Below are 115,343 nucleotides of genomic sequence, written 5' to 3'. Positions count from 1 at the left end.
TTATTCAGTTCTTGCTTGCTCATATTTGGAAATAGTGTAGTTCCTATCACAACTGTTTTTGCAACAGAGAATAGCAGTAACATTTCAAGTGAAAGCGATACACCATATCTGAATATTGAATCTCCTTTTAAAACCCTTGTAGAAGAGGGTTATTTATTGCTCGATGAAGAGAATCAAACAATAAAATTGTCAGAGAAGTATAAACAAGAAGTTTTAAATACTACTGATACCAATTTGTATAACGTTGAATTTACTGATAATTCTGTCAGAATCAGTCCGAAATATTCATTTAGAGCGTTCAGAGGCGTTAACAAGATTGTCTATACATGGAAAGGTGTAGATATATATTTAGATAATACTCGCTCAAATAAATTGGCAGCTGCTTTAAATATGGGGGCTGGAGCTGCTACTTCGGCTGCTGGAGTTGCCGCACTAGCAAATTTGGTTCCCGCTAGTGCAGTAGCTGGCATCATTGCTGGAATATTTGCTATCGGCTCAGGACTAGTATCTTATAACAATGCAGCTGGAAGAGGGATTATTATTGGTTGTATAGGTACTTTAACCAATGCAACTCCTCATTGGATTACTTCACAATGATTGAAAAAACAGTAATCTCTCTTACTCTTTCTTTTATAATTCTTTCAGATATTATAATTTTAGTTATAGGAATGAATCCTAAAGTAAAGCCAATCATAAAAAAAATTGCAATTTTAACAGCTATATTTATTTCTTTACTTTCTATTTTTGTTTTAGTATTTTATGCTTTCTAACAACCGTTAAAAGTTTTAACTTACTATGATAGGTCATTATTCTTTAAGAAAGAGTCTGAGACAAAAGTCCCAGACTCTTAGATTGAAGACAAGTCCTAGGACTTGTCTTTTTCAGTTTTATCAGGTAAGAGATTTCGGATGGGAACGGATAAATTGACTTTTTTCAGTTTGGGTAAATGATGGAGTTTTTCTTGTAATTGCAACTCAGAGAGACTGTCTATTTTTCTAGAAAGTTGTAAGTCTGGTAAGGATGGTAACTCAGGCAATCCTTCTTTCCAGATTTGTACCCGTGTATCAATTAACAGACGGACACTATGCTCCATCATAGTCTGCTGTTTTGGTGTAAGTTGCTGGCTATTTTGGATGACTTTTTGAATTTTACTAAGAGTATCAGTGGTTATATCTCCAAATCGAAGAATTCCTGCTTGTATAAAGATGCCAAAGAAAAGGTCAAAAAACTCTCTTAATTCTTCGTCGCTTAGGCTAGCTGTCCATGTTTTTAGGGTCTGGTCGACCTGTAGACTATCTTTTGTGACAGCAGGAACGAATTTAAACTGATTCTGTTCGATTTCCCAAGAAAAACTGATATGTTGCATAAGACCATTGGCCTTACTTTTGACAATGAGAGCATTTTTAGGAGGCTCCAACATCATCCCCACGATAGATCCTTGTGGAATAAAGTGCTTGATTTTCCCCTCGACCGCCTTAAAGCCTGATGATTCGAGGACAGAAGCATGCACTCCTGGTGCGTCAAAACTGAAGATTTGCTGGATGCGTTCTTGCAAATGAGGGGCAATCTGACTGGCTGCATAAATGGCTAAGTTGCCTCCCTTGGAATGGCCAGCGATGGTAACTCGCCCGTCCAGATTTGAAAGAAGGGCAGTAAGGTATTCGGTAGCCGTCCTTTGGGCAGGGATTTCTGCCATATAGGTCATATGGAAGTCTTCTTTCCACCCAATCAGCGTATCGTCTGTTCCACGGAAAACAACCACGAATTCTTTTGGACGGACTTGATAGGTGATAGCCGCAAATTGTTTTTGACTATCTAGATTGTAGTCATTGATAAAGGCAAAGGCCTTGATGTGCTTATAGCGTTTATAGGTGGAGAGGTGGCTGAGCAAGGTCAAGCGATTTCTATTGACCATACCTAAAGAAGGATATTTTTTTTGAAAATGTTGGTCAAATAGGACTGCCAAGTGATGTAAAGAAATATTCTTATCGGGTGAAAAATCAGCAGCTACCATGCCATCAAAGGGAAGATAGGTAACTTCCGTTAAAGCTAAAACGTCTAGGGTGTTTACTTCCTTGTCATAAAAACTATCGTACTGGCTAGCCTCTATATAGTCAATAAGATTAGGCATAAGATTCTTCTTTCTAAGATAAACTTGTATTTTATTATAGCGTGAATACTATGAAAGTTCAACTGTTCACTGAGAATGAACCATTCGCCGATAGGGTTTTTAACCCATTCATGGTATAATAAGAAAACAAGTGAAAAAGGAGAAGAAACATGACTTTTGAAGAGATTTTACCAGGCTTAAAGGCTAAGAAAAAATATGTTCGCACAGGCTGGGGTGGTGCAGAAAACTACGTCCAGCTCTTTGATACGATTGAAGTCCATGGTGAAAAACTAGAGGCAACCCCTTATTTCCTCATCAACGTTTCAGGAGACGGAGAAGGCTTTTCCATGTGGAGCCCGACGCCTTGTGATGTGTTAGCCGATGACTGGGTGGAAGTCCATGGCTAAAACAGTCCTCATTACAGGCGTCTCCTCTGGTATTGGTCTAGCTCAGGCGCGTGTCTTTTTGGAAAATGGCTACGCTGTTTACGGTGTAGACAAGTCGGCAAAGCCTGACTTGTCGGGTGATTTTCAGTTTGTCCAATTCGATTTGACAAAAGATATCGCTGCGCTGACCGATGTTGTACCAGCAGTGGATATCTTGTGCAATACCGCAGGAATATTAGACGATTACAAACCCTTGCTTGACGTTTCAGAGGAGGAGTTTGACCAAGTCTTTCAGACAAATTTCTTTGCGACGGTCAAGTTGACCCGTCACTATCTAGCACAGATGGTTGAAAGAAAGTCAGGCATCATTATCAATATGTGTTCCATTGCCAGCTTTTTAGCTGGTGGTGGAGGGGTTGCCTATACAGCTAGTAAGCACGCCTTAGCTGGTTTTACCCGCCAGTTGGCGCTGGATTATGCAGACAAAGGAATTCAAGTTTTTGGGATTGCACCAGGCGCGGTCAAGACTAGCATGACTGCCAGTGACTTTGAGCCAGATGGGTTGGCCGAATGGGTGGCAGATCAAACGCCCATCAAACGCTGGACGCAACCAGAAGAAATCGCAGAGCTGACCCTCTTTCTTGCAAGTGGTAAGATGACTTCCATGCAGGGCGAAATTGTCAAGATTGATGGCGGTTGGAGTTTGAAGTAGATGAAAAAATTGATTGAATTTGGCTTTGGCAATCGTTGGTTGGTGCGTACAGAATTTGAACAGGAAGATGGTACGGAATACGAATTGCAGGGGATTGTTGGACCAATTAAAGTTCAATCTATCTACCTACGTCTCTGGGTTGGGTATACGGTTCTGATTATGGATAGCGAAGAAGGGTTCAAGTGCCAGTCCAAAAAGCGAAAGGCAGTTAAGTTGTTATTAGGAATCGCATCTGGTGCGTAATGTAGCATAAAAAAGCAGGGAAAGAAGTTGAGAGGACTTATCTATGAAGAAAATTTACGTAAGTATTTGTTTTCTAGTGATATTAGCACTGGTAGGATGTGGGACTTCTTCAAAACAGAGTAAACCGTCATCGTCAGAGCCTGTCTTAAACTACTCTAATCTGTTGGACACCGCTAGTCAGAAAGAGGTGGAGCAACAATTAACAGCGTCGCTAGCTGAGGAGGATGTGACACAATTTATGGAACAAGTCCAGTTCTATAATGATCATATCCCGACAGATAGCTTGGTGCAGTCAGGATATGGTCAGTCGGATACCCTTGTTCCAACCTACGATGTCGGGGCGATTAGTGACAAGTGGGTAGAGGAATTTCCTTATTTTCCGGGTTACAATTGCCGCTTGACCACCTTCCAACTCTTGCAGTCGGCTATTAGGGTTGCAGGAACGGCGCCTGTTGATGATAGCCTTTTGTTCATTGACAAGGAAGCCTTGGCAGACGCGCCAGCTATTTATCAACGGACAGAAGCAGAACAAGAAATCTTTAAAACACTATTTGGTGCTGTCGCAACGGAAAATGTCTCCGATACCGCTGTTCATGCCAAGAAGGTGCAAGAATACTGGCAAGCACAGGGCGTTACCTTTGCGACTGGAAAAGCGAGTATGGTGTCGGTTTGGTTTCATGATCAGTTAGAAGAGGCAGCGACTAAACTCTTTATCGGTCATGTGGGTGTTTTGTTACCTGCTGAGAAGGGCTATCTATTCATCGAAAAAATATCCTTTGAAGAACCATATCAAGTGGTAAAATTTGATAAGAAACAGGCAGTCTATGACTACCTAATGAAGAAATACGATGTGGATGAGACGGGCTCAACCAAGCCTTTCATCATGGAAAACGACCAAGAGTGGTCAGTATAGAGGAAGGAAAAGGAGAATGCATGACCCCACAAGAATTATGGAATAAATACAAGCAAATCAACCCCAACATCGGTGATGACATCGATGCTTGGGCCTTTGGAGCAGAACCCGATCGCTTAGCACAGTTGGTGCTGGAAGGTACCAAGACGGCGACAGCCTCTAGCTATGATGAACACCTTTACGAAAATGAGCCTATTGGGGAAGTCGGACATTTAAGTGTTATTTTGGACTGTCAGGGGGAGGCGGTCTGTGTCATTCAGACGACAAAAATTACGGTGCTTCCTTTTGATGAGGTGCCCGCAGAACATGCCTATAAAGAGGGTGAAGGCGATAGAAGTCTTGCCTATTGGCGTCAGGTTCATAAAGAATTATTCACAGAATGGCTCGGAGCTATTGGCATTTCATTTACCGAAATATCAAAGGTCGTTTTAGAAGAATTTGAAGTGGTGTATCCACTTGTAGGGAAAAAGTGAATAGATGAAACTAGAAAAACAAAAATGGGATAGTTTGGTATTTGGTGTTGTGCTAGTCATCGCTGGTTCCCTATTTTTCTTTCTTGGGACACGTTTTGCCCTCTTTCTCTTTGCAAGTGTAGCTTTTGTTTTTCTGTTACGGACTAGCTATCAACTTATGATGAGATGGTTTAAACCGATTGAATCCAAGAAAGCATCAGGAGTTCAAATCTTTTTAAATGTTCTCTTATCATTATTTTTTGTAAACAATGCTCTCCTGCCCACGAGCCTGTTAGCCTTTGTGGTCACACTGGAATTTTTTGCAATAGGGGTATGTTTGTTAATAGACTATTTTTTAGGCGTGCGTAATCAAAGTCAGCCCTCTCTTCTGACTTTGGGAGATGGTATTGTACATCTGATTTTAGGTCTAATCACCTTGTTCCAACTGAACCAGTCTCTAGATAGCGTTTATCGTTTCATTGGAATCTCCCTTCTCATTAGGGGAGTTTCCATGATTCGTGAAGCTATTGGAAGCAATCGTAAAATGCTAGATGAGACAGGGCATCGCAAGCGATTTGGGCTCCCGATTTTCTTATCTGCATTGATTCCAGTTAGTGCTATTCGGTTTTTGAATCGCCTGTTTAGCCCAGAACGTAGCCAACCGATTTTATTAGAGAACATGGACACAAAAGGGCGCCAACCAGATATTGAAATTTGGATTCATACTGCAAGACAGGGTTTTGAAATGATGGGGCATGTGGATATTTCCTACAAAGGTGTCACCTACGCCTATGGGCAATATGATGTAGATAAGAGCACACTTTTTGGGATGATTGGAGATGGGGTACTCTTTCGATTGTCCAGTCAAGATTACCTCACTTCCTTGGAAGCGGATGACTGGCGTGTGGTAGTTGGTTATGGCATGGTATTAACAGAAGAGCAAAAGACTGCTGTGGAGAAACGTCTGCAAGAAGTGATGGAGGCAACAGTTCCATTTGTATTGAAGAGTGAGGAACAAAAAGCCAGCTATTTGGGGCAACTTCATCAGCACTATGGTGTGGAAAGCTTTAAGTTTTCACATTCTAAATTTAAAACTTATTTTGTCATGACTACCAACTGTGTACTCTTGGCAGATACGATTTTAGAAGTCATTGGAACAGACAATGTTGCCAATCATGGTATTTTGACGCCAGGAATTTATCAGGACTTTTTTGAAAGAGAATACCAAAGACCACAAACGAATGTCATTACAAAATTTATCGTTGGAAAACAAAAAATAGAGGAGGAAACAGGATGAAATTAGCACTATTAGGAACAGGGATGATTGTCAAGGAGGTTTTGCCTGTTTTGCAGGAAATCGACGGGATTGAGCTGGTGGCCGTCATGTCTACACCGCGTTCGATTGCGGTGGCAAAAGACTTGGCGCAAGAATACGGCATGGCGCAGGCAACCAGCAACTACGAGGAGATTTTGGCCAATCCTGCTGTGGACACTATCTATGTTGGTACTCCAAACCATACCCACTATGACTATGCCCGTAAGGCCCTATTAGCTGGAAAACACGTCATTTGTGAAAAACCATTTACCCTACTTGCTTCTGAGTTGGAGGATTTGGTCACAATAGCAGAGCAGAAAACATTATTCCTGTTAGAAGCCATTACCAATCAATACTTGGGTAATTTCCAATTTTTAAAAGAACATTTAGCACAAGTTGGCGATGTCAAGATTGTCAGCTGCAATTATTCACAATATAGTTCTCGTTATGATGCTTTCAAACGTGGAGAAATTGCGCCTGCCTTTAACCCAGAGATGGGTGGCGGGGCTCTGCGTGATTTGAATATCTATAATATTCACTTAGTTGTCGGTCTTTTTGGAGCCCCTCAGTCTGTCCAATACCTTGCCAATATCGAGCGTGATGTCGATACTTCAGGTATGTTGGTCATGGATTACGAGGATTTTAAGGCTGTCTGTATCGGTGCCAAGGATTGCAGTGCAGAAATTCGCTCGACCATTCAAGGTGATAAAGGCTCTCTTGCGGTACTTGGTCCCACCAATGCCATGCCAGAAGTTAGCCTAACGCTAAATGGACAGGACACCCAAGTGGTCAATCAGAACCAACCAAAACATCGTATGTATGATGAATTTGTTGCATTTGAGAGAATGATTTCCAAACAAGATTTTGCTAGCGCACAGAAGCAACTGAATCACAGCCGAGCAGTCATGCAGGTCTTGGAGATGGCAACGAGTAAGAACCGTTAGTCTTTCTTACCTCCTTTTACTTGACCTTTTTATCACAAAGGCGTATGATAAAGCCATCAATTAATGAAAGAGGTGTTTATCATGGTAGATACACAAGTGCTCCAAGACGCTTTGCGCCTCTTGGAAGACCTACAAAACCAGTTTGCAACAACGTCACCAAACTCTTACGATGACCGCCGCATGCGAGAACGATTGGACGAGGTACTAGCTACTGTCCGTAAAAGCAAAACAGCAGACAATACGGTCCTGATTGCTCTCGAGCGTTTTCATAAGAGCTTTTCCATGTCGGTTGGGCTAGGGGCGGCAGAGCTGACTGAACCAGCTAAGAAAGCTTGGCGAGCCTACGATACTTTTCACATGGATCAGGTACAACGCAATCTCCACCTTTATAGTGTAGGGATTGGTATTTAGCTTAACAGTTCCACTATTTTATGGTATAATGCAAGGGGCTGGGGCAGAAGTCCTAGTTTCTGCATTTTTTATTATAACCAACTAAACAAAACGTAGTGGTTGGGAGTAACTCTCACTGGTTTTGCCAGTTTTAGAGTTGCCCCTGCACAGTTCATTAGGCGCTTTAGCGCCAATGAACCACTGCTAGTGGGCTCTAATACGCTGATTTCATCACCTTTTAAAGCCCTGCCGAATGAGGGAAATGTCTTTCCCAAATTCCCAACCTCAAACAGTCACTTCCCTGACTGTTTGAGCTGTGCGGAGGTGGGACGACGAAATCGAATACTTACGAATTACCGATTTCTGTCCCACTCTCTAATTTTTATACAGAATTGAGAAATACACATGTCAAATTACGCTATTATCCTCGCAGCGGGCAAAGGGACCCGCATGAAGTCAGATTTGCCTAAAGTCCTTCACAAAGTTTCAGGAATTACTATGTTGGAACATGTTTTTCGTGCAGTCGGAGCGATTAACCCTGCAAAAAATGTGACGGTTATTGGTCACAAGGCAGAGTTGGTCCGCCAAGTCTTAGCAGATCAGTCACAGTTTGTTCTTCAAACAGAGCAATTAGGAACAGGACATGCAGTCATGATGGCTGAAGAAGAATTGGCAGGTTTGGAAGGTCAAACGCTGGTTATTGCTGGGGACACTCCATTGATTACCGGCGAAAGTCTAAGACATCTGATTGATTTTCATGTCAACCATAAAAACGTGGCTACTATTTTGACAGCAACTGCGGAGGATCCATTTGGCTATGGTCGGATTATCCGAAACAACCATGGGGAAGTAGTCAAAATTGTTGAGCAAAAGGATGCGACAGATTTTGAACAACAAGTCAAGGAAATCAATACAGGGACCTATGTTTTTGATAATAAACGCCTCTTTGAAGCTCTTAAAAATATCAATACCAACAATGCGCAGGGTGAATACTATCTGACAGATGTCATTTCTATTTTCCGTGAAGCGGGTGAAAAAGTTGGAGCATTTGTCCTTCGTGATTTTGATGAGAGTTTGGGGGTCAATGATCGTGTGGCACTGGCAACAGCAGAAAGTGTGATGCGACGTAGGATCAACAACCTTCATATGGTAAATGGTGTTACTTTTATCAATCCAGAAAGCACCTACATTGATGTGGATGTTGAAATCGGTGCAGAAGCAGTCGTTGAGGCCAATGTTGTCCTAAAGGGACAGACAAAGATTGGGGAGAGGACAGTTTTGACAAACGGAACCCGTATTGTTGATAGCAACATCGCAGCAGATGTGGTCATTTCCAATTCAGACATTGAAGATGCTGTCATTGAAGCAGGTGTAACAGTAGGTCCTTACGCCCACATTCGTCCAGGTAGCAAGATTGAAGCTGGTGCTCACATCGGAAACTTTGTGGAAGTCAAATCCTCTACGATTGGGGCAAATAGCAAAGCAGGACACTTGACTTACATCGGTAATGCCGAAGTCGGTCAGGAAGTTAATTTTGGAGCGGGGACGATTCTCGCTAACTACGATGGTAAGAATAAATTCACTACCACGATTGGAGACAATGCTTTCATCGGAAGCAACTCGACAATCATCGCTCCGCTGACCATTGGTGCTCGTGCTGTGACAGCAGCAGGTTCGACAATGACCAAAGATGTACCAGAGGATTCGATTGCGATTGGTCGTGGTCGTCAGGAAAACAAAGATGGCTACGCCAAGCATTTCCCCTACCATCCAAGTAAAAAGAACTAACAATAAAACCTGATTAGAGTTTATCTAATCAGGTTTTTTGCATGTTAGGAAAGATTTTTGCATCTTGTGCCCCTTTTCATTTTCTGGTGAGTGAATTTTGCTATAATAGTCCTAAAAGGAGGCTTCTAGTGAGATTACGATTAGAACAAATTTCAGCAGGAGATGAAGAGGTCATTATCCGTTATCATCAGATGACGGCGACGATTCAGACTGTTTGTGATTTAATAACAAGTGAACAGGAAAAAATCTTGGTCAGCGATGCTAGTGGGAGTCGCTATATTTTATTGGATGAGGTGCTCTACTTTGAAAGCATTGACGGCCAAAGTTTTGCCTATACAGAAAAGGCAGTCTATCAACTAGGGCAATCTCTTAAGGAATTGGTCACTATTTATGCCCATCGTGGTTTCTTTCGTTGTGCCAAATCTATGGTATTAAATATCTATCGCATTGAGACTTTTAAGAGCCAGTCTTTTGGGCGAATAGAAGCCAAGTTGGACAATGGGGAAAGGATTGTTATTTCCCGTAAGTATGCTAGCGAATTAAGACGCATTTTACAAGAGGGGGTGCACGATGAAGAATAAATGGGAAAAATTTCTGAGCCGAGAAATTAGTATTGAGTATAAGGCTGGGATTTATAGCCTTTGTCATCTTTTTTACTGTGCTTGTTACTTAATCTGGCAGCAGACTTTTTCTATCAGTCTTTTGCAGATTGCAGAAATTGCCCTTTTGAGCTACCTTATCTGTAACTTACAGGTATATGCCTTAAAGAATTTTGATGAGGCAGAAAGACTGTCTGGGACTTGGTGGCTATCGGCGCTTCTCTGCACAGGTTTATATCTGCTGGCAGTTCATTTCCTGAACTGGTTTGATGGACGAATCGGAGTTTGGGTAGGTTTTGGAGTTTGGCAATTATACTGTTATTATTGTATCTATCTCCTTAATAAAATCAAGCGCAAAATCGATAGTAAGCATTTGAATCAACTCTTAGAACATTACAAGGAGAAACGCTGATGGTGGAAGAAGTAGTTGTTATTAAAAATCTAAAGAAATACTATGGTAGGCACATGGGTGTTGAAGATGTGTCTCTGACGGTTGAAAAGGGGGAAATCTTTGGCTTTCTGGGTTCAAATGGGGCTGGAAAATCCACCACGATTCGCTGTCTATTGGGGCTTATTCAGTTGACTGGAGGAGAAATAACCCTTTTTGGTGGTCGCTATCTTCATTTGACAGAGGCCTTGGCGCATACTGGTTATATGCCATCAGAAGCCATGTTTTATCCTGATATGAAGGTCAAGAATGTCATTGCTTTTGCAGCTGCCTCGCGCAAGAAAGACTGTTCAGAAGAAGCACAGCGCCTTTGCTCTATTCTGGAAGTGCCGGTTGAAAAGAAAATCAAGGATTTGTCTCTGGGAAATCGCAAAAAAGTTAGCATTGTTTGTGCCCTGCAACATCAGCCAGAGTTGATTGTTTTGGATGAACCGACATCAGGCTTAGACCCTCTTATGCAGGAACGCTTCTTTGAAATCATCAAGGAAGCCTGTGCAAATGGTGCGACTTGCTTCCTTTCTTCCCACGTTCTGTCAGAGATTAAGAATTATTGTCATCGCGCTGCTATTATCAAGGACGGAAAAATTATCAAGATGGACACTGTCGCGAACTTGACCCGTAGCCAAACCAAGCAAGTGACATTTTGGAAGGCAGGAGTGACGGAGAACTTCTCCTTTTCAGGTAGGAGTGCAGAACTTCTTACTCGTCTTTCGGAGCTTGCTCCCGATGATTTTTTAGTAGAAGAACCCTCTTTGGAAGAGTTGTTCATGGACTACTATCAGGAGGTAGAGAAATGACTGTACTGAAACAGGAATTAAAACAAAATTTCAAAAGTCTCCTTATCTGGTCGCTAACGATTGGTCTCATCTGTTATGGTTGTATCTTACTGTATAAAAATGTCGAACATCAACTGCAGAATATGGCGCAATTATATACCAACATGGGTGAAATGACCAAGGCTCTAGGATTGGATAAGGTCAGTCTCGCTACTCTGGATGGTTATTTTGCGACAGAGATTGTGATGATGTTTGGTCTGGGGGCAGGAATGTTTGTAGCTATGCTAGGATCAGCTAGTCTTTCCAAAGAAGAGGAAGGGCATACTAGTGAATTTCTTTATACCTTACCAATAAGAAGAAGTTCAATTGTTCTTCAAAAGTACGCTAGTTTATTGGTAACTCTTTTGCTATTCAATGCTCTGATTATCGGACTAGAGTTACTGGGGATTTGGCAGATTGACTTGGACTTTTCTTATCAATCCTTTTTTCAATACCATGCCTTAGCCATTCTCATGCAGGTGGAGATTACTAGCCTGACCTTCTTGGTGTCTGCTGTAAACACCAAGAAACAGACAGGATTGGCTCTGGGGCTCACGCTTATCTTGTATGCAATGGATATGATGGCGCGAGTCATTCCAGATATTGAGTTTCTCAATTACTTGACGCCCTACTATTTTGCAAATGGCGCTGATGTCTTCAGTCAGGAAACAGTAGAACCAATTTATTTCATCATTTCTCTTGGTGTGACGGTTCTCAGTCTCTTGGCAAGTTTAACAATCTATCAGAAAAAAGATCTGAGCGCTTAGGAAGGAATTAGAAGATGCTACAACTACAGTATCTTCTTTTTTACGGTCAATTTCCATTCGCATTTCTAGCATTTTTATAGTAAAATAAAGAAAAAATGAAGGTGTAGTACAATATGGACTTTGAAGAAAAAACCATCAAGCGTGAAGAGATTTTTAAAGGAAAAATCTTTGATGTCGTGGTGGATGATGTTGAATTGCCAAATGGATTAGGACAATCAAAACGAGAACTGATTTTCCATAAGGGAGCAGTCTGCGTATTGGCGATCACTCCTGAAGATAAGCTGATATTGGTCAAACAGTACCGTAAAGCCATCGAAAAGATTAGTTATGAAATCCCAGCAGGGAAATTAGAAGTTGGAGAAGCTGGTAGCGAAGAAGAGGCGGCCCTGAGAGAATTGGAGGAAGAAACAGGCTATACAAGTCCTGAGTTAACTCTCTTGTATGATTTTTATTCAGCTATTGGTTTTTGTAATGAACGCCTTCGTCTTTATTTAGCGGACGATTTGATAAAGGTTGAAAATCCACGTCCTCAAGATGCAGATGAAGTGATTGAATTGTATGAAGTGACAGTAGAAGAAGCGCTGGACTTGATTGCCAGTGGTGATATCTGTGATGCCAAGACGATCATGGCGATTCAACACTATCAATTAATGAGAAAGTAGGAGATGGGAAATGGGGAAACCCTTATTGACAGATGAAATAATTGAACGGGCTCGGCGACGGGAAAAGAAGATGGAGCAGGAAGAGTTTGGCTACTATATACCTGTAGAGGTACCCGATGATTTTGAAGAAAATAGTGTCGATTGGGCTTCTGTTGATGATGAAGAATGGATGGATGACTGGGATGAGGAGTACGAAGGCTATCAAGAAGGGCAAACGATTCGGATTCCAGTAGAACATTCGATTGTGAAAAGTCGACGAATTGAAACGGTGAAGCGAGAAGCTTTTAGTGCAAAGCTCAATAAGATTTTGTTTTGGATTATACTATTATTGATTCTGTTTTTAATAGCTGTGTTTTATTTATAAAGGAGATGGGATGAAATTTGGAATTATTGCGGCCATGGAAGAAGAGTTGAAAGCCTTGGTTCAGGCCTTACAAGATGGAGAGGAAGTTCTTGTTCTTGGACGGACCTACTTTACAGGACGTATCGGACAGACTGAAGTTGTGCTCGTCCAATCAGGGATTGGTAAGGTGATGAGCGCCTTGTCCGTTGCAGTATTGGCAGACCGTTTTGCGGTAGATACGATTATTAATACAGGTTCTGCTGGTGCGGTTGCAGATGGTTTAGCGGTAGGGGATGTGGTTCTTGCAGACAAGCTTTGTTACCATGATGTGGATGTGACAGCCTTTGGGTATGACTATGGTCAGATGGCTGGACAACCGCTGTATTATGAAGCAGATAAAGGACTACTGAGACGCTTGCAGGGTGTGTTGGAACTCCAAGGGATTCACACTCATGTTGGCTTAATTGCAACTGGAGATAGTTTTATTGCTGGACAAGATAAGGTCACAGTTATCAAGACTCAGTTTCCAGAAGTGCTCGCTGTAGAAATGGAAGGAGCAGCGATTGCCCAAGCAGCTCAGGCCATTGGAAAACCGTTTTTAGTAATCCGTGCAATGAGTGACACAGCACAGGGAGATGCCAACATTACATTTGATGAATTTATCCTAGAAGCAGGTAAGCGCTCAGCTCAGACCTTGTTAACCTTGTTAGAAGAATCTCCAATGTTATAGCTAGTAGCTATAACATTTCTTTTGGAATAAGTATTAGTCAAGTAGGAGAAAATAGAGTAAAATAAACAATAAATTTTATTTTAGAGGTGCCATGATGACTGAAAAACGCAAATTGAGTTTTGAAACCCTCCAACTTCATGCTGGACAATCTGTAGATCCAACTACGAAATCCCGTGCAGTCCCTCTCTATCAGACCACTTCCTATGTCTTTGATAATGCGCAAGAAGCTGAAGACCTATTTGCCCTTAAGACACCGGGAAATATCTATACACGTATCACCAACCCAACGACAGCTGTTTTTGAAGAAAGAATGGCAGCTCTTGAAGGTGGTGTTGGAGCCCTTGCGACAGCCTCTGGTATGGCGGCTATTACTTACACAGCCTTAGCTTTAGCTCATGCAGGTGATCATATTGTGTCAGCGACAACAGTCTACGGTGGCACACATAATCTTTTTCACTTGACCCTACCACGTTATGGTGTGAACACGACCTTTGTCGATGTAGAAGATTTTGCAGCGATAGAAGCGGCTATTCAGGACAATACTAAGTTCCTCTTTGCAGAGACGATTGGAAATCCCTTGGGAAATGTAGCTGATTTGGAAAAATTAGCAGAAATCGCTCACCATCACAATATTCCATTGGTAGTAGACAATACTTTTGGGACACCGTATTTACTGAATGTCTTCTCACATGGTGTGGACATTTCTATCCATTCTGCGACCAAGTTTATCGGCGGTCACGGAACGTCTATCGGCGGTGTTGTCGTGGACTCAGGCAACTTTGACTGGGAAGCCTCAGGAAAATTTCCGCAGTTTGTCGAAGAAGACGCTAGCTACCATAATCTTAGTTACACGCGTGATGTGGGCAAGGCGGCCTTCATTACAGCTTTGCGGACGCAGTTGTTGCGTGATACGGGTGCCTGCATTTCTCCTTTCAATGCCTTCTTACTTTTGCAAGGTTTGGAAACTCTATCCCTTCGGGTAGAACGACACGTCGAAAATGCGCTGAAAATTGCGATATTCTTGGAACAACATCCAAAGGTGGAACAGGTTAATTATGCTAGCCTCCCATCCAGTCCCTACTATGACTTAGCGCAGCGCTATTTGCCAAAAGGTGCCAGCTCTATCTTTACTTTCCATGTAAAAGGTGGCTCTGATGCGGCGCGTGCAGTCATGGATAAATTAGAAATCTTTTCTGATTTGGCCAATGTGGCAGATGCTAAATCCCTTGTGGTACATCCAGCGACAACTACCCATGGTCAGATGGACGAAACAGCCTTGCGAGCTGCGGGAATCACTCCTAGTCAAATTCGTATTTCCGTTGGTCTGGAAAATGCGGATGATTTGATTGCGGATTTGGAGCAAGCTCTTGACACGATTTAAAACGTTTGGAGGTTGGACAGAGTCCAGCCTTTTTTAGAATAAGGGAATCGTGCAACTTTTCTAATATGAGACAGATTTCTTGCAAAAATCGATTTTCTTATTTATAATGATTATAAATAAGAAAAGAAAGCAGGTAGTTATCATGGCAACAACAATAACAGTTCTCAATCAAGCAGTGGCAGATCTTTCTGTAGCGCATTCTATCCTACATCAGGTTCATTGGTACATGCGTGGTCGAGGTTTCCTTGTTTGGCATCCGAAGATGGATGATTACATGGAAGAATTGGATGGTTACCTAGATGAATTGAGCGAACGCTTGATTACTTTAGGAGGCGCACCATTTTCAACCTTGAAAGAATTTAGCGACAATAGCAAATTGACAGAGGTGTCAGGTGATTACAGTTTGACATTGGAAGAACAATTGGGGCGTGTAATTGAAGTATTCCGCTATTTGACAGGTCTTTTCCAAGAAGGATTGGATGTCACAGATGAGGCAAATGACGATGTCACAAATGGTCTCTTTGCGGATGCCAAAGGAAGTCTTGAAAAACATATTTGGATGTTGCAAGCAGAATTGGGTCAAGCTCCCGAGTTATAATAAGAATAGAAGGCACGCGAGAGTGTGCCTTTTTGTGGCAAATCTTTTCCTTGCAAGCCTTGAAAATTCTTGGCAAATCTGCTACAATTTTCCTTATGAAAACACTCTATGATGTGCAACAGCTACTTAAACGGTATGGGATTATCATTTATATGGGCAATCGCTTGTATGATATTGAAATGATGAAGCTTGAGCTGAGTCAAATTTATCAGGCAGGGATTTTAGAACGATCCGAATACCTAGAGGCGGAACTTGTCTTGAGGCGAGAGCACCGACTAGAGGAAGAGTACCAGAGGAAAAGAGGACAAATAGAATGACAACCTTATATTTGGTTTTATTGACAGTTGCTGTGATGGCAGCGTGGGCAGGTTTTAATTACTGGAGATTAAAGCGTGCAGCTACTATTTTAGAAAACGAGGAATTTGCACAAAAGATTCGTGAAGGGCAATTAATTGATTTACGTGATCCGAGCGAATACCGTCGGAAGCACATCATGGGGGCACGTAATATTCCTTACGAGCAGCTTAAGCAAAGCATTTCTGCCATTCGGAAAGACAAACCTGTTTTGCTCTACGAAAATGACCGTGGGCAACGAGTGACTCCCGCTGCCCTTTATTTGAAAAAACAAGGCTATCAAGAAATTTACATTCTCAGTTATGGTTTAAATGACTGGAATGGAAAGGTAAAAGTGAACTAGAGAGACTGCTTTGGCAGTCTTTTTTGGTACATATTTGCTTGATTTATACGAATCTATGATATACTGGAAGAAAGAAAGAGAAGCAGGGCAGAGAATATGAATAGACGATTGTATCTAATAGCAGGAACGACTCTCCTTTTAGGAGTGGTATCAACAGGAGTTGTAGGTTACTTGCAAGGGGATTTCACAGCCATCAGTCACCAACAAGAAGTAAAGAATGCTCCATTAGCACAAATTGCATTGGCTGATGGAGAAATCACGGCTAGTCTGGATAGTGTCCAGATAAAAGGACAGACTGCGACAATCACTGAAGGTGGAGAATATGTCATTACTGGTTCTGCTAGTCAGGTGATAGTCACTGTGGCCAAGGAAGTGACAGAGGATGTCACTGTTCATTTGAATAATGCTTCTTTTGCTTCTCTAGAGTTTGAATCATTAGGAACCAATATTGTCCATTTGGATAAGGAATCTACCAACGTTTTATCAGGTGGAACGGCAGGTTTGACTGCAACTAATGTCACTGTAATGGGGGATGGTACTTTAGAAATTAAAGACGTTGAGCAGTACGGTATTTTCACCACAGAGGATTTGGTAGTGGAAGCGGGTCATCTCTCTATACAGTCTGCTGGTTCTGCTCTGTATACAAAAAATGAAAAAAATAGTAAACATGGGAATCTAACCATCAACGGTGGAGAATTGACCATTGTGGCAGGGGAATCAGAAGGAGCTACAGGGCTTTATGCAGGGAATCAGCTGACCATTAACAATGGGACTATTACAGTTGAGCAGGCCTATGAAGCTTACGTCGCTCAAAAGATAGCTATCAATGGTGGAACGGCGAATCTCACTGCCCTATCTGCAGGGATTGCAGCGCGGAAAGAGGCAGAAGGAGTCGATAAATCTGGCGATGCTATGTTGACTATTAGTGATGGTACAACAACAGTTTCTGCAGGAATTAATGCGGTATTGGTAAATGGGGACCTGGACATTTCAGGAGGGAATCATAGCTTTGCAACGGTTGGTGCGTATGGTTCTGCCCTCAATTATACAGGAGAAGCCAAGCTGACAGGAGGGACAGTATTGACTTTTGGAACCGGTACTTTCTCTAAAGTAGAACAGCCTGTTGTAGAAGTAGCTCTAACTGGAAATGCAGGTGATACTGTCACAATTGTAGAAGCAGCTGGGAATGAAATTGAAGCTATACCAGCACCTGTTGCTTTTATCAATATAACGTATTCATCAGGAAAATTAACGGATGGCGAAAATTATTTTATATCTACCACTAGTGGTTCCTATGGACAAGGAATTGCTACAACCGAAGTAGAAGAATGAGGAAGAAGGAGGAGAACCTCCTTTTTTCATTGAAAGGGGAGGGCTTTCGTTGTCAGAACATTTCATCTCTTCTTTACTTATAAGAAAAAAAGGGTATAATGGAAAATAGAATGCATTGTGAAAGGATAAAGAGTACCCTAGTGCTAGTTAGAGTACTGGATGAGTCAGTAGAATCGTATGAAAAAAAGTTTTATTCACCAACAAGAAGAAATATCGTTTGTAAAAAATACCTTTACCCGTTATCTAATTGATAAATTGGATATTGTAGAGGTACAAGGACCGATTTTGAGCCGAGTGGGAGATGGTACACAAGATAACCTCTCTGGTGTTGAAAATGCGGTACAAGTCAATGTGCTAAAAATACCTGAAGCGACCTTTGAGGTGGTGCATTCCCTTGCCAAATGGAAACGCCAAACCCTTGCACGCTTTGGTTTCAATGAGGGAGAAGGGCTAGTGGTCAATATGAAGGCTCTCCGTCCCGATGAAGATAGCTTGGATGCGACACACTCAGTGTATGTCGACCAGTGGGACTGGGAAAAAGTCATTCCAGAAGGTCGTCGTAATCTAGACTATCTCAAAGAAATCGTGGAAACTATCTACAAAGTCATTCGCTTGACAGAATTAGCGGTTGAAGCGCGCTATGATATAGAAGCTATCCTACCTAAAAAAATTACCTTTATCCATACAGAGGATTTGGTCACACAGTATCCTGATTTGACACCAAAAGAACGGGAAAATGCAGTTGCTAAGGAATATGGTGCAGTCTTTCTGATTGGAATTGGTGGAGAATTGTCTGATGGCAAACCGCATGATGGCCGTGCACCAGACTATGATGACTGGACAACACCATCTGAAGGAGACTATAAAGGCCTAAACGGAGATATCTTAGTGTGGAATGAGCAACTAGGCACCGCCTTTGAATTGTCTTCAATGGGGATCCGTGTAGATGAAGAAGCCCTTCTTCGCCAAGTTGCACTGACCGGTGACGAGTCACGTTTGGCATACGATTGGCACCAAGCTCTTCTCAAAGGAGAATTTCCACTCTCTATCGGTGGTGGGATTGGTCAATCACGGATGGCTATGTTCCTTTTACGTAAACGCCATATCGGAGAAGTTCAGACCTCCGTCTGGCCAAAAGAGGTCCGCAACGAATTTGAGAATATTTTGTAGAAAAAGTTGAAATTATCAACTTTTTTTATTTTTATCCCAAAAGGAAGCGCTTGCTTTTTTGCCATAATAGATGGAAACAATCTCTACTACCAATGCCTATGAGAAGAAAGTATAATAAAAATAGAAAGAGGGAAAGGAAGATGAAAGACAGAGATATCAGTATTTTAAACCAGTTGTTGATTTCAAATTATCCCGTCCAATTGCAATATTTGCAGCAGGAATTTGACGTGAGCGCCAGGACGATTCGAAATGATGTTGCTTCAATCAATGAATTTTTGAGAGATCATCATTTTCCTTTGATTCAAATGATTCGGGGAAAGGGGTTTTTGCTCTCTTTATCTCCTCATCAAGAGAAAGAACTACGGATAAAACTACAATCTGAAGTACGTGAAGAATACCTTACTCGTGAAGAGCGTTTACTAGATTTACTGTTGAGTGTTGCTCTGGGTGATGATGCAGTTTTCTTAAATCGAAAAGAAGAAGAATATAGAGTCTCAAAATCCACTTTGGATGAGGATATGAGACAGCTACGTCACCGATTACAAGATTACCGTATTGAAATGGTTAGTTATCCTAAGGTTGGTTTGATACTAGATGGCTCCGAATTATCAATCCGAAGTATGTTGTATGCTGTTTTAAGTCCTGAAATGGTCAAATCAGAAGGGAAACTTCATCAACACAAGGTGCTAGAAAAGTATTTCTCCAAAGCTTTTCTAGAGGAAATGGATATACTATTTGAGCAAACCATATCTCGAAAAGGTGATAAACTTCATCAATTACATTTTAATCTATTTGCTTCTATTTGGATGTTCCGAATAAAAAAAGGATTTTTAATCCATCGAAAAGAGATTCCTATCGGAGAAGTTTATGAAGTAGAGGTCATAAAGCGATATATAGAGAAGCTTTGTCAACAGTTTTCTTTCGTTCCTACGATACATGAATTTGATTATGTATATCGTATCCTTCAATCCTTTAACTTAAATAAAGAGACAAATCCAGCGAACTGGTTACAATTGCAGATTGTTACATTACAGCTAATTGGATATGTTGAGCAAAAGACGGGTCTTCCTTTTTCTAAAAAGGAATCCAGTCTTCAACAGACCCTCTATAATCATATGATTAGCATGGCGACAAGGGTTACACATCATGTTCAATTATCAAATCCGTTGAAGGAAAAAATTCAGCAAAGCTACAGCACTATCTATCAGGCGGTTTTATCTTTCTCAACTGTTTTAGAAGAACTTTTAGGTGAAGCTATATTAGACGATGAACTGGCTTTCTTAACCATTCATTTCTCTAGTATTTTAAGTGAGATGAATCAAGAACGGTCTTTTTGGTATCGTGCAGTAGTTGTATGTAATCACGGTGTGGCCACAAGTAAGCTACTAGCTGAGAACTTGAAAGAGTATTTTAATGTTGAAATCATTGCAATTTTAAGGTCGAGAGATATTGATATTATTGACAAATTGGATGTGGATTTAGTTTTCTCTACTGTTGAAATACCTTATCAGAATAAACCAGTTATGGTGGTCGATTCGATCATTCAAGAAGAAACTCGCTTCCAAATTCAAACTTTTTTGGACAAGCATCAAGCAGTAAGACGGACAGTTCATCACAGTACAGACTATACCCTTATGCTACGAGAAATCCTTTCAACAGTAGAAAAAGATACCGAGATTAATGAACAATTATACAGAAATTTAGAATCGATATTTGAAAAATACCATTTAAAAATTAATAAAAGAGAGGTACAACCGATGATACAAGATATTTTAGATGATCATTATATCCGAATTACAGATAAACATTTTGATTGGAAAGAAGCGATTGCCTATGTAGCTCAACCTCTCAAAGAAGGTGGCGTCATCACGGATGATTATATTTCTGCCATGATTAAAAGCGTAGAAGAATATGGACCATATATTGTTCTTGCACCTCATATGGCTTTAGCACATGCACGTCCACAGGATGGGGCTCAAAAATTAGGACTGAGTCTTTCCATTTTTGAACATCCGGTAACATTTGGACCAGATGAAGAACAACAGGTATCCGTTGTCTTCTGTCTATCTGCAGTTGATTCATTTTCACATTTGAATGTCATGAAGAGTTTAGTCAATCTTATTCGTAATACCGATAAGATTGAACAATTATCTCAAGCACGAGATATTGAAGTCGTTAAACAAATTTTATTCCAATCTTAAGGAGGAAAAATAGATGGGAAAATCAGCAACAATTTTATTCGTTTGTGGAGCAGGCTTGGGAAGTAGTTTTGCGGCACAAATGGCTGCCGAAGATGTACTGAACAAATACAAGGTCTCTGCTAAATTGGACCATGTAGATATTTCAACAGCTGCTTCAGTTTCGTCTGATGTGATCATTACAGCGCAAAATTTCCAAAAACAATTTGAAAAGTTTGACATTGATAGTGAAAAAACAGCTATTGTATATCTTAAAAATATTGTCTCTTCAAAAGAAATTGAAGAAAAATTAATCCCTGTTTTACAGGAAAAAGGTTTTGTTGAATAAAGGAGGAAAACAGAATGGGAATTGTTAATTTCATTATTAATAATGTATTGACGCAAGCTGCAATTACAATTGCATTAATTGCGATGCTTGGACTTGTTTTACAGAAAAAATCAGTTGGTCAAGTGATTTCTGGGACCTTAAAAACATTATTAGGTTTTCAAGTATTGAGCGCTGGGTCAAGCGTGATTGTTGGTAGTTTGACATATTTTGGTGAAATTTTCCAGAAAGGTTTCCACACACAAGGGATTGTGCCATCGATTGAAGCTATCAATGGTCAAGCGATGAACGACTTGGGGTTAGGTAGCTCAATTGCCTTGACATTCTTAGCGATTTTTATCTTTAACATCATTTTTGCTCGTTTTACAAAATGGAAATATATCTTCTTGACAGGGCAAGCTCTTCTTTGGATGTCAACGATGACAACTGTCTTCGGTTATGCAGGTGGTCTTCGTGGTCCAGTCTTGATTCTTGTTGGTGGTATCGTCGGTGGATTCTTCACAGTTGCAATGCCAGCCATTGCGCAACCAATTATTCGTAAAGTCACAGGTTCAAACGATATTGCTCTTGGTCATTTCTGTACAATTGGTTATCTGTTTGAAGCAGGTGTCGCAAAACTATTTGGTGAACGTGGAGAAAACAAAAAATCTATTGAAGAGATTGAGTTGCCTGCAGCATTTGAATTTTTACAAGACACTTATCTATCAGTAATGGTCGTGATGGTGCCAATGTTCATCATTACAGCCCTCTTTGCTGGTCCTTCAGCAGTGGATACTGGTAGTCAACACTATGTAATGTTTGCCTTTATGCAAGCAATTCAGTTTGTTGTTGGTGTCTACATCTTGCTTGCAGGGGTTCGTCTACTCCTTGGTGAAATCGTTCCAGCCTTCCGTGGTATTGCAATGAAATTAGTACCAGATGCTATTCCAGCACTTGACTGTCCAGTTTTCTTCCCATACTCACCAAATGCGGTGATCCTTGGTTTCATCACAACTACAATTGGGACGTTGATTGCAATGTTCACTTTGCCAATGTTTGGTCTCGCAATGATTTTACCAGGTATGCTAACTAACTTCTTCGCAGGTGGTACAGCAGGTATCTTTGGTAACGCGACAGGCGGACGTCGTGGTGCAATTATCGGTGGTATTGCTCATGGATTCTTTATCACTCTCCTACCAGCATTGTTGGTAACAGCCTTTAATTCATTAGGTTTTGTAAATGCAACAGCAACAGACGTAGATACAGTTGCAGCAGCTCTTCTTTACGCATGGATTTTGAATCCAATCTTTAAAATGTTCTAAGGGGTAAGCTATGTTTGGATTTTTAAAGAAGAAAGAACCAAAACAAACACCCAAAACAGAAGATATTCCTTCATTGACTGAAGAAAAGAAAGTCGAGTTGCTTCAAAAGGTAGAAGTTGAACAACAGTTGTTAGCCAATACTCCAGATACAGATGTAGATGCAGTTGCCGAGGCATATGAACGCCTCGGTCTGCTCTATGCTGAGTTGACAGAGGTAGATAAGGCGATTAGTGCTTTGGAAAAAAGTCTAGAGAAGAAATTATCTATGGGTGAGGGCTATAAAAAATTGATGAGCCTTTATAACGCGAAGCGAGCGGATGCTGCTAAAAATCGTGATAATGACGGCATTGATTACTATATGTCTAAAATGGATGAAATGCGAAATATTGCTAAAAAAGTAACTTTATCTCGCTAGGAAGGAAGAAAAATGTATAAAACACTTCGAGAATTAACAGAAACTGCTGAAAAGTTAAACATGACAATTGGTGCATTTAATATGCATAATTTGGAAATGTTGCCAGATATGATTCGGGCAGCTAAAGAAATGGGAAGTCCAATTATTATTCAAACAAGTATTGACACAGCTAAATACATTGGTTACGATGTAGTGGTTGCAGTAGTGAAGCAAATGGCAAATAGCATGATGGTGGATGTTGCTTTGCATTTGGACCATGCGCGTGATTTTGATGCTATTAAAGACGCAATTGAGGCTGGTTATTCTAGTATCATGTTTGATGGTTCGAATCTCCCATTTAAGGAAAATATTGAGAAAACACGCTTAGTTGTAGAATATGCTCATGCTCGTGGAGTATCTGTCGAGGGTGAGTTGGGAACAATCGGCGGAACAGAAGAAGGAATTTCAGTTTCAGAAGAAGATAAAGAATATACTCGTCCAGCAGATGCTATTACTTTTGTTCGTGAAACAGGAGTAGATGCTCTTGCAGTAGGGATTGGAACCAACCATGGCCAATTCAAATCCAAAACAAATGTGAAAATTCCATTGTTGAAGGAAATTCATGGAGCAGTAGATGTACCTCTGGTTATTCATGGTGGGACTGGTGTGAAGGAAGAAGATTATCCAGAATTGATTAACAATGGTATCCGTAAGTTCAATGTCGGGACAGAACTTTTGGTAAATTGGACGCAAGAGGCTAAACGTACATTTGGGAAAACAGAAGTGAACAAGTCACTTCGTCATAATGTTATCCCCGCTAACCAAAAGGTGAAAGAAATTGTTAAACATAAAATTGGTCTCTTTATGAATACAGGTCAGCCCATTAATGTGGAGTAGCGACCTATGATGAAAAAATATTTGATTCTTCTAGCTGGGCCCCCTGCGACTGGGAAAAGTTATCTGACTAAATTGATTTGTCAAGCTCTTCCGCAAACCTATACGGTTTCACCAGATGAAATTAAGCAAGATTTAGCAGAGAGTATTGGTTTTGATAATGCTGAAGCTAAGCAAACCTTGGAATTGAAGGCATGGAAACTATATTATCAAGCTTTGGATTTGTATATGACGATTGGGAAGCAGTTCGTTCTTACTGAATATCCTTTTTCGGATAAGCAAAAAAGTCGTCTAAAGGACTTGGCAGAGGTGCATGGCTATCGCATCATTACAATTCGCTTAGTAGCTGATTTTGAAATCCTTTGGGAACGCCGCATTAAACGAGACTTAGCTCCTGAGCGACATCTGAGCTTTATTATGAGTCATTACCATTATGGAGATCAACTATTGGATCGGCATCAGGCAGATGAGTTGATTACCAAGGAAGGATTTTGGGACATTATTGAGAAACGTCAATATAATTATTTCCAGCTGGGAAAATTATACGAAGTTGATGTTACGGATTATCAACAGGTAGATTATTCGCCGATAATCAGCGACTTGCTTGCTTTGAGTCGGGAAGTCAACTAGTTGATGTTCTTCTGCAAGGTTCGCGACGAATTTGAGAATATTTTATAGAAAACAGCTTCGGCTGTTTTTTATGTCTGGGATTAGATTTTTAATTAAATTGTTCAATTTTTCACAAAAAATCAAGCATAATTTTTATGAAAGGAGTACAATGGTGTTGTAAACGCTTTACTTCAAAACGTTTCAGTCTTGAATCAAAAAGGAGGAATTCAAATGGTTGAAACAATTGTAAAAGGTTCTGCACTTGGTTTTCATGGTCCAGTAACAGTAACTGTTGGTCTTGAAGATGGGAAAATCCAATCTTTGGATGCCGATTTTACTAAATCCGCAAAGGTTGGAGCTTTGGGGCTTGAAACCATTAAGGAGCGGATGTTGAATAGTCAGTCTGCTGATGTGGACGCCGTGTCAGGCGCGACTTTCTCAAGTATAGCTTTTAAACATGCTGTTCAGAAGGCCTTAGCAGTCAAAGAAGGGAAACTTACAGCAGAAGTAGCACTTGACCCAGCTTCAGCCAATCCTTATGCACCAGTTGTTGAAACAGACGCGGTTTCAGGTGCTTCCATGGCAGTATTAAAAGAAGTGCAAAATACTTCTCCTGCAAGAGATGTTGTCCCAGCAGATACTGTCACGCATTATGATGTCAGTTATGATGTTGTGGTAGTGGGGGCTGGTGGTGCAGGCCTATCAGCAGCAGTTGAAGCTGCGCGTGGCGGTTTGTCTGTTCTTATTTGTGAAAAGGCAGGTATCTATGGTGGAACGACTAATTATTCAGGTGGTGTCTTCCAAGCTGCAGGAACATCTTACCAAAAGGCCTTGACCAAGTACCAAGATGATACACCAGAGAAGCACGCTGCACTTTGGATCAAAACAGGTGAAAATACCATGGACGAAGAGTTGGTCCGCGATTTGGCCTATGGAGCTCCTAAAAACCTAGAATGGTTGACAGAGCTGGGGATTAAATGGGTTGATGTCTATGGACACAATCATATTCCATATGTGAAGGATGAAATCTTTGCAGATCGGATTCACGTCTATGAAAATGGTGGTAATGGTGGCGATGGTGTTGTTCTGACAACTGCCCTATGGGAAGCAGCTGAAGCAGCAGGTGCTTCCATCCAGTACAATACAAGCGTTGTTTCACTCGTGCAAGAGTTGGACAGTAAGGCTGTGGTCGGAGTAGTTGCCACGGTTGATGGCCAAACTCAGACCATTGAAGCGAAGAAAGGCGTTGTGCTAGCGACAGCCAGTGTGGATAATAACCCAGCATTAGCCAAAACTCTCCATCCGCAACAATTCAATGACTTATCCTTTAGCAATATTCTGACTGCTAAGACTGATACAGGCGATGGTATCCTCATGGGCTTGTCAGCAGGAGCCGCTCTGGCAGGTATGGGTGGTTGTATTGACTTCTGTGGTAAGACAGGCAATGCCACCAATAACAAAATACCGACGATTCCAATGGTGATTGTCAATGGAGCTGGCCAACGTTTCGTCTGCGAAGATGCGACTTATGCTTACCAGTACAGAGCGATTTTCCAACAGGAAAAACAACTCATGGCATCTACCTATATGATTTTTGATGACCAGTCTATTTTAGAACCAGGCAGTGCTTGGACACCTGAAAGTCTAGCAACAGATGTGGAAGCTGGGTTGGTTCTCAAGGCAGATAGTCTGGAAGAACTGGCGGAAAAAATACGAGTTCCAAAAGCCAACCTAGAAAAGACATTGGCGGAATGGAACCAAGTTTGTGAAACGGGAGTGGATAGAGATTTTGGCCGTAGAACAGGCCTCAAAGCTCTTCACGCGCCATTCTACGCTTATAAAAATGTTGCATCAAATCTGGGTTCGATTGGTGGCTTGAAGATTAATACTGATTGTCAAGTCGTAACTCCGTTTGACAAGGTGATTCCGGGCTTATATGCGGCGGGTCTCAATGCTGGTGGCTGGATAGGTGGTTACTACCCTGGTTCTGGAACAGCTGTATCTGGTATTGTGCACCAAGGACGTAAGGCAGGAAAACACCTCACTAGTTTATAAGACTACATGCCATCAAAGAAAAATCGTTCATGAATTCATGAGCGATTTTTTCGTGTATTTTTTACTTAAACTCTCGTTTACTAAAAAGGTAGTAAGTCACGCCGTAGTAAGCAAGGCTGCTGACAAGGGCTACTCCAATAGATAGGGGGGCTACTTGATTTGGGGCAATGCTGGCATGCAATTGATTGAACATCAAGAATGGTGCAAAAATTGGTGTTTTCAAGACAAAGACGCTAAGTTGCAAGAAGATTTGGTCAAAGAGCAGAGCGAGTAAAATGTAAGTGACATAGGTTTGGTAAAGTTTTGGTAAAATCGTCATCAAGGTTCCGCAGATGCTAATGGCGACAAGGTAAAATGGTAATTGTCTGACAAAGGCAGCTAGTAAAGGCAGAAGTTGGAATTGGCCAACTGTCACGAGACGGAGGGCCGTAATAAGGGCAATCACTCCCAAAACATAGGCTAGGGACAGACTCATCATGGCCAACCATTTATAAGTGAAAACGAAGAAGCGGTTGGGGTGTTTGATCAAGAAGTTATTGATGGTGCGGTTAGCGTACTCTTCACCAAAGAAGATTTTAGCTGGGGTGAGGAAGAACATGACCAAAAATAGGGTCATGGTAGCCATGGAAGACTCTGCTCCTGCTACCGTTTTATCTCCCATTTCTCCAAGGGTCATAGCTAGGGTAAATAAACCTAGAAAAATCGTTGCTACAAGGGACAATCTTTCTTTTCTCATGCGGTATAAATCCGCTTTAAGGGATGCAAACATAACGTTCTCCTAATCTAATAAATTCAAATAATAATCTTCGAGTGACACATTGCGACGGTAGATGGCTTGGACAGTAGCGTCTGTTGCCATGATAATGGTTAGTAAATCGTGAACGGTGATGGTTGGCTCAATCTCTAGGCGTTGAGAGTGTTCATTAATCGTATAAGTCAAGCCATTTGCCTTCAAGGTATCTGCCACGAATTGCGGTTGGTCCACTTCTAGCAAAATCTTATCACTAACTTCATTTTATAAGGCTTCTTTGGAAATGTCACGAATAACTTGCCCCTTATGGACGATAACGAAACGGTCTGCCAATAATTCCAATTCTGTCAAGATATGACTGGAAATCAAGACGGTAATACTGTAGGTGTCACGGAGATTAAGAATGATTTCACGCATTTCCTTGATACCAGATGGATCAAGACCGTTGATGGGTTCGTCTAAAATCAGAAACTCTGGGAAGTCAATCAAGGACAATGCAATGGCCACCCGCTGACGCATCCCGAGTGAGAAGTCTTTGACCTTCTTCTTTTTATCAACTTGAGCAAGACCGACTAGGCTTAAAACTTCTGTGACACGCTCTTTGGGATTTTCGATGTGACATTGCGGCGCTGCATACATGAGGTTGTCATAAGCTGTCATATTGGGATAGAGGGTTGGAGATTCGATGATGGCCCCGATACGCAAGGCTGCAGACTTGTCAATCTGTCCCTCACTAGCTTGAATGAGACCAGAGATAATCCGAATTAAGGTCGTTTTACCAGCACCATTTTGACCGACAAGGCCACAGATTTCGCCTCTGTGAATGTTAAAAGATACTTGGTCAAGGGCAGCCTGTTTTCCATAATGTTTGCTGATATTTTCTATGCGAATCAAGGTTTCCTGTGTCATTGTGTTCTCCTTCATCTTTCTGATGACAGTAGTATAGCGCAAAACATGCCAAAACCGTCCACGATGTCATGAACGGTTGCTTTGAAGTAATGAATGGTTAATACTCCATTGTTTTAAAGTGCTTGTAGGTGAGATAACTTAGGATAGCGCAGTAGAAGAGTGAAAGCAAGCCAGCTTTTCCAAAATCTATCCACAAAGAACTATCAAAGTTTTCCCAGTTGAGGTAGCCACTTGGGAAAAATTTAGCAATAGGACCCCCAAGGCTGACTAAAATCATACCTCCAATGCTATATCCGAAGGCTGTCGCAAGGGTCACTGCTTTTCCTATGCGAAGAGAGAGGAATGTTGCCAAGAAAAGACCGATACAATTTTCTAGGAAGAATGCCCAAATACCAGAAAGATCACTAACAAATATCTCCATATTAGTAGGGAAAAATTGTGGTTTTGCATAAGGCATATAGGCAACTCGGCTGTAGAAAATAACTCCCATTATTACACCAAAAATTGTTAGAAAAATCAATACAATCAAGATGAGGCTAATAATCTTCGCACGAAAAATATCTTTCCGAGGTAGGTCTTTGTAGAGGAACATCAGATGGGTATCTGCTTCACTACGAAAAACACTAAAGGTTAAAAGAAAAAGTGCTAAAGTAGGGAGCGTTAAAGAACTAGCAGCTCCTAAAATTCCAGTCAGTAAATCAAGGTATGAGAAGAACTCCCCAGTTGCTGGGGTGGGTACCATGAAGTTACTTCCCTTTGGCAAAAAGGTAGAGGCTAAAAAGACAAGGGGGAAAATAATGGCAATAGCTAGATAAATCTTAGTTTCTTTCCGTTTCCAGACGGTTTCAAATACAGGTCTGATAAGTGACATAGGTGTCTCCTTTCAATTTTAAGCTGAGAAAATATCTTTCAGATGGTTTTCTTTAATGGTAATCATTTCAATCATGCCTTCTTGACCAAGTAGGGCAAAGAGGGCATTGATATCTTCGGTGTGGTTGGTTGCAATTTCAAGTGTATGACCGTCAAGACGAATCGTTTCGCTCATAAATGGTTGCAAGGCAGCAAGCGGTGCTGTTTCTTTCAGTTCAACCAAGACACTTGGCGCACCTTGACCTTCAAAGGCATCTGCTAACTCACCAGCCTCAATATAGACATAGCGTTGGCAAAGGGCTTCTAATTCTGCCAACTGATGACTAGAAATCAGCATAGAAATCTGACGTTCGCTTGACCATTGTTTCAAAATATCAATGAGTTTTTGTACCCCAATTGGGTCCAATCCTACAAAGGGCTCATCCAAGATGAGGAAGTCTGGCTCGGCTACCATGGCAATGGCAAGAGCAGTCCGTTGCTTCATTCCGAAAGAAAATCCTTTTGGCTTACGGTTACGAGCATTCCAAAGTTCCAAGAGTTTCAAGGTTGGCTCGATATTGCTGTAGAATTCTGTTTTTCCATGCAGTTTTAAGTAAAATTTCAAGTTATCCATCACAGACATTTCTGGATAGAAGACAGGGTCAATCATAATTCCAAAATCTTTGAGCATATTGTCTGTCGTGTGAATATCCACCCCGTTATAAGTAATAGTTCCGCTAGTTGGTTTGAGGGATTTTGCCATCAGTTTCATGAGGGTCGATTTTCCAGCGCCATTTTTTCCGATAAGACCAACAATCTCTCCCTTTTGGATTTCCATGGTTACGTCTTTAAGTGAGTAAAAGTCATTTCCAGCAAATTGTTTTGAAAGGTTTTCGATTTTAAGCATGTGTTTTCTCCTGTAAATTCTGTCATCTTAGTATTCAATAGTGTCAAAACGGCGTTTCGCAGTCCAGTAGGCAAGGCCAAAGTATAGTAGGGTTAGGCTAAGGCTAATAAGCAGAGCTGAACCAAATGATAATGTATCAATCAACTTAGGATAGGTATTTGGAGCAATATAGCGGAAGCCATTCCACAGAGGCGCAGTCATGGATATGAGAGTAAAAAGAATACCTGCTAAGACTGCTTGAATGGTTGTCTTCTTGATAGAAACTGCTGCGACAATTGCCATTGAAATAAGATGAAAAGCAATGGTTGTCACGATTTGCATGAAAATGACTTGACCAGTTCCTTGGGCTATCCAAAACTTAGGTTCAAAGTGAAAGGTCGGCGCTAGATAGACATAGTAGGCCAAAACACTTACGACAAAGGTCAAGAAGAGGTAAATCCCGTAAACTGCCACTAGGCTAAGCAACTTCGCATTAAAAATCGCTGAGCGTTTCAAGTCCTTGTAAAGAAATAGGATACCTGAGGTAATTTCATCATGAAAGACAGATGAGACAATCAATCCAAACATCAAACTTGGTAATAATAATTGAAATTGCGTCTCAATACCTGAGTTGAAATAAGCAATGGCACTGGATGTAAAATCAACAGCCTGTTTTCTATCTTGCACATCTGCCAAAGGGGCGACTAATAAGGGAAGCAAGGCGAAAGCCATTAAAATCATCACATCCCGTCTTTTAAAGACAGATTTAAAAATAGAGGTAAATAGGTTCATTGTAATCTCCTTTTCTTTTGACGAGTCGCTTGTTTGATTCGTTTCATTTCTTACAAGCATTAGTATAGCTAAAAACAAGTAAAAACCGTCCATGATGTCATGAACGGTTGTTTTGGGATAATGAATGGTAAATATCTCAATTTCTCTATCAAAAATCGAATAATATAGTTGAGGAAGTTCCGAAGGCGGGACGGAAATCTAAACAAGGAGGTGATGCCTATGACATTGTCTCTTAGAAAGGATTCCGTCATGTCAGTTTATCAAGCTCTTGAGCTTATCGTAAACTCTGGCATCTTTTTACTGGCATTGTTGACCTATCTAGATAAAAAAGATAAGTAAAAAACAGTAAAACCGCACTTCTAACTTTGACAGGTCTGGAATTGCGGTTTTACTGTAATTTCATCTGTCCCGTCTTTAAAACGGTCTCAAGGGAGTTGGTCGGAAGCCAACTCCTTTTCTTTATTATAGCTCATTTTTCATCTAAAATCAACGGCTAGCAGTTTATCTGAAAATCAACTCCTGCCTAAAGCGATGATTACCGCTACTGGTATTGAGGCTGACACCTGGGTATTTGGCGAGAATGTCTTTGATATTGGCAAGGCCGATGCCTCGATTATCTCCCTTGCTAGACCTACCGTACTGGTAGATAGTTTTCGTGTTCACTCGTTCTTTAAGTGTGCTATTTTCAATGAGGAGAATCTTCTGGTCTCCCTCAGCAAAGTAGGCGAAATTTAAGAGTTTATCCTCAGTTTCCTGACTGGCTTCGATGGCATTGTCAAGGAAGATGGATAAGATAGCCACCACATCTAGGAGTTCCATATTTGGCTCACTAATCTGCTCTGCTATTTCCACCGTTAGGTGAATCCCCTTAGCCTGAGCCTCCATCAGCTTGGCAGAAATCAGGCTCTTCATGGCAGGGTTGGTCAAGTTGGCAAGGTTGGCAATATCATACTTGCTGTGGTAAAACTTTTTGTCGGATTGAGCAATGACAGCTTGATAGATATCCTTAGCCGTCGCCAAATCATCTTGCTTAAAAGCTTCATTGAGGCTGGTCAGGACATTGGTATAGTCGTGGCGGAAAGAACGGAGTTCTTTATAGAGGCTCTCCACGTGGGCGGAATAGGAAGACAAGGCAGACAGTTGCTGGTCCTTGCTCCGTTGCAATTCATTGTCCAGATATTCCTTTGCCTTATAATTGAGGTAAATAAGCAGAGCAATAAAGACATAGACGTAGAGGACAAATAAGTCGAGCGTACTTTGAGCATTTTCTGCCCCAAAGATAAGCTCAAATTCCTGTTCCTTCCCACTTGCTAGAAGCAAAGGATGGAGAAGAAGGACATAGAATAGCATACTTCCATTTAAAATCAGCGCAGCCCGTTTTCCAATCCCATAATGAAAAATACCAGTCAGCGTTGTAAAATTAAGACGCAAAATCTTGATAAGAAGAAATCCAAATAATAAGCCTCCCAATTGAAAAATGACCATAGCGCTAGTCAGCAACCAAGCTCTCTCTCCATCAAACAGAACAAGTCGCATTCCCTCATAAACATTGGATAAACGCTCGTACAAATCAACCGTTACAAAGGGCAAGAAGCTATAAAAGATGACCTGTGCCTTGGTCCAACGAGGTTTGAGGAATAATAAGATGAGTATGAGGAAGTAAAAGGGTTCTAGAAAGAGCATGGTAGGTGGATTGATTAGTGTCACCAAAGACAGTCCTAGAACGATAAGAAAAGACTGATAGCGAGGTAATGTTTGATTGCTGATGGTGAGAAAGATGATCCACTTGACCAACAAATCCACAAACAAAATGAGAAAAGGATAAATCATACTCATTTTTCCATCCTCTCAATCAATCCCTTTAATTTCATACGAGAAACAAAGCATGACTCATCATTTTCAAAAAAGACCATATTCGCCTTGCGGTCTAGCTCGATAATATTAGCTGGATTGACCACATAAGCACGGTGGCTCTGATAAAGGCGGTCATCACTTTTGGCAATTTCAGACACCTTACCGTAAAATTCCATAGTCCCGTTTTTCGTCGTCAACAGCACCTTGTGGACGGTCGGAGCCGTCTCAAAGTAAAGAATGTCCGAGAAGGGCACTTGGATATGTGAATGCTCTGTCTTGTAAACAAAGGCATCCTCACTGACTGTCGTGCTGATATTGCGATAAGCATGGTCAAGGACAGAAGCCACCGCCTCTTGGAAATCTGCATCCGATAGGCCCTTGTCAATAAAGTCTAAGGCTGATACACGGTATTTATAAGTTAGGGGCATAAATTCAGAATGGGTCGTAACAAAGACAATCACAGCATGGGCATCCCGTTGACGGATTTCCTTCGCAATTTCCATCCCTTTTTTCTCTTCACCCTTAATCTCAATATCTAAAAAGAAGAGATTATGGTCACCTTTCTCTTTGATGGCATCTAAGAGTTGTTGCGGTTTTCCAAATACCTCTAATGATTTGTAGCGAACAGGACCCGTTGCTATCGTTTGTGCAATGGCTTGTTCCAGACGGCTCTGTTGCAGAAAATCATCTTCTAAAATATAAATTGTTAACATGTCTCTTTTTCACATTCCTTACCATTCATGAGTTCAAATCAACCGTTCATGACAAAACCAACTCTAATAGCCTTTCCTTGTTATACTATTGTTAAAAAATAGGAAGGAGAAGTTTGCATGATTTACCTGATTCAACCAGCAGATTATCGTCAATCGATGCAAGAATTGCTCGAAAACCTGCTTGCTCAAAAACACTTGACCCTTAATAGTTTATCCACTGTCCCCAGACCCAGCCAAGTATTTAACACCTATTTTATCATAAATGACAGCCAAAACACAATTTGGCCGGCTTTAGATTACGCACGCGCCATTCGTCAGCAGGACAAGACTGGGCATCTAATCTTACTGGCGGACCAGATTGACTATACTGCCTTTTTTAGAAGTCATCTGTCCTTCCTTGCTGCCATTCCCTTTGATCAAGCCCAAAAAGAAATTCAAGACTATCTGGATGAATTTTACTAAATGATAGTAAGCTGCTTATTTCTGAATAGCTCTTTCAAACATGAAAACTTCCTATGTCCTATGCTATAATAAAAGTAAGGAATGAATGTCAACGAAAAGCTTAGGCTCCAACCATCAGTTGACTTAGAAAATGTGTAAGTAGAAATGGTAAATCAGGAAATGGACAAGATGAAATACAAGAGTTCTCGCTACCAGCAAGTTGCGGTAGCTTTGGCCAAACAAATCGTAGACGGGAAGTACAGTATAGGGGAAAAGATAAAGGCACGTTCGACGGTGGCAAGTAACTTCAATGTTTCGCCAGAAACAGCTCGAAAAGCCATTAACTTACTGGTAGACTTAGAAATTGTAGAAGTGAAACATGGGAGTGGTGTGACAGTCCTCTCAAGAGAGAATGCACAGACCTTTCTCAATAAATTTGAATCCACTAACTCATTGCAAGAGCTGAAAAATGGGCTTAAAGAGCAAATACTTAAGCAAAAAGAAGAGTTGGATAAAATGGAACAATTAGTTGAAAATATAGTGGCTCATACCAGAGATATTAATAATACCTACCCGTTTGAACCTTTTCAGCTGTTATTAGAGAATGACAGTCCACTTTTTGGGCAACAACTCAAGGAACTCAACCTGTGGCAAACAACGGGAGCTACCTTGATTGCCATTGAGCGCAAAGGGGAAATTATGCTGTCTCCGGGGCCCTACGCATTGCTGGAAAGAGGCGATAAGATTTATTTTGTGGGCAATGAGCAGACTTATTCGAGAGTAAAAAATCTTTTCTTGTAATGCTTGTGTGATAAACCTGTAACATTGTTACGGGTTTTTAATTTTACAAAGTGACCATACGCGTTATAATAAGATATGTTCACTTTACGAGGAGGAAATATGAAAACAGCACTTGAAGTTAAAAACGTGACGAAAATTTTTGGAAAAAAGCAGAAACAAGCATTGGAAATGATTCAACATGGAAAATCAAAAACGGAGATTCTAGAAAAAACGGCCTGTACAGTAGGTGTCTATGATGCAAGTTTTGAAGTAAAGCAGGGAGAAATCTTTGTGATTATGGGATTGTCAGGAAGTGGCAAATCAACTCTTATTCGGTTGATTAATCGTTTGATTGAACCGAGTTCAGGCAGTATTTATATTGAAGGGCATGATATTGCCAAGATGAACAAAGAAGAGTTAAGACAGGTTCGTCGTCATTCTGTTAACATGGTCTTTCAAAAATTTGGACTCTTTCCCCATAAAACAATTCTTGAAAACACAGAGTATGGGTTAGAAGTTAGGGGAGTGGATAAGGCAAACCGTCAGCGATTGGCAGAGCAAGCCCTGGAAAATTCTTCCCTATTATCTTTCAAGGATCAATATCCAGATCAGTTATCAGGTGGGATGCAACAGCGGGTTGGTTTGGCCCGAGCTTTGGCAAATAATCCAGATATTTTGTTGATGGATGAGGCCTTTTCTGCCTTAGATCCATTGATTCGAAAAGAGATGCAGGATGAGTTGCTAGATTTGCAGGAAAAGGTTCAAAAAACGATTATTTTTATTACCCATGATTTGAATGAAGCCCTCCGCATCGGCGATCGAATTGCGCTGATGAAGGACGGGAAAATCATGCAGATTGGGACAGGTGAGGAGATTTTGACGAACCCAGCGAATGATTTTGTGAGTGAATTTGTGGAAGATGTCGATCGTTCAAAAGTTTTGACTGCCCAAAATATCATGATTAAGCCTATTACGACTAATATTGACATAGATGGTCCTAAGGTGGCTCTGAGACGGATGGACACTGAGGAAGTCAGTATGTTATTAGCAGTTAATCGACAAAGGAAATTATTGGGGGTTATTTCAGCTGATGATGCCTTTAAGGCCAATGCCAGACAACATAGCTTGGTGGACTACATCGACACAGATATTCGGACGGTCTCTAAGGATACTTTGCTAGAAGACATCTTACCGCTTATCTATGATTCAGCCGCTCCGATTGCAGTGGTTGAAAATGAGCGATTGCTGGGTGTTTTAATCAAGGGGCGTGTGATTGAAGCATTGACAAAACAAGGAATTGAATTACAAGAATAGGGGGAGAATGTGGAAAATTTATTGCAACAGAGTTTACCGATAAAAGAACTAGTAGATAATAGTATAAACTGGATTACAGAGAAACTGTCAGGATTATTTACAGTTGTTCAAGTGACAGGCGATACAGTGATGGACTTTATTTCTGATACCTTGACCTTTATCCACCCGCTGATCCTGTTAGTGATTGTTTCAGGTTTAGCTTATTATATTTCTAATAGGAAAAAGAATTTTACGTTTTTAACTGCCCTAGGGTTGTTGTTCATTTATAACCAAAATCTGTGGGACGAGATGGTCAACACCTTTACTTTGGTATTGGTAGCCAGTCTGATGTCCATTGTGATTGGGATTCCTTTAGGGATTTGGATGGCTAAAAGCAATCGTGCCAAATCAATTATCAATCCGATTTTGGACTTTATGCAGACTATGCCAGCCTTTGTGTACCTGATTCCAGCGGTCGCATTCTTTGGTATTGGGATGGTACCAGGTGTGTTTGCCTCTATCATTTTTGCCTTGCCACCGACAGTCCGTTTTACAAACTTGGGAATTCGGGAAATTCCAGAAGAATTAATTGAGGCAGCAGAATCATTTGGTTCGACAGATAAACAACGGTTATTCAAGGTGGAACTACCGTTGGCCAAAAATACGATTTTAGCTGGTGTCAATCAAACGATTATGTTAGCCTTGTCCATGGTGGTTACGGCTTCAATGATTGGTGCTCCAGGTTTGGGGAATGGTGTCTTGTCCGCCCTACAACATGCAGAAATTGGTGCTGGGTTTGTTTCGGGTCTGGCCTTGGTAATATTGGCTATTATTCTCGACCGATTCACCCAATTTATGAACCAGCCAAAGAAAAAAAATACGGTTCAGTCCAAATTTGCTAAGTTTCTAACTCCTGTTCTGATTCTTTCTTTTCTGGTAACAGGCATCACTCAAGCCTTTTTACAAGGGCAGGGGACGAAGAAAGATACCATTACCTTGGCCTATGTAGAATGGGATTCTGAAGTAGCTTCGACCAATGTTCTGGCAGAAGTCTTGAAATCGCAGGGCTACGACGTCCAACTAGTTCCTTTAGACAATGCAATCACTTGGAAATCTGTCGCAGAAGGAAATGTGGACGCTTCTGTGTCGGCATGGCTTCCTACAACCCATCAGGCACAATACGGAAAATATCAGGATAAATTGATTGACTTAGGTGTGAATTTAAGTGGGACAAACCTTGGATTTGCAGTACCGAGTTACATGGGAATTTCGAGCATAGAGGAATTGAGAACGCAAGCAGGCCAAAAGATTATCGGAATTGAGCCTGGGGCAGGAATAATGTCCAGCGCAGAAACTGCCTTGGAAGAGTATGCAAATCTCAGTTCTTGGGAATTGACCTCCTCTTCAACAGGTGCCATGGTGACTTCGCTAGAACAAGCTTTAAAAAATAGAGAAGACATCGTCATTACTGCCTGGAGCCCTCACTGGATGTTTGCCAAATATGATTTGGTCATGTTGGAAGATCCGAAAGGAAGTTTTGGTGAAGAGGAATCTATCCATACGATTGCTCGTCGGGGCTTAAAAGAAGAACAGGCAAAAGCCTATCGCATTATTGATCAGTTCCACTGGGAATCAGAAGATATGCAATCGGTCATGTTAGCCATTGCAGAAGGACAAAGTCCTAGTCAAGCTGCCAAAGAATGGATTGCATTACATCCCAATAAGGTGGACAAGTGGTTGCAATAATAGTTGGTTGAATCTATGGATGGCATTCGAAATAGAATCAATGGTTGAAGTGTTTATACAAAAGCCCTGCTTAGTGGTGTCTAAGTAGGGCTTTTTTCAGTTTGTATGTTTTAAAAAATCTTCAATTTCAGCAAGGCTAGATTCGCTCCCCTTTTCTAGGTAACGCATTTTCTCGCCGTTCTCGTAGTATGTCAAATGAGGAACGGTTTGGATGGCAGCATCTTGAGCAAAAGTCTGGATACGTTCAGGCTCTTCTTCATCTGTGTCCAGATAATAAACCGTGACTTGTGTATGTTGAATAGCTTTTTCTAACTGTGGTGCAAAAGCACGACAGTGTGGACAGGTTGGTCTGCCGACATAAAGGAAGAAGGAGTCTTCTTGTTGAATTTTTTTCTCCACCTTGGCAAGTGTGATGGCTTGGTAGGTTTCAAGCTTTTTTTCTGTTTTCTGCTGTGTATGACAGGCAACTAAGCAAACTCCCATCAGCAAAACGAGTAAACTTGTCATGATCTTTTTCATATTCATACTCCTCTAGTTTGACTTAAGTATAGCATGATTTGATGCAAATAGAAATAGGATTTCTAGTGAAAAATATGGAGGTCACCCTCTGTTAGATTTCAGAAAGCAAAAAGAAAACATTTACAATTGACTTATCTGTGATTTTTGAACCAAACTGTGTTATAATTTTTTAGTTAAAAATAAATTAGCCAAAAGGCTATAAGTAAGAGGAACAAATGACAAATTATAGAAATGATATCCGTAACGTCGCAATTATTGCCCACGTTGACCACGGAAAAACAACCCTTGTGGATGAACTCTTGAAGCAATCTCAAACTCTTGACGAACGGACAGAATTGTCTGAACGTGCCATGGACTCAAATGATATTGAAAAAGAGCGTGGTATCACCATCTTGGCGAAGAACACAGCCGTTGACTATAATGGCACCCGCATCAACATCATGGATACACCAGGACACGCGGACTTCGGTGGAGAAGTGGAGCGTATCATGAAAATGGTAGACGGTGTTGTCCTTGTCGTAGATGCCTACGAAGGAACGATGCCACAGACTCGTTTCGTATTGAAAAAAGCTCTAGAGCAAGACTTGATTCCAATTGTTGTTGTCAACAAAATTGACAAGCCATCTGCTCGTCCAGCAGAAGTTGTAGACGAAGTATTGGAACTCTTTATCGAACTTGGTGCCGATGATGACCAATTGGATTTCCCAGTTGTCTATGCATCAGCGATTAATGGAACATCATCACTTTCTGATGATCCAGCGGATCAAGAGCAAACGATGGCACCAATCTTTGATACCATTATTGATCATATTCCAGCGCCAGTTGACAATTCAGACGAGCCTTTGCAATTCCAAGTTTCATTGCTCGATTACAATGATTTCGTTGGTCGTATTGGTATCGGTCGTGTCTTCCGTGGTACTGTTAAAGTTGGGGACCAAGTAACCCTTTCAAAACTAGATGGTACAACCAAAAACTTCCGTGTCACTAAACTCTTTGGTTTCTTTGGTCTTGAGCGTAAAGAAATTCAAGAAGCAAAAGCTGGTGACTTGATTGCGGTTTCTGGTATGGAAGACATCTTCGTTGGTGAAACGGTAACACCGACAGATGCGGTAGAACCATTGCCAATCCTTCGTATTGACGAACCAACCCTTCAAATGACCTTCTTGGCAAATAACTCGCCATTTGCGGGTCGTGAAGGAAAGCATGTAACGTCGCGTAAAGTGGAAGAACGTCTCTTGGCAGAACTTCAAACAGACGTCTCACTCCGTGTTGAAGCAACAGATTCACCAGACAAATGGACGGTTTCAGGCCGTGGCGAATTGCACTTGTCAATTTTGATTGAAACCATGCGTCGTGAAGGCTATGAGCTTCAGGTATCTCGTCCAGAAGTCATCATTAAAGAAATTGATGGTGTGAAATGCGAGCCGTTTGAACGCGTTCAAATTGACACCCCTGAAGAGTACCAAGGTGCGATTATCCAAGCCCTTTCAGAACGTAAGGGGGATATGCTGGATATGCAAATGGTTGGGAACGGTCAAACTCGTTTGATTTTCCTTGTACCAGCTCGTGGTTTGATTGGATTCTCAACCGAATTCCTTTCAATGACACGCGGTTACGGTATCATGAACCATACCTTTGACCAATACATGCCAATGATTCAGGCAGAAATCGGTGGCCGTCACCGTGGTGCCCTAGTTTCTATTGACAATGGTAAGGCAACTACTTACTCCATCATGCGTATTGAAGAACGTGGTACCATCTTTGTGAATCCTGGTACAGAAGTGTATGAAGGTATGATTATCGGTGAGAATGCGCGTGAAAATGACCTTGGTGTCAACATCACGACTGCAAAACAAATGACCAACGTCCGTTCAGCGACTAAAGACCAGACAGCGGTTATCAAGACACCACGTATCTTGACCTTGGAAGAATCTATCGAGTTCTTGGATTACGATGAATATATGGAAGTAACACCAGAATCTATTCGTCTTCGTAAACAAATCCTCAACAAGGCAGAACGTGATAAAGCAAACAAAAAGAAAAAATTAGCAGCAGAATAAGCTATTGAGAAAGGAGGCCCTATGTTTTATTTAATCCTTGGGATTATGCTTGTCCTATTTTACATCTTTGCGGCTCCGCAAAATATTAAGGGAACGATGAACTTAGTGGCCTCTGTCTTTCTCTTGGTGGCACTCGTCATTGCGCTCCTCTTAGGTTTTTTGCGTATTCTCAAGTCTCCACCAGAAATTTGGCTTTGCCTAACGATGATTTTACTTGGGTTATGGGCGTTAAGAGACTTATACTTGATGCCGCGATCTTCGCGCTCTAAAAAAAAATAAGAAAACCAGAAGAAGTCCTAGTGGCTTCTTTTTTCCTTGAAAAAGGAGCTGAATCAAGGTAAAATAGAGTGATTAGAAAGAATGGTAGAAATGATGAAACAGATTGAAGATTTTAAAAATAAAAAAGTATTGGTGCTAGGGCTTGCCAAGTCAGGAGAGTCTGCTGCACGACTATTGGATCAGCTGGGAGCTTTGGTGACAGTCAATGATGGAAAACCCTTTGATGAAAATCCGACCGCTCAGAGTTTACTAGAGGACGGCATTCGCGTCATTTGTGGAAGCCATCCTTTAGAGTTATTGGACGAAGAGTTCGAACTTCTCGTCAAAAATCCTGGAATCCGCTATGACAATCCTATGGTCGAAAAAGCTTTAGCAAAAGGGATTCCAGTTTGGACAGAGGTTGAATTGGCTTATCTTGTTTCGGAAGCACCGATTATTGGAATTACAGGTTCAAATGGCAAGACCACCACAACAACCATGATTGCAGAAGTTCTCAATGCTGGCGGACAGTCTGCTAAATTATGTGGAAATATTGGCTTTCCTGCCTCCGATGTGGTACAAGGGGCAACAGACAAAGATACCTTGGTAATGGAACTTTCCTCCTTCCAATTAATGGGAGTAGAGACTTTTAGACCACATATTGCAGTAATGACGAATGTGATGCCGACCCACATTGACTACCATGGTTCCTTTGAGGAATATGTGGCAGCCAAATGGCATATTCAAGACCAGATGACAGACCAGGATTACCTTGTTTTAAATATGAATCAAGAACTGGCAAAAGACCTAGCGGCAAAGACGCAGGCAACGGTGCTGCCTTTTTCGACAACTGAAAAAGTAGATGGTGCCTATTTGGAAGATGGTCAGCTTTACTTTAAGGGAGAACTCATCATGTCAGCTGACGAGATTGGAGTGCCAGGAAGTCACAATATTGAAAATGCTCTTGCGACCATTGCAGTGGCAAAACTATCAGGCATAGATAACAAAGTGATTAAGGAAACACTTTCTCATTTTGGTGGCGTCAAGCATCGCTTGCAATACGTTACTGAAATCCGTAAAGTTCGCTTCTACAATGACAGTAAATCTACTAACATATTAGCAACACAAAAAGCACTATCAGGATTTGACAATAGCAAGGTCATCTTAATTGCAGGTGGTCTAGATCGTGGCAATGAGTTTGATGAATTGGTACCAGATATAATTGGCTTGAAAGCAATGGTAATTTTGGGGCAATCAGCACCTCGTGTGAAACGAGCAGCCGAAAAAGCAGGAGTGGATTTTGTCGATGCAACAGATATTGCAGATGCAACTTACAAGGCGTTTGCGTTAGCATCAGAAGGGGATATCGTCTTACTTAGTCCAGCCAATGCTAGTTGGGATATGTATCCAAACTTTGAAGTACGTGGGGATCTCTTCCTTTCAACAGTAGCGACATTAAAGGAATCAATATGAAAAAAATAGTCTTTACAGGTGGTGGAACAGTCGGGCATGTGACACTCAACCTCCTCCTCATTCCTCGTTTCATCAAGGATGGCTGGGAAGTCCATTATATTGGAGATGCACATGGAATTGAGCACGAGCAAATCATTAAGTCGGGTTTGGATGTGACCTTTCACTCGATTGCTACTGGGAAGTTGCGTCGGTATTTCTCCTGGCAGAATATGCTAGATGTTTTTAAGGTTGGTTTTGGAATTTTGCAGTCACTGGTTATTGTAGCCAAAATTCGTCCACAGGCGCTTTTTTCAAAAGGGGGCTTTGTTTCTGTACCGCCTGTTATTGCTGCAAAAGTATTGGGAGTCCCTGTTTTCGTTCACGAATCAGATTTATCGATGGGCTTAGCCAATAAGATTGCTTACAAATTTGCCACCACCATGTATTCTACATTTGAACAAGCCAAAGGCCTGGATAAGGTAAAGCATGTTGGAGCAGTGACCAAGGTGGGACAATCTAGTAAAGTCATTCCAATTCAGTTGCCAGAAATTGTATCGCATTTTGATGAGAAACTCAAAACATTGCTCTTTGTCGGTGGCTCAGGTGGGGCCAAAGTTTTTAATGAATTTATCACACAACATCGAGATGAATTAACGAAACGTTTCAATATTATCAATTTGACAGGGGATGCATCACTTCAAGAGCTATCTAAAAATCTCTACCGTGTAGAGTATGTAACAGACCTTTATCAACCTTTGATGGATTTAGCCGATTTAGTTATCACCCGTGGTGGCTCCAACACAATCTTTGAATTGGTTGCTATGCAAAAATTACATTTGATTGTACCTTTGGGGAAACAAGCCAGTCGGGGGGATCAGTTAGAAAATGCGCGTTATTTTGAAGAAAAAGGCTATGCTCTAAAACTAGATGAAGAAGCATTGACTTTTGACAATTTACTTAAGGCCAGCCAAGATCTGTTTGCACAGGAAGAAATCTATCAAACTGCTATGGCTCACTCCAATGAAATCCAGTCTGTTGACAGTTTCTATGAAATTCTGAAATCAGATATGGACAGAAAGGGGCGCCATGACTGACAAAGATATGCAGAAGGAAACCGTTGAGGAGGCAGCTGAACATCTAGAACAATTGGAACAGTCAGAAAAGGTGGAACAAGTAACGGATATTGAAGCGGATGAGACAGTAGATTTGGCAGATGAAACTGAGGGAAATGCGTCACCTGCTGAGGAAGAGAAAAGTGATTTTTTAAAGCATTGGGAAGAACGGCATCAAGCTTATCTTGCTGCAACTCAATCTAAAACAGACACAGTCTCTGAAAAACCAGTTGCTTCAAAAACCACTTCAAAACCTCAGAAGTCCAAAAAGCAGCCTGAGATTGACAAAACACTTGTCAATCCAACTGAAGATATAGCGACTATTGAAAAAATAAATCGTACGAAAGCTATTCCAACTAAAGCCATTTGGAAAACAGTCCCAGTCTTTCTCATTGCAATGCTTCTTGTTCTCCTTTCGATTTATTTTATTAGTCCCTTAGGAAAAGAAAAAATGATTCAAGTGAAAGGAAATCAAAACATAGATGGAAAAACAATCATAAAAAATAGTTTGATTTCTGATGAGGATTACGTTCTTACGACCTATTTGAATCGGTCTGGGCACGCCCAAAACATTGAACACAGTAGTGCCTGGATTAAAAATGCAAAGATTGATTTTCAATTTCCAAATCGTTTTGCCATTGTGGTAGAAGAATTCAGTCAAATTGGATTTATAAAACAAGGAGAGGAGTACTACTCTGTCTTGTCTAGTGGAAAGGTGGCGGAAACTGCTACGTCAGCTGAGAAGCTGCCAGCCACCTATACCACTATCTATTTGTCAGATGAAACGTTAATCAAACAGTTGGTACACCAATTGAATACCATTGATACTGGTATTTTAGAAGTGATAGAAGAAATTCGTTTGACTCCTAATAAGGTGACAAACGATTTGCTGACCTTGACCATGAGGGGAGGCAATATCATTTTAGTCCCCCTATCAGAAATTGATATAAAACTGCCATACTATACAAAAATAGCTCAACAGTTGCAAGTAGCCAGTATTATTGATATGGAAGTGGGAATTTTTAGCTACGCAAAACAATAAAACGCACAATTGGGCTAAATATTTATAGAAAATGACTTATTTTCCCCCCATTTTAAAAGATTATATGGTATAATGAACGATGAATAATTCTATTTTCTTCTAGAATGAGGAAAAATGTTTAAGTCGGAAGTAAGAGAGGACTGATAGAATGGCTAGAAATGGCTTTTTTACGGGATTAGATATCGGAACCAGCTCTATTAAGGTCTTGGTTGCAGAGTTTATTAACGGACAAATGAACGTTATTGGTGTGAGCAATGTAAAAAGTGCTGGCGTCAAAGACGGTATTATTATCAATATTGATGTGGCAGCTGGTGCGATTAAATCAGCATTAGCACAGGCAGAAGAAAAAGCAGGAATTCGCATTGACAAGGTGAATGTTGGATTACCGGCCAACCTTCTTCAAATTGAACCTACACAAGGGATGATTCCGGTGACTACCAGTTCACAGGAAATCACAGATGTAGATGTTGAAAATGTTGTGAAATCAGCATTGACGAAGAGCATGACACCAGAACGTGAAGTGATTTCTTTTGTTCCAGAGGAGTTTGTAGTAGATGGATTCCAAGGGATTAAAGATCCTCGTGGCATGATGGGAATTCGTCTTGAAATGCGAGGTCTTCTCTATACAGGACCACGGACCATTTTGCATAATCTTCGTAAAACAGTAGAACGTGCTGGGGTACAGGTGGAAAATGTAGTGATCTCACCTCTGGCTTTGACTCGTTCTATTTTAAACGAAGGTGAAAAGGAATTTGGAGCAACAGTTATTGACCTCGGTGGTGGCCAAACGACAGTTGCTGTAATGCGAGGTCAAGAGTTGCAATACACCAACATTTACCAAGAGGGTGGCGACTATGTGACCAAAGACATCTCAAAAGTCTTGACGACATCACAAAGTATTGCTGAAAATTTGAAATTCAACTATGGAATTGCCTATCCAAAAGAAGCGACTGAAAAAGAAAAATTCAATGTTGAAGTAATTGGAGAAAGTACACCAGTTGAAGTAACAGAACGATACTTATCAGAAGTGATTTCTGCTCGTCTTCGTCAAATTTTTACGAAGGTAAAACAGGACTTGGAGCGGACTCGTGCTTTAGACTTACCTGGAGGTATTGTCCTTGTTGGTGGTGGAGCAGTTCTTCCAGGGATTACTGAATTGGCTCAAGAAGTATTTGGTGTCAATACGAAATTGTATGTGCCAAATCAAATTGGTATTCGGAATCCTGCTTTTGCTCATGTGATTAGTATTGTCGAATATGTTGGAAGCTTAGATGATGTAGAAAGAATTGCACAAGTAGCGGTTAATGGTGAGGCAGATCTTCGTCAAAAGCCAGTACCTGTTCCAAGTGCAATGACTACTAGCAAACGTCCAAGTATTCAGCCAGTTCCTCAACCAGTGGTTGTTGAACCTCAGCCAGAAGAAGAAGCTGAACCCATTCCAGTATACAATGGTAATGAGGAAAGACAGGATGAGCCAAAGAGTAATTTTTCAGAACGTCTAAAAGGCTTATTCGGAAGTATGTTTGAATAAGAAAAGAAAAGGTGACTAGAACTATGACATTTTCATTTGAAGCAGCAACAACACAAGGCGCTGTTATTAAAGTTATTGGTGTCGGCGGTGGTGGCGGCAATGCCATCAATCGTATGATTGAAGAGGGGGTTGCTGGCGTTGAATTTATCGCTGCAAATACAGATGTACAAGCCCTTAGTAGCTCAAAAGCAGAAACAGTTATTCAATTAGGACCTAAATTGACGCGTGGTTTGGGTGCTGGTGGTAATCCTGAAGTTGGTCGCAAAGCAGCTGAAGAAAGTGAAGAAGCTTTGACAAATGTGCTGACTGGTGCAGACATGGTCTTCATTACTGCTGGTATGGGAGGTGGCTCTGGTACTGGTGCTGCTCCAGTGATTGCCCGTATTGCAAAAAACCTTGGCGCTTTAACAGTGGCTGTCGTGACACGTCCATTTGGTTTTGAAGGAAACAAACGTGGCAATTTTGCCATTGAAGGAATCGAAGGTTTGCGTGAGCAAGTGGATACACTCTTGATTATTTCGAACAACAACTTGCTTGAAATTGTTGACAAGAAAACACCATTGATTGAAGCTCTTAGCGAAGCAGATAACGTTCTCCGTCAAGGTGTACAAGGGATTACAGATTTGATTACTAATCCTGGTTTGATTAACCTTGACTTTGCCGATGTGAAATCTGTTATGGAAAACAAAGGCAATGCTCTTATGGGGATTGGTATTGGTACAGGAGAAGATCGTGTTCTTGAAGCGGCTCGTAAAGCCATTTATTCACCACTTCTCGAAACAACAATTGATGGTGCAAATGATGTGATTGTCAACGTAACTGGTGGCTACGATATGACTTTGACAGAAGCGGAAGAAGCTTCAGAAATTGTGCATCAAGCAGCTGGACAAGGTGTTAATATTTGGTTGGGAACTTCTATTGACGATTCAATGAAAGATGAAATCCGCGTAACAGTTGTTGCGACTGGTGTTCGTCAAGAAGGAGCAGAACGCTCTCCACGACAACGTGAAGTTTCACAAGCAGTTAGCCGTCCACGTTATGATGCAACTGCACCAGTAGCGAAAAGTGCTCCTCAGGAAGAAGCACTTAGAGCCTCAGCTTTTGGTGAGTGGGACCTTCGTCGTGAAAATTTAATTCGTCCTGTTGATACAAATCAACATTCAACGATTAATGTTGAAAAATTTACGGTTGAAGAAGACGAAGATGAGTTGGATACACCACCATTCTTCAGAAATCGCTAATGATTCATTTTCAAAAAAATAAGGATGAGGTTTTTGAAGCTGTTGCAAAAGCAGCGACAGATGCACATCGTCCATCAGATTCAGTAACTGTTATAGCTGTCACCAAATATGTTGACAGCTCTATTGCTAAAGACCTGATAAAAACCGGTGTGACTCATATTGGTGAAAATAGGGTAGACCAGTTTTTAGAAAAATACCATGCATTTGAAGGTCAATCACTTGTTTGGCATCTAATTGGTAGTCTCCAGAGACGAAAGGTAAAGGACGTGATTAACCTTGTGGATTATTTTCATGCTTTGGATTCTGTCAAGTTAGCTGCTGAAATTCAGAAACGAGCGGAGCATCCCATCAAGTGTTTTCTGCAAGTGAATATTTCTAAAGAAGAAAGCAAACATGGTTTTAGCATCGAAGAGATTGATGAGGCTATTGATGCGATGAAAGCATATGAAAGTATCGAGTTGGTTGGTTTAATGACGATGGCACCTTTAGGAGCCAGTGAATCAGAGCTGCAAGATATTTTTTCAAAGACAGAACAGTTACGACAAAGGTTAGCCGCCTTACAATTACCAAGAATGCCTTTTACTGAGTTGAGTATGGGGATGAGTGGAGATTTTAAGGAAGCTATTGCACATGGTTCGACATTTGTCCGAATCGGAACAGCATTTTTTAAGTGAGGGAAATAAGTGGCATTTAAAGATACATTTCGGGGCCTATTCAATTATTTTGAAATAGATGGCTCAACGGACTATGAGGACCAGGAGGAGGAGTCATATCAGATGGCGAATGATACACCAAAAATGAAAGTGGCGCCTGCTCCTATCTTACCAGATAATCATGCGACTAAGGAATTGCGTCGTAGTACAAGTCACTCACATAAAACGACGAATCTTCAACGTTTACATGACAAACAACAAGAGTTGTTAGAGGCATCAGAAACCATCAAAACAACGATTGATATTAAATTTCCGAAGAAATACGAAGAGGCTCCGGAAATTGTTAATTTGTTGTTGGAGAATGCAAGTGTCTTGATCGATTTTCAATTTATGTCTGAAACACAGGCACGTCGCTGTTTAGACTATCTAGATGGAGCGCGTTCCGTTCTTTCAGGTAATCTGAAAAAGATTTCAAGCACCATGTGGTTGCTCACACCAGTGAATGTGACAGTGAATATTGAAGAATTGCGTTCATCTGCTTCAAGTTCAGAGACTCAATTTGATTTTGACATGAAACGGTAGATCGTATGAAGTTTATTATTTTAACTTTGTTACAAGCTATTGAGATTTATTCTTATGTTCTATTAGCCTATGTCCTTTTATCATGGATTCCTAGCCTATACGATACGTTTCTTGGTAAATTGATTATTAAATTAGTTCGTCCGGTGTTAACTCCATTTAGGAAGTTGAACTTGCAATTCTTTGGCTTGGACTGGACAATCGTCCTCATTTGGTTTATCCTTAATATTCTGAGTCAATTCTTATGGCAATTGTTGGCTATTTTGTAAAAAATGAGAAAAGAAGCAGGAATATATCAACACTTTGCTCCAGAAGAGAGAGCGTTTGTTGAAAAAATGGTTGACCTTTGTCAGCGGGTTGAAGAAAGCTATTCTTACCATTTAACAGCTTTTTTGAATCCGCGTGAAGAGGAAATTCTACACTCTATTGCCTCTTTTTACCAGCTAAATGCATTTTCCAGCCGAACAGTTTTCGCAAGTGAATTTGTTCGTATGATTATTGCTCCTGACTACTACATTTTACAACAAGCAGATTTTGAAATAGTGGTACTTGAGATTTCCTATCCAGTAAAATTTCATACGCTCTCCCATTCACAAATTTTGGGGACTTTGATTCATCAATTGGGAATTAAGAGGGAGTGGATAGGTGACATCTTTCTTGTAGATACACGTTGGTTTGTGATCTTAGATCAAAAATTTGCGGACTTGTCTCAGGGAACCATTACAAAAATTTCGCGTGTACCAGTTCAGTGGAAGGAATGTCCATTGGCTGCTGTTCCGCTTGTAGAAGAGGCAGAAGGCAAAACAATACAAGTATTGTTGTCTAGCTTACGGTTAGACAAGATTGTAGCAGTTGCTTTTAAGTTGTCTCGAGCAAATGCTGGAAGGCTAGTTGAATCTGGTCACGTAAAATTGGATTACAGAGAAGTAACGCAGACTGGAAAAACAGTTGAGATGGGTCAATTGGTAAGCGTTAGAGGTTTTGGAAGGGTTCGTTTGAAAGAGCTTTTAGGAATTTCTAAACAAGGAAAGTTCAAGGTAGAATTGGACATTATAAAGAAATAGGAGAAACTATGGCACTTACATCATTAGAATTAAAAGATAAGACATTTGGTACAAAATTTAGAGGGTACGATGTAGAGGAAGTCGATGATTTTCTAGATATTGTAACCCGTGATTACGAGGATTTAGTTCGGAAAAATCACGCTTTGGAATCTGAAATCAAGTCATTAAAAGACCGTTTGGCCTATTTTGATGAAATGAAGGAATCCCTAAGCCAATCTGTTATCTTAGCGCAGGATACAGCAGATAAGGTGAAACATGCTGCTGAAGATCAAGCAACCAACATTGTAAAACAGGCAGATTATGATGCACAAACTCTTTTGAATGAAGCGAAAGAGAAAGCTAATGCGATTCTACGTTCTGCAACTGATAATGCGAAACGATTGGTTGTAGAAACAGAAGAGTTAAAGAATAAAACGCGGATTTTCCATCAACGCTTGAAGTCATCGGTTGAAAGTCAACTATCACTCGTTAATTCAAATGAGTGGGAAGATATTCTTCGTCCGACGGCAACTTATTTACAGACCTCTGATGAAGCCTTCCGTGAAGTGCTTGAAAAAGCCTTGGATGGTGGTACAGAAGTAGCTAGTCTACCAAATGAGGATGATTTGGAAATGACACGCCAATTGTCAGTAGAAGAGTTAGAAGAGCTAAAGCGTCAAGCAGAAGCACTAGACAATGCTACTGAGGCAGAAACAAGTGAGATTTCAGAAGAAGATTTACCATTCTCTGAAGAATAAAGATAAGATTGATAACAAAAATACGATTCTTACATGATATTTTTAGCGAGCAGGTGATGGTGGGAGACCTGTAATCACTCAGTAAGACATCATCATTTTGTTCAATTTTTCCTGAAAATTGTAGTAAGGAAAGACGAATGATTCTCGTTACGAATCAACTGAGGGACAGGGGGAACTCTGTCTAAACTAAGGTGGTACCACGAACTTTCGTCCTTTTTGGCGAGAGTTTTTTTATTGATTATGTTACGATTAAAACTTGTAGATGAAACAACGTTTGATGCTGTCATTGACCTTTCGGTAGCTAGCCAAGATGAACGTCGTTTGGCTCCTAATGTCTATTCTTTGGCTCAAGCTTGGTTGCTTAGAGATACCCGTCAGGTGTTTCCGTATGCGATATTGAGTTCGGGAAAGGTTGTTGGATTTCTTCTTTTGAATAAAGATCCTAAGAAAAAAGAATATTTGATTTGGCGCTTGATGATTGATCAATCCCATCAAGACAGAGGTTATGGGAAGGAAGCGATTCGTCTTGTTATTCGAATGGCTCAAGCAGATGAAAAGTGTGAGACTGTAGTGGTTGATTATGTGATGGGGAACCATCGAATGCGTGGAATATTAGAAAGTCTTGGTTTTGAGACAGATGGTATTTCGGGCAATGAAGTTGTAATGACATTAAATGTTATAAAATAAGGAGAACACATGAAATTAAAAGAAACATTAAACTTAGGTAAAACAGCCTTTCCAATGCGTGCAGGTCTTCCAAATAAAGAACCCGAATGGCAAAAAGCTTGGGAAGAAGCAGACTTGTATGCGAAACGTCAGCAATTGAATGAAGGGAAACCTTCTTTCCATTTGCATGATGGTCCTCCCTATGCTAATGGGAATATCCATGTAGGTCATGCCTTGAATAAAATTTCCAAAGACATCATCGTACGGAGCAAATCAATGTCTGGTTTTCGTGCACCGTATGTTCCTGGATGGGATACCCACGGTCTTCCAATTGAGCAAGTTTTATCAAAACAAGGTGTCAAGCGCAAAGAATTGGACCGTGCAACTTATTTAAAAATGTGTCGTGATTATGCCCTTTCTCAAGTAGACAAACAACGCGATGATTTCAAACGTTTGGGTGTATCAGCAGACTGGGAAAATCCTTATGTGACGCTCTTTCCTGCCTATGAAGCAGCTCAAATCCGTGTCTTTGGGGCGATGGCTGATAAGGGCTATATCTATCGTGGAGCGAAGCCGGTTTATTGGTCATGGTCGTCTGAATCAGCTCTTGCGGAAGCAGAAATTGAGTACCATGATATTGACTCAACCTCACTCTACTATGCCAATAAAGTCAAAGATGGCAAGGGAGTGTTGGACACAGATAGTTACATCGTTGTTTGGACTACCACACCATTTACCATCACAGCTTCTCGTGGTTTGACAGTAGGTCCAGATATGGACTATGTCCTTGTTAAACCAGCGGGTTCTGATCGTAAGTACTTGATGGCTGAAGCACTTGTAGATAGCTTAGCGGCGAAATTTGGTTGGGAATCCTTTGAGCTTGTATCAAAACACAAAGGGGTAGAACTTGAATACATCGTGACCGAGCACCCATGGGATGAAGCGGTCGATGAATTGGTAATTCTCGGGGATCACGTTACGACTGACTCTGGTACTGGGGTTGTCCATACCGCACCTTCATTTGGTGAGGATGACTATAATGTCGGTATGAAGTATGATTTGGAAGTCTATGTAACAGTTGATGAGCGTGGTTTGATGAATGAATTGGCTGGTCCTGACTTTGAAGGACAATTCTATGATAAGGTTGTCCCAACTGTTACTGAAAAATTAGGCGATTTGCTTCTTGCTAAAGAAGTTATTAACCACTCTTACCCATTTGACTGGCGGACGAAGAAACCAATCATCTGGCGTGCAGTCCCTCAATGGTTTGCTTCTGTGTCTAAATTCCGTCAAGAGATTTTGGATGAAATTGACAATACGACTTTCTATCCAGCTTGGGGGCATACCCGTTTGTTCAACATGATTCGTGATCGTGGTGACTGGGTGATTTCTCGTCAACGTGCTTGGGGTGTGCCTCTTCCAATCTTTTATGCAGAAGATGGAACAGCTATCATGACAAAAGAAGTAACGGACCATGTAGCTGATCTCTTTGAAAAAGAAGGCTCTATCATCTGGTGGGAACGAGATGCCAAGGACCTTTTACCTGAAGGCTTCACTCATCCAGGTTCACCAAATGGTGAATTTACCAAAGAAACAGATATCATGGACGTTTGGTTTGACTCAGGTTCTTCATGGAACGGTGTGATGAATTCTCGTGAAGACTTAGAATACCCAGCTGACTTGTATTTGGAAGGTTCTGACCAGTACCGTGGTTGGTTTAACTCTTCTTTGATTACTTCAGTAGCGGTTAATGGTCATGCACCGTACAAATCTGTCCTCTCTCAAGGGTTCGTTTTGGATGGCAAGGGTGAGAAGATGTCCAAATCAAAGGGCAATATCATCTCGCCAAACGATGTAGCCAAGCAATACGGAGCTGAAATTCTCCGTCTTTGGGTCGCTTCTGTTGATACAGATAATGACGTTCGTGTATCAATGGAAATTCTCGGTCAAGTTTCTGAGACCTACCGTAAGATTCGGAATACCCTTCGTTTCTTGATTGCCAATACATCTGATTTCAATCCACATACGGATGTTGTTTCTTATGAAAATCTCCGTCCCGTTGATAAATACATGACCATCAAGTTTAACGGACTTGTTCAAACAATTCGTGATGCTTATGAAAACTATGATTTCTTGAACATCTATAAGGCGGTTGTGAACTTTGTGACGGTTGACTTGTCTGCCTTCTACCTTGATTTTGCGAAAGATGTAGTCTATATTGAAGCAGCAGATAGTATGGCTCGCCGTCAAATGCAGACAGTCTTCTATGATATCTTGGTGAAAATTACCAAACTACTAACGCCAATCTTGCCACATACAGCGGAAGAAATCTGGTCATACTTAGAACATGAAGCAGAAGAATTTGTTCAATTGACTGAATTGCCAGAAGCAGAAATCTTTGCTGGTCAAGAAGTTATTCTTGAAGAGTGGGAAGCTTTCATGAACTTCCGTACACAGGCTCAAAAGGCCTTGGAAGAAGCGCGTAATGCCAAAGTGATCGGTAAGTCACTAGAAGCTCATTTGACAGTCTATGCGGGTGAAACAGTTCGTACGTTATTGGCAGCATTGGATAGTGATGTAGCCCAACTCCTCATTGTTTCGCAATTGACAGTGACGGAAGAACCGGCGCCTGAAAATGCTCTGCAGTTTGAGAACGTTGCCTTTACAGTGGAGCATGCTCATGGTGAAGTCTGTGATCGTTGCCGTCGAATTGATGAAACTGTTAAAGAGCGCAGTTATCATGCTCATATCTGTAATCATTGTGCTGGAATTGTAGAAACAAGATTTGTTGAAGCAGTAGCAGAAGGTTTCGAAGAAAAATAGTATATATGCAAAAATTCCTAACAGTTGTTGGGAATTTTTTTGACTGTAAGTAAGAAAAAAGCTACACAAAGTCTCATTGTGTAGCAATCATGTTTTATTTGATAATTGGGATAGACATTTCAATCAAGCGATCGGTATGGATTGTTCGAATCCCAGCAGGATTGATGGTATTTTTATCGATTTTACGTCTCAAGAAAAACTCACGAATTCCATCAATTTCAGTTGGAAGAATAGCACGGTATTTGTTGGAAATGAGCAATTCATAGTGTAGTGGTGCCTGTGTAAAAATCACATCGGTATTTCCAGCTGAATAGGTTTCCACTAGAAATGCATCCGTATTTTCCAATTGGCTTTGTACGAGTCGTGTGTGGCTGTTGGTCGTGTTGATCAGTTTCATGCTTGACCTCCTCCTCTTTCGCTTTATTATAGCACTATTATCTGAAAATTCCTAGTTTTTGGAGAGATTTTCTTGATTTTTCCACTGTTCAATTCCCCACTTGTGACTACCACGTTTTAAATTGGCGATGGCTTCGTCAATTGGGAACCAAGCCAAATGATTAAAGTCTTCAAGTGGTTTTCCAATTTCTGTATAGCTTGTTACTTCGTAGAGGTAGGCAGGATTATAGTAATAGGTATCTCTATGGCGAGAATAGAAATATTCATCGGCTTGTCCGTAATATTGTCCGATAGTAGCAGTAAATCCTAATTCTTCAATCAATTCTCGTTCTAAAGCAGATAAGTGATTTTCACCAGCTTCGATTTCCCCGCCGGGCAAAAACCAGGCTCCATTTGGTGCTTGAACAAGGATGATGTGTGTGTGGTCATGATTTGGGATAACAGCGTAGACCCCGTAGCGGGACTGATATTGAATGCCGTCCTCTTTTGTACCGAAAATTGGATTTGTCATGTGGATTCCCCTCTGATATTCTTGTTCTCATTATACTAAAAATGATGGAAAAATTCTATCAAAATCGTTAGAAAATTCAGGTAATTTTTGTTTGATATAGAGAATGAAACTAAAAAACGGTACATCATCAGAAAATCACGATCTACCGTTTTTTTAGCCCCTCTCCCCGCACAGTTGATCGGGCATCGCAACGCAAGGGAGGAGAACTACTAATTGATCACTGCGTCAAATTACTCTCTAATTTAGTGAAAGAAGGTGGAAAATGTTGTCTTAGTTTCATATACAAAGTTATGAAGCTGGCACTTCTGTTTTTTGTGCTGCTTTTACGACGATTTTTCCGTTAGAAGTCATAACCGCACGGAGTTCTTTATCTGTAGGATGCTCCAGATAGTAATCTGTAATCGCATCTTCGATTTGGTCTTGAATGGTTCTGCGTAATGGACGAGCTCCCATTTTCGGATCGTAACCGAGGTCAACGAGTTTTTCTTTAACCTTGTCAGTGACATGGAGGTGAATGCCGTTGGTTGCCAATCGGGTATTCACATCTTCTAGCATCAAGTCCACAATTTTGAGGAGATGAGGTTTCTCAAGAGCCTTGAATTCGATGATACCGTCAAAGCGGTTCATGAACTCTGGGCTAAAGAAATCTCCAAGTTGTCCAAGGACAGAATTGGTCCGTCCTTCGAGTGCTGCTCCAAAACCGACAGAAGCTTCTATTTTGCCAGTTCCGGCATTGGAAGTCATGATGATAATAGCATCCTTAAAGCTAACAGTCCGTCCTTGTCCATCTGTCAAACGACCATCGTCTAAGACTTGGAGGAACATGTGCATCACATCTGGATGCGCTTTTTCCACTTCATCAAGAAGAATCAGTGAATATGGATTGCGGCGGACTTTTTCTGTTAATTGGCCTGCTTCTTCGTAGCCAACATATCCTGGAGGTGCACCAACTAGTTTTGCTACACTGTGTTTTTCCATGTACTCAGACATATCGAAGCGAATCATACTGTCGGCAGAGCCAAAGAGTTCAATGGCTAATTGCTTGGATAGTTCAGTTTTACCAACACCGGTCGGTCCAACAAAGAGGAAGCTACCAATTGGGCGATTTGGTGTTCCGAGCCCCACACGATTTCGACGAATTGCTTTAGCGATTTTATCAACGGCTTCATCTTGACCGATGACATGAGATTTCAAATCATCTGCAAGATGGATCAGTTGAGATTGTTCTTTTTCTTTCAAATCGCCAACTGGAATATTGGTTTTTTGCTCAACGATAGCTTCAATTTCCTTCTCGGTAATAAGCGGAATATCATCTTCGTTGAGGCTGGTTTTTTGCATTTCCTTATATTTAGCAATCTGGTCACGGTAGTAGGCAGCTTTTTCATAGTCTTCATCGCGGGTTGCTTGCGCTTTGCGATTTTCAGCATCCACCAAACGTTGGTCGATTTCTTTTGGATCAACAAAATTGAGGGTTAAGTTCATTTTCGAACCTGATTCATCCAACAGGTCAATAGCTTTATCTGGCAAGAAGCGGTCTTGAATATAGCGGTTTGACAAGATAGCAGCTGCTTCAATGGCTGCATCTGTATAGCGAACGTGGTGGTAATCTTGGTATTTGCTTTGGATACCTTTTAAGATGGTAATGGTTTCTTCAACGCTTGGCTCGTCAACCTTGACAGGTTGCATCCGGCGTTCCAATGCAGCATCTTTTTCGATAATGCGGTATTCATTCAGGGTTGTCGCACCAACTAGCTGGAGTTCACCACGCGCAAGGGCTGGTTTTAAGATATTTCCGGCATCCATATTACCATCACCAGCAGAACCAGCACCCACAATTTCATGAATTTCATCAATAAAGAGAATGATTTCCTTTCGATTGCGGATTTCTTCCATGAGTTTTTGCATCCGTTCTTCAAATTGACCACGGATACCTGTTCCTTGCACAAGGCTGACAACATCTAAGCGAATCACTTCTTTTCCTTGGAGTTTATGTGGAACATCTCCGTCTACAATTTTTTGGGCCAATCCTTCAACAACGGCTGTTTTCCCTACACCCGGTTCTCCAATAAGGACTGGATTGTTTTTCGTGCGACGATTAAGAATTTCAATCACACGGACAATTTCCTCATCACGACCGATAACTGGGTCAATGTCACCACGGCGTGCAATTTCGGTGATGTTGATACCAAATTCTTCTAGGAGGCCATTTGGTTGTTGAGAAGGTTGTTGCGGACCACGTCCACCGTTCTGATTGCCGCCTCCATTTCCTCCTGCCTGTGTAGGCGGTGTCTGTCCTGGACGGCGTCCGGCAGGAGTATTGCCAGTGAAACCTCCGATATTATTGAAAAATTCGCTGAAGGGATCCATATCATTTGGATTTCCAATATCAGCAAGTCCCTTTAAAATCGCATTATTAGGGTCTGTTTTCATAATTTGATAGCAATTATGACAGAGGTCTACCTGTTTTTGTTTTCCATTAAGATTGGTATACAGATGAATGGTCGCATCGTTGATATTGCAATTTTGACAGAGCATGGTCATTCCTCTCTTCTGTTAAATTCCTTATTGAATGGTCAATAAAGGTCAAATATAGTTTCATTATAACAATATTTATCAAAAATGCAAGAATCTGAATCGCTTTGTGCTTATTTTTTGATGATGAAATGGTGGAATCCGTCCGAATATTGGATATTTAGGAAGACTTTTCAGAAAAAATATGATAGAATACACTTATAAAAGAATGAGGAGAAATGGACATGGAATCACATTTAGTGAGAATTATCAGCCGTTTGGAAGCAATGGCGACCGATGGTGGCACCTTGAAACGTAATTTTGAGCGTGAAGGTGTAGTTGTAGCAGAGGTTGCCTACAGCTATGATGAAGAAAATGGTTCTGTATTTACATTGCGCGATGTCGCAGCTCGTGAAACCTACACGTTTGATAGCATCGATTTAATCGCGATGGAAATTTATGAATTGTTATATTAAGAAGATCTAGAGCACAGCTCTAGGTTTTTTTATTTTTCTAAAAATCTCCCGACTAGTATAGAAAAAACATCACAACTCTTGACTGAAAAAGCGAGAATAGGTATTTTTATGGATAGAAACCATTTTTTATAGAGAAGGTTTTCTTAGTATTGAGAAAAAGTTAGAAAATTTTAATTTTCTTTTTTTCAGATCAGCTTTTTATGATATACTAAAATTGTTAAAAAACTTTAATTTTACTAAAAAGAATGAAAGAGGTCAAGAAATTTGCTTTTACTAGATGGAGAGGTCAATGTGACCTATCAGATTCGAAGTATTGATTTGCCAGAAGACAGTCAGCGTCATTTGGCAAACCTTGGTTTAAAAGTTGGGACCCCTGTTCGGTTGATTTCAAAGACAGCAACAAGTGCTATTTTGATGCTTTCATCTAGTCGTTTGGCCTTTGATCAATCGATTTTACGCCAGATAGATGTGGAGAAATTAGAAGAGGTGGTCGAAACACTTCCACTTTCATCATTAAGAGTTGGTGAATTTGCTTACATAGATGGGATTTTTGCTGTAAAGGAAGCTAAGAGACGCTTGATGGATATGGGCTTGACGCGTCATACAAAGGTTTATTTACGAAAGGTGGCGCCATTGGGGGATCCAATCGAAATCAGTCTAAGAGGATATGAATTGACCTTGCGAAAGTCAGAAGCGCAATTGATTAGTGTAATTCGGGCGACAGGTGAAGAAAGAGAGTAAAAAATTCACTACCGTTTCAAGAGTGGATTGTGACGAAAAACAAGCCATCTAGTAATGAAGAGGTGTAAAGAAAATGACAAAAATTGCTTTAATTGGGAATCCAAATAGCGGAAAAACTAGTTTGTTTAATGCTGCGACGGGGACCAATCAGCGCGTAGGAAACTGGCCGGGTGTAACGGTAGAGCGTAAAAGTGGCTTTGTGAAAAAACATCCAGAGCTAGAAGTGCAGGATTTGCCAGGGATTTATTCGATGTCCCCTTATAGTCCTGAGGAAAAGGTGGCGCGTGATTACTTGCTGAGCGATGAGGCTGATAGTATTCTTAATGTTGTCGATGCCACCAACCTAGAACGCAATCTTTATCTCACAACACAGTTAATTGAGACAGGGATTCCTGTGACCATGGCATTAAATATGAGTGATGTGCTAGACAGTCAAGGGAAATCTATTAATGTGGACAAATTATCCTACCAGTTGGGGATTCCAGTAGTAGCGACGAGTGCTGTAAAATCTCAAGGAATCCGTCAGGCTATCAAGAAGGCAGCTCAAACAAGAAGAGACACCGTGGATACTATCCAATTTCCCGTTTATGAGGACCGATTTGAGGCTGCCATTTCACAGGTGATAGAGGTTTTGGGTTCGACCGTCCCTACTTCATCTGCTCGATTTTATGCAATGAAACTATTTGAACGAGATGAGCTAGTGGAGGCAGACCTAAACCTTTCTGCCTTTCAAAAATCTGAAATTGAGGATATTCTTCATGTCACAGAAGAAATTTTCACAGAGGATTCCGAATCGATTGTCATCAACCAGCGGTATGCTTTTATCGAAAAAGTTGCCAAGATGGCACAGAGTCAAGAAAGTGATTTTAAACTAAATCTATCAGATAAAATCGATAAAATTGTCACCAATCGGCTGTTAGCTCTGCCTATTTTTGCCCTTGTGATGTTTTTGGTGTATTATTTATCCATCCAAACGGTCGGCACCATGTGGACAGACTGGGTCAATGATGTTCTTTTTGGAGAAATTGTGCCAAATTGGGTGCAGCGTAGTTTGACCTATTTGCAGGTGGCAGATTGGATGCAGTCTTTGATTTTAGATGGAATTGTAGCAGGTGTAGGGACTGTTTTAGGCTTTTTACCGCAAATTTTTGTTCTCTTTGTTTGCTTGGGAATCCTAGAAGATATTGGTTACATGAGTCGGATCGCTTTTGTCATGGACCGTATTTTTAGACGGTTTGGCCTGTCAGGGAAATCCTTTATTCCAATGCTGATTGCGACAGGTTGTGGGGTTCCAGCTATTATGGCGAGTCGCACGATTGAAAATGAGCGTGATCGGAAAATCACGATTATGACAGCGACCTTTATGCCCTGCTCTGCCAAGTTGGAAATTATTGCCTTGATTGCTGGGGCCTTTTTTCCAGACAATCCTTTTATGGCACCATCTACCTATTTTGTGGGGATTGCGACCATTGTTCTGTCGGGAATTGCTCTGAAAAAGACAGCTTTTCTTGGAGGTTATACGAGTCCCTTTATCATGGAACTTCCTGCTTATCATCTGCCTAAGATTTTTTCCGTCTTTCGTTATGCATTTGGGAAGGCCATGAGCTTTGTCAAACGTGCGGGAACTGTTATTTTTAGCTTGACAGTTTTGATTTGGGTCTTGTCTTCCTATAATTTTGCTTTCCAGGCTGTGGATACGAATCAGAGTATGTTGGCGAGTCTTGGGCGCGCCTTTGCTTGGTTGTTTGAACCCCTTGGGTTTGGTAACTGGCGGGCTACCGTTGCTGCGATGACGGGCTTAGCAGCAAAGGAAACAGTAGTAGCAACTTTTGGCATTCTCTATCAAAGTACAGGGAATACGGGGCTAACAGCAAGTTTACAGGCTGATTATTCAGCGCTAGCAGCCTATTCATTCTTGATATTTAATTTGCTCTGTGCGCCATGTTTTGCAGCTATGGGGGCAATGAAGCGAGAAATGGGAGATGCTAAGTGGACCCTTGGAGCGATTGGTTTTCAGACAGGCCTAGCTTATGTCGTTAGTTTGGTGCTCTATCAGCTAGGAATGGTCATTCTATATGGAGAATCGCTAACGGTTTGGACGGGAGTAGCTGTTGGTTTGCTTTTGTTGATGCTTTGTCTCATCTTAAGAAAACCGCGTCAGGTGAACGAAGAGGTGATTCATCTGGATCGTCTAGCTGTTGTTGGAAAATAGGAGGAGAAAATGATTGCAACAATTGTACTAACTGTTCTTATTGCTACGGGTGTGTTATTTGGCTTGAGAAATTTTATCAAAGGGAAAGGCTCTTGTGGGGACTGTAATTGTAGCTGTCCTATCAAAGAAGAGATGCACAAGGTCAGTAAAGTAGATTAAAAAAATCGCCTCCTCTATCCAATTGAAGGGGCGATTTTTAATGTTTAGGGGACTATTGGTAAAATAATGGTGGCCTGCAAACCAGGATTCAAATTTTCAAAGTGAATCTTTCCTTGATGCAAGGCAATAATTTGTTTGGTGATAATGGTCCCCATGCCATGTGTATCATAGTGTCGAGTTTTTTGATTTAATTCAAGGACTTTTTCAGGGCTAATGTTCCCGTTATCGGAGATAGTGAGCAAGACATTGTTTTCTTGGTGTACGAGAACGAGAGATTGGTGAGGTGCTTTGTTATGCGTGAGGCTGTTGAGAAGGAGATTGGTAATCGCGCGTGACAATAAACTTCCATTTCCTAAAATGAAGCTTGGGTGCTCTGGTAGTTGAAAGTCTAAATCAAGGTGTTCGTAATTATTATAAAAATCCGCAATGATTTGTCGGAGGAGCTTGTTGAGGTCAAGACGTTCCATTTCTTGCTGAAGAGCTGGGTTGTCTAGAAGGTAACTCATATTAAGATTGGAAATAATGTGCTCCATCTGATGCACATTGGCTTGAATTTGTTGGAGTTGTTTGGACTTCCCATGTATCGCTTCAAGTTGGCTAGTATGTCCCAAAATGAGAGTCAATGGATTTCGCAGATCATGACTGATGCCACGAATCCAGTGGTTGCGCATTTCCTTGGTTTCAAGCAGAAGCTGAGAAGTCTGGTTGAGAGCGGATTTTATCTCTGTGAGATTTCCTTTTTCATCTAGTAAGACAGGCTTGTTTTCCGATAAATCGGACAATGCTTGCGTGATGGGTTTGAATTCTTGTCGCAGTTTCATTTGTGTTCGGAAGTAGATGAGAAAGAAGGCAATGATAAGACCAATAAAGATGGTCAGACTCCATTTGAAAATCTGAAAGAAGGAATTGGCGTTGTAGTAATTAGCTGGAAATTTATCATAACTCCCTTTGGGATAGCCAAGGACCAGTACTTTATCTCCCATGACAAAGGTGAAAACAGGATAGTCGTCTAAATACCAGCGGCTGAATCGGACAATATCCTTCAATTTGTAGGGGTGGTCTAATGCTTGCGGTAATTGATAGGACTCCTCAATCTGTCCTTCCTCTGTTAAAACCATCAACCAAATATCCTTTTTATCCAGTTGTTCTTTATTTTGCGGAGAAAGGTTCAGTTGGTTGTCTTTTATCAACTGTTGAGCGAAAGCGGTCGGCTCTTGCTGATGGCGTTCTTTGGCAACGATATGAAAGGTTCCTAATAAAAAGATTAGGAGGCTAAAGATTCCCAAGAGCAGTACTGTTGTAAAATAAGCAAATAAGGTTTTAGAAAAGTATTTTAGTGTGCTCATCTAGTCCACCCGTAACTGGTAACCCAGTCCTTTGACGGTGAGTAAATGCGTGGGTTTAGAAGGATTGGTTTCTATCTTTTGGCGCACTTTTCGGATATGAGCCATCAATGTATTTTCATAGCCTTCATACTGTTCTCCCCATACCTTACTCAAGAGGTTATCAAAGGTGACAATTTTATTTTTATGGTCATAGAGCACGCGCAAAAGGCTAAATTCTTTGGCAGTGAGTAGGATTTCCTCTCCCGCCTTGACAATAGCTGCGCGCTCAAAATCGATTTGACAGGATTCGAGCTGTACGATGTCAGCTTGCTGAGGATAGCTGCGCTTTAAAATGGATAAGATGCGCAACTCTAATTCCTTGGGGCGAAAAGGTTTGACAATGTAATCATCTGCTCCCAACTCAAAACCTTGGTATTGTTTCTCAATATCAGATACCGCTGATAAAAAGAGGGCTGGCATCATAGAGACCTGGCGAATGTGGCGGAGAACATCAAATCCAGATCCATCTGGTAGCATAATGTCCAAAATCGCCATGTCAAATGCTTGCGTCTGTAAGAGGTCTAAGGCCTCTTTTTTACTGCTTGCTGTTATGAGCTGTGTGAAACCAGCAATTGCAAGGCTTTCTTTCACCAATTGTAAAATATCAGGATTGTCATCTAAAATCAGTAATTTTCGATCTGTTAATTTCATATTCTTACCTCAAAAAATAGTATAACATACTCTAGTAAAACAGCTCTGCTATTTTCCAAAAATTAAGGAAGAATTAAGGTAGGCGCCAAGGAGAGGTAAGGTGAAGGGTGTACACTAAGAGTGTCAGAAAAAGGAGGACAGAGACATGAACATGATTGAATTACAAAAGGTGAAAAAAGTTTTTGGGAAGCAGACGGCAGTCGATATTCACCATCTAAGCATTGAACAAGGGGAAATTTATGGTTTGATTGGTCCAAATGGGGCAGGCAAGTCGACCATTATGAAGATGATTTGTGGGTTGTTAGAACCAAATGCTGGACAACTGTTTGTAGCAGGTGTAGCAATGAATGAAAACAATCGAATTGGAATTTTAAAACAGATTGGTTCCTTGATTGAAGAACCATCGTATTATGATAATTTGTCAGGTTATGAAAATCTGCAAATTTTAAAAGAATTAAAAGGGTTGACAGAACAGGATGTAGCTGAGGCCTTGTCTATTGTCCGTTTGACAGACCATAAGGATAAGCGCGTCAAGCATTACTCACTCGGGATGAAGCAACGTCTTGGAATTGCAATGGCGATCATGGGACGTCCCCAATTGATTGTCCTAGATGAGCCAACAAATGGTTTGGACCCGCAGGCACGTGAGGAAATCCGTCGTCTGATTCGGAGTTTGCCTGAGAAATTTCAAACGACTGTCATGATTTCGTCTCATGCTTTGGATGAGATTGAAAAAATGGTGACACAGATTGGGATTATCGGGAGCGGAAAGCTCTTGTATCAGGGAACCATCGAGCATTTCAAGAGTCAACACAGTGGGAAATTGTGCTTGCGGACATCAGATGATGCACTGGCAGCTTCACTGTTAGGTGTAGCCTTGGTAGACGAAAGTTTGCTGTTGCCGATTATGTCGGACGAGGAAGTGGGTCAAGTGGTCCATCGTTTGGTAGTTGCTGATGTCTGTATTTATCGCATTTATGAAGTGACCAAGTCCTTGGAAGAACTCTTTATCGAGTTTACAGCCAGTGATCAGTTGTAGGAGGTGGCGTATGTGGAAAGCATTACAAATTGAGACTAAAAAATACCGTGGCTTGCCCGTTTTCCGTCTACTGGGACTGTCCGTGGTCGTAACGATTTTGGTTACGTTGATGAGTATCTTTGATATTAAAGGTAGTAAAGAGCTAGCGGATCTAATGAGTATTCATCTAGTGATGAGCAGTGCGGCTTTTATAAAGGTGATTCTCTTGCCTATTATTTTAGCCAGTCTAGCTAGTATGGCGGTTCAATTGGAAAATCGGCACAAGATGTGGAATGTGCTAAAGAGTAGTGGGGTGAGCTATGCACATATTTATCGCGTAAAATTCATCTATATTTATAGTTGTTATCTTCTCTCTCAACTACTAGAATGGGGGATCATTGCGGTCATTCTCAAGCAAAGAGGATTTAATGGAATTGTTTCCTTTGGGGACGTAGCCCTATATGGGGTGTCGATGCTAGGAATATCCGGTTTTATTTTACTAGGGCATTATCTTTTGTCTCTCAGATGGAGCAACCAATTGATTAGCTTGTCTGTAGCAATGGTCGGCTCTCTGATGGGGATTATTATCCTGTTGATTTCAAAAGAACTCATGAAATTGATACCGTATAGTTGGTATGGATTTTTAATGACAGTGGATTATGTAAAGGTGGGAGATACATTTGTAAAGACTCTCCGTCCAGTAGAACTGTATCCGCTTCTCGCCTCTGTCCTTTTTGGGATACTTCTGTATTCTGTCGGAAAACGTATGAAAGTAGGTGACTAAGATGACATTGATCAAAATTGAACTCATGAAATTAAAAGGTTCTTGGATTTGGTTACCACTCTTGGTATTGCCCTTGATTTCTGTCATCTATGGCAGTGTAAATTTTGCGGGGAATCAGTCTGTTTTGCAGAGGGAGTGGCTGAGTCTCTGGACGCAAGTCTATCTCTTTTATGGGATGTTCTTTTTCCCAAGTTTGATTGGGGTTGTATGTGCCTTTATCTGGCATAGTGAGCATAAGCATAATAGCTTGCGTTTATTATTGACATCGGCCTATACCTTTAGCCAGATGATTTGGGCAAAAGTGGCTGTCGCATTTGGATTGGTATTGCTATCTCAAGTTTATTTTTTGGTTTTGTATGGGGTAAGTGGTCTATTATTTCATTTTCAATCCGCTTTTCCGTTAGAATTATTATTTTGGGCTTTTGTAACGAGTTTATTTGCCTTACCACTTGTTCTCATCCAAAACTATCTTTCTTTGAGGATAAAAAGTTTTGCTCCTCCGGTCGCCTTATCCATGTTATTAGGAGTTGTCGCCTTTTTGATGGGCGTACAAAATATCATTCCAGAGTTAAACTATCTTTTTGCCAGTGCAAAAATGGCTAGTTATATCAATCAGGCAACGTCAGTGCATTTGTCGCTTTCTGCACCAGTTTGGCTTCGATTGATTGGCTATTCAATCATTTTAATAATACTTTTTACGCATTTGCAAAAACGTTATTTGAAGCAGTTGCTAACATAAAGAAATCCCCTGTTTGCCTAGTAGTGAAAACAGGGGATTTCTTTTAGTTAGCCCAAGTAATGACTTCTTCGCGTGGTTTACGTGTACGTGGGTGTTTTGGATCTTTACGACGGTAACCAAAGGAAGCCATGCTGGCTATGCCTTCTTTTTCTAGATCGAGGAGACCATGTTCTGCTAATATCGCATTGACTTTTTCGTATTCAAAACCTTCAATCGGGCAGGAATCGATACCAATCATGGCAGCAGCCGTCATCATATTACCCAAAGCAATGTAGGTTTGTTTGGCCGTCCAGTCCCAGAGGGCGCGTGGATCATCAGCAGTTTTCATGTCACGTGTTTGAAACTCCTGGTAGAGTTTTAGTCGGCTTGCTAGGTCGTCCCCTGTTCCAACTCCGCGTCGAATTAAGCTATTTTTCATACTTTCAGAATCGTAGCGAGCATTCTTTTCTGCAAGGAGTAGCACAAAATGGCTAGCAGTATCAAGCTGTGGCTGTGCTCCCCAGGCAACTGCTTTTAATTCATCTCGGACGTTAGCAATTTGCTCACGGTCTAGTACGACAAAACGCCAACCTTCTAGACCAACAGAAGATGGACTGAGCCAAGCAGTATCTAAGATATATTCCATATCTTCATGTGGAATGGACTCTTCGTTGTATATTCGAACGGCTACACGACGATCAAAGGTAGCGCGAACTTGTTGTTTGATTTCTTCTTTGGACATGAAAAAACCTCCCTTTTATTTCGTTTTCATCATACCAAAAATTTTTTTAAGAAGAAAGTATTTGTTCGTTTTTTACAAAATTTGCTGTCAAAGAGGGCTTGAAATAGGGTATTCCAATTATGTTTCATGGTATGGGGAGTGGAATCTTCACAATATTTAGGAGAAAAATCTGAAATAATATAGTATAATGGAAAAAAAATAGATGGGAGATGACAATGCAACGAATCGATGGAAAGAACTTAGCCGCCAAGAAGCAAGCTGAATTAGCTGACAAAACGACACAATTAAAGGAAAAAACTGGTTTGGTGCCAGGTTTGGTGGTCATATTAGTCGGAGACGATTCGGCCAGTCAAGTTTATGTCCGAAATAAAGAACGGTCAGCCTTGGCGGCAGGTTTTCGCAGTCAGGTGGTTCGTCTACCAGAAAGTACGACACAAGAAGAATTACTCGCATTGATTGAGCGCTACAATCGGGATAGTAGCTGGCATGGTATATTGGTGCAGTTGCCATTGCCGAAGCACATTGATGAGGAAAAGGTCCTATTTGCGATTTCGCCAGACAAGGATGTGGATGGTTTTCATCCGACCAACATGGGGAAATTTTGGTCAGGCCATCCTGTTATGATCCCCTCCACTCCCGCTGGTATCATGGAGATGTTCAAAGAATATGGCATTGAGTTGGAAGGCAAACATGCTGTAGTGATTGGGCGGTCCAATATTGTTGGCAAACCGATGGCACAACTCCTCATGGATGCCAATGCGACTGTCACGATTGCACATTCACGAACAAAGGACTTGGCGTCTGTGGCTCGTCAAGCAGATATTTTAGTTGTCGCTATTGGTCGGGCCAAGTTTATAACCAAGGAATTTGTCAAGGAAGGCGCCGTCGTGATTGACGTTGGTATGAACCGTGATGAAAATGGAAAATTATGTGGTGATGTAGATTTTGATAGTGTGGCAGCAGTAGCAAGCTACCTTACTCCAGTGCCAGGGGGCGTTGGTCCGATGACGATTACCATGTTGTTAGAGCAAACGTTTGAAGCAGCTAAAGTCAGTTTGTAAATAAGGGAGAAAATCCATGAAATTTGTTTTTGATATTGATGGAACGCTTTGTTTTGACCGAATGACTATCTCAGATGAAATCAAGCAAGTTCTGATAAATGCAGAAACTTACGGACACCAAGTGCTATTTGCCTCTGCCCGTTCTTACCGCGACTGTTTAGAGGTGTTGGGTCCTCTATTAAACCAGTATCCAGTTATCGGGTTAAACGGAGGTATCATTTATGATCAGGGACAGCTAGTCTTTGAACAGACAATCGAAGCTAATGCCGTTCAGACGATGTTAGATTGGTTTGATACCTATAACCTTCCCTTTTTCGTGGATGATTCCTTCAATTACAGTGGACAGATGATTCATAAAATGCCTTTCTATTCGAGTGTCGATCCTTTAAAGCAAGCTCAGCAATTACCACTATCTGATTTGCACCATCCTGTGAAAATCGTAGTCTATATGGGAGATCACGAGGATTTGGTAGAGGACACACTGGCGCAATTCGCTAACTCAGAGGTGTTGGATTTGACCTATGATGATAATGAAAAATGTCTCTATATCAATCCGCTTAACATTAACAAGGCGACCAGCGTTGCCCATTATTGTAACGAAGAATTTATCGCCTTTGGCAACGACCAGAATGATATTGACTTGTTTAAAGAGTCAATCTATGCCATTCAAGTCGGTGACTTTGTAGGACTTAGAGAATATGCAGATGATCAAGTATTGCTGATTGGTGACTATGAAGCTGCCTTGGCTGCTAAAATCACACAAGTTTTTGCTGATTTTCGAGGAAAATAATTCCTAAAATCGGTCCCAAGACCGACGAAAGATTGATGAGGAAAGAGTATACTATAGTCAATCCTAAATATTTTTCATAATCTCCTGAAAACACCAGCTGTGAAGTTGGTGTTTTTGTGTGTTCCAATCAGAAAAGTGGGAAATAGGCTCGGTGCGAAATAGCCCTTTTATGCAATAAATGGTATAATTGTATAAAAATAGAAACAGAGGGAGTGGGCTGTGCCAGATTATTTGTCCGTGTCATCATTGACCAAGTATTTAAAATTAAAATTTGACCGTGACCCTTATTTGGAGAGAGTCTATCTGACTGGTCAGGTGTCGAATTTTCGTCCTAGGCCCAATCATCAATATTTTTCTCTAAAGGATGACAAGGCAGTCATTCAGGCGACGATGTGGGCGGGTGTTTTTCGCCAACTTGGATTTCAAATTGAAGAAGGCATGAAGGTCAATGTGATTGGTCGCATCCAACTTTACGAACCAAGTGGTTCTTATTCGATAGTCATTGAAAAAATGGAGCCTGATGGGATTGGTGCCTTGGCTCTGCAATTTGAGCAACTGAAGAAAGCGTTGACCAAGGAAGGGCTGTTTAATCCTGAGTGGAAACACCCCTTACCTCAGTTTGTAAAAAAAATTGGTGTAGTGACGAGTCCTAGTGGAGCTGTCATTCGAGATATTATTACAACGGTTAGCCGGCGTTTTCCGGGGGTTGAAATCCTCCTTTTTCCAACCAAGGTGCAAGGTGATGGGGCTGCCCAAGAAATTGCAGCAAATATCGCAACAGCGAACCTGCGTGAGGACTTAGATGTTCTCATTGTAGGACGAGGCGGAGGTTCGATGGAGGACCTCTGGGCCTTCAATGAAGAAATTGTGGTTCGAGCTATTTTTGAATCACAGATTCCAGTCATTTCAAGTGTCGGTCATGAGACAGACACGACGTTGGCAGATTTTGTAGCTGATCGGCGGGCAGCGACGCCGACGGCAGCCGCAGAGTTGGCGACACCCGTCACCAAATCAGATATTTTGGCTTGGGTGATGGAGCGGGAAAATCGGGCTTATCAGGCTAGTTTGCGTCTCTTACGCCAACGTGAAGAACGGTTAAAGGCCTTACAGAGCTCTGTCATCTTTCGCCAGCCAGAACGCCTGTACGATGGCTATTTGCAAAAGTTAGATACCCTGACCAGCAATATGACAGCGCAGATGCGTCAGATTTATGCAGAACATTTACGAGAAGAACGGTTGTTGAGCCAGCGTCTCTACTCGCTGGATATGGCAGGACGTTTGCGTTACTTATCTGAAAAAATTGCTCAACAAGAACGTTTACTCAAGAGCCATATGGTCAATGTTTATGATCAGAAAGTTGCCAAGGCAGATAAACTGATAGAGACATTGGCAACACTAGATACTAGCCGAATATTAGCTCGTGGATATGCTATGGTATCACAAAAGAATCATCTAGTAGATAGTGTAGAAAAAGTAGATGTGACAGAAGAAGTGGCAATTCAAATGAGGGATGGCCAATTGATTGCGGAAGTAAAAGAAGTGAAAAAGGTTAATGGATAGGAAATGTGGATTGCCTAAAAATGAAAGGAAGACATCATGCCAAGTAAAACAAAAACATTTGAAGAAAATTTAGCAGAGCTAGAAACAATTGTAGGGAAATTGGAACAGGGAGATGTTGCGCTAGAAGAGGCCTTATCGGAATTCCAAAAGGGAATGAAATTATCAAAGACTTTGCAAAAGACACTCAACGATGCAGAAAAAACACTAGTCAAGGTGATGCAGGCGGATGGGACAGAGAAAGAATTGGATGCCGAATGAATAAGTTGAAACAGATTGATGCGGCCATTCGTCGCTATTATGAGAGTCATTCACAAAGCCGTGATGATATTTCATCAGAATTAATGGATGCGATTCTCTACTCGGTTGACAGCGGGGGCAAGCGGATTCGTCCCTTGTTCTTATTAGAGGTACTGGAAGCCTTTGGAATAGAATTATTAGACGCTCATTATGATGTGGCGGCAGCAGTAGAAATGATTCACACAGGATCTCTCATTCATGATGATTTACCAGCTATGGATGATGATGATTACCGTCGTGGTCGGTTAACCAGCCATAAAAAATTTGGTGAAGCGACAGCTATTTTAGCAGGGGATAGCTTGTTTTTAGACCCGTTTGGGCTTATCGCAGAGGCAGATTTGAAGCCAATTATCACTGTGCAGCTCATTCAGTTTTTGTCTGTATCATCTGGAACCTTTGGTATGGTAGGGGGGCAGATGTTAGACATGACCAGTGAAGGCAAATCCCTATCCCTAACGGAATTACAAAATATTCATGTCAATAAGACAGGGAAGTTATTGACATTCCCATTTTGGGCTGCTGGAGTAATAGCAGAGCAATCTGCTAGTGTGCTTGGTCGTCTTTGGCAGGTTGGCTCTCTCGTGGGACATGCCTTTCAAGTGAGAGATGATATTTTAGATGTGACTGCTAACTTTGAAGAGTTAGGGAAGACACCGAATAAGGATATTCATTCAGAAAAATCCACCTATCCAAGTCTACTTGGCCTCGAACAGTCCTATGTGGTGTTGCACGATGCACTAGATAGGGCGCAAGCTATTTTACAAGAATTAGGACAAGAAATCGATTTTCAGCCAGGAAAAATCTTAGATATGATAGAAAGGTTGCGATTAGATGGCCAAGGAAAGAGTTGATGTACTAGCCTACAAGCAGGGCTTATTTGATACACGAGAACAAGCCAAGCGTGGTGTTATGGCAGGATTGGTGGTATCTGTTCTCAATGGTGAGCGCTATGATAAGCCAGGCGAGAAGATTGATGAGTCCACTGAGCTTAAACTTAAGGGAGAAAAACTAAAGTATGTCAGTCGTGGGGGACTCAAGTTAGAAAAAGCTCTCAAGGTCTTTGGAATTTCGGTGGATGGGCTGACTACAATTGATATCGGGGCTTCGACAGGTGGATTTACGGATGTGATGCTTCAAAGTGGTGCTAAATTAGTCTACGCTGTTGATGTCGGCACCAATCAATTAGTCTGGAAATTGCGTCAAGATGAGCGGGTTCGTAGTATGGAGCAGTATAATTTCCGCTATGCAGAACCTGTAGATTTTACAGAGGGGCAACCGCAATTTGCTTCCATTGACGTGAGTTTTATCTCTCTTAGTTTGATTTTACCTGCACTTCAACAGATCTTGGCTGATGGTGGACAAGTGGTGGCTTTGATTAAGCCACAGTTTGAAGCAGGACGGGAACAAATTGGTAAGAACGGGATTGTCAAGGACAAAGCTGTCCACCAAAAAGTACTAGAAACGGTGACAGATTTTGCCTTGGATTGCGGATTTACTATAAGAGGACTGGATTTTTCACCAATTCAAGGTGGACATGGAAATATCGAATTTTTAGCTCATTTGGAGAAGTCAGCTGTTCCAACGAATCAGTTGAAGGATTCTTTTGCCGATGTCGTGGCACGAGCACATGGAGAATTTATAAAAGATGAATAAAAAAGAACGATTGAATTTAATTAAGGATCTGGTGGTTCGCTATCCGATTGATACTCAGGAAGAAATCGTTGAGCGACTACGTGAAATGGATGTTATTGCAACACAGGCAACGGTTTCACGTGATATTAAAGAGTTGGGGATTATCAAAGTTCCGACTGGTGGAAAAGGCTATATTTATGGTCTTCCAAAGACAGCAACTTCTAGATTCCAGAGTAATAATGTCCTTTCGACAGCGACGATGGACAAAATGCTCTATTTGAAGTTGGTTCCTGGAAGCACTGCTGTTGTCAAACGACAAATTTTGGAACGGTTTGATGCACAAATTTTCAGCATTACAGCAGACGATGACAGTATTTTAATTATTGTGAATGAAGAAGACTATCTTCCACAATTGGAACAGACAATAAAGGTTTGGTAAGCAATGCTATTAGAAATTTCAATTAAAAATTTCGCCATTATTGAGGAAGTTTCCCTCACTTTTGATACAGGAATGACTGTGTTGACAGGGGAAACAGGGGCTGGGAAGTCCATTATCATTGATGCTATGAATTTGATGTTGGGAGCACGTGCGACGACAGATGTCATTCGTCATGGAAGCCCCAAGGCAGAAATTGAGGGGCTCTTTTCGCTTGATGTGACTAGTGGTTTACAGGAAGTACTGGCAGAGCAGGGGATTGAATTTTCAGAAGAGCTGATTATTCGAAGAGAGATTTTAGCAAACGGACGCTCGGTCAGTCGAATCAATGGGCAGCTGGTTAATCTTTCTGTACTCAAACAAGTAGGTCAATACTTGGTTGATATTCATGGGCAACATGATCAGGAAGAATTGATGAAGGCAACACACCATATTTCGCTTTTGGATAGTTTTGGGGAGAATGATTTTCAGAGCCTAAAATGGCATTATCAGACAACCTTTGACGCCTATCGTAACTTGCGTAAGCAAGTTATTGAAAAACAAAAAAATGAATCTGAGCACAAGGCGCGAATTGAGATGCTAGAATACCAAATCGCTGAAATTGAAGCATCAGAATTGAAGATGGGAGAGGATGTAGCACTTAACCAAGAGCGGGATCGTCTCATGAATCATAAACAGATTGCCGATACTCTGACCAATGCTTATACCATGCTAGACAATGAAGATTTTTCAAGCTTGGGAAATCTACGTTCTGCCATGAATGATTTGCAGACTCTGGAAGAATACGACCCAGAATATAAAGAATTATCTCAGCAATTGACAGAAACCTACTATATAGTAGAAGATGTCAGCAAGCGCTTAGAGGATATCTTGGATAACTTAGACTTCGATGGCAATCGTCTGATGCAGGTGGAGCAGCGATTGGATTTGTTGCATACCATCACTCGAAAATATGGGGGCACAGTTGATGATGTGCTAGAGTATCTATCAAAAATAACGGAAGAATACCAGTTGTTGACAGGGAATTCTGGTTCGAGTCAGGATTTAGAAGGCCAACTGAAACAATTGGAACGAGAATTGGTTCACAATGCGCAACAACTGAGCCAGGCTCGGCACGAGCTTGCGAGTGCATTAGAAGCCGACATCCAACAGGAACTTCAGGACCTGTATATGGAAAAAGCTCGTTTTCAAGTGCAGTTTACCAAGGGGAAATTCAACCGTCAAGGGAATGAGAATATTGAATTTTATATTTCTACTAATCCGGGAGAGGATTTTAAACCCTTAGTGAAAGTTGCTTCTGGAGGGGAATTATCCCGTCTCATGCTAGCGATTAAATCAGCCTTTGCCCGTAAGGAGGGCAAGACCAGCATTGTCTTTGACGAGGTAGACACAGGAGTGTCTGGTCGAGTGGCTCAAGCTATTGCTCAGAAAATTTATAAAATTGGGCAATTTGGTCAGGTACTCGCTATCTCACATCTTCCACAGGTGATTGCGATTGCGGATAACCAGTTCTTTATTGAGAAAATATCCGATGAATCCACTACTGTTTCACAGGTTCGTCTTCTAGAGATGGAAGAGCGTGTGGAGGAAATTGCCAAGATGCTAGCTGGCGACCATGTGACAGAAGCAGCCCGTACACAAGCTAGAGAACTACTACAAAAGTAAGCTATCTGCTTACTTTTTTTGAAAAGAGGAAAATATGACAGAATCAGAAATCTTGCAGAAAACAGCTCACTATGTAGAAGAAAAATTGACGGGTGAAGGAAGTGGTCACGACTGGTGGCATATTGTGCGTGTCCGCCAAATGGCTGAAAGGCTTGCAGTCGAAGAAGGGGCGAATTCCTTTATCTGTGAAATGGCTGCGCTAGTGCATGACTTAGCAGATGAGAAGGTCGCAGGCAGTGAGGAAGCAGGCTTGGCAGAAGTTCATCGATTATTGGATAGCCTTGGCTTGTCTGACCATCAGACACAAGAAATTTTAATGATTATCCAAGGAATTTCTTACAAGGGAGGGACACTGCGTGATGTTCCCTTGACCTTGGAAGGCAAAATAGTGCAGGATGCTGACCGTTTGGATGCTATTGGGGCAATTGGAATTGCTCGAACCATGGTCTTTTCTGGTCACAAACAGCGACCGATTCATGACCCACAAGTAGCCGTTCGCGAGCAGATGACACTAGAAGAATATCGTTCCAATCAAGGCACCGCCATCAGTCATTTTTATGAGAAGTTGTTAAAATTAAAAGATTTGATGAACACAGAGACAGCAAAACGATTGGCACAAGGCCGACATGAATTTCTCGAATCTTATCTGGAACAATTTTACGCCGAATGGGAAGCAAGGCGGTAAGTTTGATGAAGGTGTAAGTGGAAAAATCTGCTGAATTGTTCAATTTTTGGTATAATGAAAGCATTGAAATGAAAAGTAGGAAGAGAAAATGACAGTAAAAATTGTAACAGATTCCAGTAACACAATGGAGCGTGATTTGGCAAATGAACTAGGAATTACGATTGTTCCTTTGTCCAATATGGTAGACGGCGTGGTCTATTCAGACAATGACTTGAAGCAGGGTCAATTTCTTGAATTAATGCGTCATAGCAAGGCATTGCCAAAAACAAGTCAGCCACCAGTTGGAGTATTTGCCGAAGTTTTTTCTAATTTAGCGAGTAACGGGAGTCAGGTCATTGCGATTATGCTTTCACATGCCTTATCTGGGACAGTAGAAGCTGCAAGGCAAGGAGCAGCCTTGTCAGGTGCAGATGTGACAGTCATTGATTCTAGTTTCACTGACCAGGCAACAAAATTCCAAGTTGTAGAAGCAGCGCGTATGGCGAAAGCTGGAGCAAGTAAGGAAGCGATTTTAACTGCAATTGAAGAGGTGAAAGAAAAGACAGAACTCTATATCGGAGTGTCTACACTGGAAAATCTTGTAAAAGGTGGCCGTATTGGCCGTGTGACAGGCTTGTTGAGTTCGTTGTTGAATATTCGTGTGATTATGCAAATGAAAGACCATCAATTAGAACCAATTGTAAAGGGACGAGGTAGTAAAACCTTTAAGAAATGGCTGGATAGCTTTGTGACAAGTTTAGAGAATAAAAAAGTTGTCGAACTAGGCATTTCTTATGCGGGTGAGCCAGATTTTGCCAATGAGATGAAGGAAAAGTTGCAGGCTTTCGTTCCTACACCAATTTCCGTATTAGAAACAAGCTCGATTATCCAAACCCATACAGGTGAAGATGCTTGGGCCATCTTGGTGCGCTATGAATAGTCGGAAGTTATTACAAGGTCTAGTTTTCTTTTTCATCAGTTTATTGGGGTCTATCTTTCTTTTTCATTTCATTGTACCTGCCGCACAACCTGTTTTAACCAAGGCCGATTACAAAAAGGAAAAAGTTGAGACCTTTTCCTATGTAGCCCTCGGGGATTCTTTGACGAAGGGTGTAGGGGATACGACCAACCAAGGTGGATTTGTTCCTTTAGTTGCTCAAAATTTAATGAATGACTATGGTTACCAGATGGAGGTTAAAAACTATGGTGTCTCTGGTAACACAAGTCAGCAAATTTTGACGCGCATGGAGGAGCAAACTGAAATCTCAGAAGCATTAGCAAGTGCGGATATGATGACACTGACGGTCGGGGGTAATGATTTACGTAAGGTGATTTTGGAAAATATTACCAAACTGAAAGTTTCGACGTTTAAAAAGCCGTCCAAAGTGTACCGCAAGCGATTGTTAGAAATTATTGATTTGGCACGAAAGGATAATCCAAACCTCCCCATTTATGTGTTAGGAATCTACAATCCCTTTTATCTGAATTTTCCTGAATTGACTGAGATGCAGACCATTGTAGATAATTGGAATCAGATAACAGAGGAAGCAGTTTCGCATTTGGATTACGTTTACTTTGTGCCTATCAACGATCTTCTATACCAAGGGATTGATGGACAAGAGGGAGTGCCCCAGATGTCAGGAGAAGAAAGCAAAGTGGTGAACGACGCACTGTATGAAGAGGATAATTTTCACCCCAATAATACAGGGTATGAAATCATGAAACGAGCAGTATTGGAGAAAATTAGTGAAACAAAAGACCAATGGAAAAATTAATGTATGGAAGTGGCTTTTTTTACTATTAGTCGCTGCCATTTTAGGATTAGGCATCGTGGTGATGAGTCGAATGGTGACCTATCGTGAGGATACCAGCTTGATTCAGGTTGAAAAGGGGGAAGAAACGAAAATTGGGACCTTTACAACCACTCGTGATCAGTTAAATGATACGGTTGCGACTTATTTGGAAGATTATCAAACAAAGGATTTCTCTTACAAATTGTATGCAAGTAATCAGCAGGTCCTGTTTGAAGGGGAGTATGCTATTCTAGGCCAAAAAATTCCGCTTTATATTTATTTTCAACCCAGTAAATTAGAAGATGGAAGTGTGTTATTGACTGTTTCTGAAATTTCAGCAGGGACACTCTATCTTCCAAAGGCAGAAATTTTGACCTATCTGAAGAAAAATTATAAATTGCCTGAATTTATCAGTATTAATGCCAAAGATGCTACGATTTTGATTCAATTATCTGCGATAAAAAATGATTTGAAGATTTCTATAAAGGCAAATACAGTTGATTTATATAATGACCAGATTATCTTTGACATATACAGAAAAAAATAAGGGTTAAGAGGGGTAAGTGTCTAGAGTTTTGAGAATATCATAAATACAACCCAGTGGGTAGCAGTAGCTACCTACTTTTTTTGTATTTTAAGGAGTATCTAAAGAACATGAGTTTAGAAATAGAAACAGGGATTTGCAGACGTTGTGCTTGTAATTGGGTTACGCCTTGTATTGATGAAGAACACGGTACTTGTTGGTGGATTGATAAGAATAGAACACTATGTAGCCACTGTTTCCATGGATGGAACGATGAACCTTATCAGATGAAAGTTTACTATCGACCAGGGCATGACTGGTTAGAAAGAGATAGAGAATTTGCTGAGGAAATATTGAGAAGTCCGAAGCATCACTGGGTTTATGATATGGAACACGATGTGCTATGTGTAGTTGGTTTAGGAGATCATATCGGAGCTGTTCGTTTTATTGCAAAAAAATTTTACGGTCTAGATCGTATCTACCGTGAAGAGATTCCAAAATGGCAAGAAATCATTGCCAATAATATGATTTTTCATAATGCAGCGGTGAATGATTCTGATCACTATGCTAGACATTTGCCACGAAAATATCGTGAAGAGAATTGATATGGAAAATAAAATTGTTCAAAAGATCCAAAATCTTTTGGAATTGGCCTACGATGCACCTAATGATGAAGAAGGACAGACAGCCCTTCTAATGGCTCAGAAACTCATGTTTAAACATAAGTTGTCGATGAGTGATGTAACGGCTACTAAAACCAAAAATAATATAGGTGAGGCAGTAGGGACATGGGAATATAGATTGCCCTGGTGGCAGGAGGAATTAGCTGCAATTCTAGGAAAAAATTTCCGATGCCAAACAATTAGAAGACGGAAGATGGATGAAGGCATTACTCAGGTGATTTTCTTTGGCTATCGGTCTGATACTGAACTTTGCACTAGAGTATATGAAGGAGCGATTTTATATCTTAAATATCGATTAAAACGGCTCTTGCCTACTGTTACAAAGTCAAGGTGGAAAGACTATAAGAAATCTTATCTATTAGGTTTCTTAGAAGGTCTTGATCATCGCTTCAGAAACCAGGTTCAGTCGTCAGAAGAGTATGCTCTTATGGTACAGGTTCCTGAAGAGGTTCTAGAAGAACAGCGACAGCGTATGGGAGACCTAAAAAGTAGAAGCCTTAAAATGGCATTTGACGTTGATTATGAGGCGTATATTTCTGGTATTGAACAGTCAAAGGAAACTAAGTTACTATCAGAGGAATTGTTGAATGGAGATCAATTATAAAAATTGAATCTACAATATGGAGAAAATTATGACTAGATTAGAGAGAAAAGCACGTAAGTTAATTTTGAAAGAAATTATGCAATCACAGAATGTGACGCCATACAAAGCAAAGTTGATTTTACAAGAACTAGAGCAATTTGGATTGATTAAATTTTCCAGATCTGGCGAATTTGGTATTAAAGTAGCAGGGTAGGATTAAGAGATGGCAGATATAACTATTGATTTATTGACCACACAAACTTTTTATCAAGTCCCTAAAATTTTCTCAACACGGATTGAAAGAAAATGGAACGAAGATTTGAAGCAAAGAGTAAAGATAAAATATACAAGTAAGTATGTAGTCTTGTCTTCAGATGCAAAACTCGCTTATGGTGCTTTGTACGATCGCTGTCAAGCAAGTATTTATTCTTATCAAAATGGCAAACGTGATTATGTTGATGAAAATGGTTCTGTCTTTTTGATTTACACAATCCAAGATTTGATGGAGTTGTTAGATAAGGCGAAGGGCACTGTCATTAAAATAAAAAAGGAATTGACTGATATGGGGTTGCTTCGGGAAGAGCGCCTTGGTAGAAATAAAGCAAATCGCCTCTACCTTCAGTTAGTTGATGCAAGTTGTCAAGAAATGATTTTTTATGATGAAAGTGACAATTTTATTAAGAAATTAGATGCTAGTGGAAATGTTTTAAAAGAAAATAAAAAAGAAGCTAAAATCGTTGATAGTAGCGGAAGTTCAAAATTTGGACTTCCAAAAATTGAACTTCCGGAGGTTCAAAATTTAGACCCTAGTAATACTAATATAAGTGATACTAATATGAATATAAGTTCTAGAAAAGCTAGAACTGATTCAAATACACAAAATAAATCTCAAAAATATATCTCTCCACAGTACTATTCTCTTTTACAAGTTATTGCAGATAAATACAATGACCGTTACATGTATCCAGAAGGATATACATTGACACATCATCAGAAAATGCAAATTGGTCAATATCTATCTGGTGGTTATGCAACCAGCAATGAAGTGCTAGATATGATTGAACGTATCCCGCCTGCTTGTGAGAGTCCACTCTCTTATCTCTTGAAAATGCTTGATAATCTCAGAGAAGAGCGAAGGATAGAAGAAAAGATGGTTGCGCATCGTAATGCTGAAGTATTTTATGGGAATATAGGAGGCAGATGAGGTTCGTTTATGGTGAAGAAACTATGCAAGAAGTTGATAGGTTAATCAAGGATTAAATCTGAAACTTGACCTCAGTATGTCATTAAACTGCTTGTCCTTTGACAACTGAATACCCCCTCTGTCCCGAAACGATTAGGTAGTGAAATACTTAGCGGCATGACTATGCGATAAAAAAGAAACGGGGGCGGAGTGAACCAGACACAGGTAAACTGATGTGCTGGAACAACTAGAAATACATATCTAGTCGCAGTCATACAACGAAAAAGGATGGTTAATCCATAACCTAAAGGAGTTGAGAGGAACTAGACTATAACTCTTGCTGAAGAAATACAGATGAGCTGCTATGACAGCTTACAGCACGGCGTAGATCGCCTTTCATCTATGAAAAGGAGAAGTCAAATGGATGAAATTAAAATATCCAATCAGGTCTCATTATCAGACTTGAGAAAATTAGGTCGCGAAGGTGGTGCAACAGCGTATTTACTTGATGGTAAAGAGGCAAAACTTCACAGTAAATTCGCGACTGTACGTGAACGTGGATTTGTTAGTGGTCGTCTACAAGATGTTGAAGTGATTATTGACTATCCTAAACTATATTCAAGAATTAGAACCATTCAACGGAATGGTATTCTTGTGGCGAGAAGAAATAAAGGAGAAAAAAAACAATCAAAATTATTATTAACAGGAAAAGGTTATAGCCCTAAAAAGTAAAAGGAGAATAATATGTCTAGAGTGTTGTTAAAAGCAAGTATTACAGGTATGACTATTGGGGTAGTACTAGCTGGTACAGGTGTAGGGGCAGATGAAACTCAAAGTCTTGCACCAAAAGATGATGTCATTATTGTTACAGAACCGTATAAGTCTATTAATACTGACCTAACTTTGTTAAATGGTGATTCTCAAAAGTCTCCAGAAAACAATACAACTATTGTACCACCAGATCCAACTAATCCATCAGTTATAAGTCCTAGCACTGATGGTAATGGAGAACAGGTAACTCCTGTTCCTATTCCAAATCCATCCAATCCAACAATTCCTACTGAACCTACACTTCCAGCTCCTGGAGAAGGAACAGATGGAAAGGTACTGCCAACACCGATACCAGACCCTACCCCTATTCCGAGTCCATCAGAACCGTCAGTACAACCAACTCCAACTCCTAGTGGACAATCAGAACCAAACTCAGAACCTGATCCAAATACTAATCCACCAGAACCAGTGCCGTCTGAACCAAAAACAGCGGATCAGGCACAACGACAAGGTAAATCTCAAGTTGGTACTCTTTCAACAATTACAGGACAAACTGTTCAACCAATTAACGAACCAATACTGACAAATACTGGATCAGTGATTGCGAGTACACAAAATGGACAAATTATCTTGAATGATGGTAGCGCTGTTGCTCCTGAAGTTATTGGAGGTGTAACAAATACAGACAATACAATCACTATCACGAAGGCAGATGGTACCAAAGCTACCCTACCGCATACTGGAGATAGTGCAACAGGATTATTAAGTTTCGCTGGTATATTTTTATTAGGAATTACTGGTTTTATTAAAAAACGTTGGATTTAAAAAAGTAAAGGAGAATATTATGTTAGAAAATAAAGTAGTTTTTGGTTTGCGTAAAGCAAAAAATGTTACCACCCTTGTTGGAGTGCCGTTAGGTACAATGAAAAAAGCCATAGTATTGGCAACAGCTGTTAGCGCAGTCGGTTTGACTTTTGTGGGATATACAGCAAGTGCTGAAGAAAGTGAATCAATTCCAGCTATTGTTGAAAGTAAACTACCTGAAACAATTGATCATAACCAATCCGATGAAGGCCCGTTTAAAGTCTCAAGTTCAATAAATGATGGACCAGTTAAGTTGGAGGAACCATCTGATGTAATTAGTTCCGCAACCAATTTAGCTGATCAACCAGCCGAATCATCAGATCAAGCTATTGATAGTCAGAAAAGAGCTGGGACCTCTGAAGGGGATATTACAACAGTTGTACCAAGTCCGAATCTTGATGCTTCTGTACAACAAGCAAAAGCAGCTGGAATTGATGTAGTTGTTGGAGATACTAAACCTGCGGATAACTATGCATCTGCTCAAAAAAGTTATGATATCCAACAAGCTGTGATTGATGATGTGACAAAAACTTATGACAATGCTACAAAAGCAGTATCTGATGCGAATAAACAAGTAGATGATATTGCCACAAAAGCAACTAATGGTGGGATTGACGTAAAAGTAACTACACAAACTGTGACGAAGTCATCTGAAGTAGATACATCTGGAAATGTTAAATCTTTAACTGAAGTAGATACATACCTTGCTAACAAGAAAATTGTTTTAAATGATTATGCTCAAAAAATGAAAGTTTATGAAGAGCAGTTGTCGAAGTTTAACAAGGATTCTGAGGAATATAAGAAACTGTTTGCAGAGTACCAACAGTTATTTGTACAGTATCAAAAAGATAAATCAATTTTTGATGCCAGTTTAGCAGAATATACAAGCAAAAAAGCTCAATTTGATAAGGGNATGGTTGAATACAATGCTAAGATAGCCCAATATCAAAAAGATAAACCAATTTTTGATGCCAGTTTAGCAGAATATACAAGCAAAAAAGCTCAATTTGATAAGGACATGGTTGAATACAATGCTAAAATGATCCAATATCAAAAAGATAAGGCTGATTTTGACAAAGAGTCTGATTTGCACATTTCTAAAATGGCGCAATATAAACAAAATATGATTGATTACAATGCTGCAATGATCCAATATCAAAAAGACAAAGCAGATTATGATAAGCGAGTTGCGGATTTAAAATCAAAAGTAGGTAAAACTGGTTATCCTACAAAATATTTGACTCAATATCTAAATATTTCTAGTGAGCCAAACGCACGTATCAAGAGTGTTGAAGGGAATGTTGCTACTATTCGCTACTCACTGATTGATTCTTACCAAAAATCAGGTGGTAAATTGACAGATAGTGCGGCACTGCTTTCATATATCACTGCAAATGCTGCAAATGCGTTTGTAAAATATGGTGGACCTGATTATAGCAACTTCTTGTGGCTTGATAAAGGAGATCAGTTTACTGTTACTTACGACAATCTTCAAAATTCGAACTATGGAGATTCGGTTCTTGGTAGTTTAAAATATACTTATACAGTTAATAGCTTATCTGGAGGAAGTACAGGTGTTGCGCAAATCTATACAGATCCGACTTCAACCATTTTTGTTTATTCTTCTCCTGTAAGAAAAGCAGACAATTCAGCAGATGATTTAAACATTACGATGAATGTACGTATGTTTGACAAAGAAGGAAATGAAATCATTGTATCTAAAGATCGTCCAGTAGCGGTGAATTTTGGATCATTGAATAATAAAACATCAGCTGCAGTTAATTATAGTAACATTGAATATGTTAATTACGGAGCGGCTGAACTAGTAGAACTAGTAGGTTCTTCTGTTAAGAAACATGGAAACTTTGCATATGCTGCAACGAATAATTCGTATGTTGATGGCTCTTCTACCTCTGCCAAATTCTACTCTGCTGGTGATGAGAAGAAAGAGACTCGTTACTATGGATCGGCTATAGGATTATTTACAAGTCCAATTAGTTTTCAATTTGGGTTAACTAATCGAGATGTGACATCGAATGTTAACGGTGGCCGTATTGAGCCATCTAATATTTGGTTTGCTTTCAATACGAATGTTGTTGGGGATGTACCAGTGACACCAGTTGAACCACCAAAACCAACCAAGGCACCTGTTCCTCCAACTCCACCAACACAGCCGACTAAGCCAACAGAACCGATTAAACCAACTCCACCAACACAGCCGACTAAGCCAACAGAACCGATTAAACCCACCCCACCAACACAACCGACTAAACCAACGGAGCCAACTCCGCCGACTAAACCAGAAACTCCAGAAATTCCTCCGCTTTCAGTTACACTAGTGAAATTTGATGTTAAAACACCGAAAGTTAATGTGAATCATTTTACAGTTACTCAGAAACCAACTATTTCAAAATCCGTTGAAGATAGTGGTGGGACAGATTTACATAACAAGACAGTTGCAAAAGCATCCAATGTTGTGTATCGTCTTAAAACGGATGTGTTAAAAGCAGGACGAAAAGTTGTTGCAAATGGAAGCTATGTGATTGTAGATAGCTTACCTCAAGGCTATGAAATTGATTTAACTAAAGTTGAAACTGAAAATCCTGATTTCAAAGTAACTTATGCTAAAGATAATCACACATTAACTTTTGTCGGAAAAGATTCTTTAGTAGCAGCAATGAATGCAGATTTGTCAAAGGATTATGACGTGATAGATCCAATTATTCGTGGTTTAGTATTAAATGATAGAGCAACTTATCTCAATAACTATACCTTGCAAATTGGTAATGATTACAAAGTGTATAGCAATACAGTAGTCGTGCATACACCACCTGCCCCAACTCCTACGAAGCAAGTCAAAGATGTTTCTGGTGTAGATATTGATGGGAAATTGGTAAATAAAGGACAAGTTATTAACTATGTTCGCGATTGGGTTTTGGATCAATATAAAGATATTGTAGCAAATGCAGTAGCAATCCAAAAAGGATTTGGCAAAATTGATAATTATGATGAAACTAAAGTCAAGTTCATGTCAGATAAAACGACAATGATTGATTCTGATGGTAACACAGTTACAGGATTAAAAGCCTATGTAATTCAAAATATTGCAGAGGCACCGGAAGAAATTAAAGCACTAGTTCAAAATGCAAATGTACCAATTGTAGAAAACGATGAGTTTGTGATCTGGGTTGCAGAAAATCCTATGAACTTTTACGATAAGTATGTAGTGACAGGTAAAACAATAACTTTCACTACCCCAGCAGAAGTACTAGATAGTGCTGTTGGTCCAATTGATAATGTTGCTTATCAAATTGATTTTGGTAATGGTTATGTGTCAAATGTCGTTACAAATCATGTTCCTCCAACTCCACCAACACAGCCGACTAAGCCAACAGAACCGATTAAACCAACTCCACCAACAACTCCTCCTTCAGTGCCCGTCACACCCGCGAGATTCTTACCACAAACGGGAGAACATCAGTCACCATTAACAATCATTGGTGCAACAGTGTTAGCTGTAATGGGATTATTAGGGTTGCGTAAAAAAGAAGAACAGTAGGTCATTTTCAATAGAATTTGTATTTATTAATTTCTTGACTTTGGAGTGAGAGGGTGGCCAATATTTACCTCCTCTCTCCATTTTTAAATGTGGCAAACTATGGTATAATGAATATATTAAAAATAAAGTGAGAAAAACATGAAAAAGTTTAAAGGTTTTGTAAGTATTGCATTAAGCACCATTATGATAGGGTGTTTTAGCCCAGCCTTAGTAAATGCAAATCAGACTTCGACATCTCTTCAACAGGCAGAAGCAAAAGTTAAAAGCCTAGAGCAAACAGTGCTACTTGCAGAAGGGAATGTATCAAAAGCAAATTCAAATTTAGCTGCTGCTAAACCAGCATATGACAATGCTAAAGTAAAAGTCGAACAAGCACGTAATACTTTAAATAGTTATCCCGTTTTCAAATTGAGTCAAGAGTATGTGAATGCTCTGAAAGATTATCGGAAAAAATTAGATATTGCAGGAGAGCAAAAATTGATTGCACTCGCAGATGAAGGTCTTAAGAACAATGTCTATGTAGCAAATCCAAAAGATAATTATTCAGTTGATGTTTTACATCTTACAAATAATCAACTCATTGAATTAGCATGGTATGCGCAGTCTATTGAGAGTCAGATTCGAACACAGTTTGGTACACCTCAAGTATATGTAACTCAAGGATCGATTGATTTTTCAAAGGCTATTGCAAATCGATATACAGCAGATGATTGGTATTTAAAAGCTCACCATGAAGAAGCTATCAAGCAATTGGCTAAATCTTTTGGTTTGAAAGAAGGTCAATATTATGAAAATCTGTTGTCTGCTTATGCAGGTGGCGTAACGAAGACGATGGCTGATTTAAAACATGATATTCATTTAGCTTATACTGAAATGATGTTTGCGAAAGACGAATGGTTTCATGCTATGGGGTTGGCAGGAATCTGGTATGTGAATGATATAGAATATCTTTCTATTGGATTTTCTCGAACACGTGAGATTGATAACGTACACATTATTGCAGTTGGACGTGATGAGATTTTACCAGGCTCTAGTTTTGATTCCTCTGTGATTGTAAATCCGAATAACTACTCAAATTATCAATTAGCAGTTTCACAAGCTCAGGAACAATTAAGCCTTTCTGAGTCGATTTACAATCAACGATCTTTAGAAAAACAAGCTGCAGATAATGCTTTAATTAAAGCTAAGGCTGATTTAGCACAAGCGAAACGTGTGTTAGATGATTTACGTAAGGATTCACAAATTCTGAAACAAACTACAAAATCAACTAGTAAAACTATTTCAAAACAAAATCCTATAATAAAAGGCTTACAACCAGTTTATCGTTTATATCATTCAGGATTAAGGGTTCATCTTTATACGAAAGATAAAAATGAATATCAAGTTCTTTCGGCACGTGGTTGGAAGCAGGAAGGGCAAGCATGGATGACTTCATCGAAAGGTGATCCAGTTTATCGTTTGTATCATTCGGGATTAAAAGTACATTTATATACGAGAGATAAAAATGAATATCAGGTTCTTGCGACACGTGGCTGGAGACAAGAAGGTATTGCATACCGTTCAGAGGGAAATGTTAAGGTTTATCGATTATACCATAGTGGTATCAAGAAACATTTATATACAAAAGATAAAAATGAATATCAGGTTCTTTCAACACGTGGCTGGAAGCAGGAAGGTATTGCCTGGTATGCAAAATAAATAATTAGTAAGCTACTAGATGATTCTAGTAGCTTTTTAGATAGGTTAGAAAGGAAAAGAATGGAAAATTCAAATTTTGGGAAAACTCCATCCTCTGAAGAAAAATTGGGACAGTCTTCAGTTACAAGTGAAGTAACATTTAAAATAATTGAGCACATTGCTATGTTAAATACGAATACAAGAGGATGGACAACAGAGTTGAATCTAGTTAGTTGGAATGGTAAACCAGCTAAGTATGAAATTCGTGATTGGAACCCTGACCACACACGTGGAGGAAAAGGGTTGACATTTGAACCACAAGTTTGGGAAAACTTGAAACAAATCATTAGACAAATGAATTAAGGAGAAAATACATATGGAACTATTTACACAGATTGTAGGATATTTAGGTGGAGCAGGAACAATGATAGGGTTATTTGGTATATGGACTGGTTGGCAGGATTTTTCGACTGGAAAGATTAATGAAAATGCAATGCAGCAATCAAAAGGGCAGAATGCTATGATTTTTGGTGGGTTGACTGCAGCAGTATCAGCCTCAATTGCAGCAGCAGTCATTGCTCAAATGAGTGGTATTATTGGTTAGAAGGAGAACAAGGTGGATGTTTCAGAATTAACAAAGTCGCTAGCAGACTATAACGCAACCGTTAATAGTTCTGTGGATTTGATTGTTAGCGCGACACAGCCCCTTGCCTTTGTGATAATTGGTGTTTTTTTACTTTTGGAGTTAGATAGCTGGTATAAATACTTTAAACAAGAAGGAGGTGCTATTACAGCAAATCTTTGGTTAGAGTTAGCTATTAAATATGTTTTAGCTTACTTATTTGTCATATATAGCTCTTCAATCTTTGATTTCATTGTCGAGATTTTTAACGTTGCGATTAAGCTAACAAACGGTGTTTTACCAAATACAAAAATTAATTTTGATGTAACGACAAAAGGCTTGACGGGATGGTTTTTAAAAAATATAGTTGGATTTGTTGGTAAAACTACAAATTATATAGCAGGTGTATCAGCAAAGTTACTTCTGATGATGCGTTTCTTCCAGATGTATCTTTTGAAAGCACTCGGACCGGTGATGGTAGCATTTTTTATGGCTGATTCTACTAGACCTACGATGATAAATTTCTTAAAGCAGTTTGGCGCTGCTGCCTTGCAAGGTTTGATATTGATGATTGTAATCAGATTATATCCCGTACTTGTTCAAACAGACATGTTGAAAGCAGGAGAAGGGGATTATGTGACAGCTTTTGCATCTATTGCAAAAGGTATTATCTTTATTTTTATGCTGTTTGGTAGTCAACGTTTAGCAAAAAGTATCTTAGGAACTAGTTAAAAAACAAAAGGGTGCATTTTTTGAAAAGTTGTGATACAATATAATTATAAATATAATTATATTGATAAAAAAGGGGGTATTATGAAAGAAGGAAAGCAAGTTCAAAGTGTAGAAGAAGCTTTAGACAATTTATATGAAGCAATGGCTTGTGCTTCTCATGAAGAATTAATAGCGGCGGGATTAGAAAAGCGAAGAGGAATTAGATATCACATTTCAATGATTGGGAAGTTCCTATTCCTAGCGATATCTTTCGTTATAAAATCGCCAATCTTTCTTTATTACTTCCTAAAACACTGGATTGGTGTAGGTATTATTACTTGGATAATTTTTGTTATATATAAAGCTATGTTTGTATCTGGAGAAGTCCAATTTACAAATCATGACTTTTCTATAATCACCATAGTTTCTATGTTTTTATCTTTATTTGTCACATTTAGTTTGTTTAGAAGTAAGGAGTGAAAATACAAATTATCACATGAAGCATGATGCAATTTTGCATTGTGCTTTTTTTATTGTCAGAAAGGAGCTTTATGAAACTTGGCTCAAAATTTTTAAAGGAGTTTGAGAACTATGAAAAGCCAATTTTCGGCAACATGACTAAGCAGAATTTAATTCTTTTGTCTGCTGTGATTGGTACTGGTGTTCTCAATATTGTTTTACTACGATTGGGAGTTCCACAGATTATCTTATTTATTTTATCAATCCCTATTATCGTACCAGCGCTTATCTTTTCATCTAACCGAAAGGATGAGTATTTAGAGCGTTGGAAGTTCAAATACACGATTCAGGATCGTGCATACTTAACAGATTTCGGAAAGGAGGAGAAAGTTACCAAAAATGACTTTATTCAATCGAAAACAGTCTCGGAAGCTAAGCCAGACTGAAAAACAACGCAAGGCACGTTTACAACGAACAATCAAGCCATCCACACAACTTACTATCCGCTATACTAGTCAATTTGAAGATGGTCTGATGTATATTACTGGTCAAGAGTACTCTAAGAGTTTTCGCTTAGGTGATGTCGCATATACTTCTACAACAGATGAGGAGAAGATTGATGTAATTACAACATATGCTGAAGCTATCAATTCTCTTGATGCAGGAGACAATTTTCAGTTTCTAGGTATTAACCGACGTATAGAAACACAGGTTGTAGCGGATGTTTTATTTGACAACGTCGGTGATGAGTACCAGAACTATAGAGATGAGTATAACGCAATTATAAACAAGCGTTTCTCTAAAAATAGTAAAAACTTTCAATTCGATAAATACATTATCATTTCTACAGATGCAAATGATAGTGATTTGGCTGATAGACAATTAGATGAGATGGGTGTCTCATTGGCAAATCAATTTGCAGAAATGGAAATCAGTTTAACGGATATGGATGGCTTAGACCGTTTGAAGATTTTTAATTACTTACTGAAGGGTGAAAATTTTCTTACCTACAATTATCGTGATATTGCTCTATCTGGTCTAACATCGAAGGACTTCATTGCACCTAGCAGAATTAAGTTCATGGAAGACCGAATGAAGATTGATCATTTCTATGCTAAGGTGATGTATATCGGAAAATATCCAACTTTCTTATCAGATAGACTGATGAAAAAATTGACGGAAACAGGTGTAGAATTTGCGATTACAGTACATGCTAAGCCGTATGATACCTCAGATGCTCTTAAAAAAATCAATAGTCAACAAGCAGCTGTTAAATCAGAAATGATTAAAAATCAAAAAGATGGCTTGCGTGATGGAATTATTGATTCAGAATTATCAACTTCTGGAGTTGCAAAGGAAGTCAACGAGGCGACTAAGGAGTGGAAAGATGAAATCATTGATAATGACCAAAAGATGTATGCTGGTTTGATTGCTGTCTATTTTATTGCTCCAGATAATGAAACTCTCAACGCTAATGCCGATAAGTTGAAGACTGCTGCACGTCGATTGGGTGTTGATTTTAATGATTGTTACTATTACCAGGAAGAAGCGCTCAATACTATCCTGCCGATAGGTCATGCTTATCTAGATGTAAAGAAGCGTTTTGTACGTGACATGACGACAGACAATGTTGCCACTCAAATCCCATTTACTAATGTGGAACTCATCTCGAATTCTAAAAAAGCTCTGTATTACGGTCAAAATCAGCTTTCCAATAATATTATTACCTTGGATCGTAAAGCTGACCTGAATACAGGTAGTGGGATGATTTTTGGTACAGCTGGTGCTGGTAAAGGGATGACTGTTAAGACAGCAGAAATCATTCCAACGTTACTGCGTTATCCCGAAGATCGTATTATTATCATTGACCCTGAAGACGAGTACACTACGATAGGTCGTGAGTTTAACGCACAAATTATTGATATTGCAGTTGGTTCTAAAAATCATTTAAACCTTTTGGATTTGCCGAGCCAAGACAAGTTAGACTTATTAGACGATGAGGATAATGATCCGATTGGTGATAAGGCAAACTTGCTGATGGGATTATTTGAATCAATGTTCGATGAGGTGAGCGATGAAGAGTTCGGTATTATTGACCGGGTTACAGCATTGACTTATGAACGATTTGAGGGTAGTGGTAAACTGCCAACTCTAGCAGATTGGCACAATGTACTTTTGGAACAGCCTGAAGAGTTTGCTCAGAATTTGGCTACCAAGTCAGAACCATATGCTAAAGGATCTCAGAACATCTTCTCTTATCAATCAAATGTGAACCTAGATAGTCGCTTTATTATCTTTAATATCAAGCGACTGAAAGGGAAACTAAAACCATTTGCTTTACTGGTTATCCAAGATTATATTTGGAATATGATTGTAGAAAACCAAGGGAAATTGACCACACGGCTTTATGTCGATGAAATTCAGCTACTATTTAAAGACCAGGCACAACGTACATTTTTTACTGAACTCTACTCACGAGTCCGTAAATATGGTGCTATTCCAACAGGGATTACACAAAATATTGAAACAGTTCTTTCTACAGAGGAAGGAAGAAAATTACTTTCTAATAGTGAATTTATGATTTTATTGCGACAAAAAGAAACAGATATGATGCAATTACGTAAAATATTGAAACTGTCACCAACGCTAGAACGCTATATTTTGAAGCCAAAGACAAAGGGAAGTGGATTGATTGTTGCAGGGGATGTGATTGTACCATTTAACAATACTATTCCTGATAATACGAGGTTATTCCAGCTTACTCATACAAATGCTAAGAACTAGGAGGTGGTCTAGTTGGCTAGAAAAGCAAGGCGAGAGTTGAGGAGGGCTAAGGCTAATCTTGTAGATGCGAAAAAAGAACTTTCTGAAGCAAATTCGCGATATAGACTGGTCAAAAAAGAAACTCCTAAGACATATAAAGCAAGTACTTCTGCTGAAGCACGGTATTTGAAGAAACGTGCTTCAGTCAAACAATCGATTGCGAAGGAAGAAGTCCGACAAGCTAAGTATAAGAAAAAAGAAGCTGTCAAGAGTAAGAAAAAAGCAGTTAATCGAGCAGGAGGCAGCCTAAAGAAAAGAATCGCCAAGAAAGGCTATGGGAATATCCGCTCTACAACTGAGACAGCTGTACGTGACAATGATATATTGAGTGATATTGCTTCAACTCGTCAGAAAATTCGTCATACAAACGTAAGCATACAACAGACAAAACATGCTTTTAGATACGCAGGAGGAATTGCAAGTAAAACAGGTAGAGCTACATACAGTCTATCTAATCGCACTTATAACCTAGTAAAAGGACGTGGATTTACAAGAACGCCTAAAATGAATCGTTGGGAAACAAAGGCTGCCTATCGTCTGCGACAGTTAAGGATGCGAGTTGCTAGCAATAAGGTAGTGAAACGATTCAAAACAGCTAGTAAGTGGGGAAGCTATATTATGCGCCCTCTTAAAGCTATTCTGGCTAATCCTCTATCGTTAAAGGCTTATTTAATTTCATTTTTATTATTATGCACAATAGCTTTATTTGTCGGAAATACTTCCACGGTAGAACAAGATGAGTTTGATTTGAACAAATCTTGGTTACAACTTAGCAAGCGTGATAGAGAAGAAACAACAAGTGAAGTTGAATACTGGACGAATATCGATGATATATTATACTTCATGAACTACCGCTATGGTGGTGAATGGAATCCAGAAAGTTCGTGGAAAGAAGGGAGAGGTGGAGAACTAGCAGGAAATCTAGGATTTAATCATTACTCAGATGCGTTAAATGATATTTGGAATCATTTAAACAAGGATACTAGTAATCTGAAAAAAATGTCCGATTTATATGGTGACTCTTCTGATTTAAAATGGGCTAAATTGAGTAACAATCAATTACAAGAGTATAAAGAGTTACTGGAGTTATCAGAGGAGGTTGGGAAGTATACGAATTACCAAGAACTCGAAAACCCTTTCTATCCACTGACGGATGAGAAAGCAACTGAACCTCTTCCAATTTCGAAACGATTTGGATATGAGACTAAGTCAAAGATTTATAACGGTACTACTTTTCAAGTTGAAAAGGGAAGAACTGTTATAGCTCCAATCTCAGGAACGATTGAAGTTACTCCAGAGAAAGATGTCTTGATTTGTACGAGTGAAGCAATTATCACATTTAAAAATCTATCTGAAGTAAAGCATGAAACTGGAGCACAGGTCGTTGTAGGAGAAAGCATTGGAACAGTTTCTTCTGATATAGGTCAAGAGGTCTATTATCAAAAGTTAGAAGAGGCGGCGGCTTCAAAGAAGGATAAAGATAAATGGACATATGTAAATCCTGGCTTTTATCTTCCTAAAGTGAAGTATCTTCAGGAGACTTTTATACTGACAACAAATGTAGATGCAGATCAAGGGCAACGTGTTCAATTTATTCTTAGTTATTTTAAAAAACATGTTCCTGGATTGAAATTAGAGGGGTTAGCTTCTATTTTAGGCAACTGGGATGTCGAGAGTAGTATTACAGCTAGAAGAGCTGAGGGAGACTATCTGAATCCTCCTATTGGTGCATCTACTAACTCTTGGGACGATTCTGCATGGTTGTCTATCAATGGGCCATCTATCTATAATGGCAGGTACCCAAATATCCTCCATCGGGGGATAGGGCTAGGACAATGGACTGATACTGCAGATGGTTCTACTCGTCATACTCTTCTCTTAAACTATGCAAAATCTAAAAATAAGAAGTGGTATGATTTAGAACTTCAGCTTGATTTTATGCTTCATGGCGATGCACCATGGTATCAACAAAAAGCACGTGAAATTTTAACTTCGAGCGCTTCAGTAGAAGAATCTACCAGAAATTTCCTAATAGAGTGGGAAGGGAATTCAGGAGATAAACTAGGAGCACGTATTGCTTCTGCTCAAAAATGGTTGAGTTACCTCAAGAATAATAAAAATAAGGGACGTGGCAAACACATGTTTAACGAACCCTATATTGTTGTTCAGCCTTGGGGAAAAACTCCTTGGAGTCAAGGTGCAGGAGCATGGATGTATCCTAAAGGGCGTCATGATGGTGTAGATTTAGCCGCTGTTCGTGCAAATTACAATAGTTCAGTAGTTTATGCGAACGATATACCAGTTTTTGCAGTTCTTGGGGGAACGGTAGTTCGAGTAGCAGGTCCAACTCCTTGGGGAAATTCAATTGTAATTCAGACTGATTTAGGGGGCTATACTTATTATGGTCACCTAAAATATGTACCAAAATTCAATTCTGGAGACCGAATCGAACAAGGGCAACAAATCGCTGTTTTAGGTGACACTGGTACAGTGGGGGTTCCTCATGTACATTTCCAATATTATATTGGAGATTTTGCAAATGATGTCGATCCAAGCTTCTTATTTAAGGATAAAGGTACTCTATTACAAAATGAGGTGATTGTGCCATAGCACATAGAAAAAGGAAAGGAAATAGACCACATGTTGGATGAACAGAAATTTGAAAGGTTAAAAAAACTAGCAATTTTTGCAGTCGCAGCTTTTCTTATTCTCCTGGGATTTGCTTTTGGTAAGATTGGTAAAGTTCCTGCCAAAAGCGAAACTAAACAGGAAGTGACTGTACGAAAAGAAACGGATGCAAAAGGACTATCTACTCGATATGTTGAAGAATTTCTTATTGCATACTACACAAAGAAAGATCTGAGTGAAAATCGTAATCGATATGAGCGTTTCATGACTAAAACCATGTATGAGAGAGAGGTTGTGATAGAAGAGAAGGCAGTAAATCAGGCTTATAAAGGATATGTGGTTGATTATGTCTACCAATCGTCAGAAATCTATATCAATCAGAAATCTCAGAAGGTTTTAGCGGATATTCACTACACTAGTACATTGCTGAAGAAACAATACAATTATGAGGATGCAGCCAAGGATGTACAACGAGAAGTTATGCTAGAAATAACATTTGTGAAATCGGGCAGTAAGTATCTGGTTTCAAGTATGAAGCCAGTGGCACTAACAGATGCAAATGACGATGATCATTCAAATCATGTACATAGTTTTCTGACAGATGATGAGAATGATCATGATCAATAATAATTAGAAAGGAAATATATGGCTAGAAAGAAAAAACTACAAGATTATAAGAAACCATTAGAAAAAATTGAAAAGGAATTGGCCAAAATAGCACGTGACAAACAAGATTTGGCTGAAAAAGAAACTCAATTGAAAAGAGAGTATTCAGCACGACACGCTGATTATATTATGTTTTTAGTTTCAGAATCTGAATTAAGTGCAGAAGACTTAGAAGATCTCTTATTGTCTGGAAAATCGGTTCAAATAGGTGATAAATAATGTTTATTGTAACGAATTCAAACAATCAGATTCAGGAATTTAAAAATAAAGATGAATTACTTTGGCATGTGGAAAACAGTTCTGCTAGAGTAGCTGCTAATCAACAAAAAGATTTTTTTTCTATCAAGCATATCGCAGAATCGGGAGAGACACTTGAAACAATTCAAATTGTTCTTCCTTTACAAAGTCAAGTGGAAGTTATTTTAGAGAACTTTGGGAATGCCAGACCTGTTAAAACGTCTCCATTGATAAAATTAAAGAGCAGTAAGAATGAAGTCAAGAAGGGATGGAGAAGGGATGGTATTAACCAAAAAATGACTAAGAAGAAGGACCAGAGCCCTAGAAAGTCGTCTTCACCCTCAATAACAAAACCCTCCTTTGTCAGTATAATTGCTACGGTGTTAGCTATTTTTGGAATAAGTTTATCAGGTAACCTATACGTGCAACAACTATCTTTAGTAAAAGAACTGAAACAAACTCAGATGAATTTAAAAGAAATTGATTTACTTCAAGATAAGTCACATGCTGCAGATTTATTTGCACGTTATTTTCTTCCTAATTATTATTCAGGAGATAAAACTAAGCTAACTGACTATGTAATGGAAGATGTATTAGATCAAAATGACAACCTTCCTGATAATCAATTGCAATCAGTAATTCTAGAAACAATTTCTAATGAAGCAGATATCTTTAATTTGACCTATGTGGTGATCGTGAAGAAGGAGGAGACTCCCAAAAGCTACCGTTTAAGTTTTCAAGTAAAAGAAGATAAAAAATCAGGTTATGGTTTTACTGTAGTCAAATTACCTAAAATATCAGATTATCCATAAATATAATTATATTGTTTAAAAGAGTTTGAGATAAAAAGTTTCTCTAACTCTTTTTATTAAGGAGAAACAAATGAACCAAGAACAGATTGCATACCGTCTGACAGGTATTTCAAAGGTGACAGGCGAAGTGTTGTTAAAACTCATTTTTCTGGCACTTCAAGAAACGGAAGAAAAACTCCAGCAACACCTAGCAGCTAAAAACTTTACTTCAGAAACCAGTTGGAACAAATTTCTAGCTACTTCTGACGAGAAATACTTCAAGGAGTTCTTATCAACTGAGCTACACACAAAGGCTTTGAAAGACTACTTGAACGAGCATAACATCGGCTTTGCTTTGCAGAAGTTGCCAGATGGAAAAATGGAAATTGCTATCGATGCAAAAAACATCCAGCAACTAGAAAATTTCTTGACAAAATTCAAGCAAGAAGTCTCAACTGCAGCTGAAGCAGAAGTCCTGACGGAACGCCTTTCTAAAGAAAGCAATCCGCTCACGTTGGAAGATATGTTGGCCAAGTATGAGAAACAGGTAGACAATGAAATTGCTCAAGCCCAACAAACCAAGGCTCCTGCTCCTCAGAAGGAAGTAGACAAGGAGTTGTAATGACAAAGAAACCAAAAAACTTTAAAGTCTATCTCGCTATAATGTTTATTGTTTTCTACCTTCTGCACCTTCTTGTCAAAACAGCTTCTCAGGCTCCTGGCTATTCTTTCATAAATGATCCACTGGGGCTATCAAGACTAACTTGGGGGCTGACGCATTTTGGAACCTTTGGTCTATTGGATTTCCAGTTTACAACGTGGTCCCTATTTGCAGGAGGGCTTGGAGCTTTTCTAATCCTGATGGCTTATCTGAAAGTGCAAGATACAGGCACCTACCGCTACGGAGAGGAGCATGGATCAGCTAGATTTGCGACGGTGGCGGACCTCAAGGGCTTTCGAGATGAACTTCCTGAAAATGATATGATTTTTTCAGAACGAGCACGTATGGGACTTTTTAACAAACGTCTGCCCTTCAAGTGGCAACTGAACAAGAATACGTTGACAGTTGGTCTTCCTGGGGACGGAAAGACCTTTACCTTTGTAAAGCCTAACCTCATGCAGCTAAATAGTTCTTTCGTTGTGACAGACCCTAAAGGCCTCTTGGTACGTGAAACAGGGGATATGTTGCGGAAAGCAGGCTATAAAATCAAGGTCTTTGACTTAGTAAACTTGGTTAACTCCAATCAATTCAATGTATTTCATTATATGAACGATGAAATTGACATCGATAGAATTGCAGAAGCAATTATCGCTGGAACTGCCAAGTCTGATAACAAGGGAGAGGACTTCTGGATTCATGCAGAAGCACTACTCATGCGAGCCTTGATAGGTTATCTGTATTTCTCAGGAAAGGTGCTAGGAAACTTTGAACCAAACATCAGCCAAGTAGCAGACTTGTTGCGGTCGCTGAAGCGTAGAGCTGAAGATGTACCAAGTGCCGTCGAGCGAATGTTCGAGGATTTGGAGAAGGAATTGCCAGGGAACTATGCCAATAAGCAATGGGACCTGTTCAAGTCAAACTTTACTGGTCAAACTATGACTTCAGTCTTAGCAATTATGTCTGCTCGTTATTCTTTATTTGACCATGAAAAAGTCCGTAAGTTAGTAGAGCGAGACAATATGGAGATGGAGAAGTGGCAGACAGAGAAAACAGCTGTCTTTATTGCCATTCCAGAAACCGACAAAGCCTTCAATTTCTTGGGAACTATGTTGTTTACAATGATGTTTCGAATGTTGCCTAAAACGGCTGATGAGATTCTTCAAGGTACTCATCCGACGTGCACCCCTGAAGACCTTCTGCACATTCGGTTGATTTTGGATGAGTTTGCGAACTTTGGCCGTTTCCCTAATTTCACAGAGGTCTTATCTTCTGTACGGTCACGTGAAATATCGTTTGATATTATCATTCAAGCTATTAGCCAGCTGAAGGCGCTATACAAGGACCAGTGGGAAACTATCTTCAATAATTGTGCCACACTGATTTATTTAGGAACCAACGACAAAGATACAATGGACTATTTTTCAAAACGATCAGGAAAACAGACTATCCGAAATATCAATACGTCTAAGACTTGGAGTCATCATGGATCATCCAGTCAAACAACGCAGACTATTGGACGTGACTTGATAACGCCTGATGAAGTGGCACGTATTGGAGTAGATGAAGCCCTAGTATTTATCTCTAAGCAAAATGTCTTCAGAGATAAGAAAACCAATGTCCTCCAACATCCACGTGCAGCAGAATTGGCCAATGGGCCACAAGATGAAAACTGGTACCGTTATGTTCGATCAATGACAGATATGGACGATTGGGACGAACGTGTCCGCCATGACCGCGTGCAAATCAATCGTCGAACTAGTGATGATTTGAAAAAAGTGGCATAAAACAAACCAACTAGCACTTACCAGGCGGTAGGTGTTTTTTTTGAAATGAACAGGAAGGAAAATACATGAAACAAAAAGATTACAAAGGGATGAAACGACAGGTATTTGAAGAGACAGTCTATGGGATTGGTTTCTTTCATGGGATTGAAAGCAAACTCCCCCTCTATGCGTTGACGGCTGCGACAAAAGAAATCGTAGCCCAGGGACTGATTGCTGCAGATACAAGTGATGAGGATGCGAATAACATCTTGATTACTGAAGCAATCAAGCAACTAGGATACCAGGACTTCAAAGAAGTGGCTCCCTATCTCTTCAGTTATCCAAGAGAGCAACGTGAAAAGGGTTTATTAGTCAGTCCAATTACAGTGTCACGTGACTACTTTGAGGAGCTGAAGGCTAAAGCGGACGAGTTGTTTTACCTCAAACAGGCACGTGAAGATAACCAACGTGAGAAGGTCGAGCAAATGGAGAGAGGGATTGTAGAACTCGAAACAGACCAGGTTCTAAACGGTGATCGAGTCATTGGGGTTAATGTTGAGAACGAGACTTTGCTTTTGTTGCGACAACCAGAGACGGCTTACATCGATGATTGGGAAATCATGACACCAGGACTGATTACTGATTATCGTGACCAGGAAGAATCGGACTATCAAACAATCACTTTCCTGATGAAGCACTACTCAGATTTAAAAGTGATTTTCTTTGAGGAAGTTCTCAATCGAGACCGATCAGATGGCTATGTGGTAGTGGATAAGGCAGCCATTGAGGAATTACCTTCAGATACTATTCCTGACTTTAAAACGCATCGAGCATTTTATGACTACGCCTCTCAATATGCTTCTTTCAGAAAGGAATTTGGTAGCTATGAGGACTACGTGCTAGAAACTTATGAGAGAGACTATCCAACAGACTACGGTCTCAAGTTCTTCAGTGATGGCATCCCACAAAAACGACTATCGGAAATCAATCAGGAACTAAGAAAGGACCAAAAAGAGCTTGTTTTATATACTGCCTATGGTTATACCGACGGTGAAGAATACAAACTAGCCTATCTTCGAGATGTGACCAAAGAGAGCATCAGTGATATTAACTACTACCTTAGACACCGTGTGGGAGCTTTTTATAGAGGTAGCCTAACGGAAGTAGCTATTATCCCTATTGATAGTATTGACCCAGTACAGGGCTATCGAGGGGTGGTAGAAGAGGCCTTCTTAATTGATAGTGTTAAGTTAGGTATTGAGCCAAAATTAGACTTGAAAAAAGTGATTGCCGCTATTCCAGAGTTGAAAGATTTCGTGGCCGTCGACGTGGCCAAAGAGATGCTGCTACCGAAAGAAAGTGAGAAGCAAACAGAGAAAGAAGAGGATTTGGAACTATGAGTACAGAACCATCAGGAAAAAAACTATCCCTGGAGCAACGCATCGAGCAAGCTAAAAATAGAGATATTTTAGAGGTTGCGGAAGCTCTTGGAATGGAGATGAAGCGAAACTCAACACATGAATACTACTGGACAGAGCATGATTCTCTGAAGGTAAATACCAGGAAGAATACTTTTCGGTGGTATTCCAGAACGGATGTATTTGGCGATCCAGTAGACCTGGTGCAAGCAGTCAAAGAGGTTTCCTTCAAAGAAGCCATCCACTTCTTAGAAACAGGTGAGTTCAAAGAGGCTACGATTGATACTCGACCACGTGAAGAGTTTTCTTATTATCTAGGTAGGTACGAGGAACCGTTTATTGCTGCAGATAACTACTTACAGACAGTAAGAGGTTTATCTGCAGATACGATCAACTTCTTTGGCCAACAAGGTGTCTTAGCCCAAGCTAAGAAAAAAGCCAAGGATGGTTCCTTGGAGTCTGTTGTGGTCTTTAAGTCGCTAGATAAGAAAGGAAATGTCATTGGTGCTAGCCTGCAGGGGATTGAGCCACGTCCTGAATTATATGAGAGGAAAGGCTACCTGAAACAAATCTTGGCTCACTCGGATGGTCTAAGTGGTTTATCAGTCGATATTGGCACTCCTAAGCGTCTTGTCTTTGCGGAGGCTCCAATAGACCTTATGAGCTATTACGAGGCAAACAAGGACCGTCTGAGCGATGTGAGACTGGTTTCTATGGATGGTCTAAAGATAGGAACCATCTCTCGTTACACGATGGAACTTCTTGCGGAGTTACAGGGTAAGACAGACTATCAATCTGATTTGAACAAGGTAGGAGAAGCACTAGAAGCACTTGTTTCTACGACAACCTTTTTCAAGGACGGCAAGAATGCAGATTTGATTGCCTTAGCAGTTGATAATGACGAGGCTGGTCGAGAATTTATTGCGGACTTAGAAGAAAAAGGCATCCCTATCCAGTCAGACTTACCACCTTTATCACCAGGGCAAGAAAAGACAGACTGGAACGATTATTTGAAAGAGCAGAAAGGAGTAGTCGAAGACTACGAAAAAAAAGTGGATGAACTCATCTCAGAAATCACAAAAGATGATACAAACTATTATCTGTGGCACGATGAAGAGTTGAACAATATGGATGCTGGAGATACGGTTGTAGAAGAATTCCATAGTAGTCTTGAAGATACTCGCTATCAAATCGCTGGAGTTACACTTTACGTGGCAGAGTCCATCAATGATGGTGCGACAGGTTATCTCTCCATCGAGGGTCATGCGCTAGATGACAATGGCATTCGTGACTATCTTTCGGACAAGGGGTTATCAGGTGCAGCTGCAGTTGAGTTTCTAAGAAAACTCCAGGCTGAACTTCCAGATATTTGGGATAAAGTGATAGATTACTATGACAAACAACTTAATACTATCATTGAAAAGTATGGTTTAACCGAAGAGATAACTTCTAATCAAAAAGAAAAGCCTCTTGATAATTATCAAGAGACTTTAGATAGCGATGCGGGCGAATTTCATCGCACTTCCGATTTTTCAGGAGATGTTTCTCCTAGGACAGCATCGCAGCCTGTTGTGGATGAACCACAACCTGATTTTCCTGTCATCGCTCATTTACAGTTTACCACTAGAGGAGCGTACGTGTCAAATAAAAAGCAGGATTATCATATCGTTGACGGGAAGGAATTACGTCGATTAAATCGCTTTGCACCAACCCTTCAGACGACTGCTCAATGGTATCTAAAAGAATTGGCCGACAGTAAGGTGTTCTATGTATATGCGACTGCTTCTGGTGCTCAAGAAATTATTCAGATAAATTTCCAAAAGAAAAATTTTGCACATTTAGCAGGTATATCTCCAGTCAATATAACAATGGCAGAGGCTCTTGAAGATTTCGCTTACGGTCGAGGTGATTATGAAAATATCTTATTATCAAATGCTATCAAGGACAAGATGAAAGTCATTCCCCTTTTGCCTGAAATTCTTGAGGCAGAATCCTTTGTTTTTAACGATCTATCAGATGTTGAAAAACTACACAATATCGATATGTCAAAGGCTATCAATCCTGAAGATACTGATTTATTAGTTTTATTCAAAAATACAGATAAAGAAGGATTGATACCAGCATCTCTCATGAGAATTAAAGGCTCGCTCGGTGAAAATCTAAACAAAATTGATAAGGAGGTAGTTTTGGGGGTTTATCGTGAACGGAATGGTGTCCTTGAACAACTCTCCATCAATGAAGAATACGTTAAGGATGGTGGTCAAGAAATGCTCTCAATCCTAAAAAACAATCAATATCAAGAAGTATCTGAAGAAAATCTGACTCAAAGTGAAATTGTGTCTCCAGCACTCTTCACCCAGGTATTGGATGCTGCGTACAATGTGGGAAACCCCAAAGACCTCGGCATAGAATTTCCTGAAGAGTCGAAAGCTGCCTGGGTTATTTATGATGAACTATCAAGAATCCATAGCGGAAACTTCACGTCGATTGTAGATGCTGCGGATCAGATTGGTTTGGTAGATAAAGAGTCTAATTTCTATCAGGAATGGTCCCAGGACAGAGTTTATAATAAAACTTACCATGTCCGTGTTCAGTGGTTTGAAAAATGGCCAGATGGTCCTCAGCTACCATTTAATGAGGCGGACTTGATTGAGTACGAAACATTTGCAAAAGAACTCTATAAGCAGAACAGTATCTACTATGCTGCACACCAAGAAAGTAAACTGGAGGCAGACCTTGTAACCAATGAAGGCTACTTCCCATATACCAAAGTGAAATTTTCGGTATATGCTCCAGAGGGGGAACTCCTTCAGGAAGTCCGCTATGATGTTGCGGACGAGACGAAACCAATCTCACAACTATTAGCACTTGGTCCACGTCGATTGAAGGAGGCTGCAGACTTGGCAGCGATTGACAAAAGGATTTGGCTTGAAGTCGGTAGTGTCAAAGGATTGGATTTTGAAAAACAACTAGATAGCGATGGTGATGGTTATTCAGATTATGAGGAGCGTTCCTTGGGGTCTGATCGTTATAATGCTAACTCAACACCAGGGCAATTACAAGAAAGCGTACCTCAACCAGCAGAAACAATGATACCTCAACACCAAGTAGAAGGAGAGAAAAAAATGGACGAAAACCAAACTAGATTGTTTGATAACTTGGCTGATGTCACACCTAGTCAACCTGTTCCTGAAGAAGTAACAGATACTCGGACGATTGCTGAAATTATCCAAGTAAGGGACACTAAGGCACTTTCAAAGCGGATGAAAGAAGGAATTAAGGAGTATTTTAATTCGGATACCTATAAGAACTTTTTGACAACTATGAGTAAATTCCCAGACTATTCCCCAGGGAATATTGGACTGATATTGGCTCAAAATCCAAAAGCGACTCACGTTGCTTCCTTCAACAAGTGGAGAGATGATTTTGGTCGAAATGTCAATAAAGGTTCAAAGGCTTTGTGGATTTGGGCACCAATGATGGTTGATAAAATTGACAAAAAGACCAAAGAAGTGGTCCTAGATGACAATGGAAAACCAGTTAAAGTGATGCGCTTCAAGTTGGTACACGTCTTTGATGTTTCCCAGACCAGTGGGAAAGAACTTCCAAAACCAGTCTATGAATTGACTGGAACGTACGAAGAGTACGGACGGTTATTTAATGCTGCAAGAGAAGTGTCGAAGGTGAATGGCGTACCAATTTCTTTTGTCGCAGATGCGAATGGTGCAAGAGGTTACTACGATACAGTAAATAAAGAAATCGCCATTTTGGAAGGAATGTCTGAGCAACAAACGCTCAAAACAATCTTTCATGAAATGGCTCACTCAGACCTGCACAGTTTAGGTGACGGGTACACTAGCAGTGAACGCGAACTCCAAGCGGAGTCAATCGCTTTTGTCGTAGCGAGCCATTATGGACTAGACACAAGTGAGTATTCCTTTGCGTACTTGGCAAGTTGGTCACGTGACAAAGTTGGTCTATCTGACCTTGAAGCACAACTTGATATTGTGCAAAAAGAGGCAAGCAGTCTTATCAATCGAATTGACGCTACGCTTGAGAAGTACCAAGCAAAAGACGTAACCAAAGATAGTTTTCAAGAAAAACTATCTCAATACAATGAAGTATCGACACCAACTGCAGAGAAAACGGAGGAAAAGTCTGACCCAAAAAAGGAAGAACTGGGCAACGAAGAGATGAACCTGTAGCGGACTTAGTTGCTCAGTTAACCCAAGGTTTTATGACTAGACGAAAACAGAAAGAGGATGAATAACATGGAAAATGTAGAAAAACTAAAAATTTATGTACTTTATATCTAACAGTACCTAAACCCTTGATACATCTATAATTGAAGCATAAAGTACATTCTTTGAAAAGTGTACTTTATTTTTGTTTTGTACTTTATTTTAGAGTGTAATATAGTCCATAATTTAGTTACGATATTCCAGTTTGGGTGGGAATTCAATTGTACAAAATGAGGTAGAAAATATTAGGAAGTTAGTGAGTTCAAATGTACATTTTTTAAGGTAATATTGTGTAGATTTTAGAGGAGTACAGTAGTAATATAGTCTATATGTTTTTACGGTGTTAATGGTATAATAAGAAGTATATAATATTATGTAATGGGGTGAATATTTGGTAAACAATAAAAAAATTGAATCACTAGGTGTTTCTCATCTGGCTACATTTATAGATAAAAACGATTATCTCCAATCCTATCTTGATCAGAATGATAAAACTCCATCATGGGACGGAACTATACATGTTTTAAAAAATCCAACAGATAGAAAAGAAGATATTATCGGGGTGGTTCCTGTCCAAGTTAAATCTACACAAAAAAGTGAGATTCCTCTTAATAATTTTCGCTTAACTTTAAGTGATCTAGAGTTATATTTGAGGACAGGGGGAGTGGTATTATTTGTGGTTTCATTAGGCAATAATTATGAACTAAACGGGATATATTACAAATCTTTACCTCCATTAACAATCAAACGTCTACTTAAGAATAGCAAATCTAAAAAATCAAAAATTAAAGAACAAATTAATAAGACAGTACTAGTTAATATTCATCCATTGCCTGCTGAAAAAGTGTATGCAGAGTTATTAGATTTTATTAGAACCAGTGACAGGCAACGTAGTTTTACTGATAAAAAATTACCAAGTTTAAGTGACTTACCTAAAGATAAAGTTATCAAGTTTTATCATCGAGGAAAAAATCCAGTTGACATTTTTAATTATCAAGAAGAACACGATATTTTTCCTTATCTAGAAGATGCGGAAAATGGTGCTATAATTCCAGTTGATAGTACAATTAAAGTAGTTGAAATTTTTGAAGAAACTGATTTAATTTTTACTATAGGAGAAACATTTATCTTTGATGATATAAAGAGACATCGTTTTCCAGATGGTAGTGTAGAACTTCGAATTGGATCAGGATTTACATTTTCAGCTCATAAGAAAACAAACAAATTCAGTTTAAATTTTTCACGTCCCGATAATTTGTCAGAAGCCATTAGATGTACTGAAGCGTTACAAGAATTACAAAAAGCAGGATATATTACATTAAATGGTAAAAGTGTAAAATTTGATGCAAATAATTTAAATGAAATTAAGTTGATGAATTTAAATGAGCATCTTGAAGAATTGCAACGCATTGCTACTATTATGGATAATATAGGCATCAAAAAAGAACTTGATTTAGCATTATTTGATAGTCAATCGCAAAAAAATTTGTCCTTTCTTAATAAAGGTCTAATTTTAAGAGAAACGCTTGCTTTAAATTATGATGAATCAAAATTACTTCATCTGAAAATTGCTAACATCCACATTATCACATTATATGAATTTGAAGATGATAAGAAGGGGGCTATGATAGATATTTTCAATGAAACTCCTTGGTGTCGAAGAGGGGAAGATGAAGATTATTCAGATATTTCTATTTTTGAAGTTTTTGAACCAAATGAATGGTTAAAAATAGATAATTGCAACTTTGATTCCGTAATAGCTTCCTATCAACGACTAGTTGATAATAGTTTAAAGTATGAGGGGGCTGACAATACAATAATAAAAATAATTGCAGCAGCTGATATGGCAAAAGATACTGAAAGAAGAGAGACGCTGCTTAATTGGGTTCAAAGACTTTCTGATTGGAACTTAAATTATTTCAAAAATAGCGAGATAGCTATTATAAATGATCTTCAAATTAAGTATAGAAATCGAGAATTGAATAATAATGAAATGGAAACTCTTACTAGCATTTTGATTAATAATTATGGTAAAAATGAAATTTGTTTTGGTGCCTCAGTGTTGTTAAAATCAAAACAACAGGCTAATTTTTATTGGAATAAATTGGATGAGGAAACAAAAGAGCGATATTTAGATTATCCCATTTATAATTTATTTCAAAAACTATAGTTTAGTTTTAACATCCTTTGATGCTAATAGAGTTTCCCAACTAAGTCAAACAAGTTTTCATCATTTTGGAATGGGTGTTTTAGAAAAAATGTGTGTAGACGAAGTGAGAACATTTACTCCAAGCCAATTCGAGAATTTTATAACTAATAATGCATAGCTTTTTCCTAAAGATAATAAAAAGGTTGAAATTTTTTTAGCCTTTTCTTATTTGATTACGAATATATAAGTAAGAGCATATAAAGCTCATCACAGAGAAGGAGAACTATATATGACTGAACTTTACTTATCCCATCTTAACTGTCCACAATGTGGCCGAAAATGCCTACATGAGCGATATAATGTGGTGAATGCAACAACTCATCCCGAATTAACTAAAGCTATCACAGAATGGAATTTGTTTAAATTCTCCTGCCAACATTGTGATAAAGAACAAATTATTACCTATCCTACACTTTATCTGGATAAAGAGAAGAAGTGTGCAATACATTATGTCCCTTACATTGATAAAGCAATTTTTACTAGACAGCAAAACTATATAAAGCTAGAAGGGGTAGACCTGTCTGAATACCGTTGTAGAATTGTCCATGATTTGGAATCCTTTATAGAAAAAGTACAAATATTTAATGCAAATCTAGACGATCGTGCTATTGAGTTGATGAAATACACCAATAGCCCATTGGAAGAAGGGGATATTCAGTTTTCTTATGACAATGTAGTCCTTTCACAAGTTGGACCTTCTAATTATCAATTTATGTTTATCAATAAGGATGAAGTAGTAGCATCACTTGATTTTTCAAAGGAACAATATCAATTTTTCATTTCAGAACTAGAAACTATTGAAGACAAGGAATTGTTCATTAACGAATATTGGGCAGGAAATGTTATTAGACATGGTGTCATATCATAGTCAACAATGATGAGTACTCTTGCTTTTTTGAGTGATTTACTATATATTGAAGTTAATATAATTTCAAAAAAAGTAAGGAGCAAATTGCGTAATGGACTTAGAAGAACTTTATGATAATCTATCGGTTGAAATATCAAACTTAGGTATTCGTCTTGATAAAAATGTATATCAAGGGACTCAGAAGCAAACACTATTAGATTTTTTAAAAGAATTTGAAGTATTGTGCAAAGATAAGGAGTTTAATGTAGAATTTACTCAAGTAGTTTCCTTGGCTAGTTATGAAAATTTAATTCAGGTCACTGCTCAAGAAAGTGTTGAGTATGTAGCTAATACCATCCAGAAATTCTATACTGATTTTATTGAATCAATCAAGGATGAATTGTACTAGCAATAAGTAGTAAAAAAGAGGTGAATCCTCTTTTTTATTCTTCTTTCTCAATTGCTTCATTATTCATAAACGCTTCGAAACTACCAATTGGTGCAAAATCTATATAAATGGTTGAATAATCGTCTTTTTTTCTCCAAAGTCTCACTGAATCTGTCCCCTTTTTTTGAAGCCAATCTCTGGTAACAATTTGTCTTTCATTTAGCCCAAGTACATCAACTAGGAGCCATTGACCTAGTGCTGACTGTCCGTAAAGTTTATTTGTCTCAGGGTCACGCTCAGTCAAACTACCCGATTGCAGACTTTTCATTCTTTCTTGGCCAACAAGAGCAGGGATCAACTTTCCATTCGGTAATTTTAAATGAAATCGAACTTGTGGTTTATTCTTCTTATCCCCAGTATAGTTATTTTGCATTCGTTCTACTTCAAAAATATCGGAACAGAAAAAGTTAGGAACTTTTTTATGAAATTCTCTTGGGATGGGGATGTATATTTCATTGAGTGGACGTAGTGTTGAACTCCCACGATTTTTAGGTGCTGAATTCCAAGAATTAAGTCCTGATTTTTCTTCTACTTCTTTGCTACGATATGAATAAAGCGGTAAATACACTTCAACAATATCGTCCTGATGTGATTTGTTTTTGAAATCATCTATGAAATTAAAGTACGATTGTAAGAGAAATTCAAATGGATCATCAATAATATTGACATCAAATGTATTAAGAACTAAAGTATCTTTTTTATTTGAGTCAAAATGTTGCCATATTTGTGAATCGCTATAAGTAAATTTATAATCTTTATGACCATCAGACCATTGAAACGCAGTAGAAGTACGTTTAAAATCTCTGAGATTATTCAAGTCCACCAAAGGGTATAGAGTCTCTTGAATAACAAATTTTCCTGCGTCCCTAGTAATATAATGATAGATGTTACCATCTTCTGTGAGCCCTAGACGCTTATAGTCAGCTAACATTCTATCATTTTTAATTTGAGATAATTTTAAAGCGAGTTCTTCATCTGATTTGCTAAAAAGTGGATCAATTTCAGCTTTATAGCGTTTCAATTGCATTACTTTTTGAAAAGATGGACTTGAGTTCATCCATGTTTTCAAACCGATACCTATTCTTTTATCAGCAAATATTGACAAGATATCATGAGGAGTATTACCGATGTCAACATTCTCACTTTTAAAAACCTTTGCATAGATTGTCTCTTGAAACTTTGAATCAAGATATGGAATAGGATCTCCATGTTTTTGTCTAAAAAGGTTAGTTAATGCACCATATACCTGAAGAAATTTTATATATTCCTCTCTTTCCTCCTTAGTATATTTTTCCCATATTGACATATTCGTCTCCTTTATAATTCCTGACTACATACTCTTTATTATAACAGAAAAAGCTAGTCTAAAACTAGCTTTTATCATATTCATTTTATACGATACTATAAAATTCTAAATTACCTTTTTTCTTGATAAATCTAAAATATTCTTCGTCTGAAAAAATACTCAATCCATCTTTGTAAGATTTAATAATTTTTTCAGCTTGTTCGTAGCTGTCAACAAATTCCTTAACATAAGATTCCCCTTCAAATTGTCCGTTCATCTTAGTATAAATAATTGCAAATTTACCATTTCTAGCTAGTTGTGATTCTCCTTGTTGATTCAAAGCGACAGAAATATTTTCCGCAATACGTTTAATTACTGGGACAACCACACTATTACCAGCTTGTTTATACAGTTGACCATTTGATAGTTTTTCTGGAAGTTTAAACTCTTTAGGAAAACCTTGAACATTAAACGTCTCTTTAGGTGTCAATTTACGAATCTCATGATTATTGGTTAAAATCAATGGCACATTATGCCCACCTGTTCCCATATTAGCAGTTAAAGTAGGTACAACTCCATTTTTATTCTCGCGTACATATTGTCTACGCCATTGATATACTGTATCCTGACTGTCAATAGCATGTTTCAGTTCTTCATAAAATTTTTGTTTACCTTCACGGTAGTAATAGTTCTCATCTAGCTCTGCCCCAAAGTCAATAACGTCTTTTAGTGTTGTTGTTAGTTTGATTTCTTCAGGAAATTCAAAAGCATCATAAGATTCTTTATTATCAAAACCTACTATATAAATTCTCTCCCGATTTTGTGGAATGTTACCATAGTCTTTACCATTTAAGACTTTCCACTTAATAAAATAGTTATTATCCGTCAAAGCTTCTCGTATGACTTTAAAAGTATTACCATGATCATGGGAAACCATATTTTTTACATTTTCGATAAAGACAACTTTTGGTTTCTTGGCTTCAATAATTCGGAGTAATTCAAAGAATAAATCTCCTCTATCATCATCAAAACCTTTTCTATAGCCCGCTATACTAAAAGCTTGACAAGGGAATCCACCAACAACAACATCAATGTTGTCTTTTCCAGTCTCATCCAATACTTCATCAGCTGGTACTTTGTGAATATCTCGGCTATCAAGAGGGGTGTTGGGATGGTTGAGAGCGTAAGTAGCACGAGCATACTTATCAAATTCATTAGCATACACCACTCTGAACTCGTTGGTTTGTTCAAAACCTAACTCAATTCCACCAACTCCACTAAAGAAAGCAGCAATGTTATGCTTCATGGCAGTTTTGGAACTTACAGAATTTGTCATGTATTTTCTCCTTAATTAATTATTAACTCGATAATTATATCACTTATATTCAAGAAAAGCAGCAAAGAACTACGTTTTTTTAAATTTTTTGGTAAAATTAAAAAACGAGGTTTATTTATGGATACAAATAATTTTGACGAAAAGACTCAATTTTTAGAAGTTCGACTTGATGAGGAAGGAAAAGCTTATATTTTTCCGATAATCAAAAATACAGAATTTGGCTTTAATCCAGATAAAGTAATTAAAATTACTGAAGAAGATTTTAATGTGGCTTTCGAATTTTCTTATAAAATGACGTTTGGGCACCAAGGAGAACATAATCCTAGTAGTTTCACTAGTGACAGTGGTTACGATAGAAAACCAGGTGAGATATTTGTTAATACTTTTCAAGGTAAATTATCTGAAGTTGCAGTTCACAAGTACTGCTTGGATAACAACTTTGAGTGTTCAAATGTTGATTTTACAGTAGGTCAACTTGAATTCTGGGATAATATTGACCTTGTAATAAATAAGAAAAACGTATCAGTTAAATCCACAAAAGGCTTTAGTAGGTTTTTATTATTAGAAGTGAAAAATTATGATGAACAAGGCAATTATAAATACCCTTATAACAAAGGATTTGTTGTAGATTCTTATCTATTGTGTCGTGTACAAGGTGAGAACTGTTATTTTACCAACAATATAGAGAGTGTAGAAGGGATTTTTAAGCAAAAACGTTGGCTTTATTCAGAAAATCTTGAGTTTCAAGAATTATTCAATGAACTAAGCAAAAGAATATGGTACGTTGAAATAACAGGTTTTGTATCAAAGAAAAAATTATCAGAATATGTCATAAAACAAAGACATATCATGAAAGAAGGCAAAATAATGGGAAAATCTAATGAAAAATGAAAGTAGATAATTACTATGTACATGTTTCAGATTTGAGTTTCAAAAGATAGTTAGATTTTTCATCTTATGTTTAGCAAGTATTATAGTTATATTTAAAATATTTTAATTATAATAAATTATTATATGGTATAATGAAGAGGGTGAAAACGAAAATTAGGAGGAAACAATGATGGGTACAATATTTGATGTTGCCTATTATATTTTAAATGAACTTGGTGAAATGTCTACTATGAAATTACAAAAATTATGCTATTATGCTCAAGCGTGGTCTCTAGCATGGGATGGCATTCCATTGTTTAACGAAGATTTTCAGGCATGGGCCAACGGACCTGTTTGCAAAGAACTTTATGATGTACATAAAGGAGAATTTCTTATTGAGTCAAATGATTTAGAGGTTTATATTGGTGATTATGAATTTTCTGAAGATGAGATTGAGACACTATCCGTGGTAATAGGTGACTATGGACATCGGGAAGCATTTTGGTTGAGTGAGCTCACTCATAGTGAGCGTCCATGGCGAGAAACAAGAGGAGCGTTGCCATTAGGAGAACGGAGTACGGAAATCATTTCTAAGGAATTGATGCAAGAGTATTATTCAGGATTAATTTGAAATGGGGAAGAACAAAAAAACCAATTTTAAGAAATCGACAATATCACGAAAACAGACTGAACAACTCTATAACCCTGATTCATATAAATCATCAAAACCTATTTGGAGTTTTGAGTTAGCTGATTTTGAGCACAGTGATTGGAGTGTTCTTAATAATGATTTTATTGATAAGGAAATTTTTAAAAAGCTTAGAGATTATGAAGGCATGACTTGGCAAGAAATTGATAGCAGTAGTGGGGGACGAAAAAAAGGAACAAATTCTCACTTTATATTATTTGAAGATATGATTAAAGAAGCTAGAGATAGAGCTGATGAATTAAATTTACTGCAACATGAATCTCTTTATTCCTTGAGGATACAGGGAAAAATTAGATTATTTGGAGTTCTAAAAAAAGGGATATTTCACATCGTGTGGTACGATTGCGAGCATGCTATTTGTCCCTCTAAAAAACAATAAGTTATTTAATATTATTTCGCATTAAATAAAAAACATAGAACATACTGATTCTGTTGAGTAGGACAATGTGTTCTATGTTTTTTATTATGATGATGGAGATAAATCGTTTTTCTAGTAAACAATTCTATAAAATTATACATTGAAATTTTTATAAATTTTCAATGTTAACAATCTCTTCAAATAAACGTAGGTATTCTTTTTGTTTTTCTTGGGGTAGAAGTTGAAGTCTATTATGAAATTTCTCAAAGAGTGGGGCAATAGAGTTCGTATTGTTTTTATAATCTTGTAAAAAACTGCTAAGGGATAAACCAAAAGCTTCAACAATTTTTTCTAGAGTATTAACTTTAATATTAGAGCGTTCTCCACGCTCTATTTTTGCTATTGAGGAAACATCTAAGCCCGCAGCTTCAGCTAATTGCTCCTGTGTTAGTTGAAATTCTTTCCGTAATGTTTGGATTCTTTTGGCTACAAATTGATCTAATGTCATAATCTGTCCTCCTTTTATTAAAGAATATAGGTTTTTAAGGACAGTTTACAGGTATAAAAAGGACAATTTATATATCCTCAAAAGGACAATGTATGATATAATGTATATATAATTTTTTATTCGATAGTCGTTTAAAAAATTATAAAATTTGATATTTAAGTTGCTTTACCTACTTTCAGGAGGTGAGAATAGATAGTCTTGGTATTGCAGATTTGGAAATATATTAAAAAGATAGGATGATTAAATATTATGTATTGTTCAAAATGTGGGAAACAAAACGGTGAAGGTAGTAAATTCTGTATGTCCTGCGGAAATGCACTTCAAGCTCAAAATACAACTCATGTGAAGCAGACTGAAAATGTTAGCAATATAAATACTCAACCCAAGTTAGGGCAAACACCTGACTTCTATACCTATGTGTGTGTCGCGCTAAACATAGTAGTACTATTTGTCGGTAGAAACTCTCCAACAACAGCTTGCCTTGTTTCTATTTTTGCTACTTTGGCAGGGTTCATCGGTATTAAACGAACAACAAATCGGATCTTACATTTCATTGTTCTAGTAATTTCACTCATTATTTTAGTTTCTAGTCTTCTGACCTTTAGTGTTAGTGGATAGTATGTGAGGAGGATAAATTATGTCATTTTTAGAAGAATTATCATCAAAACTTGCTGATGTTGGAAATATTGCAAGTCAAAAAACACAAGAGTTCACTCAGAATGTGAAGATTCAAAATTTAGTTAACAAAGAAAAAAAGCAACGTGAGGAGCTTTTAAAATCCTTGGGTAACTTATACTATGAAAAGTATCGTGAAGTACCTGGTAGCGAATTTGAAGAAATTATTTCACAAATTAAAGTGTGTGACGAAACAATTCAAAGTTACACCACTGATTCATCTTTAAAAACGGATCAATGTCCATCTTGTGCGAAGTACATAGAGAAGGGGATTGTTTTTTGCCCTCATTGTGGACATAATTTGAAGCAAGAATCACCAATAGTTAAGGAAGCAGTAGTAACAGAAGAAGTGATTCCTCAAGAAAAGATAGAGGAAAATGCACCTACACCTATTGCTAATCAAAAATTCTGTACCAACTGTGGCTCCACGTTAGCAGATGATGCTGTCTTTTGTGTTGAATGTGGAAATAAAGCTGTTTAAAAGAGACTAAGTATATGAAAAACAATAAATTACTAACAGTTGTTTTTATCGTATTTTGTATCATTTTCTTGATGAAACAATGCGGTAAAACGAATTCTCAAACAAATGTGTCACAAAATAATGAACAGTCTCTGTTTGGCAAAAAGGAACAAACGATACCTGCAGATGAAGTTCATAAATTCGAAAACTATAAATCTCCAAAAGGCGTTCTGGATGATGACGGAATTTATCGGTACAAATTCCTAGACGAAGATGATTCTGTCTATGATGCCATGTCTTATCAAGAGGTTGATGAAATTTTACCTGTCTTTGAGCAAAGGAAAATCAATGTCACTTTAGGTACTAATTTTTCTCTCTATTCTAATCATTTTAACTTACCTACTAATTGGGAAGCTATCTATAAAACAATATATAATAAAAAACCTGAGTCTGAAAACAAGTTTGAATTAGCTAATGGAGAATCTCGACTTCTTACGCACTATTTGCCTAATTTTAAAAATGAGGAATTTTCATTTCTTGCCCTTAGGTCTAACGGAATAAATACTAAAAAAAGGAAAATTAAACTACCTGATGCTGATTTGACAACTATTAGTGTTGAATATAAAAAGCACTCAGGTTTTGCCAATGAATATAAAATGAAGGAAAATGGTAAAGCTCCATTTTCTTACGAAGGAATTAATATAGGAATTACTCGTAAGCAATTCTTAGAGAATGTCACTATCAATAATCCTGTTTATGAAGATCAATACTTTAATTACAATAAAGAATTTGACAAAAATAGCAAAGGATACAGTATTACATATTTCTTGGATGAACGTGGAGAAGATGATTCGTCGTATGCAGAATTTAAATTTGAAAATGAAATTTTAACGGAAATTAGGATCGTTTGTACCAAAGAATACCTTAAACTCAAGGTTCAATAATAGGATACATATATAATTATTTTCTCAAATTGAAAGGGGTATGATGAAAAAGATATGGATTATTGGTGCGTTAGCATTATGTTTATTGATTCTTGCTAAAACTTTGGTATTTAATCAAAAAAATGGTCCAGTAGTCATTCAAGCTATTCGCCAACCAGGATATGAACTTGAAATGACAGTGCAACTATTTAATTCTGAAACAAAAGAAATAGCAGGAACCTACAAGTTAAATAAAAAGAATAACTTTATTCAAAAAGATGAAGTGCCTGTTGGAAAATATGAAATCAGCGTGTTCGTAGTCGGCATGGAACCCCGTGCAGCTACGAAAATCGGGGGAACATCTGCTGTAAAAGAAGTAGTTGTAAAGCCAGAAATAACAAAGAAAGTTGATAAAACTCCACGCTTTGTAGTCATGCAAGGGGATGAAGAGTATCTGGATAACTACTTTGGCATGGTGAGTTTTCAACGTGCAGATGGTAGTATGTTGCATGGTGAGTTTTCTGATGGAGAATTAAACAAAATCCAACAAGAAGCCATTTCTATGCAAGGTGTACAAAATGATACAGCCCAAGGTAAAAATGGTACAGGCAAACAATCTAATAATTTTTTAAAGTTCTTTATTATTTTACTAGCTATTATAGGAGCTGGATATTACTTTAAACAAACGAAAGTGAACTAGCTTCATACATAAGTCCAGAGAAAGAGGCTAACAATAGCCTCTTTTTTACTGTTTTAAAGATGAAGTAGTGGATATCACTCTTCAAAAATGACATTTTTAGCAAAATATGTTATAATACAAAAAAAGTAAAGATAACAAAAGTAAAAGAAACTTAGTAAAAGAAAAAAAGTAAATATCCAACCATAGTAGACAACACATTCATTGTTTGAGGAATCCTACTATGGTTTTAACGTTACTGAACTATTTAATAGTTCCAATTACCAAGATGAAGTTACTTTTGTTATTAGATTAATTTTAAATATCATAACGATCAATGAAAGTACTCATCGATGTCCCCTCTTTGCAGTTTGTTGCATAGAGGAGAATGGTACTGAATTGGTCGTTTTTTTGCGTTTTTTAGCAATAAAAATTCAAGTCAGGACATTCAATCAAAGTAGAAAAAGGAGGTACTATGAAGTTTGTTTGCTATAAACATTCTCTCATTTTAGGTGATAATCATCTTGTTACTAAACAATTTATTGCCTTAAAACACGAAGATGGCAGATTGCAATTTACCAATTTTCATCGCTATGTAAAATCAGCTGCTAGAATTAAACCTATCTCTGATAATGGTAACAAACGTTTTTCGTATGTTGTAAAGTTTTTAAATTATGTTTTTGGAGTAGAAGGAATTGCATCTTTAGACCAGTTAACATTAGATACGGTTAGAGAATTTTTTATGCATTATGGTTTAGGAACGCTTCCTGGTGATACCCAGCATCGGAAGAAGAGCACTGTTGAGATTTGTGTTAATGCTGTTTTAGATTTCCTAACACTCTACCTAAACGAACGGAAAAAGAAGGCTAATCTATCTCCGAAAGACCTATATGCTATAACAACTTATACCAACAAACGTGGACGGGTTATTAAGCGAAAAGAGCCCAATTTTGAAATCTATGTGGATGATAGTAACATGGAACAAGTTATCTTTCGCGACATGCCAAATGCTGCCTTTGAAATGCTATTTGCTCATATAGCTAAACAGCACACAGATTTGCTCATGGTAGTAGCGCTAGGGGCTTTTGTTGGTTTGCGTCCATCTGAAGCTTGCAATGTCAGACGAGAAGATAGTCCGCTAGGTCCTGGCATCATCTTTCATCAGGCTGAGGGAGAGACATTTAAGGTTGAAATAGATTTACGTAAGGAAATACCCCTGCGTAGCGATTTAAAGCCCACAGGACGCATCAAGAAGGAGCGGATGCAAGCCGTCCCATATATCTTTCTAGAAGTGTTTGTGGACACCTACAATGATTATATGGCATATCTAGAAGGTCAGAAGTATGAGAAGGACTACGGTCCATTGAATTTGAACAAGCAAGGGAAGGCTTTAACTTATGATGTCTATTATCAGCGTTTCCGAAAGATTATCCGAGAAGAGATGATCCCAATATTCCTTAACTCAGATGATGAAGAAGTTGTGTTTTTTGGCCATTTATTGCAAGAGCATAATATCTCCCCTCATATCTTCAGACACTGGTACACAACACAGTTAGTTCTTTCTGGTGTGGATGAGATCAGTGAGCTGATGTCGGCAAGGGGTGACAAATCTCCTGAAAGTGCATGGGTGTATCTACAAAATAAAGGTGAGA

The 115,343-nt window shown here is 39.3% G+C and carries 121 protein-coding genes and 1 other annotated feature (1 of these 122 running past the window's edge); of the genes, 102 read left to right on the top strand and 19 right to left on the bottom strand.

From position 1 onward, the window contains the following. Positions 1-597, top strand: the 3' portion of a protein-coding gene (locus tag A3I9_RS0108260) for a hypothetical protein (RefSeq protein ID WP_018378573.1). Its footprint begins 24 nt before the window's first position; the window shows 597 of its 621 coding nt (coding positions 25-621); its start codon lies off the left edge, out of view; its stop codon occupies positions 595-597. Next, positions 594-770, top strand: coding sequence for a hypothetical protein (locus tag A3I9_RS13590; protein WP_169333657.1), 177 nt, complete (start codon positions 594-596; stop codon positions 768-770). The genes A3I9_RS0108260 and A3I9_RS13590 overlap by 4 nt, the downstream gene beginning before the upstream one ends. 95 nt (positions 771-865) lie before the next feature. Here A3I9_RS13590 and A3I9_RS12705 read toward each other — a convergent pair whose 3' ends face one another. Continuing rightward, the gene (locus tag A3I9_RS12705; RefSeq protein ID WP_018378572.1) at positions 866-2,131 is read right to left on the bottom strand and encodes a DUF2974 domain-containing protein; all 1,266 of its coding nucleotides are present in this window, start codon (positions 2,129-2,131) and stop codon (positions 866-868) included. A 149-nt stretch (positions 2,132-2,280) separates the two neighbouring features. Here A3I9_RS12705 and A3I9_RS0108250 point away from each other — a divergent pair, with 149 nt between their 5' ends. From A3I9_RS0108250 to A3I9_RS0108110, 29 genes are all read left to right on the top strand, one after another. Continuing rightward, positions 2,281-2,517, top strand: a complete 237-nt coding sequence (locus tag A3I9_RS0108250; RefSeq protein ID WP_018378571.1) for a DUF2829 domain-containing protein — start codon at positions 2,281-2,283, stop codon at positions 2,515-2,517. Continuing rightward, complete coding sequence (locus A3I9_RS0108245) at positions 2,510-3,208, top strand: 3-oxoacyl-ACP reductase (protein ID WP_018378570.1); 699 nt, start codon at positions 2,510-2,512, stop codon at positions 3,206-3,208. Before A3I9_RS0108250 ends, A3I9_RS0108245 begins: the two co-directional genes overlap by 8 nt. Continuing rightward, on the top strand, positions 3,209-3,451 hold the full coding sequence (locus A3I9_RS0108240) for a DUF3977 family protein (protein WP_018378569.1): 243 nt from the start codon (positions 3,209-3,211) through the stop codon (positions 3,449-3,451). It begins immediately after the preceding gene. Positions 3,452-3,494: 43 nt separating this feature from the next. Continuing rightward, positions 3,495-4,364: a DUF4300 family protein gene (locus tag A3I9_RS12700; protein ID WP_042361650.1), complete on the top strand. Its 870-nt coding sequence runs from the start codon at positions 3,495-3,497 to the stop codon at positions 4,362-4,364. A gap of 20 nt (positions 4,365-4,384) precedes the next feature. Then, the gene (locus tag A3I9_RS0108230; RefSeq protein WP_018378567.1) at positions 4,385-4,837 is read left to right on the top strand and encodes an ASCH domain-containing protein; all 453 of its coding nucleotides are present in this window, start codon (positions 4,385-4,387) and stop codon (positions 4,835-4,837) included. Positions 4,838-4,841: 4 nt separating this feature from the next. Further along, positions 4,842-6,113, top strand: a complete 1,272-nt coding sequence (locus A3I9_RS12695; RefSeq protein ID WP_018378566.1) for an HdeD family acid-resistance protein — start codon at positions 4,842-4,844, stop codon at positions 6,111-6,113. Beyond that, positions 6,110-7,075: a Gfo/Idh/MocA family protein gene (locus tag A3I9_RS0108220; RefSeq protein WP_018378565.1), complete on the top strand. Its 966-nt coding sequence runs from the start codon at positions 6,110-6,112 to the stop codon at positions 7,073-7,075. The genes A3I9_RS12695 and A3I9_RS0108220 overlap by 4 nt, the downstream gene beginning before the upstream one ends. Positions 7,076-7,156: 81 nt before the next feature. Continuing rightward, positions 7,157-7,486, top strand: coding sequence for a hypothetical protein (locus A3I9_RS0108215; RefSeq protein WP_018378564.1), 330 nt, complete (start codon positions 7,157-7,159; stop codon positions 7,484-7,486). Between the two features lie 384 nt (positions 7,487-7,870). Beyond that, complete coding sequence (gene glmU / locus A3I9_RS0108210; RefSeq protein WP_018378563.1) at positions 7,871-9,253, top strand: bifunctional UDP-N-acetylglucosamine diphosphorylase/glucosamine-1-phosphate N-acetyltransferase GlmU; 1,383 nt, start codon at positions 7,871-7,873, stop codon at positions 9,251-9,253. A 128-nt stretch (positions 9,254-9,381) separates the two neighbouring features. Beyond that, positions 9,382-9,834, top strand: a complete 453-nt coding sequence (locus tag A3I9_RS0108205) for a LytTR family DNA-binding domain-containing protein (protein WP_018378562.1) — start codon at positions 9,382-9,384, stop codon at positions 9,832-9,834. Beyond that, on the top strand, positions 9,824-10,264 hold the full coding sequence (locus A3I9_RS0108200; RefSeq protein WP_018378561.1) for a hypothetical protein: 441 nt from the start codon (positions 9,824-9,826) through the stop codon (positions 10,262-10,264). The genes A3I9_RS0108205 and A3I9_RS0108200 overlap by 11 nt, the downstream gene beginning before the upstream one ends. Then, positions 10,264-11,097, top strand: coding sequence for an ABC transporter ATP-binding protein (locus tag A3I9_RS0108195; RefSeq protein WP_018378560.1), 834 nt, complete (start codon positions 10,264-10,266; stop codon positions 11,095-11,097). The genes A3I9_RS0108200 and A3I9_RS0108195 overlap by 1 nt, the downstream gene beginning before the upstream one ends. Further along, positions 11,094-11,882: an ABC transporter permease subunit gene (locus A3I9_RS0108190; RefSeq protein ID WP_018378559.1), complete on the top strand. Its 789-nt coding sequence runs from the start codon at positions 11,094-11,096 to the stop codon at positions 11,880-11,882. The genes A3I9_RS0108195 and A3I9_RS0108190 overlap by 4 nt, the downstream gene beginning before the upstream one ends. Before the next feature lie 113 nt (positions 11,883-11,995). Then, positions 11,996-12,544, top strand: coding sequence for an NUDIX hydrolase (locus A3I9_RS0108185; protein ID WP_018378558.1), 549 nt, complete (start codon positions 11,996-11,998; stop codon positions 12,542-12,544). Positions 12,545-12,554: 10 nt separating this feature from the next. Continuing rightward, positions 12,555-12,908: a cell wall synthase accessory phosphoprotein MacP gene (gene macP, locus A3I9_RS0108180; RefSeq protein WP_018378557.1), complete on the top strand. Its 354-nt coding sequence runs from the start codon at positions 12,555-12,557 to the stop codon at positions 12,906-12,908. Between the two features lie 10 nt (positions 12,909-12,918). Continuing rightward, the gene (locus A3I9_RS0108175) at positions 12,919-13,617 is read left to right on the top strand and encodes a 5'-methylthioadenosine/adenosylhomocysteine nucleosidase (RefSeq protein WP_018378556.1); all 699 of its coding nucleotides are present in this window, start codon (positions 12,919-12,921) and stop codon (positions 13,615-13,617) included. Positions 13,618-13,708: 91 nt separating this feature from the next. Further along, the gene (locus A3I9_RS0108170; RefSeq protein WP_018378555.1) at positions 13,709-14,998 is read left to right on the top strand and encodes an O-acetylhomoserine aminocarboxypropyltransferase/cysteine synthase family protein; all 1,290 of its coding nucleotides are present in this window, start codon (positions 13,709-13,711) and stop codon (positions 14,996-14,998) included. A 106-nt stretch (positions 14,999-15,104) separates the two neighbouring features. Further along, positions 15,105-15,596 (top strand): Dps family protein, encoded by a 492-nt coding sequence (locus tag A3I9_RS0108165; RefSeq protein WP_042361658.1) that lies wholly within the window; start codon positions 15,105-15,107, stop codon positions 15,594-15,596. 95 nt (positions 15,597-15,691) lie between these two features. Further along, entirely contained in the window at positions 15,692-15,913 is a 222-nt protein-coding gene (locus A3I9_RS0108160) for a YqgQ family protein (RefSeq protein WP_083903968.1), read from the top strand. Next, complete coding sequence (locus A3I9_RS0108155; protein WP_018378552.1) at positions 15,910-16,293, top strand: rhodanese-like domain-containing protein; 384 nt, start codon at positions 15,910-15,912, stop codon at positions 16,291-16,293. The genes A3I9_RS0108160 and A3I9_RS0108155 overlap by 4 nt, the downstream gene beginning before the upstream one ends. 96 nt (positions 16,294-16,389) lie before the next feature. Beyond that, positions 16,390-17,625 (top strand): carbohydrate-binding domain-containing protein, encoded by a 1,236-nt coding sequence (locus tag A3I9_RS0108150; RefSeq protein ID WP_018378551.1) that lies wholly within the window; start codon positions 16,390-16,392, stop codon positions 17,623-17,625. 177 nt (positions 17,626-17,802) lie between these two features. Continuing rightward, the gene (asnA, locus tag A3I9_RS0108145; RefSeq protein ID WP_018378550.1) at positions 17,803-18,795 is read left to right on the top strand and encodes an aspartate--ammonia ligase; all 993 of its coding nucleotides are present in this window, start codon (positions 17,803-17,805) and stop codon (positions 18,793-18,795) included. Between the two features lie 140 nt (positions 18,796-18,935). After that, complete coding sequence (locus A3I9_RS0108140; RefSeq protein WP_018378549.1) at positions 18,936-20,996, top strand: BglG family transcription antiterminator; 2,061 nt, start codon at positions 18,936-18,938, stop codon at positions 20,994-20,996. A gap of 13 nt (positions 20,997-21,009) precedes the next feature. Continuing rightward, complete coding sequence (locus A3I9_RS0108135) at positions 21,010-21,321, top strand: PTS sugar transporter subunit IIB (protein ID WP_018378548.1); 312 nt, start codon at positions 21,010-21,012, stop codon at positions 21,319-21,321. A gap of 14 nt (positions 21,322-21,335) precedes the next feature. Beyond that, positions 21,336-22,619: a PTS sugar transporter subunit IIC gene (locus A3I9_RS0108130; protein ID WP_018378547.1), complete on the top strand. Its 1,284-nt coding sequence runs from the start codon at positions 21,336-21,338 to the stop codon at positions 22,617-22,619. A 10-nt stretch (positions 22,620-22,629) separates the two neighbouring features. Continuing rightward, a complete protein-coding gene (locus A3I9_RS0108125; RefSeq protein ID WP_018378546.1) occupies positions 22,630-23,034 on the top strand; it encodes a tetratricopeptide repeat protein in 405 nt (134 codons plus the stop codon). A gap of 12 nt (positions 23,035-23,046) precedes the next feature. Further along, positions 23,047-23,910 carry a class II fructose-bisphosphate aldolase gene (locus A3I9_RS0108120; protein WP_018378545.1) on the top strand — a complete coding sequence of 288 codons (864 nt, stop codon included), beginning with the start codon at positions 23,047-23,049 and terminating at the stop codon, positions 23,908-23,910. A 9-nt stretch (positions 23,911-23,919) separates the two neighbouring features. Further along, positions 23,920-24,537 (top strand): AAA family ATPase, encoded by a 618-nt coding sequence (locus A3I9_RS0108115; RefSeq protein WP_026217397.1) that lies wholly within the window; start codon positions 23,920-23,922, stop codon positions 24,535-24,537. Positions 24,538-24,747: 210 nt separating this feature from the next. Continuing rightward, a complete protein-coding gene (locus A3I9_RS0108110; RefSeq protein ID WP_018378543.1) occupies positions 24,748-26,571 on the top strand; it encodes an FAD-dependent oxidoreductase in 1,824 nt (607 codons plus the stop codon). Between the two features lie 61 nt (positions 26,572-26,632). Here the strand turns inward: A3I9_RS0108110 and A3I9_RS0108105 are convergent, their stop codons facing one another. From A3I9_RS0108105 to A3I9_RS0108085, 6 genes are all read right to left on the bottom strand, one after another. Beyond that, positions 26,633-27,340 (bottom strand): hypothetical protein, encoded by a 708-nt coding sequence (locus tag A3I9_RS0108105; protein ID WP_018378542.1) that lies wholly within the window; start codon positions 27,338-27,340, stop codon positions 26,633-26,635. A 9-nt stretch (positions 27,341-27,349) separates the two neighbouring features. Further along, positions 27,350-27,565, bottom strand: a complete 216-nt coding sequence (locus tag A3I9_RS13755) for a hypothetical protein (protein WP_018378541.1) — start codon at positions 27,563-27,565, stop codon at positions 27,350-27,352. A gap of 21 nt (positions 27,566-27,586) precedes the next feature. Further along, positions 27,587-28,231: an ATP-binding cassette domain-containing protein gene (locus A3I9_RS12690; RefSeq protein ID WP_018378540.1), complete on the bottom strand. Its 645-nt coding sequence runs from the start codon at positions 28,229-28,231 to the stop codon at positions 27,587-27,589. Positions 28,232-28,328: 97 nt separating this feature from the next. Further along, positions 28,329-29,102 carry a hypothetical protein gene (locus A3I9_RS0108095; RefSeq protein WP_018378539.1) on the bottom strand — a complete coding sequence of 258 codons (774 nt, stop codon included), beginning with the start codon at positions 29,100-29,102 and terminating at the stop codon, positions 28,329-28,331. 18 nt (positions 29,103-29,120) lie between these two features. Beyond that, entirely contained in the window at positions 29,121-29,987 is an 867-nt protein-coding gene (locus tag A3I9_RS0108090; RefSeq protein ID WP_018378538.1) for an ABC transporter ATP-binding protein, read from the bottom strand. A gap of 27 nt (positions 29,988-30,014) precedes the next feature. After that, positions 30,015-30,758, bottom strand: a complete 744-nt coding sequence (locus A3I9_RS0108085; protein ID WP_018378537.1) for a hypothetical protein — start codon at positions 30,756-30,758, stop codon at positions 30,015-30,017. Between the two features lie 213 nt (positions 30,759-30,971). On the opposite strand from A3I9_RS0108085, the gene A3I9_RS13750 reads away from it, so the two are divergent. Beyond that, positions 30,972-31,097 carry a putative holin-like toxin gene (locus tag A3I9_RS13750; protein WP_245538936.1) on the top strand — a complete coding sequence of 42 codons (126 nt, stop codon included), beginning with the start codon at positions 30,972-30,974 and terminating at the stop codon, positions 31,095-31,097. Between the two features lie 162 nt (positions 31,098-31,259). On the opposite strand, the gene A3I9_RS0108075 is transcribed toward A3I9_RS13750, so the two are convergent. Further along, on the bottom strand, positions 31,260-32,594 hold the full coding sequence (locus A3I9_RS0108075) for a sensor histidine kinase (protein WP_018378535.1): 1,335 nt from the start codon (positions 32,592-32,594) through the stop codon (positions 31,260-31,262). After that, on the bottom strand, positions 32,591-33,325 hold the full coding sequence (locus A3I9_RS0108070; protein WP_018378534.1) for a response regulator transcription factor: 735 nt from the start codon (positions 33,323-33,325) through the stop codon (positions 32,591-32,593). Before A3I9_RS0108070 ends, A3I9_RS0108075 begins: the two co-directional genes overlap by 4 nt. Positions 33,326-33,442: 117 nt before the next feature. Between A3I9_RS0108070 and A3I9_RS0108065 the strand changes: the two genes are divergently transcribed. The 4 genes from A3I9_RS0108065 to A3I9_RS0108050 all read left to right on the top strand — a co-directional run bounded on the left by A3I9_RS0108065 (position 33,443) and on the right by A3I9_RS0108050 (position 37,585). Next, positions 33,443-33,787, top strand: coding sequence for a hypothetical protein (locus A3I9_RS0108065; RefSeq protein ID WP_018378533.1), 345 nt, complete (start codon positions 33,443-33,445; stop codon positions 33,785-33,787). A gap of 159 nt (positions 33,788-33,946) precedes the next feature. Further along, positions 33,947-34,567, top strand: coding sequence for a GntR family transcriptional regulator (locus tag A3I9_RS0108060; protein ID WP_026217395.1), 621 nt, complete (start codon positions 33,947-33,949; stop codon positions 34,565-34,567). A 99-nt stretch (positions 34,568-34,666) separates the two neighbouring features. Continuing rightward, the gene (locus A3I9_RS0108055; RefSeq protein ID WP_018378531.1) at positions 34,667-35,860 is read left to right on the top strand and encodes a quaternary amine ABC transporter ATP-binding protein; all 1,194 of its coding nucleotides are present in this window, start codon (positions 34,667-34,669) and stop codon (positions 35,858-35,860) included. A 9-nt stretch (positions 35,861-35,869) separates the two neighbouring features. Beyond that, the gene (locus A3I9_RS0108050; RefSeq protein WP_018378530.1) at positions 35,870-37,585 is read left to right on the top strand and encodes an ABC transporter permease/substrate binding protein; all 1,716 of its coding nucleotides are present in this window, start codon (positions 35,870-35,872) and stop codon (positions 37,583-37,585) included. A 96-nt stretch (positions 37,586-37,681) separates the two neighbouring features. Here A3I9_RS0108050 and A3I9_RS0108045 read toward each other — a convergent pair whose 3' ends face one another. Further along, complete coding sequence (locus A3I9_RS0108045; protein ID WP_018378529.1) at positions 37,682-38,104, bottom strand: thioredoxin family protein; 423 nt, start codon at positions 38,102-38,104, stop codon at positions 37,682-37,684. Between the two features lie 215 nt (positions 38,105-38,319). On the opposite strand from A3I9_RS0108045, the gene typA reads away from it, so the two are divergent. From typA to ileS, 14 genes are all read left to right on the top strand, one after another. Beyond that, positions 38,320-40,164, top strand: coding sequence for a translational GTPase TypA (typA, locus tag A3I9_RS0108040; RefSeq protein WP_018378528.1), 1,845 nt, complete (start codon positions 38,320-38,322; stop codon positions 40,162-40,164). A 21-nt stretch (positions 40,165-40,185) separates the two neighbouring features. Next, positions 40,186-40,443 carry a DUF3165 family protein gene (locus A3I9_RS0108035; RefSeq protein WP_018378527.1) on the top strand — a complete coding sequence of 86 codons (258 nt, stop codon included), beginning with the start codon at positions 40,186-40,188 and terminating at the stop codon, positions 40,441-40,443. 93 nt (positions 40,444-40,536) lie between these two features. Further along, entirely contained in the window at positions 40,537-41,895 is a 1,359-nt protein-coding gene (gene murD / locus A3I9_RS0108030; RefSeq protein WP_026217394.1) for a UDP-N-acetylmuramoyl-L-alanine--D-glutamate ligase, read from the top strand. Beyond that, positions 41,892-42,968, top strand: coding sequence for a UDP-N-acetylglucosamine--N-acetylmuramyl-(pentapeptide) pyrophosphoryl-undecaprenol N-acetylglucosamine transferase (locus A3I9_RS0108025; RefSeq protein ID WP_018378525.1), 1,077 nt, complete (start codon positions 41,892-41,894; stop codon positions 42,966-42,968). The genes murD and A3I9_RS0108025 overlap by 4 nt, the downstream gene beginning before the upstream one ends. Continuing rightward, on the top strand, positions 42,961-44,028 hold the full coding sequence (locus A3I9_RS0108020) for a cell division protein FtsQ/DivIB (RefSeq protein ID WP_018378524.1): 1,068 nt from the start codon (positions 42,961-42,963) through the stop codon (positions 44,026-44,028). Before A3I9_RS0108025 ends, A3I9_RS0108020 begins: the two co-directional genes overlap by 8 nt. A 148-nt stretch (positions 44,029-44,176) precedes the next feature. After that, positions 44,177-45,559: a cell division protein FtsA gene (gene ftsA, locus A3I9_RS0108015; RefSeq protein WP_018378523.1), complete on the top strand. Its 1,383-nt coding sequence runs from the start codon at positions 44,177-44,179 to the stop codon at positions 45,557-45,559. 23 nt (positions 45,560-45,582) lie between these two features. Continuing rightward, complete coding sequence (gene ftsZ / locus A3I9_RS0108010) at positions 45,583-46,800, top strand: cell division protein FtsZ (RefSeq protein WP_018378522.1); 1,218 nt, start codon at positions 45,583-45,585, stop codon at positions 46,798-46,800. A 2-nt stretch (positions 46,801-46,802) separates the two neighbouring features. Further along, a complete protein-coding gene (locus A3I9_RS0108005; RefSeq protein ID WP_026217393.1) occupies positions 46,803-47,474 on the top strand; it encodes a YggS family pyridoxal phosphate-dependent enzyme in 672 nt (223 codons plus the stop codon). 9 nt (positions 47,475-47,483) lie between these two features. After that, entirely contained in the window at positions 47,484-48,035 is a 552-nt protein-coding gene (locus tag A3I9_RS0108000; protein WP_026217392.1) for a cell division protein SepF, read from the top strand. A gap of 5 nt (positions 48,036-48,040) precedes the next feature. Continuing rightward, on the top strand, positions 48,041-48,301 hold the full coding sequence (locus A3I9_RS0107995) for a YggT family protein (protein ID WP_018378519.1): 261 nt from the start codon (positions 48,041-48,043) through the stop codon (positions 48,299-48,301). A 3-nt stretch (positions 48,302-48,304) separates the two neighbouring features. Further along, positions 48,305-49,096 (top strand): YlmH family RNA-binding protein, encoded by a 792-nt coding sequence (locus tag A3I9_RS0107990; RefSeq protein ID WP_018378518.1) that lies wholly within the window; start codon positions 48,305-48,307, stop codon positions 49,094-49,096. Positions 49,097-49,104: 8 nt separating this feature from the next. Next, positions 49,105-49,833 (top strand): DivIVA domain-containing protein, encoded by a 729-nt coding sequence (locus A3I9_RS0107985; RefSeq protein WP_018378517.1) that lies wholly within the window; start codon positions 49,105-49,107, stop codon positions 49,831-49,833. Between the two features lie 2 nt (positions 49,834-49,835). Continuing rightward, positions 49,836-50,051 (top strand) — a binding site (T-box leader). A 22-nt stretch (positions 50,052-50,073) separates the two neighbouring features. Continuing rightward, a complete protein-coding gene (locus A3I9_RS0107980; protein WP_018378516.1) occupies positions 50,074-50,520 on the top strand; it encodes a GNAT family N-acetyltransferase in 447 nt (148 codons plus the stop codon). Between the two features lie 9 nt (positions 50,521-50,529). Further along, positions 50,530-53,322 (top strand): isoleucine--tRNA ligase, encoded by a 2,793-nt coding sequence (ileS, locus tag A3I9_RS0107975; RefSeq protein ID WP_018378515.1) that lies wholly within the window; start codon positions 50,530-50,532, stop codon positions 53,320-53,322. Positions 53,323-53,416: 94 nt separating this feature from the next. Here the strand turns inward: ileS and A3I9_RS0107970 are convergent, their stop codons facing one another. The 3 genes from A3I9_RS0107970 to A3I9_RS0107960 form a co-directional block, all read right to left on the bottom strand. Beyond that, positions 53,417-53,719 carry a DUF1827 family protein gene (locus tag A3I9_RS0107970; protein ID WP_018378514.1) on the bottom strand — a complete coding sequence of 101 codons (303 nt, stop codon included), beginning with the start codon at positions 53,717-53,719 and terminating at the stop codon, positions 53,417-53,419. 51 nt (positions 53,720-53,770) lie between these two features. Beyond that, the gene (locus tag A3I9_RS0107965; protein WP_018378513.1) at positions 53,771-54,229 is read right to left on the bottom strand and encodes an NUDIX hydrolase; all 459 of its coding nucleotides are present in this window, start codon (positions 54,227-54,229) and stop codon (positions 53,771-53,773) included. Between the two features lie 288 nt (positions 54,230-54,517). After that, positions 54,518-56,764 (bottom strand): ATP-dependent Clp protease ATP-binding subunit, encoded by a 2,247-nt coding sequence (locus tag A3I9_RS0107960; protein WP_026217391.1) that lies wholly within the window; start codon positions 56,762-56,764, stop codon positions 54,518-54,520. Between the two features lie 221 nt (positions 56,765-56,985). Here A3I9_RS0107960 and A3I9_RS0107955 point away from each other — a divergent pair, with 221 nt between their 5' ends. From A3I9_RS0107955 to A3I9_RS13420, 4 genes are all read left to right on the top strand, one after another. Next, positions 56,986-57,216 (top strand): DUF1797 family protein, encoded by a 231-nt coding sequence (locus A3I9_RS0107955; protein ID WP_018378511.1) that lies wholly within the window; start codon positions 56,986-56,988, stop codon positions 57,214-57,216. 264 nt (positions 57,217-57,480) lie between these two features. Beyond that, on the top strand, positions 57,481-57,957 hold the full coding sequence (locus A3I9_RS0107950) for a ferrous iron transport protein A (protein ID WP_018378510.1): 477 nt from the start codon (positions 57,481-57,483) through the stop codon (positions 57,955-57,957). Between the two features lie 73 nt (positions 57,958-58,030). Further along, positions 58,031-60,169 (top strand): ferrous iron transport protein B, encoded by a 2,139-nt coding sequence (gene feoB, locus A3I9_RS0107945; RefSeq protein WP_018378509.1) that lies wholly within the window; start codon positions 58,031-58,033, stop codon positions 60,167-60,169. Between the two features lie 9 nt (positions 60,170-60,178). Then, complete coding sequence (locus A3I9_RS13420) at positions 60,179-60,328, top strand: hypothetical protein (protein WP_018378508.1); 150 nt, start codon at positions 60,179-60,181, stop codon at positions 60,326-60,328. 44 nt (positions 60,329-60,372) lie between these two features. Here A3I9_RS13420 and A3I9_RS0107935 read toward each other — a convergent pair whose 3' ends face one another. Then, complete coding sequence (locus A3I9_RS0107935) at positions 60,373-61,674, bottom strand: sensor histidine kinase (protein ID WP_018378507.1); 1,302 nt, start codon at positions 61,672-61,674, stop codon at positions 60,373-60,375. Further along, a complete protein-coding gene (locus A3I9_RS0107930) occupies positions 61,675-62,364 on the bottom strand; it encodes a response regulator transcription factor (protein ID WP_018378506.1) in 690 nt (229 codons plus the stop codon). It lies immediately after the preceding gene. Between the two features lie 145 nt (positions 62,365-62,509). Here A3I9_RS0107930 and A3I9_RS0107925 point away from each other — a divergent pair, with 145 nt between their 5' ends. Genes A3I9_RS0107925 through A3I9_RS0107915 form a run of 3 tightly spaced genes read left to right on the top strand, consistent with a single transcriptional unit; the run spans position 62,510 to position 64,905 of the window. Next, positions 62,510-63,403, top strand: a complete 894-nt coding sequence (locus A3I9_RS0107925; protein ID WP_018378505.1) for an ABC transporter ATP-binding protein — start codon at positions 62,510-62,512, stop codon at positions 63,401-63,403. Between the two features lie 10 nt (positions 63,404-63,413). Then, the gene (locus A3I9_RS0107920) at positions 63,414-64,166 is read left to right on the top strand and encodes an ABC transporter permease (RefSeq protein ID WP_018378504.1); all 753 of its coding nucleotides are present in this window, start codon (positions 63,414-63,416) and stop codon (positions 64,164-64,166) included. Between the two features lies 1 nt (position 64,167). After that, positions 64,168-64,905, top strand: a complete 738-nt coding sequence (locus A3I9_RS0107915) for an ABC transporter permease (RefSeq protein ID WP_018378503.1) — start codon at positions 64,168-64,170, stop codon at positions 64,903-64,905. A 43-nt stretch (positions 64,906-64,948) separates the two neighbouring features. Here A3I9_RS0107915 and A3I9_RS0107910 read toward each other — a convergent pair whose 3' ends face one another. After that, on the bottom strand, positions 64,949-65,626 hold the full coding sequence (locus tag A3I9_RS0107910; protein WP_018378502.1) for an NAD(P)H-dependent oxidoreductase: 678 nt from the start codon (positions 65,624-65,626) through the stop codon (positions 64,949-64,951). Positions 65,627-65,841: 215 nt separating this feature from the next. Here A3I9_RS0107910 and A3I9_RS0107905 point away from each other — a divergent pair, with 215 nt between their 5' ends. The 37 genes from A3I9_RS0107905 to A3I9_RS0107725 all read left to right on the top strand — a co-directional run bounded on the left by A3I9_RS0107905 (position 65,842) and on the right by A3I9_RS0107725 (position 105,852). After that, positions 65,842-66,687: a bifunctional methylenetetrahydrofolate dehydrogenase/methenyltetrahydrofolate cyclohydrolase gene (locus A3I9_RS0107905; protein ID WP_018378501.1), complete on the top strand. Its 846-nt coding sequence runs from the start codon at positions 65,842-65,844 to the stop codon at positions 66,685-66,687. 16 nt (positions 66,688-66,703) lie between these two features. Beyond that, positions 66,704-67,477: an HAD hydrolase family protein gene (locus A3I9_RS0107900; RefSeq protein ID WP_018378500.1), complete on the top strand. Its 774-nt coding sequence runs from the start codon at positions 66,704-66,706 to the stop codon at positions 67,475-67,477. Positions 67,478-67,696: 219 nt separating this feature from the next. Beyond that, entirely contained in the window at positions 67,697-69,037 is a 1,341-nt protein-coding gene (xseA, locus tag A3I9_RS0107895) for an exodeoxyribonuclease VII large subunit (RefSeq protein ID WP_018378499.1), read from the top strand. A 36-nt stretch (positions 69,038-69,073) separates the two neighbouring features. After that, positions 69,074-69,295: an exodeoxyribonuclease VII small subunit gene (locus A3I9_RS0107890; RefSeq protein WP_018378498.1), complete on the top strand. Its 222-nt coding sequence runs from the start codon at positions 69,074-69,076 to the stop codon at positions 69,293-69,295. After that, positions 69,292-70,185: a polyprenyl synthetase family protein gene (locus A3I9_RS0107885; protein WP_018378497.1), complete on the top strand. Its 894-nt coding sequence runs from the start codon at positions 69,292-69,294 to the stop codon at positions 70,183-70,185. Before A3I9_RS0107890 ends, A3I9_RS0107885 begins: the two co-directional genes overlap by 4 nt. After that, positions 70,166-70,987 (top strand): TlyA family RNA methyltransferase, encoded by an 822-nt coding sequence (locus tag A3I9_RS0107880; RefSeq protein ID WP_018378496.1) that lies wholly within the window; start codon positions 70,166-70,168, stop codon positions 70,985-70,987. The genes A3I9_RS0107885 and A3I9_RS0107880 overlap by 20 nt, the downstream gene beginning before the upstream one ends. Further along, the gene (locus A3I9_RS0107875; RefSeq protein WP_018378495.1) at positions 70,980-71,405 is read left to right on the top strand and encodes an arginine repressor; all 426 of its coding nucleotides are present in this window, start codon (positions 70,980-70,982) and stop codon (positions 71,403-71,405) included. The genes A3I9_RS0107880 and A3I9_RS0107875 overlap by 8 nt, the downstream gene beginning before the upstream one ends. Positions 71,406-71,408: 3 nt before the next feature. Next, positions 71,409-73,067 carry a DNA repair protein RecN gene (gene recN / locus A3I9_RS0107870; protein ID WP_018378494.1) on the top strand — a complete coding sequence of 553 codons (1,659 nt, stop codon included), beginning with the start codon at positions 71,409-71,411 and terminating at the stop codon, positions 73,065-73,067. Between the two features lie 34 nt (positions 73,068-73,101). After that, positions 73,102-73,752 carry an HD domain-containing protein gene (locus tag A3I9_RS0107865; RefSeq protein ID WP_018378493.1) on the top strand — a complete coding sequence of 217 codons (651 nt, stop codon included), beginning with the start codon at positions 73,102-73,104 and terminating at the stop codon, positions 73,750-73,752. Between the two features lie 88 nt (positions 73,753-73,840). Continuing rightward, complete coding sequence (locus tag A3I9_RS0107860; protein WP_018378492.1) at positions 73,841-74,671, top strand: DegV family protein; 831 nt, start codon at positions 73,841-73,843, stop codon at positions 74,669-74,671. After that, positions 74,664-75,506, top strand: coding sequence for an SGNH/GDSL hydrolase family protein (locus A3I9_RS0107855; protein ID WP_018378491.1), 843 nt, complete (start codon positions 74,664-74,666; stop codon positions 75,504-75,506). Before A3I9_RS0107860 ends, A3I9_RS0107855 begins: the two co-directional genes overlap by 8 nt. After that, the gene (locus A3I9_RS0107850; RefSeq protein ID WP_018378490.1) at positions 75,478-76,071 is read left to right on the top strand and encodes a YpmS family protein; all 594 of its coding nucleotides are present in this window, start codon (positions 75,478-75,480) and stop codon (positions 76,069-76,071) included. The genes A3I9_RS0107855 and A3I9_RS0107850 overlap by 29 nt, the downstream gene beginning before the upstream one ends. A 107-nt stretch (positions 76,072-76,178) precedes the next feature. Further along, positions 76,179-76,652, top strand: a complete 474-nt coding sequence (locus tag A3I9_RS0107845; protein WP_245538935.1) for a hypothetical protein — start codon at positions 76,179-76,181, stop codon at positions 76,650-76,652. A 1-nt stretch (position 76,653) separates the two neighbouring features. Then, entirely contained in the window at positions 76,654-77,334 is a 681-nt protein-coding gene (locus A3I9_RS0107840) for a DUF2786 domain-containing protein (protein ID WP_018378488.1), read from the top strand. A 28-nt stretch (positions 77,335-77,362) separates the two neighbouring features. Then, positions 77,363-77,527, top strand: a complete 165-nt coding sequence (locus A3I9_RS13585) for a hypothetical protein (protein ID WP_018378487.1) — start codon at positions 77,363-77,365, stop codon at positions 77,525-77,527. A gap of 9 nt (positions 77,528-77,536) precedes the next feature. After that, positions 77,537-78,517, top strand: coding sequence for a replication initiator protein A (locus A3I9_RS0107830; RefSeq protein WP_018378486.1), 981 nt, complete (start codon positions 77,537-77,539; stop codon positions 78,515-78,517). A 399-nt stretch (positions 78,518-78,916) separates the two neighbouring features. Then, complete coding sequence (locus A3I9_RS0107825; protein WP_018378485.1) at positions 78,917-79,228, top strand: hypothetical protein; 312 nt, start codon at positions 78,917-78,919, stop codon at positions 79,226-79,228. Positions 79,229-79,240: 12 nt separating this feature from the next. After that, on the top strand, positions 79,241-80,092 hold the full coding sequence (locus A3I9_RS12685; RefSeq protein ID WP_018378484.1) for an LPXTG cell wall anchor domain-containing protein: 852 nt from the start codon (positions 79,241-79,243) through the stop codon (positions 80,090-80,092). Positions 80,093-80,111: 19 nt separating this feature from the next. Further along, positions 80,112-83,690 (top strand): LPXTG cell wall anchor domain-containing protein, encoded by a 3,579-nt coding sequence (locus tag A3I9_RS13040; RefSeq protein WP_018378483.1) that lies wholly within the window; start codon positions 80,112-80,114, stop codon positions 83,688-83,690. 138 nt (positions 83,691-83,828) lie between these two features. Further along, positions 83,829-85,388 carry an SEC10/PgrA surface exclusion domain-containing protein gene (locus A3I9_RS13225; protein ID WP_018378482.1) on the top strand — a complete coding sequence of 520 codons (1,560 nt, stop codon included), beginning with the start codon at positions 83,829-83,831 and terminating at the stop codon, positions 85,386-85,388. 162 nt (positions 85,389-85,550) lie between these two features. Continuing rightward, positions 85,551-85,730 carry a PC4/YdbC family ssDNA-binding protein gene (locus A3I9_RS13840; protein ID WP_042361652.1) on the top strand — a complete coding sequence of 60 codons (180 nt, stop codon included), beginning with the start codon at positions 85,551-85,553 and terminating at the stop codon, positions 85,728-85,730. 13 nt (positions 85,731-85,743) lie between these two features. Beyond that, complete coding sequence (locus A3I9_RS0107800; RefSeq protein ID WP_018378480.1) at positions 85,744-85,971, top strand: hypothetical protein; 228 nt, start codon at positions 85,744-85,746, stop codon at positions 85,969-85,971. A gap of 12 nt (positions 85,972-85,983) precedes the next feature. Then, a complete protein-coding gene (locus tag A3I9_RS0107795; RefSeq protein WP_018378479.1) occupies positions 85,984-86,721 on the top strand; it encodes a hypothetical protein in 738 nt (245 codons plus the stop codon). An 81-nt stretch (positions 86,722-86,802) separates the two neighbouring features. Further along, positions 86,803-87,180, top strand: coding sequence for a hypothetical protein (locus A3I9_RS0107790; protein ID WP_018378478.1), 378 nt, complete (start codon positions 86,803-86,805; stop codon positions 87,178-87,180). 71 nt (positions 87,181-87,251) lie between these two features. Next, positions 87,252-87,605 carry a PrgI family mobile element protein gene (locus A3I9_RS0107785; RefSeq protein WP_018378477.1) on the top strand — a complete coding sequence of 118 codons (354 nt, stop codon included), beginning with the start codon at positions 87,252-87,254 and terminating at the stop codon, positions 87,603-87,605. After that, complete coding sequence (locus A3I9_RS0107780) at positions 87,559-89,943, top strand: VirB4-like conjugal transfer ATPase, CD1110 family (protein ID WP_018378476.1); 2,385 nt, start codon at positions 87,559-87,561, stop codon at positions 89,941-89,943. Before A3I9_RS0107785 ends, A3I9_RS0107780 begins: the two co-directional genes overlap by 47 nt. A gap of 12 nt (positions 89,944-89,955) precedes the next feature. Further along, positions 89,956-92,592: a phage tail tip lysozyme gene (locus A3I9_RS0107775; protein ID WP_018378475.1), complete on the top strand. Its 2,637-nt coding sequence runs from the start codon at positions 89,956-89,958 to the stop codon at positions 92,590-92,592. Positions 92,593-92,622: 30 nt separating this feature from the next. After that, the gene (locus A3I9_RS12665; protein ID WP_018378474.1) at positions 92,623-93,237 is read left to right on the top strand and encodes a hypothetical protein; all 615 of its coding nucleotides are present in this window, start codon (positions 92,623-92,625) and stop codon (positions 93,235-93,237) included. Positions 93,238-93,255: 18 nt separating this feature from the next. Beyond that, a complete protein-coding gene (locus A3I9_RS12660) occupies positions 93,256-93,495 on the top strand; it encodes a hypothetical protein (RefSeq protein WP_018378473.1) in 240 nt (79 codons plus the stop codon). Beyond that, positions 93,495-94,325: a hypothetical protein gene (locus A3I9_RS0107760; protein WP_018378472.1), complete on the top strand. Its 831-nt coding sequence runs from the start codon at positions 93,495-93,497 to the stop codon at positions 94,323-94,325. The genes A3I9_RS12660 and A3I9_RS0107760 overlap by 1 nt, the downstream gene beginning before the upstream one ends. A 70-nt stretch (positions 94,326-94,395) precedes the next feature. Then, positions 94,396-94,926 carry a hypothetical protein gene (locus A3I9_RS0107755; protein ID WP_018378471.1) on the top strand — a complete coding sequence of 177 codons (531 nt, stop codon included), beginning with the start codon at positions 94,396-94,398 and terminating at the stop codon, positions 94,924-94,926. Then, complete coding sequence (locus A3I9_RS0107750) at positions 94,926-96,749, top strand: VirD4-like conjugal transfer protein, CD1115 family (RefSeq protein WP_018378470.1); 1,824 nt, start codon at positions 94,926-94,928, stop codon at positions 96,747-96,749. Before A3I9_RS0107755 ends, A3I9_RS0107750 begins: the two co-directional genes overlap by 1 nt. Positions 96,750-96,814: 65 nt before the next feature. Then, positions 96,815-98,128, top strand: a complete 1,314-nt coding sequence (locus A3I9_RS0107745) for a hypothetical protein (protein ID WP_018378469.1) — start codon at positions 96,815-96,817, stop codon at positions 98,126-98,128. Continuing rightward, positions 98,125-102,351, top strand: coding sequence for a PBECR4 domain-containing protein (locus tag A3I9_RS0107740; RefSeq protein WP_018378468.1), 4,227 nt, complete (start codon positions 98,125-98,127; stop codon positions 102,349-102,351). The genes A3I9_RS0107745 and A3I9_RS0107740 overlap by 4 nt, the downstream gene beginning before the upstream one ends. A 427-nt stretch (positions 102,352-102,778) precedes the next feature. After that, positions 102,779-104,557, top strand: a complete 1,779-nt coding sequence (locus tag A3I9_RS0107735) for a hypothetical protein (RefSeq protein WP_018378467.1) — start codon at positions 102,779-102,781, stop codon at positions 104,555-104,557. Between the two features lie 268 nt (positions 104,558-104,825). Beyond that, a complete protein-coding gene (locus A3I9_RS0107730) occupies positions 104,826-105,464 on the top strand; it encodes a CpXC domain-containing protein (protein ID WP_018378466.1) in 639 nt (212 codons plus the stop codon). A 91-nt stretch (positions 105,465-105,555) separates the two neighbouring features. After that, positions 105,556-105,852, top strand: coding sequence for a hypothetical protein (locus A3I9_RS0107725; RefSeq protein WP_018378465.1), 297 nt, complete (start codon positions 105,556-105,558; stop codon positions 105,850-105,852). Between the two features lie 34 nt (positions 105,853-105,886). Here A3I9_RS0107725 and A3I9_RS0107720 read toward each other — a convergent pair whose 3' ends face one another. Both A3I9_RS0107720 and A3I9_RS0107715 read right to left on the bottom strand, forming a co-directional pair. After that, on the bottom strand, positions 105,887-107,197 hold the full coding sequence (locus A3I9_RS0107720; protein ID WP_018378464.1) for a phospholipase D-like domain-containing protein: 1,311 nt from the start codon (positions 107,195-107,197) through the stop codon (positions 105,887-105,889). 85 nt (positions 107,198-107,282) lie between these two features. Next, the gene (locus A3I9_RS0107715) at positions 107,283-108,512 is read right to left on the bottom strand and encodes a DNA cytosine methyltransferase (protein WP_018378463.1); all 1,230 of its coding nucleotides are present in this window, start codon (positions 108,510-108,512) and stop codon (positions 107,283-107,285) included. A gap of 117 nt (positions 108,513-108,629) precedes the next feature. On the opposite strand from A3I9_RS0107715, the gene A3I9_RS0107710 reads away from it, so the two are divergent. From A3I9_RS0107710 to A3I9_RS0107700, 3 genes are all read left to right on the top strand, one after another. Next, positions 108,630-109,403, top strand: a complete 774-nt coding sequence (locus A3I9_RS0107710; RefSeq protein ID WP_018378462.1) for a hypothetical protein — start codon at positions 108,630-108,632, stop codon at positions 109,401-109,403. 166 nt (positions 109,404-109,569) lie between these two features. Further along, on the top strand, positions 109,570-110,013 hold the full coding sequence (locus A3I9_RS0107705; protein ID WP_018378461.1) for a Panacea domain-containing protein: 444 nt from the start codon (positions 109,570-109,572) through the stop codon (positions 110,011-110,013). 1 nt (position 110,014) lies between these two features. Then, positions 110,015-110,470 (top strand): hypothetical protein, encoded by a 456-nt coding sequence (locus A3I9_RS0107700; RefSeq protein ID WP_018378460.1) that lies wholly within the window; start codon positions 110,015-110,017, stop codon positions 110,468-110,470. Between the two features lie 148 nt (positions 110,471-110,618). Here the strand turns inward: A3I9_RS0107700 and A3I9_RS0107695 are convergent, their stop codons facing one another. After that, positions 110,619-110,957, bottom strand: a complete 339-nt coding sequence (locus A3I9_RS0107695) for a helix-turn-helix domain-containing protein (protein ID WP_018378459.1) — start codon at positions 110,955-110,957, stop codon at positions 110,619-110,621. A gap of 249 nt (positions 110,958-111,206) precedes the next feature. On the opposite strand from A3I9_RS0107695, the gene A3I9_RS0107690 reads away from it, so the two are divergent. The 5 genes from A3I9_RS0107690 to A3I9_RS0107670 all read left to right on the top strand — a co-directional run. Further along, positions 111,207-111,575 (top strand): zinc-ribbon domain-containing protein, encoded by a 369-nt coding sequence (locus tag A3I9_RS0107690; RefSeq protein WP_018378458.1) that lies wholly within the window; start codon positions 111,207-111,209, stop codon positions 111,573-111,575. Between the two features lie 19 nt (positions 111,576-111,594). Continuing rightward, positions 111,595-112,113 (top strand): zinc-ribbon domain-containing protein, encoded by a 519-nt coding sequence (locus A3I9_RS0107685; RefSeq protein ID WP_018378457.1) that lies wholly within the window; start codon positions 111,595-111,597, stop codon positions 112,111-112,113. A gap of 14 nt (positions 112,114-112,127) precedes the next feature. Beyond that, entirely contained in the window at positions 112,128-113,036 is a 909-nt protein-coding gene (locus tag A3I9_RS0107680; protein ID WP_018378456.1) for a hypothetical protein, read from the top strand. A gap of 40 nt (positions 113,037-113,076) precedes the next feature. Then, on the top strand, positions 113,077-113,715 hold the full coding sequence (locus tag A3I9_RS0107675; protein ID WP_156809186.1) for a hypothetical protein: 639 nt from the start codon (positions 113,077-113,079) through the stop codon (positions 113,713-113,715). Between the two features lie 451 nt (positions 113,716-114,166). Then, on the top strand, positions 114,167-115,343 hold a 1,177-nt coding region (locus A3I9_RS0107670), incomplete at its 3' end, for a site-specific integrase (RefSeq protein ID WP_018378454.1).

The sequence above is a fragment of the Streptococcus ovis DSM 16829 genome (assembly GCF_000380125.1).
In the GTDB taxonomy this organism is placed as follows: Bacteria; Bacillota; Bacilli; order Lactobacillales; family Streptococcaceae; genus Streptococcus; species Streptococcus ovis.
This window is presented reverse-complemented; position numbering and strand designations above follow the sequence as displayed.

Coding starts and splice junctions, on each gene's coding strand:
- A3I9_RS13750 (WP_245538936.1), top strand. CDS start 30,972: ATGCCTATGACATTGTCTCTTAGAAAGGATTCCGTCATGTCAGTTTAT.
- A3I9_RS0108025 (WP_018378525.1), top strand. CDS start 41,892: ATGAAAAAAATAGTCTTTACAGGTGGTGGAACAGTCGGGCATGTGACA.
- A3I9_RS0107890 (WP_018378498.1), top strand. CDS start 69,074: ATGCCAAGTAAAACAAAAACATTTGAAGAAAATTTAGCAGAGCTAGAA.
- A3I9_RS0108120 (WP_018378545.1), top strand. CDS start 23,047: ATGTATAAAACACTTCGAGAATTAACAGAAACTGCTGAAAAGTTAAAC.
- A3I9_RS0107725 (WP_018378465.1), top strand. CDS start 105,556: ATGGACTTAGAAGAACTTTATGATAATCTATCGGTTGAAATATCAAAC.
- A3I9_RS0108105 (WP_018378542.1), bottom strand. CDS start 27,340: ATGTTTGCATCCCTTAAAGCGGATTTATACCGCATGAGAAAAGAAAGA.
- A3I9_RS0107750 (WP_018378470.1), top strand. CDS start 94,926: ATGACAAAGAAACCAAAAAACTTTAAAGTCTATCTCGCTATAATGTTT.
- A3I9_RS0108165 (WP_042361658.1), top strand. CDS start 15,105: ATGATTATAAATAAGAAAAGAAAGCAGGTAGTTATCATGGCAACAACA.
- A3I9_RS0107780 (WP_018378476.1), top strand. CDS start 87,559: ATGACTTTATTCAATCGAAAACAGTCTCGGAAGCTAAGCCAGACTGAA.
- A3I9_RS0107920 (WP_018378504.1), top strand. CDS start 63,414: ATGTGGAAAGCATTACAAATTGAGACTAAAAAATACCGTGGCTTGCCC.
- A3I9_RS0108140 (WP_018378549.1), top strand. CDS start 18,936: ATGAAAGACAGAGATATCAGTATTTTAAACCAGTTGTTGATTTCAAAT.
- A3I9_RS0108245 (WP_018378570.1), top strand. CDS start 2,510: ATGGCTAAAACAGTCCTCATTACAGGCGTCTCCTCTGGTATTGGTCTA.
- A3I9_RS0107700 (WP_018378460.1), top strand. CDS start 110,015: ATGGGGAAGAACAAAAAAACCAATTTTAAGAAATCGACAATATCACGA.
- A3I9_RS0107840 (WP_018378488.1), top strand. CDS start 76,654: ATGGAAAATAAAATTGTTCAAAAGATCCAAAATCTTTTGGAATTGGCC.
- A3I9_RS0108240 (WP_018378569.1), top strand. CDS start 3,209: ATGAAAAAATTGATTGAATTTGGCTTTGGCAATCGTTGGTTGGTGCGT.
- A3I9_RS0107745 (WP_018378469.1), top strand. CDS start 96,815: ATGAAACAAAAAGATTACAAAGGGATGAAACGACAGGTATTTGAAGAG.
- A3I9_RS0107865 (WP_018378493.1), top strand. CDS start 73,102: ATGACAGAATCAGAAATCTTGCAGAAAACAGCTCACTATGTAGAAGAA.
- A3I9_RS0107860 (WP_018378492.1), top strand. CDS start 73,841: ATGACAGTAAAAATTGTAACAGATTCCAGTAACACAATGGAGCGTGAT.
- A3I9_RS0108055 (WP_018378531.1), top strand. CDS start 34,667: ATGAAAACAGCACTTGAAGTTAAAAACGTGACGAAAATTTTTGGAAAA.
- A3I9_RS13590 (WP_169333657.1), top strand. CDS start 594: ATGATTGAAAAAACAGTAATCTCTCTTACTCTTTCTTTTATAATTCTT.
- A3I9_RS0107905 (WP_018378501.1), top strand. CDS start 65,842: ATGCAACGAATCGATGGAAAGAACTTAGCCGCCAAGAAGCAAGCTGAA.
- A3I9_RS0107900 (WP_018378500.1), top strand. CDS start 66,704: ATGAAATTTGTTTTTGATATTGATGGAACGCTTTGTTTTGACCGAATG.
- ileS (WP_018378515.1), top strand. CDS start 50,530: ATGAAATTAAAAGAAACATTAAACTTAGGTAAAACAGCCTTTCCAATG.
- A3I9_RS12695 (WP_018378566.1), top strand. CDS start 4,842: ATGAAACTAGAAAAACAAAAATGGGATAGTTTGGTATTTGGTGTTGTG.
- A3I9_RS0107960 (WP_026217391.1), bottom strand. CDS start 56,764: ATGCTCTGTCAAAATTGCAATATCAACGATGCGACCATTCATCTGTAT.
- ftsZ (WP_018378522.1), top strand. CDS start 45,583: ATGACATTTTCATTTGAAGCAGCAACAACACAAGGCGCTGTTATTAAA.
- A3I9_RS0107980 (WP_018378516.1), top strand. CDS start 50,074: ATGTTACGATTAAAACTTGTAGATGAAACAACGTTTGATGCTGTCATT.
- A3I9_RS0107755 (WP_018378471.1), top strand. CDS start 94,396: ATGAACCAAGAACAGATTGCATACCGTCTGACAGGTATTTCAAAGGTG.
- A3I9_RS0107965 (WP_018378513.1), bottom strand. CDS start 54,229: ATGACAAATCCAATTTTCGGTACAAAAGAGGACGGCATTCAATATCAG.
- A3I9_RS0107675 (WP_156809186.1), top strand. CDS start 113,077: ATGATGAAAAAGATATGGATTATTGGTGCGTTAGCATTATGTTTATTG.
- A3I9_RS0108250 (WP_018378571.1), top strand. CDS start 2,281: ATGACTTTTGAAGAGATTTTACCAGGCTTAAAGGCTAAGAAAAAATAT.
- A3I9_RS0107910 (WP_018378502.1), bottom strand. CDS start 65,626: ATGTCCAAAGAAGAAATCAAACAACAAGTTCGCGCTACCTTTGATCGT.
- A3I9_RS0108075 (WP_018378535.1), bottom strand. CDS start 32,594: ATGAGTATGATTTATCCTTTTCTCATTTTGTTTGTGGATTTGTTGGTC.
- A3I9_RS13585 (WP_018378487.1), top strand. CDS start 77,363: ATGACTAGATTAGAGAGAAAAGCACGTAAGTTAATTTTGAAAGAAATT.
- A3I9_RS0107995 (WP_018378519.1), top strand. CDS start 48,041: ATGAAGTTTATTATTTTAACTTTGTTACAAGCTATTGAGATTTATTCT.
- A3I9_RS0107785 (WP_018378477.1), top strand. CDS start 87,252: ATGAAACTTGGCTCAAAATTTTTAAAGGAGTTTGAGAACTATGAAAAG.
- A3I9_RS0107680 (WP_018378456.1), top strand. CDS start 112,128: ATGAAAAACAATAAATTACTAACAGTTGTTTTTATCGTATTTTGTATC.
- A3I9_RS0108185 (WP_018378558.1), top strand. CDS start 11,996: ATGGACTTTGAAGAAAAAACCATCAAGCGTGAAGAGATTTTTAAAGGA.
- A3I9_RS13225 (WP_018378482.1), top strand. CDS start 83,829: ATGAAAAAGTTTAAAGGTTTTGTAAGTATTGCATTAAGCACCATTATG.
- A3I9_RS0107880 (WP_018378496.1), top strand. CDS start 70,166: ATGGCCAAGGAAAGAGTTGATGTACTAGCCTACAAGCAGGGCTTATTT.
- A3I9_RS0108065 (WP_018378533.1), top strand. CDS start 33,443: ATGATTTACCTGATTCAACCAGCAGATTATCGTCAATCGATGCAAGAA.
- A3I9_RS12685 (WP_018378484.1), top strand. CDS start 79,241: ATGTCTAGAGTGTTGTTAAAAGCAAGTATTACAGGTATGACTATTGGG.
- A3I9_RS0107955 (WP_018378511.1), top strand. CDS start 56,986: ATGGAATCACATTTAGTGAGAATTATCAGCCGTTTGGAAGCAATGGCG.
- A3I9_RS0107970 (WP_018378514.1), bottom strand. CDS start 53,719: ATGAAACTGATCAACACGACCAACAGCCACACACGACTCGTACAAAGC.
- A3I9_RS0108110 (WP_018378543.1), top strand. CDS start 24,748: ATGGTTGAAACAATTGTAAAAGGTTCTGCACTTGGTTTTCATGGTCCA.
- A3I9_RS0107740 (WP_018378468.1), top strand. CDS start 98,125: ATGAGTACAGAACCATCAGGAAAAAAACTATCCCTGGAGCAACGCATC.
- A3I9_RS0107935 (WP_018378507.1), bottom strand. CDS start 61,674: ATGAGCACACTAAAATACTTTTCTAAAACCTTATTTGCTTATTTTACA.
- A3I9_RS0108170 (WP_018378555.1), top strand. CDS start 13,709: ATGATGACTGAAAAACGCAAATTGAGTTTTGAAACCCTCCAACTTCAT.
- A3I9_RS0107885 (WP_018378497.1), top strand. CDS start 69,292: ATGAATAAGTTGAAACAGATTGATGCGGCCATTCGTCGCTATTATGAG.
- A3I9_RS12705 (WP_018378572.1), bottom strand. CDS start 2,131: ATGCCTAATCTTATTGACTATATAGAGGCTAGCCAGTACGATAGTTTT.
- A3I9_RS0108045 (WP_018378529.1), bottom strand. CDS start 38,104: ATGAAAAAGATCATGACAAGTTTACTCGTTTTGCTGATGGGAGTTTGC.
- A3I9_RS0107800 (WP_018378480.1), top strand. CDS start 85,744: ATGGAACTATTTACACAGATTGTAGGATATTTAGGTGGAGCAGGAACA.
- A3I9_RS0108095 (WP_018378539.1), bottom strand. CDS start 29,102: ATGTCACTTATCAGACCTGTATTTGAAACCGTCTGGAAACGGAAAGAA.
- A3I9_RS0107720 (WP_018378464.1), bottom strand. CDS start 107,197: ATGTCAATATGGGAAAAATATACTAAGGAGGAAAGAGAGGAATATATA.
- A3I9_RS0108190 (WP_018378559.1), top strand. CDS start 11,094: ATGACTGTACTGAAACAGGAATTAAAACAAAATTTCAAAAGTCTCCTT.
- A3I9_RS0107985 (WP_018378517.1), top strand. CDS start 49,105: ATGGCACTTACATCATTAGAATTAAAAGATAAGACATTTGGTACAAAA.
- feoB (WP_018378509.1), top strand. CDS start 58,031: ATGACAAAAATTGCTTTAATTGGGAATCCAAATAGCGGAAAAACTAGT.
- A3I9_RS0107715 (WP_018378463.1), bottom strand. CDS start 108,512: ATGACAAATTCTGTAAGTTCCAAAACTGCCATGAAGCATAACATTGCT.
- A3I9_RS0107930 (WP_018378506.1), bottom strand. CDS start 62,364: ATGAAATTAACAGATCGAAAATTACTGATTTTAGATGACAATCCTGAT.
- A3I9_RS0107685 (WP_018378457.1), top strand. CDS start 111,595: ATGTCATTTTTAGAAGAATTATCATCAAAACTTGCTGATGTTGGAAAT.
- A3I9_RS0107845 (WP_245538935.1), top strand. CDS start 76,179: ATGAGTTTAGAAATAGAAACAGGGATTTGCAGACGTTGTGCTTGTAAT.
- A3I9_RS0108230 (WP_018378567.1), top strand. CDS start 4,385: ATGACCCCACAAGAATTATGGAATAAATACAAGCAAATCAACCCCAAC.
- A3I9_RS12690 (WP_018378540.1), bottom strand. CDS start 28,231: ATGACACAGGAAACCTTGATTCGCATAGAAAATATCAGCAAACATTAT.
- A3I9_RS0108060 (WP_026217395.1), top strand. CDS start 33,947: ATGGACAAGATGAAATACAAGAGTTCTCGCTACCAGCAAGTTGCGGTA.
- A3I9_RS0108125 (WP_018378546.1), top strand. CDS start 22,630: ATGTTTGGATTTTTAAAGAAGAAAGAACCAAAACAAACACCCAAAACA.
- glmU (WP_018378563.1), top strand. CDS start 7,871: ATGTCAAATTACGCTATTATCCTCGCAGCGGGCAAAGGGACCCGCATG.
- A3I9_RS12665 (WP_018378474.1), top strand. CDS start 92,623: ATGTTGGATGAACAGAAATTTGAAAGGTTAAAAAAACTAGCAATTTTT.
- A3I9_RS0107830 (WP_018378486.1), top strand. CDS start 77,537: ATGGCAGATATAACTATTGATTTATTGACCACACAAACTTTTTATCAA.
- A3I9_RS13420 (WP_018378508.1), top strand. CDS start 60,179: ATGATTGCAACAATTGTACTAACTGTTCTTATTGCTACGGGTGTGTTA.
- recN (WP_018378494.1), top strand. CDS start 71,409: ATGCTATTAGAAATTTCAATTAAAAATTTCGCCATTATTGAGGAAGTT.
- A3I9_RS0107705 (WP_018378461.1), top strand. CDS start 109,570: ATGATGGGTACAATATTTGATGTTGCCTATTATATTTTAAATGAACTT.
- A3I9_RS0108020 (WP_018378524.1), top strand. CDS start 42,961: ATGACTGACAAAGATATGCAGAAGGAAACCGTTGAGGAGGCAGCTGAA.
- A3I9_RS12700 (WP_042361650.1), top strand. CDS start 3,495: ATGAAGAAAATTTACGTAAGTATTTGTTTTCTAGTGATATTAGCACTG.
- typA (WP_018378528.1), top strand. CDS start 38,320: ATGACAAATTATAGAAATGATATCCGTAACGTCGCAATTATTGCCCAC.
- murD (WP_026217394.1), top strand. CDS start 40,537: ATGAAACAGATTGAAGATTTTAAAAATAAAAAAGTATTGGTGCTAGGG.
- A3I9_RS13840 (WP_042361652.1), top strand. CDS start 85,551: ATGTTAAATACGAATACAAGAGGATGGACAACAGAGTTGAATCTAGTT.
- ftsA (WP_018378523.1), top strand. CDS start 44,177: ATGGCTAGAAATGGCTTTTTTACGGGATTAGATATCGGAACCAGCTCT.
- A3I9_RS0108090 (WP_018378538.1), bottom strand. CDS start 29,987: ATGCTTAAAATCGAAAACCTTTCAAAACAATTTGCTGGAAATGACTTT.
- A3I9_RS0107925 (WP_018378505.1), top strand. CDS start 62,510: ATGAACATGATTGAATTACAAAAGGTGAAAAAAGTTTTTGGGAAGCAG.
- A3I9_RS0107710 (WP_018378462.1), top strand. CDS start 108,630: ATGGATACAAATAATTTTGACGAAAAGACTCAATTTTTAGAAGTTCGA.
- A3I9_RS0107915 (WP_018378503.1), top strand. CDS start 64,168: ATGACATTGATCAAAATTGAACTCATGAAATTAAAAGGTTCTTGGATT.
- A3I9_RS0108220 (WP_018378565.1), top strand. CDS start 6,110: ATGAAATTAGCACTATTAGGAACAGGGATGATTGTCAAGGAGGTTTTG.
- A3I9_RS0107990 (WP_018378518.1), top strand. CDS start 48,305: ATGAGAAAAGAAGCAGGAATATATCAACACTTTGCTCCAGAAGAGAGA.
- A3I9_RS12660 (WP_018378473.1), top strand. CDS start 93,256: ATGGCTAGAAAGAAAAAACTACAAGATTATAAGAAACCATTAGAAAAA.
- A3I9_RS0107730 (WP_018378466.1), top strand. CDS start 104,826: ATGACTGAACTTTACTTATCCCATCTTAACTGTCCACAATGTGGCCGA.
- asnA (WP_018378550.1), top strand. CDS start 17,803: ATGAAAAAAAGTTTTATTCACCAACAAGAAGAAATATCGTTTGTAAAA.
- A3I9_RS0108135 (WP_018378548.1), top strand. CDS start 21,010: ATGGGAAAATCAGCAACAATTTTATTCGTTTGTGGAGCAGGCTTGGGA.
- A3I9_RS0107875 (WP_018378495.1), top strand. CDS start 70,980: ATGAATAAAAAAGAACGATTGAATTTAATTAAGGATCTGGTGGTTCGC.
- A3I9_RS0108160 (WP_083903968.1), top strand. CDS start 15,692: ATGAAAACACTCTATGATGTGCAACAGCTACTTAAACGGTATGGGATT.
- A3I9_RS0107790 (WP_018378478.1), top strand. CDS start 86,803: ATGAAAGAAGGAAAGCAAGTTCAAAGTGTAGAAGAAGCTTTAGACAAT.
- macP (WP_018378557.1), top strand. CDS start 12,555: ATGGGGAAACCCTTATTGACAGATGAAATAATTGAACGGGCTCGGCGA.
- A3I9_RS0108200 (WP_018378561.1), top strand. CDS start 9,824: ATGAAGAATAAATGGGAAAAATTTCTGAGCCGAGAAATTAGTATTGAG.
- A3I9_RS0108035 (WP_018378527.1), top strand. CDS start 40,186: ATGTTTTATTTAATCCTTGGGATTATGCTTGTCCTATTTTACATCTTT.
- A3I9_RS0108130 (WP_018378547.1), top strand. CDS start 21,336: ATGGGAATTGTTAATTTCATTATTAATAATGTATTGACGCAAGCTGCA.
- A3I9_RS0108070 (WP_018378534.1), bottom strand. CDS start 33,325: ATGTTAACAATTTATATTTTAGAAGATGATTTTCTGCAACAGAGCCGT.
- A3I9_RS0107825 (WP_018378485.1), top strand. CDS start 78,917: ATGGATGAAATTAAAATATCCAATCAGGTCTCATTATCAGACTTGAGA.
- A3I9_RS0108215 (WP_018378564.1), top strand. CDS start 7,157: ATGGTAGATACACAAGTGCTCCAAGACGCTTTGCGCCTCTTGGAAGAC.
- A3I9_RS0108175 (WP_018378556.1), top strand. CDS start 12,919: ATGAAATTTGGAATTATTGCGGCCATGGAAGAAGAGTTGAAAGCCTTG.
- A3I9_RS0107695 (WP_018378459.1), bottom strand. CDS start 110,957: ATGACATTAGATCAATTTGTAGCCAAAAGAATCCAAACATTACGGAAA.
- A3I9_RS0108195 (WP_018378560.1), top strand. CDS start 10,264: ATGGTGGAAGAAGTAGTTGTTATTAAAAATCTAAAGAAATACTATGGT.
- A3I9_RS0108085 (WP_018378537.1), bottom strand. CDS start 30,758: ATGAACCTATTTACCTCTATTTTTAAATCTGTCTTTAAAAGACGGGAT.
- A3I9_RS0107690 (WP_018378458.1), top strand. CDS start 111,207: ATGTATTGTTCAAAATGTGGGAAACAAAACGGTGAAGGTAGTAAATTC.
- A3I9_RS0107760 (WP_018378472.1), top strand. CDS start 93,495: ATGTTTATTGTAACGAATTCAAACAATCAGATTCAGGAATTTAAAAAT.
- A3I9_RS0108150 (WP_018378551.1), top strand. CDS start 16,390: ATGAATAGACGATTGTATCTAATAGCAGGAACGACTCTCCTTTTAGGA.
- A3I9_RS0108155 (WP_018378552.1), top strand. CDS start 15,910: ATGACAACCTTATATTTGGTTTTATTGACAGTTGCTGTGATGGCAGCG.
- A3I9_RS0108115 (WP_026217397.1), top strand. CDS start 23,920: ATGAAAAAATATTTGATTCTTCTAGCTGGGCCCCCTGCGACTGGGAAA.
- A3I9_RS0107855 (WP_018378491.1), top strand. CDS start 74,664: ATGAATAGTCGGAAGTTATTACAAGGTCTAGTTTTCTTTTTCATCAGT.